At 63.2% G+C, this 115,343-nt stretch carries 85 protein-coding genes and 1 rRNA gene (1 of these 86 running past the window's edge); 57 read left to right on the forward strand and 29 right to left on the reverse strand.

All coding sequences use genetic code 11. The annotated features are described in order from the left end of the window. A 5S ribosomal RNA gene (gene rrf / locus HWY05_RS00005) occupies nt 1-112 on the forward strand; the annotation flags it as partial. A 120-nt stretch (nt 113-232) separates the two neighbouring features. On the opposite strand, the gene HWY05_RS00010 is transcribed toward rrf, so the two are convergent. The 3 genes from HWY05_RS00010 to HWY05_RS00020 all read right to left on the reverse strand — a co-directional run bounded on the left by HWY05_RS00010 (nt 233) and on the right by HWY05_RS00020 (nt 4,801). Next, nucleotides 233-1,327, reverse strand: a complete 1,095-nt coding sequence (locus HWY05_RS00010; RefSeq protein ID WP_244146513.1) for a carotenoid 1,2-hydratase — start codon at nt 1,325-1,327, stop codon at nt 233-235. A 143-nt stretch (nt 1,328-1,470) separates the two neighbouring features. Beyond that, nucleotides 1,471-4,044, reverse strand: coding sequence for an FtsX-like permease family protein (locus HWY05_RS00015; protein WP_244146444.1), 2,574 nt, complete (start codon nt 4,042-4,044; stop codon nt 1,471-1,473). After that, a complete protein-coding gene (locus HWY05_RS00020) occupies nt 4,034-4,801 on the reverse strand; it encodes an ABC transporter ATP-binding protein (RefSeq protein ID WP_244146445.1) in 768 nt (255 codons plus the stop codon). The genes HWY05_RS00015 and HWY05_RS00020 overlap by 11 nt, the downstream gene beginning before the upstream one ends. 700 nt (nt 4,802-5,501) lie before the next feature. Between HWY05_RS00020 and HWY05_RS00025 the strand changes: the two genes are divergently transcribed. The 5 genes from HWY05_RS00025 to cyoD all read left to right on the forward strand — a co-directional run bounded on the left by HWY05_RS00025 (nt 5,502) and on the right by cyoD (nt 11,271). Next, nucleotides 5,502-7,055: an NADH-quinone oxidoreductase subunit M gene (locus tag HWY05_RS00025; protein ID WP_176056995.1), complete on the forward strand. Its 1,554-nt coding sequence runs from the start codon at nt 5,502-5,504 to the stop codon at nt 7,053-7,055. Between the two features lie 371 nt (nt 7,056-7,426). Then, nucleotides 7,427-8,326 carry a ubiquinol oxidase subunit II gene (gene cyoA, locus HWY05_RS00030; protein WP_035563097.1) on the forward strand — a complete coding sequence of 300 codons (900 nt, stop codon included), beginning with the start codon at nt 7,427-7,429 and terminating at the stop codon, nt 8,324-8,326. 3 nt (nt 8,327-8,329) lie between these two features. Next, nucleotides 8,330-10,318, forward strand: coding sequence for a cytochrome o ubiquinol oxidase subunit I (cyoB, locus tag HWY05_RS00035; RefSeq protein WP_035556878.1), 1,989 nt, complete (start codon nt 8,330-8,332; stop codon nt 10,316-10,318). Next, nucleotides 10,318-10,938, forward strand: a complete 621-nt coding sequence (gene cyoC, locus HWY05_RS00040; RefSeq protein ID WP_035556881.1) for a cytochrome o ubiquinol oxidase subunit III — start codon at nt 10,318-10,320, stop codon at nt 10,936-10,938. The genes cyoB and cyoC overlap by 1 nt, the downstream gene beginning before the upstream one ends. After that, nucleotides 10,939-11,271 (forward strand): cytochrome o ubiquinol oxidase subunit IV, encoded by a 333-nt coding sequence (gene cyoD / locus HWY05_RS00045; protein WP_035556882.1) that lies wholly within the window; start codon nt 10,939-10,941, stop codon nt 11,269-11,271. A 108-nt stretch (nt 11,272-11,379) separates the two neighbouring features. Here the strand turns inward: cyoD and HWY05_RS00050 are convergent, their stop codons facing one another. Together HWY05_RS00050 and HWY05_RS00055 are read right to left on the reverse strand one after the other, a co-directional pair. Further along, nucleotides 11,380-13,266: a capsular biosynthesis protein gene (locus tag HWY05_RS00050; RefSeq protein WP_176056996.1), complete on the reverse strand. Its 1,887-nt coding sequence runs from the start codon at nt 13,264-13,266 to the stop codon at nt 11,380-11,382. After that, the gene (locus HWY05_RS00055) at nt 13,267-14,415 is read right to left on the reverse strand and encodes a glycosyltransferase family 1 protein (RefSeq protein WP_176057742.1); all 1,149 of its coding nucleotides are present in this window, start codon (nt 14,413-14,415) and stop codon (nt 13,267-13,269) included. It abuts the gene before it with no gap. A 161-nt stretch (nt 14,416-14,576) separates the two neighbouring features. On the opposite strand from HWY05_RS00055, the gene HWY05_RS00060 reads away from it, so the two are divergent. The 3 genes from HWY05_RS00060 to HWY05_RS00070 all read left to right on the forward strand — a co-directional run bounded on the left by HWY05_RS00060 (nt 14,577) and on the right by HWY05_RS00070 (nt 18,155). Continuing rightward, on the forward strand, nt 14,577-15,743 hold the full coding sequence (locus HWY05_RS00060; protein WP_051980764.1) for a polysaccharide biosynthesis/export family protein: 1,167 nt from the start codon (nt 14,577-14,579) through the stop codon (nt 15,741-15,743). Nucleotides 15,744-15,871: 128 nt separating this feature from the next. Continuing rightward, nucleotides 15,872-16,909 (forward strand): GDP-mannose 4,6-dehydratase, encoded by a 1,038-nt coding sequence (gene gmd / locus HWY05_RS00065; protein WP_176056997.1) that lies wholly within the window; start codon nt 15,872-15,874, stop codon nt 16,907-16,909. Nucleotides 16,910-17,018: 109 nt separating this feature from the next. Further along, nucleotides 17,019-18,155, forward strand: coding sequence for a glycosyltransferase family 1 protein (locus HWY05_RS00070; protein WP_176056998.1), 1,137 nt, complete (start codon nt 17,019-17,021; stop codon nt 18,153-18,155). Here HWY05_RS00070 and HWY05_RS00075 read toward each other — a convergent pair. The 3 genes from HWY05_RS00075 to HWY05_RS00085 form a co-directional block, all read right to left on the reverse strand. Further along, nucleotides 18,130-19,428, reverse strand: a complete 1,299-nt coding sequence (locus HWY05_RS00075; RefSeq protein ID WP_176056999.1) for a glycosyltransferase family 1 protein — start codon at nt 19,426-19,428, stop codon at nt 18,130-18,132. The two genes, HWY05_RS00070 and HWY05_RS00075, sit on opposite strands and share 26 nt — an antisense overlap. A 141-nt stretch (nt 19,429-19,569) precedes the next feature. Next, nucleotides 19,570-22,842 carry a glycosyltransferase gene (locus HWY05_RS00080; protein WP_176057000.1) on the reverse strand — a complete coding sequence of 1,091 codons (3,273 nt, stop codon included), beginning with the start codon at nt 22,840-22,842 and terminating at the stop codon, nt 19,570-19,572. Nucleotides 22,843-22,871: 29 nt separating this feature from the next. Then, nucleotides 22,872-25,469: an FkbM family methyltransferase gene (locus HWY05_RS00085; RefSeq protein WP_176057001.1), complete on the reverse strand. Its 2,598-nt coding sequence runs from the start codon at nt 25,467-25,469 to the stop codon at nt 22,872-22,874. Between HWY05_RS00085 and HWY05_RS00090 the strand changes: the two genes are divergently transcribed. From HWY05_RS00090 to HWY05_RS00105, 4 genes are all read left to right on the forward strand, one after another. Beyond that, on the forward strand, nt 25,463-25,975 hold the full coding sequence (locus HWY05_RS00090; RefSeq protein WP_176057002.1) for a hypothetical protein: 513 nt from the start codon (nt 25,463-25,465) through the stop codon (nt 25,973-25,975). The genes HWY05_RS00085 and HWY05_RS00090 overlap by 7 nt on opposite strands. A 77-nt stretch (nt 25,976-26,052) precedes the next feature. Continuing rightward, nucleotides 26,053-27,285 (forward strand): hypothetical protein, encoded by a 1,233-nt coding sequence (locus HWY05_RS00095; protein ID WP_176057003.1) that lies wholly within the window; start codon nt 26,053-26,055, stop codon nt 27,283-27,285. 149 nt (nt 27,286-27,434) lie between these two features. Beyond that, complete coding sequence (locus HWY05_RS00100) at nt 27,435-28,292, forward strand: WcbI family polysaccharide biosynthesis putative acetyltransferase (protein ID WP_176057004.1); 858 nt, start codon at nt 27,435-27,437, stop codon at nt 28,290-28,292. After that, nucleotides 28,292-29,368: a GSCFA domain-containing protein gene (locus HWY05_RS00105; protein WP_244146446.1), complete on the forward strand. Its 1,077-nt coding sequence runs from the start codon at nt 28,292-28,294 to the stop codon at nt 29,366-29,368. The genes HWY05_RS00100 and HWY05_RS00105 overlap by 1 nt, the downstream gene beginning before the upstream one ends. A gap of 105 nt (nt 29,369-29,473) precedes the next feature. Here the strand turns inward: HWY05_RS00105 and HWY05_RS00110 are convergent, their stop codons facing one another. The 3 genes from HWY05_RS00110 to HWY05_RS00120 are packed head-to-tail and all read right to left on the reverse strand — an operon-like array spanning nt 29,474 to nt 32,084. Beyond that, the gene (locus HWY05_RS00110; protein WP_176057006.1) at nt 29,474-30,127 is read right to left on the reverse strand and encodes an ABC transporter ATP-binding protein; all 654 of its coding nucleotides are present in this window, start codon (nt 30,125-30,127) and stop codon (nt 29,474-29,476) included. Continuing rightward, nucleotides 30,124-30,873: an ABC transporter permease gene (locus HWY05_RS00115; protein WP_176057743.1), complete on the reverse strand. Its 750-nt coding sequence runs from the start codon at nt 30,871-30,873 to the stop codon at nt 30,124-30,126. The genes HWY05_RS00110 and HWY05_RS00115 overlap by 4 nt, the downstream gene beginning before the upstream one ends. Nucleotides 30,874-30,929: 56 nt before the next feature. Further along, entirely contained in the window at nt 30,930-32,084 is a 1,155-nt protein-coding gene (locus HWY05_RS00120) for a hypothetical protein (RefSeq protein ID WP_176057744.1), read from the reverse strand. A gap of 465 nt (nt 32,085-32,549) precedes the next feature. Between HWY05_RS00120 and HWY05_RS00125 the strand changes: the two genes are divergently transcribed. From HWY05_RS00125 to HWY05_RS00170, 10 genes are all read left to right on the forward strand, one after another. Further along, a complete protein-coding gene (locus tag HWY05_RS00125) occupies nt 32,550-33,758 on the forward strand; it encodes a capsular biosynthesis protein (RefSeq protein ID WP_176057007.1) in 1,209 nt (402 codons plus the stop codon). Beyond that, nucleotides 33,751-34,536, forward strand: a complete 786-nt coding sequence (locus HWY05_RS00130; protein WP_176057008.1) for an SDR family NAD(P)-dependent oxidoreductase — start codon at nt 33,751-33,753, stop codon at nt 34,534-34,536. Before HWY05_RS00125 ends, HWY05_RS00130 begins: the two co-directional genes overlap by 8 nt. Then, nucleotides 34,537-36,072, forward strand: coding sequence for an LTA synthase family protein (locus HWY05_RS00135; protein ID WP_176057009.1), 1,536 nt, complete (start codon nt 34,537-34,539; stop codon nt 36,070-36,072). Beyond that, nucleotides 36,069-43,787, forward strand: a complete 7,719-nt coding sequence (locus tag HWY05_RS00140) for a type I polyketide synthase (RefSeq protein ID WP_176057010.1) — start codon at nt 36,069-36,071, stop codon at nt 43,785-43,787. Before HWY05_RS00135 ends, HWY05_RS00140 begins: the two co-directional genes overlap by 4 nt. Beyond that, the gene (locus HWY05_RS00145; RefSeq protein WP_176057011.1) at nt 43,787-44,701 is read left to right on the forward strand and encodes a UDP-3-O-acyl N-acetylglycosamine deacetylase; all 915 of its coding nucleotides are present in this window, start codon (nt 43,787-43,789) and stop codon (nt 44,699-44,701) included. The genes HWY05_RS00140 and HWY05_RS00145 overlap by 1 nt, the downstream gene beginning before the upstream one ends. Before the next feature lie 54 nt (nt 44,702-44,755). Then, a complete protein-coding gene (locus tag HWY05_RS00150) occupies nt 44,756-46,093 on the forward strand; it encodes an aminotransferase class I/II-fold pyridoxal phosphate-dependent enzyme (protein ID WP_176057012.1) in 1,338 nt (445 codons plus the stop codon). Between the two features lie 53 nt (nt 46,094-46,146). Next, on the forward strand, nt 46,147-46,800 hold the full coding sequence (locus HWY05_RS00155) for a GNAT family N-acetyltransferase (RefSeq protein WP_244146514.1): 654 nt from the start codon (nt 46,147-46,149) through the stop codon (nt 46,798-46,800). 152 nt (nt 46,801-46,952) lie between these two features. Further along, nucleotides 46,953-48,383 (forward strand): mannose-1-phosphate guanylyltransferase/mannose-6-phosphate isomerase, encoded by a 1,431-nt coding sequence (locus HWY05_RS00160; RefSeq protein ID WP_035556917.1) that lies wholly within the window; start codon nt 46,953-46,955, stop codon nt 48,381-48,383. A 262-nt stretch (nt 48,384-48,645) separates the two neighbouring features. Further along, complete coding sequence (gene cysS, locus HWY05_RS00165; protein ID WP_176057014.1) at nt 48,646-50,022, forward strand: cysteine--tRNA ligase; 1,377 nt, start codon at nt 48,646-48,648, stop codon at nt 50,020-50,022. A 204-nt stretch (nt 50,023-50,226) separates the two neighbouring features. Beyond that, nucleotides 50,227-50,619 (forward strand): carboxymuconolactone decarboxylase family protein, encoded by a 393-nt coding sequence (locus HWY05_RS00170; protein WP_176057015.1) that lies wholly within the window; start codon nt 50,227-50,229, stop codon nt 50,617-50,619. 183 nt (nt 50,620-50,802) lie between these two features. Here HWY05_RS00170 and HWY05_RS00175 read toward each other — a convergent pair whose 3' ends face one another. Then, entirely contained in the window at nt 50,803-51,489 is a 687-nt protein-coding gene (locus HWY05_RS00175) for an HAD family phosphatase (protein WP_035556926.1), read from the reverse strand. 243 nt (nt 51,490-51,732) lie between these two features. On the opposite strand from HWY05_RS00175, the gene HWY05_RS00180 reads away from it, so the two are divergent. From HWY05_RS00180 to HWY05_RS00210, 7 genes are all read left to right on the forward strand, one after another. After that, on the forward strand, nt 51,733-52,053 hold the full coding sequence (locus HWY05_RS00180) for a YXWGXW repeat-containing protein (RefSeq protein WP_035556927.1): 321 nt from the start codon (nt 51,733-51,735) through the stop codon (nt 52,051-52,053). 416 nt (nt 52,054-52,469) lie between these two features. Then, a complete protein-coding gene (locus HWY05_RS00185; protein WP_081936370.1) occupies nt 52,470-53,072 on the forward strand; it encodes an RNA polymerase sigma factor in 603 nt (200 codons plus the stop codon). Continuing rightward, on the forward strand, nt 53,069-53,485 hold the full coding sequence (locus tag HWY05_RS00190; protein WP_035556933.1) for a hypothetical protein: 417 nt from the start codon (nt 53,069-53,071) through the stop codon (nt 53,483-53,485). The genes HWY05_RS00185 and HWY05_RS00190 overlap by 4 nt, the downstream gene beginning before the upstream one ends. After that, entirely contained in the window at nt 53,482-54,033 is a 552-nt protein-coding gene (locus HWY05_RS00195) for a periplasmic heavy metal sensor (RefSeq protein ID WP_176057016.1), read from the forward strand. The genes HWY05_RS00190 and HWY05_RS00195 overlap by 4 nt, the downstream gene beginning before the upstream one ends. A 70-nt stretch (nt 54,034-54,103) precedes the next feature. Beyond that, nucleotides 54,104-55,693, forward strand: coding sequence for a DUF1800 domain-containing protein (locus HWY05_RS00200; RefSeq protein WP_176057017.1), 1,590 nt, complete (start codon nt 54,104-54,106; stop codon nt 55,691-55,693). Nucleotides 55,694-55,698: 5 nt separating this feature from the next. Next, on the forward strand, nt 55,699-56,841 hold the full coding sequence (locus HWY05_RS00205) for a DUF1501 domain-containing protein (RefSeq protein WP_176057018.1): 1,143 nt from the start codon (nt 55,699-55,701) through the stop codon (nt 56,839-56,841). Nucleotides 56,842-56,926: 85 nt separating this feature from the next. Further along, nucleotides 56,927-57,142, forward strand: coding sequence for a YXWGXW repeat-containing protein (locus HWY05_RS00210; protein WP_035556941.1), 216 nt, complete (start codon nt 56,927-56,929; stop codon nt 57,140-57,142). 8 nt (nt 57,143-57,150) lie between these two features. On the opposite strand, the gene HWY05_RS00215 is transcribed toward HWY05_RS00210, so the two are convergent. The 4 genes from HWY05_RS00215 to HWY05_RS00230 all read right to left on the reverse strand — a co-directional run bounded on the left by HWY05_RS00215 (nt 57,151) and on the right by HWY05_RS00230 (nt 62,021). Then, nucleotides 57,151-58,512: a sensor domain-containing diguanylate cyclase gene (locus HWY05_RS00215; RefSeq protein WP_176057019.1), complete on the reverse strand. Its 1,362-nt coding sequence runs from the start codon at nt 58,510-58,512 to the stop codon at nt 57,151-57,153. A 279-nt stretch (nt 58,513-58,791) separates the two neighbouring features. Next, nucleotides 58,792-60,036 (reverse strand): MFS transporter, encoded by a 1,245-nt coding sequence (locus tag HWY05_RS00220; protein WP_081936127.1) that lies wholly within the window; start codon nt 60,034-60,036, stop codon nt 58,792-58,794. 67 nt (nt 60,037-60,103) lie between these two features. Beyond that, on the reverse strand, nt 60,104-60,625 hold the full coding sequence (locus tag HWY05_RS00225) for a flavin reductase (protein ID WP_176057020.1): 522 nt from the start codon (nt 60,623-60,625) through the stop codon (nt 60,104-60,106). Next, the gene (locus HWY05_RS00230) at nt 60,618-62,021 is read right to left on the reverse strand and encodes an LLM class flavin-dependent oxidoreductase (protein ID WP_176057021.1); all 1,404 of its coding nucleotides are present in this window, start codon (nt 62,019-62,021) and stop codon (nt 60,618-60,620) included. The genes HWY05_RS00225 and HWY05_RS00230 overlap by 8 nt, the downstream gene beginning before the upstream one ends. A 227-nt stretch (nt 62,022-62,248) precedes the next feature. Between HWY05_RS00230 and HWY05_RS00235 the strand changes: the two genes are divergently transcribed. Then, nucleotides 62,249-62,818, forward strand: coding sequence for an XRE family transcriptional regulator (locus tag HWY05_RS00235; protein WP_035556953.1), 570 nt, complete (start codon nt 62,249-62,251; stop codon nt 62,816-62,818). A 23-nt stretch (nt 62,819-62,841) separates the two neighbouring features. Here HWY05_RS00235 and HWY05_RS00240 read toward each other — a convergent pair whose 3' ends face one another. Next, nucleotides 62,842-63,210 carry a BON domain-containing protein gene (locus HWY05_RS00240; RefSeq protein WP_176057022.1) on the reverse strand — a complete coding sequence of 123 codons (369 nt, stop codon included), beginning with the start codon at nt 63,208-63,210 and terminating at the stop codon, nt 62,842-62,844. A 441-nt stretch (nt 63,211-63,651) separates the two neighbouring features. On the opposite strand from HWY05_RS00240, the gene HWY05_RS00245 reads away from it, so the two are divergent. Continuing rightward, nucleotides 63,652-64,446 (forward strand): IclR family transcriptional regulator, encoded by a 795-nt coding sequence (locus HWY05_RS00245; protein ID WP_035563130.1) that lies wholly within the window; start codon nt 63,652-63,654, stop codon nt 64,444-64,446. Nucleotides 64,447-64,474: 28 nt separating this feature from the next. Here HWY05_RS00245 and HWY05_RS00250 read toward each other — a convergent pair whose 3' ends face one another. Then, nucleotides 64,475-66,280, reverse strand: coding sequence for an acyl-CoA dehydrogenase (locus HWY05_RS00250; RefSeq protein WP_176057023.1), 1,806 nt, complete (start codon nt 66,278-66,280; stop codon nt 64,475-64,477). A 265-nt stretch (nt 66,281-66,545) separates the two neighbouring features. On the opposite strand from HWY05_RS00250, the gene HWY05_RS00255 reads away from it, so the two are divergent. Genes HWY05_RS00255 through HWY05_RS00270 form a run of 4 tightly spaced genes read left to right on the forward strand, consistent with a single transcriptional unit; the run spans nt 66,546 to nt 71,601 of the window. Further along, on the forward strand, nt 66,546-67,319 hold the full coding sequence (locus HWY05_RS00255; protein ID WP_176057024.1) for an SDR family oxidoreductase: 774 nt from the start codon (nt 66,546-66,548) through the stop codon (nt 67,317-67,319). A 23-nt stretch (nt 67,320-67,342) separates the two neighbouring features. After that, entirely contained in the window at nt 67,343-69,079 is a 1,737-nt protein-coding gene (locus tag HWY05_RS00260) for a long-chain fatty acid--CoA ligase (protein ID WP_176057025.1), read from the forward strand. Further along, nucleotides 69,076-70,650, forward strand: coding sequence for a class I adenylate-forming enzyme family protein (locus HWY05_RS00265; protein ID WP_176057026.1), 1,575 nt, complete (start codon nt 69,076-69,078; stop codon nt 70,648-70,650). The genes HWY05_RS00260 and HWY05_RS00265 overlap by 4 nt, the downstream gene beginning before the upstream one ends. Before the next feature lie 45 nt (nt 70,651-70,695). Then, nucleotides 70,696-71,601 (forward strand): SDR family oxidoreductase, encoded by a 906-nt coding sequence (locus tag HWY05_RS00270; protein ID WP_176057027.1) that lies wholly within the window; start codon nt 70,696-70,698, stop codon nt 71,599-71,601. Between the two features lie 137 nt (nt 71,602-71,738). Here HWY05_RS00270 and HWY05_RS00275 read toward each other — a convergent pair whose 3' ends face one another. The 7 genes from HWY05_RS00275 to HWY05_RS00305 all read right to left on the reverse strand — a co-directional run bounded on the left by HWY05_RS00275 (nt 71,739) and on the right by HWY05_RS00305 (nt 78,892). Further along, the gene (locus tag HWY05_RS00275) at nt 71,739-72,878 is read right to left on the reverse strand and encodes an ABC transporter substrate-binding protein (RefSeq protein ID WP_244146515.1); all 1,140 of its coding nucleotides are present in this window, start codon (nt 72,876-72,878) and stop codon (nt 71,739-71,741) included. A 137-nt stretch (nt 72,879-73,015) separates the two neighbouring features. Then, a complete protein-coding gene (locus HWY05_RS00280) occupies nt 73,016-73,723 on the reverse strand; it encodes an ABC transporter ATP-binding protein (protein ID WP_176057029.1) in 708 nt (235 codons plus the stop codon). Beyond that, nucleotides 73,710-74,474 carry an ABC transporter ATP-binding protein gene (locus HWY05_RS00285; protein ID WP_176057030.1) on the reverse strand — a complete coding sequence of 255 codons (765 nt, stop codon included), beginning with the start codon at nt 74,472-74,474 and terminating at the stop codon, nt 73,710-73,712. The genes HWY05_RS00280 and HWY05_RS00285 overlap by 14 nt, the downstream gene beginning before the upstream one ends. Then, nucleotides 74,467-75,471, reverse strand: a complete 1,005-nt coding sequence (locus tag HWY05_RS00290; RefSeq protein ID WP_176057031.1) for a branched-chain amino acid ABC transporter permease — start codon at nt 75,469-75,471, stop codon at nt 74,467-74,469. The genes HWY05_RS00285 and HWY05_RS00290 overlap by 8 nt, the downstream gene beginning before the upstream one ends. Next, nucleotides 75,468-76,337, reverse strand: coding sequence for a branched-chain amino acid ABC transporter permease (locus HWY05_RS00295; protein WP_035556975.1), 870 nt, complete (start codon nt 76,335-76,337; stop codon nt 75,468-75,470). Before HWY05_RS00295 ends, HWY05_RS00290 begins: the two co-directional genes overlap by 4 nt. Nucleotides 76,338-76,394: 57 nt before the next feature. Next, nucleotides 76,395-77,441 carry a porin gene (locus HWY05_RS00300; protein WP_176057032.1) on the reverse strand — a complete coding sequence of 349 codons (1,047 nt, stop codon included), beginning with the start codon at nt 77,439-77,441 and terminating at the stop codon, nt 76,395-76,397. Between the two features lie 530 nt (nt 77,442-77,971). Further along, on the reverse strand, nt 77,972-78,892 hold the full coding sequence (locus HWY05_RS00305; RefSeq protein WP_035556979.1) for a LysR family transcriptional regulator: 921 nt from the start codon (nt 78,890-78,892) through the stop codon (nt 77,972-77,974). A 121-nt stretch (nt 78,893-79,013) separates the two neighbouring features. Here HWY05_RS00305 and HWY05_RS00310 point away from each other — a divergent pair, with 121 nt between their 5' ends. From HWY05_RS00310 to HWY05_RS00335, 6 genes are all read left to right on the forward strand, one after another. Beyond that, on the forward strand, nt 79,014-80,123 hold the full coding sequence (locus tag HWY05_RS00310) for a tartrate dehydrogenase (protein WP_176057033.1): 1,110 nt from the start codon (nt 79,014-79,016) through the stop codon (nt 80,121-80,123). Nucleotides 80,124-80,281: 158 nt separating this feature from the next. Then, complete coding sequence (locus HWY05_RS00315) at nt 80,282-81,577, forward strand: MFS transporter (protein ID WP_176057034.1); 1,296 nt, start codon at nt 80,282-80,284, stop codon at nt 81,575-81,577. A gap of 404 nt (nt 81,578-81,981) precedes the next feature. Next, nucleotides 81,982-83,160: a glycine betaine/L-proline ABC transporter ATP-binding protein gene (locus tag HWY05_RS00320; RefSeq protein ID WP_035556985.1), complete on the forward strand. Its 1,179-nt coding sequence runs from the start codon at nt 81,982-81,984 to the stop codon at nt 83,158-83,160. After that, nucleotides 83,153-84,055, forward strand: a complete 903-nt coding sequence (choW, locus tag HWY05_RS00325; protein WP_035556986.1) for a choline ABC transporter permease subunit — start codon at nt 83,153-83,155, stop codon at nt 84,053-84,055. Before HWY05_RS00320 ends, choW begins: the two co-directional genes overlap by 8 nt. A 7-nt stretch (nt 84,056-84,062) precedes the next feature. Then, a complete protein-coding gene (locus tag HWY05_RS00330) occupies nt 84,063-85,061 on the forward strand; it encodes a GlxA family transcriptional regulator (RefSeq protein ID WP_035556987.1) in 999 nt (332 codons plus the stop codon). Nucleotides 85,062-85,140: 79 nt separating this feature from the next. Continuing rightward, a complete protein-coding gene (locus HWY05_RS00335) occupies nt 85,141-86,076 on the forward strand; it encodes a choline ABC transporter substrate-binding protein (protein WP_035556988.1) in 936 nt (311 codons plus the stop codon). Nucleotides 86,077-86,217: 141 nt separating this feature from the next. On the opposite strand, the gene HWY05_RS00340 is transcribed toward HWY05_RS00335, so the two are convergent. After that, nucleotides 86,218-87,285 carry a GlxA family transcriptional regulator gene (locus HWY05_RS00340; protein ID WP_176057035.1) on the reverse strand — a complete coding sequence of 356 codons (1,068 nt, stop codon included), beginning with the start codon at nt 87,283-87,285 and terminating at the stop codon, nt 86,218-86,220. Between the two features lie 1,208 nt (nt 87,286-88,493). Between HWY05_RS00340 and HWY05_RS00345 the strand changes: the two genes are divergently transcribed. The 15 genes from HWY05_RS00345 (at nt 88,494) to HWY05_RS00415 (ending at nt 114,394) form a co-directional block, all read left to right on the forward strand. Continuing rightward, nucleotides 88,494-89,888, forward strand: coding sequence for an L-serine ammonia-lyase (locus tag HWY05_RS00345; protein ID WP_176057036.1), 1,395 nt, complete (start codon nt 88,494-88,496; stop codon nt 89,886-89,888). Between the two features lie 36 nt (nt 89,889-89,924). Then, a complete protein-coding gene (locus HWY05_RS00350) occupies nt 89,925-91,169 on the forward strand; it encodes a sarcosine oxidase subunit beta family protein (RefSeq protein ID WP_035556991.1) in 1,245 nt (414 codons plus the stop codon). 20 nt (nt 91,170-91,189) lie between these two features. Next, nucleotides 91,190-91,528 (forward strand): sarcosine oxidase subunit delta, encoded by a 339-nt coding sequence (locus HWY05_RS00355; protein ID WP_176057037.1) that lies wholly within the window; start codon nt 91,190-91,192, stop codon nt 91,526-91,528. Beyond that, the gene (locus HWY05_RS00360) at nt 91,525-94,527 is read left to right on the forward strand and encodes a sarcosine oxidase subunit alpha family protein (protein ID WP_176057038.1); all 3,003 of its coding nucleotides are present in this window, start codon (nt 91,525-91,527) and stop codon (nt 94,525-94,527) included. Before HWY05_RS00355 ends, HWY05_RS00360 begins: the two co-directional genes overlap by 4 nt. Beyond that, complete coding sequence (locus HWY05_RS00365) at nt 94,517-95,173, forward strand: sarcosine oxidase subunit gamma (protein ID WP_176057039.1); 657 nt, start codon at nt 94,517-94,519, stop codon at nt 95,171-95,173. Before HWY05_RS00360 ends, HWY05_RS00365 begins: the two co-directional genes overlap by 11 nt. A 109-nt stretch (nt 95,174-95,282) precedes the next feature. After that, a complete protein-coding gene (locus HWY05_RS00370) occupies nt 95,283-95,546 on the forward strand; it encodes a hypothetical protein (protein WP_035556999.1) in 264 nt (87 codons plus the stop codon). A gap of 139 nt (nt 95,547-95,685) precedes the next feature. Next, entirely contained in the window at nt 95,686-97,104 is a 1,419-nt protein-coding gene (locus tag HWY05_RS00375; RefSeq protein ID WP_176057040.1) for an MFS transporter, read from the forward strand. Between the two features lie 426 nt (nt 97,105-97,530). Next, nucleotides 97,531-98,103 (forward strand): GNAT family N-acetyltransferase, encoded by a 573-nt coding sequence (locus tag HWY05_RS00380; protein ID WP_176057041.1) that lies wholly within the window; start codon nt 97,531-97,533, stop codon nt 98,101-98,103. 220 nt (nt 98,104-98,323) lie between these two features. Next, nucleotides 98,324-98,659 carry a hypothetical protein gene (locus tag HWY05_RS00385; protein ID WP_035557001.1) on the forward strand — a complete coding sequence of 112 codons (336 nt, stop codon included), beginning with the start codon at nt 98,324-98,326 and terminating at the stop codon, nt 98,657-98,659. 58 nt (nt 98,660-98,717) lie between these two features. Further along, complete coding sequence (locus tag HWY05_RS00390) at nt 98,718-99,326, forward strand: tail fiber protein (RefSeq protein ID WP_176057042.1); 609 nt, start codon at nt 98,718-98,720, stop codon at nt 99,324-99,326. Nucleotides 99,327-99,502: 176 nt separating this feature from the next. After that, nucleotides 99,503-108,163: a DUF4347 domain-containing protein gene (locus HWY05_RS00395; protein WP_176057043.1), complete on the forward strand. Its 8,661-nt coding sequence runs from the start codon at nt 99,503-99,505 to the stop codon at nt 108,161-108,163. Then, nucleotides 108,160-109,950 carry a TolC family protein gene (locus HWY05_RS00400; protein WP_244146447.1) on the forward strand — a complete coding sequence of 597 codons (1,791 nt, stop codon included), beginning with the start codon at nt 108,160-108,162 and terminating at the stop codon, nt 109,948-109,950. Before HWY05_RS00395 ends, HWY05_RS00400 begins: the two co-directional genes overlap by 4 nt. A gap of 38 nt (nt 109,951-109,988) precedes the next feature. Then, entirely contained in the window at nt 109,989-110,798 is an 810-nt protein-coding gene (locus HWY05_RS00405; RefSeq protein WP_081936372.1) for an efflux RND transporter periplasmic adaptor subunit, read from the forward strand. 80 nt (nt 110,799-110,878) lie between these two features. After that, on the forward strand, nt 110,879-112,243 hold the full coding sequence (locus HWY05_RS00410) for an HlyD family efflux transporter periplasmic adaptor subunit (RefSeq protein ID WP_231585146.1): 1,365 nt from the start codon (nt 110,879-110,881) through the stop codon (nt 112,241-112,243). Nucleotides 112,244-112,279: 36 nt separating this feature from the next. Next, entirely contained in the window at nt 112,280-114,394 is a 2,115-nt protein-coding gene (locus HWY05_RS00415) for a peptidase M50 (RefSeq protein WP_176057044.1), read from the forward strand. Between the two features lie 26 nt (nt 114,395-114,420). Here HWY05_RS00415 and HWY05_RS38200 read toward each other — a convergent pair whose 3' ends face one another. The 3 genes in view from HWY05_RS38200 to ampC are tightly spaced (at most 18 nt apart) and all read right to left on the reverse strand, a layout consistent with a single transcriptional unit that may run on beyond the window. Next, nucleotides 114,421-114,678 (reverse strand): cupin domain-containing protein, encoded by a 258-nt coding sequence (locus HWY05_RS38200; protein WP_244146448.1) that lies wholly within the window; start codon nt 114,676-114,678, stop codon nt 114,421-114,423. A gap of 9 nt (nt 114,679-114,687) precedes the next feature. Next, on the reverse strand, nt 114,688-114,834 hold the full coding sequence (locus HWY05_RS38205) for a hypothetical protein (RefSeq protein WP_244146449.1): 147 nt from the start codon (nt 114,832-114,834) through the stop codon (nt 114,688-114,690). Between the two features lie 18 nt (nt 114,835-114,852). Continuing rightward, nucleotides 114,853-115,343, reverse strand: partial view of a class C beta-lactamase gene (gene ampC / locus HWY05_RS00425; RefSeq protein ID WP_176057045.1) — the 3' portion only. The gene runs 697 nt beyond the window's last position; only the last 491 of its 1,188 coding nucleotides appear in the window; the start codon falls outside the window, past its right edge; it ends in the stop codon at nt 114,853-114,855.

A 115,343-nucleotide genomic window follows, 5' to 3' on the forward strand; every position in this document is an offset into this window, starting at 1 on the left:
TGATGACCATAGCGAGTCGGTACCACCCCTTCCCATCCCGAACAGGACCGTGAAACGACTCCACGCCGATGATAGTGCGGATTGCCCGTGTGAAAGTAGGTAATCGTCAGGCTCCCTAGCAGAAAGCAGAAACCCCACCCTAAAAGGTGGGGTTTCTGTCGTTTACGGCGTGGAAAAGTGCGCAAGCACAGGGCAGTCGTATACCCCTGCAAAACTGCCCCGATCGAAGCGGCTACTCCTTGCCAATCCGCAGCGCATCCGCATAGCCCGTCAGTTCCAGATACGCTCGTCCCACGTCCGCGCCATCAAGGCTCACGCGCACTGCGCCTTCCCAGTACACCGCGCCTGTCGATTGCCGGGAATCCAGTTCCTGATCGTCCATTAACGGATCGAGTCGCCATGTCAGCGGGCCCGTTTTCACCGACATCGAGACAGGGTACGACGTATTGGTCCGCGGCGAACGCCACGTACGAACCGGCGTGAAATCCACCTCATCGCGACTGAACTGCGTTACCTGACCATCGGGTTTGCGAAGCGCCGCGTGTGCCCACATGGCATGTCCATCGCGACTACGCACTTTGAACGCCATCAAAGCCGAGCCGTCAGCGAGATTCGCGCCCAACCAATCCCATCCGACGGCATTCGCGTCGAGCAAGGTACTCGACCATTCGTGATCGAGCCACGCCATGCCGGTCACCGCTGTGTCGCCGCGCGATGAAGCGCCGGCGCCGACCGGCCGCACGACACTGCCGCTCACGCGCAATTGAGGCTCGCTGTAGTAATAACTCGCCTGCTCGGGCCTCGGACCTTTGCGCGAATAGCCGCGTTCGCCCTGAATCAACGGCGCTTGAGAAGGCGTCAGCATGAGATGCAGTGAAAAGCCGTTGGCATCGACGGTGACGTTGTAGTGGCCGTCGTCGGCGCGGACGATTTTCCAGGTGTCGAGTTTGACGTCGGTATTAACCGGTTTTGCATAGGCGAGGCCGAAACCTTCGCGCGCGATGCGCTGATCGTGCGCAAGATGGCCGAGCGCCGGATCGCTCAACGCGGCGTGCGCGATGATCAACTGCGACGGCGCGAAGGCACTCGGATCGGCGCTGTCGTGTCCGGTTGCCGAGCGGAAAAAGGTGATCTGAAACCCGATCGGTTGGTGGTCCGGCGTAGTGAGCCAACCCGTCGCGTACCACCACTCGGTGCGAAACGCCGGGTGTGCACCGCTGTCCTGCGGCAAGGCGATCGCGTGGTCCGGTGTGACCGCGGCAAATTCAGGCGCGGCAGCAAAAGCGTTCGACGCAGTCAGCGCAACCACGCACAACAAGCCGCACATACGCTGTCGATGCATGACATGCACGACATGCATGACATGCATGACATGCACGACATGCGCGCAAGAGCCCAACCCATGGCGAGAGAGTGAAAGTGGGATCGTGCGCATCGCGTCGCGAATCCGCTCCAGCGGCAGAACCCCCATCACCAATCCTCCTTCACCGCGCGCACGGCATTCACCGACACCGCGCCGCGTCCCGCGATCACCGCCGTCGAACACGACGACGCCAGCATCACCAGCGCGACGGTGGCCAGCGCCGTCCACGGTACATGCAGCGACATGGTCCAATGAAACGATTGCGGATTGACCACGAACACCAGAATCAGGCTGATCGCAAAACCCAGTACGAAGCCCATCGCGATACCGCAGGCCGTGAGCATGCCGCCTTCGAGCGCGAGAATGCCAAGCACCTGCGAACGGGTTACGCCGACGTGCCGCAGCATGCCGAACTCACGCGCCCGCGCGAGCGTTTGCGCGGAGAACGTCGCGGCCACGCCGAACAAGCCGATCACAATCGCGACCGCCTCGAGAAGATACGTGACCGCGAAACTTCGGTCGAAGATGACCAGCGTATGCGCGCGGATTTCACCCGGTTGCGCAAGCTCCAGCGACGCGCCAAAGGGCAGAGCGCGGAGCCCCGCCATAACGCGTTCAACTGGCTGGCCGGGTTGAACGGTGACCGCGATCTCGGTTGCGCTCGTGTCGGCAGTCAGGCGACGGTAGTCGGCGAGCCGGATCTGAATCGCGCCGGTCTGCCGCACGTAGTCGCGCCATACGCCCGCCACCACGAACACCTGTCCCGTTGTTTTGCCGAGCGGCAATCGCACACGTTGTCCCGGCTTGTAGCCATACAGATCGACCATGGCTTCGGATACCCAGATCGGCATTTCACCCGCGTGAAAATCCGCGGGGCTCAGCACTGCGCCCGTCATCTGTAAATTCGCGCCGGGATCGGCCGCGTCGATTTCGCGGGCGAGCATCACGACGTCCGGTCGTGCCGGATCGAGCGTGAGACGCGCGGTGCGCGAGAACGCGGCCGTCCTGATGCCGGGCACGGCGGCGACAAGCGCCTGCTCATCCGGCCGCATGCCGCCGGTGTCACCGTTCGGCGCGACCCGTACATACAGATCGGCGGACAGCAGATGGACCAGCCAGTCTTCGACGGAAACGCGGAAGCTCGCCACCATGATCGCCATCGCGACGATCAGCGCGAAGCTCGACAACACCCCGCCTATGGCAATCGACGCATGGCCAGGCGCATTCGCAAGACGCGCCAGCGCCAGCGTACTCGCGGCACCGGCACGACGTCGCGAGGCGAAAGCGCGGCTCGCCGCACCGAACACCAGCGCGGTCACACGCGGCATCAACGCAATGCCGCCGACCAGCAGCAACGCGACCGCCAGATAGCCGCCGATCGGCGTATCGAACCACGGCGGCATCTGCGTGAGCACGGCGGCGGCCAGCAAACACAGCAACGCGGGCCACGGCGTAGCGAGCCGCGCCAACGCGCCTTCTTCGGAGCCGGCCTTGAGTGCCGCCGCGGGTCGCGCGCGGGCCGCCTCCAAAGCCGGCGCGAGGCTACCCAATACCGACACGGCAATGCCGAGCGTCAGAAACAACGCGGTCGCGAACGGTTCGAAACTGATTTGAGGCTGCACGCCGGGAAAATAACCACCGCCCAGATCGCTGCCGAAAAACCGCAGCGCGCCGCTCGCCAACGCATAGCCGAGCGCGAGTCCGGACAGCGCGCCGAGCAGGCCAAGCAGCGCGCCTTCCATCAGGATCTGACGCAGCAGTTGACCGCGCGTCAGGCCCAGCACGCGCAACATGGCGAACTGCGCGCGCCGTCGCACGACGCCTAACGCCTGGGTCGAAAACACCAGAAACGCGCCGGTGAACAACGCGACCAGCGCCAGCACATTCATGTTGATCCGGTAAGCGCGCGACAGGCGATCCGTGCGGCTTTCGGCATCGCGTGTTTCGGCGATCACCCAGCGGCTGCCGAGTTGCGTCTGCAGATCCTGTTTGAAGCGTTCGCGATTCACGCCGCGTTCGAGTTGCACGTCGACGCGCGACAGCTTGCCGAGCTTGCCGAATTTCCACTGCGCCGCGGCGATATCCATCACCGCGAGCCGCTGACCCGGCCGCGTTCTGACCAGGCCACCCGCGACGCGAAAACGCACGATCGCCGTGCCGCTTTGCAGCGCGAGCAGATCGCCGGTTTTTACGTTGAGCCATTGCTGTGCGGCCGCGGAGAGGAACACCGTATCGGACGCGAGCGTATCGAACGGGCGCTCCGTCGAGGGCACGCCGATCAGATCGGGCGCGATACGGCCGGCCTTGAAGACATCGATACCGAGCAACGGCAGGGCGGCGTTCTGGCCCGGCACGGTGACATCGAGCGCCAGCACGGGACTGGCGAGCGCCACGCCGGGTTGGTCGGCGAGTCGCGGGTAGACGGACTCGTCGAACCAGGCTTGTGCGCCGCGTACCTGCAAATCGGCCTCGCCGGAAAGGCTGCGGGCCGCCGCGGAAAATTCGTTGAACGCCGCGCTGTTGATCAACTGCACCGCGTAGCCGAGCGCCACGCCGAGCGCGATCGTTGCAATCGCAACCAGTGCGCGGCCGCGATGACTGCGCCATTCCGCGCCCAGTAACCAGCGCGCGAGCACGCGATGTCCTTGCATGCGCAGCGGTTGGCGCGGGTTAGCGGACATGGCCGGAGGAGCGCGCGGGCACGCGAGCCTGGCCCGAGCCCGACTCTGAGCCTGACTCTGGGCCGTCCAGCGCCGGCCGTCCCGCCAACGCATGCAAACCCCCCTCGCTAAGAATCAGGATGCGATCGGCCACCGCCGCCGCGGCTTCCGAGTGCGTGACCATGATGGTGGCCGCGCCGGTCGCCTTGCTTTGCGCGCGGAACAGACCGAGCACGTCGTGCGCGGTATCGGGATCGAGATTGCCGGTAGGTTCGTCGGCGAGAATCAGTTTCGGGCGATGCACGAGCGCACGCGCAATCGCCACGCGTTGTAGTTCGCCGCCGGAGAGTTGCCGCGGAAAATCGTTGCCACGTCCGCTCAATCCGACCGCCGCGAGCATGTCGAGCGCGCCGTCCGTGGGTAACTCGTTGAGCAGCAGCGGCAGCGCGACGTTCTGCGCCAGCGTCAGATGCGGCAACACATGAAACGCCTGAAACACGAAGCCGAGTTTCTGCCGACGCAGACGGGTCGCCGCGTTGTCGTCGAGGCGCGCGACGGGACTGCCGTCGATGATCACGTCGCCACTATCCGCACTGTCGAGGCCGGCGATCAGATTGAGCAGCGTCGATTTACCGACACCCGAGTCGCCCATGATCGCGACGAATTCACCAGGTCTGAGTATGAAGTCGAGCTGCGCCAGCACGATGCGTCCGGTGCCGTAGGTCTTGCTGAGGCCACGGCACTCGAGTGCGGGAACGACGTCTTCATCATCAGGCATGCGGTTTCCGAAAGTGAGGCCGACGATCGATCAGGCGTGCGCATGACGCGCACCAATCGCTGAAAGGGCTAAACGCCGCCGCCGAACCGCCGAAGTATATTCGGCTTCTGTAAGCCGCGCAGTCCGCTGCCGCGACGATCGAGGCCACTCTCAAAGAACCCGCCGGCCGATCGCCGGCGACGCCGTTTTTGAGCGCAGAGCGACGTTTCTCTAGAGTGCCCGATCAAAAAATATTTCGACTTCAACACCGGCGAAATTTTTGCTAACCGCCTGAAAATGACCTCGGGAAGACCCTGAGACACAGCCAGCGTTATTCCGGCCCATGCACCACGCCGAGGCGTCCCTGCAAGAGTCTTCAACTGACGCTTAATTGCGTTCATTTGCCGGCAAAATTTGCGCACGCCGACACGTCAAAACGGCATTGTGCGTCTGCACATTTCTACCCATTTCGCAAGGCCGTGCGTGGCAATGACGCATTGACTCGGGCGTTGCTGCATTGTTGCGCTGCAAAAGTATTCTTATCTTGGTAATCTCCCACCCTTGATCATTCGGCTGCGGGTAAACGTGAGGCGGGCACCACCGTTTCCACGTCAATTTCAGCGAAATTCAGCCTACATATCCATTTCAATGCTTTCGTTTTTGAAGGCGTTGACGCGGCGTTTTGTATTTCAAGTTTTCGACAGAGTTTTCGACAGAGCACATGCCATTGCCTCTTCTTAGCCTACTCATCTGGATCCCTATTGTCGCTGGCCTGGTGGTCTTGCGCGCGGGATCCGACGCGGCACGTAGCCGCACCCGCTGGATCGCGCTGATTGGCGCGGTGGCGGGTTTTCTGCCGGTGATTCCGCTGGTCGCGAATTTCCGCAATGACGTGACGTCGATGCAGTTCGTCGAGAACGTTCAGTGGTCGCCGACCTTCGACATCGCATGGCATGTAGGTGTGGACGGCATTTCGCTGTGGCTCGTCGCGCTGACGGCGCTGACCACCATCATCATCGTGGTCGCCTCGTGGGAGTCGATCACCGAGCGCACCGCGCAGTACTTCGGCGCGTTCCTGATGCTGTCGGGTTTCATGCAGGGCGTGTTCACGTCGCTGGACGGCATGCTGTTCTTCATCTCGTTCGAAGCCACGCTGATTCCGCTGTACCTGCTGATCGGCACGTGGGGCCAGGCGAACCGCCGCTACGCCGCGATCAAGTTCTTCTTCGTGTCGTTCCTCGGCTCGCTGCTGATGCTGATGTCGATGCTCTATCTATATAGCCAGACGCACAGCTTCGACCTCGCCATGTGGCGCGAGACGCATCTCGGCACGTGGCCGCAGGTGCTGATTTTCCTCGGCTTCCTCGCGGCGTTCGGCGTGAAAGTGCCGATGTGGCCGCTGCATACGTGGCTGCCGGACGTTCACCTGGACGGCCCGACCGGCGCCGCCGTGATGATTGGCATGCTGAAGCTGGGCGGCTACGGTCTGCTGCGTTTCGCGCTGCCGATCGCACCGCAGGCCAGCCACTTCTTCGCGCCGATGATGATCACGCTCTCGCTGATCGCGGTGATCTATTCGAGCCTGCTGGCGCTCGTGCAAACCGACATGCGCCGCCTGCTCGCGTATTCGACGATCTCGCACATGGGTCTCGTGACGCTCGGCCTGTTCGTCTTCAACCGCATCGGCCAGGCCGGCGCGATCGTGCAGATGCTGTCGTACGGCGTGGTGTCCGGCGCGATGCTGCTGTGCACGGGCATGCTCTACGACCGCACCAAGACCGCCTCGATCGCCGAATACGGCGGTGTCGCGAACACCATGCCGCGCTTCGCCGCATTCGTGATGCTGTTCTCGATGGCCAACATCGGCTTGCCGGGCACGTCGGGTTTCGTCGGCGAGTTCATGGTGCTGATGGGCGCGATCCGCTTCAACTTCTGGATCGGCGCGATGGCCGCTTCCACGCTGGTCCTGAGCGCGGCGTACACGCTGTGGATGTACAAGCGCGTGATCTTCGGCGCGATCGCGAATGCGCGCGTCGCCAAACTCAAGGATCTCGGTAACCGCGAATTCATGTTGCTCGGCGCGATGGCGCTGCTGGTGCTGGTGATCGGCCTCAATCCGAAGCCGTTCACCGACGCGATCGATCCGTCGGTCGGCACGCTGCTGGCTCAATCGGAACGTTCGGTGCATCCGTCGGACTCCGCGCCTGATGGTGGCGAGCATCTGCAGGCAGCGGCGCCCGCGCCGGTTGCCACAACGACCCGCACGCCGGGTTGAGTGGAATGAAGCATTTCGCTGCTGCAGCATCCGGAGAATGGGGCTGCAGTGTCGATCTGCTTTTTTCAGTCTGGCACAAGTCTCGTCGCACGCCTCTGACGCAGCGCAACCCTTGAGGTCGCCCTGCGTTTTATTGCTTGTTTGAAGGGACTTTCGTGCTGTGACGGTTGTTTGAAGCTCAGCAAGTGAGCACGGCAAGTACTGATCCTCGCGCGAAACCTGCGGCAACGTGTCGCACAGTGCTGCGACGCAATAGATCGTTGCTAAATCGAGGCTTTATTAGCGCTTGACGTGCCCCTACTATGCGAGCGCTTACTAATGGAGAGCGGTCGAATGACGTTCGTTGAAGTCGTAAAAAAGAGGCAATGGATATGAAAGGAAAGACTCTGCGGGGGTCGATCGGTTTCCTGTCCACGAGCCTCGTGTTGTTGCTCTCGGGTTGCAGCAACCTCGATATTTTGAATCCGAAGGGGAGCGTGGGTCTGGCGGAACGCGAGCTGATCGCAACGTCCACCTGGGCCATGCTGATCGTCGTCATTCCGGTGATTGCGCTGACGCTGCTGTTCGCGTGGCGTTATCGCGCGTCGAACAAGAGCGCGGACTATCAACCGGGCTGGACCCATTCGACCGGTGTTGAAATCGCCATCTGGACGATTCCGACGCTGATCATTCTGTTCCTCGCTGTCCTGACGTGGAAGACCACGCACGAACTCGATCCGTACAAGCCGCTCGAGTCGCAGGTCAAGCCGATCAACGTCGAAGTCGTCGCACTCGACTGGAAGTGGCTGTTCATCTATCCGGACCTCGGTATTGCGTCCGTGAACCAGCTGGCGATTCCGGTCGGCACGCCGGTGAACTTCGTGATCACGTCCGACACGGTGATGAACTCGTTCTTCATTCCGCAACTCGGCGGTCAGATCTACGCCATGGCCGGCATGCAAACGCGTCTGCATCTGATCGCGGACGAAGCCGGCAATTTCGCGGGCCAGTCGGCCAACTTCAGCGGCAAGGGCTTCTCGGACATGAAGTTCCGCACGCTCGCTTCGTCGCCGGAAGAGTTCAACGCGTGGGTCGCGAAAGTACGCGCTTCGTCGGACAACCTCAGCATGGACCGCTACCACACGGTATCGGCGCCGAGCGAGAAGGACCCGGTGCGCTACTTCTCGTCGGTCGATCCGAAGCTCTTTCACAACATCATTGCCCGATACAACAACGGTAACGTCATCGACAACATGAATGACGCTAACTGTGCGCCAAAGGGTAAGGGGTAACGCATGTTCGGCAAACTCTCACTAGACTCGATTCCGTACCACGAGCCCATCATCATGGTCACGGCCGTGATGATCGCCCTCGGCGGTGCGACGGTGCTGGGTCTGATCACCTATTTCGGCAAGTGGCGCTACCTGTGGACCGAGTGGCTCACGTCGGTCGACCACAAGAAGATCGGTGTGATGTACATCGTGATCGCGCTGATCATGCTGTTCCGCGGCTTCGCGGACGCGATCATGATGCGTCTGCAACAGGCCCTCGCGTATGCGAACCCGGGCTACCTGCCGCCGCATCACTACGACCAGGTGTTCACGGCGCACGGCGTCATCATGATTTTCTTCATGGCGATGGCGTTCATGATCGGCCTGATGAACATCATCGTGCCGTTGCAGATCGGCGCGCGCGACGTAGCGTTCCCGTTCATCAACTCGCTGAGCTTCTGGATGACGGCAGTCAGCGCGATCCTGATCAACATCTCGCTGGTGATCGGTGAATTCGCGCAAACCGGCTGGCTGGCTTATCCGCCGCTGTCCGAATTGCAGTTCAGTCCGGGTGTCGGGGTCGACTATTACCTGTGGAGCTTGCAGCTCTCCGGTATCGGCACCTTGCTGACCGGCGTGAACTTCTTCGCGACGATCGTGAAGATGCGCGCCCCGGGCATGACCTTCATGAAGATGCCGGTGTTCACGTGGACCGCGCTGTGCACCAACGTGCTGATCATGGCGTCGTTCCCGATCCTGACCGTGACGCTTGCGCTGCTCGGTCTGGACCGTTACCTCGGCATGCACTTCTTCACGAACGACGGCGGCGGTAACGCCATGATGTACCTGAACCTGATCTGGGCATGGGGTCACCCTGAGGTGTACATCCTGATCCTGCCGGCATTCGGTATTTTCTCGGAAGTCGTGGCGACCTTCGCCAAGAAGCCGCTGTTCGGCTACAAGACGATGGTGTGGGCGACCTGCGCGATCATGGTGCTGTCGTTCCTCGTGTGGCTGCATCACTTCTTCACGATGGGTTCGGGCGCCGACGTCAACGCGTTCTTCGGTATCGCCACGATGGTGATCGCGATTCCGACCGGCGTGAAGGTGTTCAACTGGCTGTTCACGATCTACAAGGGTCGTCTGGAATTCACGCCGCCGATCCTGTGGACCATCGGCTTCATGATCACCTTCACCATCGGCGGCATGACCGGCGTGATGATGGCGATCCCGGGCGCGGACTTCGTGCTGCATAACAGCCTGTTCCTGATTGCTCACTTCCACAACGTGATTATCGGTGGCGTGCTGTTCGGCTATCTGGCCGGCTTCAACTACTGGTTCCCGAAGGCGTTCGGCTTCAAGCTGAATGCAAAGCTGGGCAAGGCTTCGTTCTGGTTCTGGCAGATCGGTTTCTGGGTCGCGTTCACGCCGCTGTACGTGCTCGGCTTCATGGGCATGACGCGCCGTATCAACCACTACGACAACCCGCTGTGGCACCCGTGGCTGATCCTGGCCGCAGCCGGTGCGGGCCTGATCGCTATCGGTATCGCTTTCCAGGTGTTGCAGATCGTGGTCAGCATTCGCGATCGCAATTTGCCGGAGAACCGCGACCTCACGGGCGATCCGTGGGACGGCCATACGCTGGAATGGGCCATGAGCTCGCCGCCGCCGTCGTATAACTTCGCCATCATTCCGACGGTGCGCAAGCTGGACGCGTTCGCCGACATGAAGGCGGACAAGAGCGCGCAAGCCAAGCCGGTGTATCGCGACATTCACATGCCGTCGAACACGTCGGCGGGTCTGATCGCTGCGATGTTCTCGCTGGTGCTCGGCTTTGCCGGTGTCTGGCACATCTGGTGGCTGGCTATCATCGGTCTGGTCGGCTCGATCGGCACGGTGATTGTCTACAGCTTCCAGAAGAACGAAGGCTATTACATCCCGGCGGCTGAAGTCGCGGCGATCGAAGAGAAGCGCTCGGGCGCAGGCGCCCAGCTGGCGATGGAGGTGGATTGATGTCGAGCAATACAATTAACGTGGGCGCAGCCGCAGACGCGCATCACCACGACGCGGACCACGTGCCGTCGCATTCGGTGTTCGGTTTCTGGCTGTACCTGATGACCGACTGCATCATCTTCGCGGCGCTGTTCGCGGTGTTCGCGGTGATGGGCCACCAGTTCGCCGGCGGCCCGACCGCCAAGGACCTGTTCGAGATTCCGGGCGTCGCGCTGGAGACCACGATGCTGCTGCTGAGCAGTATCACGTATGGTTTCGCGATGCTGGGCGCGTACAAGAACCGTAAGGGCGTGTTGCTCTTCTGGCTCGGCGTAACGTTCCTGCTCGGTCTGTCGTTCCTGGTGCTGGAATTGCGCGAGTTCTCGCACCTGATCGCCGAAGGCGCGGGTCCGAGCCGTAGCGCGTTCCTGTCGTCGTTCTTCACGCTGGTCGGCACGCACGGTCTGCACGTCACGTTCGGCCTGATCTGGATGGTGGTGCTCGCCATTCAGGTAACGCGGCACCGCGACCTGACCGAACGCGACATGATTCGCCTGACGTGCCTGAGCCTTTTCTGGCACTTTCTGGACGTCGTGTGGATCGGCGTTTTCACCTTTGTCTATCTTGCGAGCGTGATCTAAATGGACCATAGCCATAACGCACACTCGGGTGAAGGTCACGGCAGCCTCGGCAGCTATACGATCGGTTTCATTCTCTCCGTTGTTCTGACCGTCGCGGCCTTCGGGCTCGTGATGACGGGCACGCTGTCCGGTGAGAATGCACTGCTCGCGATCGCGGGTCTCGCGTTCGTGCAGATCGTCGTTCACCTGGTGTTCTTCCTGCATTTGAATTCGTCGTCGGCGCAACGTTGGAACGTGATGGCGTTCGCCTTCACGGTGCTGACCGCGGTGATCGTGATCGGCGGCACGTTGTGGGTCATGCATAACGTCAGCATGCACATGATGTCCCGCTAAGCGGAAAACGCAGCTGGTTGTTGAAAAGCCCCGCAAGACGAAAGTCTTGCGGGGCTTTTTCCTTGTCTTCGTCGCGATGCAGTTGAAGAGCCGCGGCTAGTTCACGTTCTATTGCGTGCGATTCCTGAGCCGCTGCTGGACGCGCCATGCGGCATGGCGTATTCCGTTGCGTGTCCAGCGAATTGCTTTGAGCAGCGGCCGCATGCGGTTACCGCGCACTTTTTCGAGCGGGCGGGCAGCTTGCGGCGCGAGTTGTTCCACCACGGCTTCCGGTGTGGTGAAGAGGCGCGTGTGCCAGTCCCAGTAGAGCGGATAGCGCAGCAACGCGCCCGCGCATAGCATGTCGAGCGTCAACGTGCGATGCCGCCACGGCAGCGGCGCGAGCGCGTCGTGGGTCAATCCCCAGCCGGCGTAGAACGGCAGTCCGTAGGTGAACACCGCTTTGCCGCGTAATAGCGCGTCGAAGCCGGCCAGCGACGATAACGTGTGAACTTCATGCGCCGCGTCGACGAGCGACAACAGATCGCTTTCCGTATCGACGATATCCGCGAGTTGTTGCGCGTCGACGAGTCCCTGCCGATTGCCCGACAGTACATCGGGGTGCGGCTTGTAGACCACGAAGGCATCGGGACGCAAGCTGCGCACTTCGCGCAGCAACGCGTCGGCCGTGCCGATCGCGCGCGTGCCGAGGCGAATCGACGCGTCGTCGGCCACCTGGCCGGGCACCAGCACGATGTGTTTGCCCGCCGGCGCGGTCCATGCGGGCCGCCGACGACCGAGGTTGTACTTGGTGACGCCAAGTTTCACGACCTTGTCGCGCAAGGCTGCCGCGCGCGCCAATTCGGCTTTGGAGAAGGTGGTTTCGTTCAGCAGCACGCTCAGATCGCTGGGCTGGCTCGCGTCGAAATAGAGGCCGCGACGATCGATCACCTGGCTGCGCGGCGCGATCATGTCCGAGCCGAGTCCCGTTGAATGAAAGAAGCCGTCTTCAATGCGAACGCGCTGAACCTCGGGCGCGAGGCCTTCCGCGCTGCGAGCGCCCCACAGTACCGCGCATTCGTTGGTCTGCACCGATTGCGGCGTTTGCGTCCAGCGCAATGCGGCTCCGCTAGCGCTGATGTACGGCGTCGCGAACGGGCGCTTCCACCACTGGAAACGGATGCCCACCACATTCCGCAGATCGGCGAAGCGCTGTTGCACGGCGTGCTGCAATTCGATGCTGTCGAGCAGATCGTCGAGCGTGCCGGGTGTGTGCGTGGCCGGGTTCAGGTAGCGGGTGAAGCGCAGGAACACTACGTCGAACAAGGCGGCGAGCGTGGGGCGGGCGGTGCGTTGCGGGAAGAGCAGGTCGTCGTGGGTTAAGCCCCAGCCTGCGTAATAGGGTGTGCCGAACGTGTGAACCTGAACGCCCGCGAGCAGCGCTTGCATGCCTTCCGACGCGCCGAGCGTATAGACGTGATCGACATGCGCCAACGAGGCGCACAACGATTCGTGTTCGGCCACGCGTTGAATGCCGGGCGGCAACATGTCCGTCGATGCCGACAGCCAGCGCCCACTGCCTTGATCGTCCGATCGTGCGAGCCAGAATTCGGCGTGCGGATGTTTCGCGTGCGCGGTTTGCAACATACGCGCGAATGCCTGCGATGAGTTGCGTGTTGCGACTGCGCCGAGGCCGTTCGATCGCGCGCGCTCGTCGATGAGCATCACGCGGGTTGTGCGGCTGGTTTCGAGTAGCGCGGCGGGGCAGTTGCTGTGTGCGCGGCGCACGGTCGACGCATGGCTGCGCGCGAAACGTTGCATCAGACGTTCGACGGCTGACCCGGTGTACGGTCCGTCTTCTTCATCGCTACGGCTTAACGCCGAATTCAATGCGGCAGCGAACGTTTCGGCGCGCGTATCGCGCAGCGGTACGACGAACCACGACAGTAAAGGTGTGCCCGATGGCCCGCGCGACCAGACAGGACCGGGCCAGGTGGCATCGACACGTTGCTTCATCTAGCGCAGCGTCTCGAGAAAGCCGTCGACGTGTTCGAAATGTTCTGCCCACGTGGGCTCGCGAAAGTTCTCGATACGCTTCAATTGAGCGTCACGCTCGGGACTATTCGCGCGAGAGTAGGCCTGAATGCGAGCAAGCCAACCCGGACCGTCCAGTGGATCGAGGTACTCGGGAATGTTGTCGGCGATTTCGTGGAATACATCCAGATCGCTTGCGAGTACCGGTACTCTGAGTACGAGTGCTTCGGCGAGCGGCATGCCATAGCCTTCGACAAACGAAGGGAACAAGAGCGCCTGAGCGTGTTGCAAATAGGCATGCAACTGCTCGTCGGAGCAGTGCGATTCTTCTATCACGACGCCTTTCAGGCTATCGCAGCGCTCCAGCATGTCGACGACGTTCTCGCACTCCCAACCACGCCGGCCGATCACGACGAGTTTCGGGGCGGTCGCGCCGAGTTGTTCGACGAGACGGCGCCATACGTGCAGGATGAACCAGTGGTTCTTGCGCGGCTCGATCGTGCCGAGCATCACGAAGTAAGGCGTGGGCAATGGACGCGGTGCAGGAGGGCGTTGCATGACGCCGGAGGCCAGACGTGCGACCACGCAGGGCGGTTGTTCGAGGCCGGCGCGTTGCGCTTCGGCCGTGAGCGAGTCGAGCGTGGCCTGCGAATTCATGATCAGTCCGCTTGCCCGATTTAATGCTGTGTGCATACGGCGCCGATGAATCGAATCGACACCAGGGCGACAATATTCCGCGTGTGTCAGCGGAATCAGATCGTGAACCATGAATACGGAGCGAATCTGGCGGCGTGTCATTGCGTCGTAATAACGGTCGAATTCCATGCCGTTGTGACTGGTGTGCAACAGGATTCCGCTAAGCCTTGTTTCTCGCAGGCGATTTAGGCAGGCGCGCGCGATTAGCGCGCGAATTGCATTCCGATTTCGAGTGGACGCGAGAAGCCATGCAAACGTTTGCTGCGAATCCCGTTCACTCAACATCGTGGAAAAGCCGCGCTCGCTAAGAATGGCACGCGCTTTAGCGCCGTATTTTTCAATGTAGGCGAGGCCGACGCGATCTACGCCGGTGGGCAAAAGCCCGTCAAATAGGCGCGTAAGAAGACGTGTGACGTCGAGAAAGAGGGTTGACACGTGAGCGTAGAACGGTTTTGGCGGTTTTGTTATCTGGCGCGCAGAACTTTTTTTCGTGCTTCTGCTAATCATTTTTCTCGAGAACGCGCCATTCTACCCGAGTGCATGAGACAATCCGCGCCAAAGTTTTACTTACTAACTCTTGCTAACTGTTGCAATAAATGTCGCGTCTGTCTAGTCGTATGGTTTTTGCCGCAGTCGCCTTTGGGGCGGTCTCGCTGAGTGGTTGCTCGAGTATTCCGACTTCGGGGCCCAGTACTTCACAAATAAACAATGCCGGCGCTGCCGCCAATCCGGCGGGGATCCAGATTGTCGATGTGACGGATGAGGTCGCGCGCAAGCTCTTTGCGGAGCGCAGTATCGGCGACTTCTCGGCTACGTTGGGTAATAGCACGACGTTCCAGCAGCAGCTTGGCGTAGGCGACACGATCGAGGTATCGATCTGGGAAGCGCCGCCCGCCACGCTGTTCGGCGCCGCGCAAATCGACTCGAAGGGCGGTACGACCAATGCACGTGTAACGGTTCTGCCCGATCAGACTATCGACGGCGACGGCAAGATCAATGTGCCTTTCGCCGGCGAATTGAGAGCCGTGGGCCGTACGCCGACCCAATTGCAGCGTGATATCACGGCGCGCCTGAAGAACATCGCGCACGATCCGCAGGTACTGGTGAAGCTCTCGCGCAATGCGACGTCGTACGTCACGGTGGTGGGCGACGTGGCGAGCAGCAACCGCATGCCGCTGAGCGCACGCGGCGAGCGTCTGCTCGACGCATTGGCGACTGCCGGCGGCGTCAAGCAGCCGGTCGACAAGATCACGCTTCAGGTCACGCGTGGCGACATCGTGGCGTCGCTGCCGCTTGAAACGGTGATTCGCGATCCGCGTCAAAATGTGCCGCTGCATGCGGGCGATGTCGTGACGGCACTGTTCCAGCCGTTTAGTTTCACGTCGCTTGGTGCGACAGGCAAGAATCAGGAAATCAATTTCGAAGCGCAAGGAATTACGTTGGCGCAGGCGTTGGCTCGCGCTGGCGGTCTGGAAGATTCACGTTCGGACGCGCAGGGTGTGTTTATTTTCAGGCTGGAAGACGCAAAAGCATTGCCGTGGCCGAATACACCCGTGCGTACTACCGCCGATGGCAAAGTGCCGGTGGTGTATCGCGTGAATCTGCGTGACCCGAACTCGTTCTTCGTCGCGCAGAGCTTCATGATGGATAACAAGGATCTGTTGTACGTGTCGAATGCGCCGATCGCAGAAGTGCAGAAGTTCTTGAATGTAGTTTTCTCGGTGGCGTATCCGGTGATTACGGGCGTTCAGACGTTTAAGTAAGCCCTCCGCAGTGGCATGCCTGACAGCCCTTGAATTGATGGCGATCGATCCGCTCTCTTGCTTGGCGATTGATCCAGGGTCGGCGGCCGCTGGTAATTCAAGAGCAAGAGACTTGTAAATCTAAGACTATGAGAGAAATCGCAGTTGTAACAGGTATTACGGGCCAGGACGGGGCGTATCTCGCGCAGTTGTTGCTTGAAAAAGGCTACACCGTTTACGGAACCTATCGCCGTACCAGTTCGGTCAATTTCTGGCGTCTTGCCGAAGTGGGTGTGGAAAAGCATCCGAATCTCCACCTCGTCGAATACGACCTTACCGACCTGGCGTCCAGTATTCGCCTGTTGCAAACGACAAAAGCTGCCGAAGTGTATAACCTCGCGGCGCAAAGCTTTGTCGGGGTTTCGTTCGATCAGCCGATCACGACCGCGGAAATTACGGGCGTCGGCGCGCTTAACCTGCTTGAGGCCATCCGGATTGTGAATCCGGAAATCCGCTTCTATCAGGCGAGCACATCGGAAATGTTCGGGAAAGTACAGGCGATTCCGCAAGTGGAAAGCACGCCGTTCTATCCGCGCAGTCCTTATGGCGTAGCGAAACTGTACGCGCACTGGATGACGATCAATTACCGTGAAAGCTACAATATTTTCGGTAGCAGCGGCATTCTGTTCAACCATGAATCGCCTTTGCGTGGGCGAGAATTCGTCACGCGCAAAATCACGGACAGCATGGCCAAGATTCGCCTGGGCAACCTGGATGTCCTCGAACTCGGCAATCTCGACGCGAAACGTGACTGGGGGTTTGCGAAAGAGTATGTAGAGGGAATGTGGAGAATGCTGCAGGCATCCCGGCCTGACACCTACGTGCTCGCTACGAATCGGACCGAAACCGTGCGCGATTTCGTTTCGATGGCAGCTCAGGCCGCGGGTTTCCAGCTGGCCTGGGAAGGCCGCGACGTGAACGAAGTCGGCATCGACATGGCGACCAACAAGACCATCGTTAAGATCAACCTAAAATTCCATCGGCCGGCTGAGGTTGAACTGCTCATCGGTGACGCTTCGAAAGCTCAGAAGGAACTCGGCTGGCAGCCGAAAACGACGCTCGAGGAGTTGTGTCAGATGATGGTCGAAGCGGACATTCGCCGTAACGAAGTGGGTTTTTCGTTTTAGTAGATTCTGGCAACGCGCGACAGTTTTAATACACAGAGCGCTGTTGCGCGAGACGATGATCTACGGGCGGGCAACGTAGTATCAAACCATCGGAGTTGGAGCGCTTGCTTTGAAGTTGATTCTTGGAGTCGATGCCATCAGTCCACCACTGACGGGTATCGGGCGCTACACGTGGGAACTGGCGAGACAGTACGCGACCGGCGACTACGGATTCGACGCGTTGCGTTTCTTTTCTGCAGGGAGATGGATTGCAGATCCGTCACTTCTGTTGTCAACAGCGCCGAAGAACGCGCCGCGCAGCCGGCTTAAGAAAGTACTGAGTCCTCCCGCAAGCTTGCGCAAGTGGCGTCTCAAGCAGGGGATGCGCCATTCGCTCTTCCACTCGCCGAATTATTTTCTACCGGAGTCCGCGGACTCCGGCGTGGTAACGATTCACGATCTCTCCGTTTTCAAATACCCTGAGACTCACCCGGTCGAGCGGCTTCGCCATTTCGAGCGTAGTTTTGAGTCGACCTTGCAGAGAGCCAATCACCTGATCACGGACTCCGAGGCGATTCGTGAGGAAGTGTCGGGATTCTTTGGTTGGTCCAAGGAAAAAATCACCGCTGTCCACCTTGGTGTGCCGCAAGAGTTCCAACCTTACGAAGCAAGCTCACTTGTCGCGCCGTTGGCTGAAATCGGGCTGACTCCCGGCAGCTACGGCTTGTGCGTTTCCACGCTTGAGCCGCGCAAGAGAATTGATCGTTTGCTCGATGCGTATTCAGAACTACCGCTCAGGCTGCGCGAAACCTGCCAGCTCGTGCTGGCAGGCAGCAGTGGATGGCTTAACGACGCGCTAAGAGAAAAAATCCGTCGCGGCGAAGGCGAGGGATGGCTCCGCTATCTGGGGTTCGTGCCGGAGGTATCGCTGCCAGCACTTTATGCCGGCGCGCGTGCATTCTTTTTGCCTTCACTTTACGAAGGTTTTGGGTTGCCAGTTCTCGAAGCGTTGGCGAGTGGCGTCCCGACACTCACTTCGAATTGCTCTTCGCTTCCCGAGGTCGCCGGCGGTGCCGCATGGCTGGTGGAACCGGACAATCACGATGCTTTGCGTGAAGGCATTGAGAAGGTCATCACCGACGATATCTGGCGCGTCACAGCGATACAACGCGGTCTCGACGTAGCACGGGAAATGACGTGGCAAAAATGCGCGCGACAAACCGTTGCCGTATACGAATCTCTTAGCGGGACGCGCTTGCGGCGCTGAGCTGAGTAATCAGGCTTGTCAATTTGCTGGCGCTGGCTTGCCATGTAAGCGGCGCAATCTCATCGCTAGCAATAGCTGTCCCATTCGCAAGCGCATCGAGCCACTGGCATAATTGCGGGGCGAGTTCTTCGCCGTTGTTCGCGTGAAAATACGTCGCGTGATGTCCCGCGACTTCACGAAATACGGCGAGGTCTCGGGCAAAAAGCGGAATTCCATGCTGCGCCGCTTCGACCAGCGGCAGACCAAACCCCTCGGCCTCCGATCCCATGGCAAGTCCATCGGCCGCCAGGTACATGGTCTGGAGCTCGGTATCGTCTGCTTCGGAAATCCATTGAAGTCGCCTGCCGGCTTCGGCATGCTGCAGTAGGCGGGCTGCGAGTTCGTCGACGTGCCAGCCCCGACGTCCGACAATCATCAGCTTCGCCGTACATCCACCCAGCCACAGTAACTCAAACGCGTCGAGCATTTGCGCATATCCTTTGCGCGGCTCGACGGTACCAACCATGAGTATGACGAGTTCTTTGTGCGCCTCTTTTTGCAAGGCGGCATTGCCGCGCATGGCTCGGACGTCGCGATTCGTCGGTGGCATCGAATCCGCCCCGAGATGAAACCATCCAGTTGGAAGCTGCTTTCGATGAATCCCGAACTGATGCGCCATATGCGTCTCCATGTCGACGGCGACGGCTTGCGAAATACAGAATAACGCGTCGGCATGAATGGCGATTGTCGCAAGCCATTGGCGAAACGATCGGGACGCTCGTGCTGTAAACCAGTGAGGATGCAGAGTGGGCAGCAGATCATAGACAACGAATGCGCACGAGATGCCTTGTCTTTTCCAGCGAAGAAAGTCGCCTTGTCTGCGAGGGGCGATTCGGCTGGAAAGATCCAGACCCAAAAAGATGTCACCACTAGAGACGACGACTGCCGACTCAGGAGGAAGTGGCCTACCCGTCAGCGTTGTTGTGTAATCGTGGGCGTACACGTAGGAACGCCGTCGGGTGGCTCGTACTAGTCGTATTTCCAGGTCAATGGGCGGCGCCTCGAACAGGGCGAGAAGAATCGATCGCACGACGCGCTGAATGCCGGTACCCGCGTCGTGGGCGGCAATGATCGAGACGTCTATCAGCAATTGCCGCCGTTTGGCCGGCTCGACGATTACCGTCGACCTTAACCTGTTCACGGCACGCCGGGCCACACCGACGAACAACGGGCAGTGACCGATTGCAATGAACTGTAATGCGGCCGCTCGGACCGTGTTGAAAAATTTGAGCAATTCCGTACCGATGCGCCCCAGGACGGTTCGCTTTTTTGAAGGATGGTTGAAGGCGCAGCCTCGCAGCGTGGCAGCGCCCTCGGTCAGTCGAACGATGCAGTCCCGGCGCAGTGGCAGAGACCTGCATCATTAATCTTTCAGTTAAGACGGAATTAGATCCGCATAGACCTCCACTGCCCGAATTGCACTCGTGCGGCTGCTGAAGCGGCGAATCTGTGCTTTCGCGCCTTCTGACAGTCGATCTCTTAGCCCGGTCTCAGAGAGTGTGCGGATCACATTATCTGCCAGTGAGTCGGCGGATTCAGGCTCGAAAAGCAGTCCGCAGAAGTCATGCGCGACCACTTCCGGAATCGCTCCGCTTCGCGATGCGATAACCGGCGTGCCATGAACGAAGGCTTCGAGCGGAACCAACCCGAATGACTCGTAACGCGAAGGGAACACCAGGCAGTGCGCCCTTGCGAGGAGCTTATCGCGAGTCGCGTCACTGACTTCACCGAGGAAGTGAATCCGGTTTGCAGTGTCTGCCGACAGGAATTCGCCGACCCGGTTCGCCCAGCCTTCGGGATCGCGGCCGGCAATAAGCAATCGAGCCTCCGGATCCGCGGCAAGTATTTTTTGCGCGGCTTGCATCAGCAAATCAATGCCTTTGCGTCGCTCCAGTCGCCCGACGAATACAACGAGCTTGCTGGATTCGAGCGCTTCTCGCGGGACTTTCTCAAACTCCTGGAACTCGGAATAGCCTTTCTCGACATCAAAGAAAGGCCAATAGGCAATGCCACAGTGCGCCATCTGCCAGCGAATATCGCGTTGTACGCTGTGTTCCGTCTCAACCGTTTTCGCAATGGACTCGCTAATGGGGATCACGGCATTGGCGCGACCCAGCAGCGTGCGTTCAGCTTCCACGAAGAGCGCGGTGACGTTCTCAGGAACCGACCAGCCGTTGATGCGGGACGAAACCGGGTAAGGGGTCACCAGTCGCAGGACGACCGGCGGACGTGCGTCGGATGGCAGTAGCGAGATAGCCAGGGTTTCGGTGTCCCACAGCGCGGAGTCCACCACGTCAATCGGCTGTTCTTTGTGCAGGTTCGACAGCGCGTGGAACGCGCTGAGCGACCACATCAGATTTGTCGTGAAGCCGCCATCTAGCCCGTTCACCCAGGCGTTCGGTTGCATCTTGGAGAAGTAGATGTTGAAGCGCCCCTGGCTATGAACGCTGTCTTCTCCTGCCGGCGTAATCACACTTACCCGATGCCCCATGAGGAGCAATTCGCTGGCGAGGTGATAATACAAAGTTCCTACGCCGCCGTTGCCAGTGAATGGAGGAAATTCTTTGGTGACGATGCAAATATGCAGTGGCTTGATGTCCTTGCCAACCCGGGGATAGGAGGGCGCCGACGCATAGGGTTTGAAGGCATCCACCGGCAACGCAAGTTTGCGAGATCTCGGATAATGTTGCGCATCCGCCAGTCCCTGCGAAATACCTTCCCAGATTGCCGCCACATAGCGGTCCCGCTCCGCGGCCGCGAGATCCCCCGCCTGAACCGCATCGTCGAGAGGTGCAATCCGCTCTTTCTTCATGCGCTCTTCAAGCTTCTGACGGAGCGTCTTGCCCGACCATCCGGAATATGCCGCCACAAAGTACGCGGTGTTCTTGCAGATCGTAGCCCAGTTGTAATTGTATTTGCCGCCACGATTATGGCTTTGCGCGAACTCGTGACGAACGATGACCTCGGGCGAATAACCGATCAGCGCGTTGTTCTGCTGCAGCCGGAAGCACAACTCAGACTCGTCGAGATAATAGTCGAACTGCTCGTCGAAGCCATTGACCGCCCTCAGATGATGACCGGTAAAGGTTGCGTTTGTTCCGGTGTTATAGCGGAACCAGCCGTTCTTCCCGATCTCGGCGCTGTCAATATTGACCTTCGCTTCCGAGTATTGGTTGATGCCGTTGTCCTGGGCCTGAAACCAGAAGGAACCCGCATAATAAGCGGGGCCACCTAGTCCAGCGGTAGTCAGTGGCCGGGAGTTATATTCGACAAGGATATTGTTGATCCAGTCGTCGAATGGAATCGCGTCGTCGTCGATGAAGGCGACAATATCTCCTGCCGCCAGTTCGATGCCCAGGTTACGGGATTTCGACAGATTCCGTTCGGGATTCTGGGCCACCTTGATCTGGTCTGCGTAGCGCGCCAGAAGTTCGGTGGTGCCGTCGTTCGACGGGCCGTTAACCACGATCACTTCGAAGTCCGTGCAGCTCTGGTGGCGAAGGTAGTCGAGACATCTTTCCAGATAGTCTCTCCGGTTATACGTGCAGACCACCACCGACACAGTTTTGAACTGTCTGCGCTTAGGCAACGCGGCCCGCAGGGCGAGCGATACCATTCTCTCGACCGACTCCGGCAGGAAGCGGCTCGCATTGATCTTCTGTTCTTCGACGACCTGCTTACGGAACTCGCCATCAACCATCAAGCGGCCGATCAGTTCTGTCATCTCGCCGCGGGTCGTCAAAAGCCCCGTGCGGTTTCCCATGGTTTCACCGACGGCGGAACTTTCAAGCGCGACCACCGGCACGTCGCGAAGCGGCGCTTCGACCAGCGGGACGCCGAATCCTTCGTGCGCGCTTAGCGACACGTAGACCGAGGCTCGCGCGAAAATATCTTCACGGTCCTCATTGGATACTTTGCCCGTTAGCTGAATTCGATCTCGAACATCATGCGCGTCGGCCTCGCGCAAAAGAGCGGTGACATAGGGCTCGTCCGCCTCATAGCCGCCAACAATGTATAGCTTCTGGGCGATATCCGGCGATTTCGCATGAGCCTCGGCAAAGAGTTTGACCAGCTCTGCCTGGTTTTTATTCGGTGCTATGCGTCCAAGGAACAGCCACGAACCGGTCTCCCGCTGCAGCGAAGGGCGAGTTTGCTGAAATGAAGGGACGACAATTGGAACGACGAAGCACGCCGCAGGATCCGCGCCGAGTTCCTTGACTTCCTGCTGGTTGTATTCGCTGTCGGACCAGAAGAAGTGAAAGTGTTGGATCAGTTCCTTAAGCTGCTGCCGGCCTTTTAGACAGAATTCGTGCGTTCTGGAATTCGGGTCGAAAAATTCATGCGGCGTTATGTTGTGATACAGCAGTATCCGGGTGCAGTACTGGCCGACAACGATCTCCGGCGTATATTCCGCGAAGCCGTAGTAGTGGTAAATAATGATATCGCGATCACTCGGGGCCAGCTCTTCGATATCTCGGCGACGGTGCGCAACCTTTTCGTTGAACCATTTTGAATAAATGGTGTTCTCGATGCCCATGTCTGTGAGCAATTCGCCGAGAGCAATGACCTGGTTTGAGACTGCATCGCCATAGTCAAGTGCTTCCGTTACCTGAATGATTCGGCCGGTAAATGGTGTGTTGAATTGCATTTTTTTATATGTGCGTTGTTTTTCTAATTCTAGCAGTCAAAAGATGCCGCTTCCCGCGACGCTGCAATTTGCTCTTCGAGCGCCGCAATGATTTCCGCCGGGGTGCCGGTGACCGGCAGTGTCAAGCCGTCGACAATGTTTGCGCGCGGCTGCGTCATGACGGGTTGTTCGTCGGTGTGATGAGCGACCGCGGCGACAGTCTGAGCAACTGACTGCAGGCTCTTCAGGCGATTGCCGATCGCTTCGACATTCCGTTCAATCGATGTCAGCCGCGCGTCGGTGCGATGCTCCATCTGGGCCAGAAGATACTCGATGCGATGGACTTGCATCGCCAGCAACGATTGCCGCGAGAACCAACCCGTGAGCCAATGCCTGGCTCGCTTCTGTGAGGCGATCATATGGTCTAGGCCGGGAATGTCCGCCCGGATCACGCCTGCTTCTTTCGACTGGGCGATCTGGATGATCACTTTGGCCTTTCCGTGTCCGGCGCGCAGGCGTCCCAGGTAGTAAGCCATTCCCGTTGCATCCACCGGACGATTCAGCAGTGCGCTGTAAGTGGCCTTGACAAATTCCGCGCCATCGATCTCTAGTAGTTGGTCAATGTGTTTAATCGTTTTCATGGAAAGTCCAAAATCGAGCGTCTGAGCTGGGGGATTGGTTTGCGGGGATGCCGTTGCCGATAGCCCTTCACGCTGTGCGACGGGCTCGCCGAGGTTGGGTGCGAAGGTCGTATTGGATGCCATAGCGTCAGCGGCAAAGCCGCTCGCTTTCGGTGCGACGGCATACGTCTTGCAAGGCGCGTCCGCCGGGTGAAAGACTTGAGCCAACGCGCGCAGCGGCATTGTGAGGCGCCACGAAAGGCTTGCTTTCATCCGCGCGATTTCGGCGGTAAGTGCATTGAGCTGTCCCAGTTCCTGCTGAAGCAACTGCTTGTCTTTAGCGATGGCCTGAATGCCTTGCTCAAGGTTTCCAACTTTGCCGGCAAGTACCTGATTGGTCTCGTTTAGCGAGTCACAGTTTTTGAGAAGTTGACGTTGCCAGTCGACCTGTTTTTCCAGCAGGCTGTTTTTTCTTGCATTCAAGTCATCGATGCGAGTCAATAGCTCATTCTCGCGCAGACGATGTGCGAGGTGCTGCCGTTGAGTGCGTTGGTCGAGTTCACCGTTCAGCGCCTTTACGGTTTCCGCGTTGAGGTGGTCGCGCTCGGCGAGTTCTGAGCGAAGCATGCGCTCCCGTTCCGCCCAGTGTAGGGAAAGACGGTCATGTTCCGTCGCGGCTAGCCTTGCCCGATCCTGAAGATCGCGTTCACGCGCACGATGTGCCGCCGTCAAGACTGCTATTTTGTCCGCCATTTCATGATGCAAACGTTCGCGTGCATCAAAAAGGGCCTGTTTTTCGTCCAGGAGTCGGCGAAAGAGTGCGTCTTTCGCGAGGTTGATTTGTTCTTTACTTTCTACGATGCCGGAGACGAGGGTTCGCTCCCGCTCGGCATGTTCGTCGTGCAGTTTTTGAAGTGCCTGATGATGAGTCTGCTCCACGTTCAGAAGCTCGCGAAGCAATGCTTGTTTGTCCAGGTTCTTTTCTTCGTTGGCCGTGGCCACTTGAGCGCTCAGGGATCGTTCCCGTTCCGCAGATTCCCTCGCAAACTGGATTTCGCGGTTGCGAGCGCCGTCGATTTCAGCTTTCAGGTGATTTTCCCGGGCGGCGAAACTGTCGCCAAGTGCGGTTTTTTCGACCTGAGCCGAGTCGGCAAGCGCGGCAAGCTGAGTCTCCAATTGACGCTGACGGTCTTCGCTCTGGCGTGCCAGATCGTCTTTTGCATGAACCTGACTTGATATCTCGGCCTGCAGCGAAGAGACGTTGGCGGCGAGCATTTCTTTGTCGTGCCGCAGCGCCTGTTCCCGATCGCGGTGCGCGTCATTCACATACCGGCAGAATGGAGCGCTGGAATCGCCGTGCAGTGCGAAGCCGTCGAAAACGTTAGGGGACGCGCGAAAGGACGTCTTGAGCGCCAGCTGATGCGGGGAGACGTAGAAACGGTTCAGCCCGTCGAAATAGACGAATTGGTAGCCTTTTTCGAGTAGCAACGGTTCCCATTCTTCCCAGTTCTCGCTAGGAGAGTTGGGTATGGTGCTTTCGACGACTACGATCCAGGGCAGTCGTGAACTGCGCCAACCCCGTATCACGTTGTGCTCCATTCCTTCCACGTCGATTTTCAACCAGTGGACTTCGCGTTCTCCGGCTTGAGCGATAACGTCGTCCAACGTGAGACACGGAACAACAGTACGGCCTGAATCGATTCCTTGCGTGCGATGCATCTCGGCAATGTCAGCGTCGCCGGTCGACAGCCCGTGCATTTCGAAAAACGTAATGGCCTCGTGATTGTCCGAGACCGCGGCCTGGACGACTATCTCATCCGGTCGATGGGTGCGTAAGAGCGCTGCATATTCCGAGGTGGGCTCGACGTGTATGCCGCGCCAGCCACGGTCATAGAATGCCTTGCTGACGGAGTCGACGACGGGATGATGGGCGCCGATGTCAATGTAAAAACCATTGGAGACGTCTTTCAGGGCGCGCGCCAGCATCACGTCCTCGAAATTTTGCGCGTACGAAATGAAGCGTGTCATGTTCGACTATCTTGATAGGTCAGCGTGGGGAGGTTCACTGCGATCAGGACACAGGTGAGAAGGGTGGAGGTTGCCGTTGGCGCCAGTCAATTATTGACCTGCGTTTTGCTGAGGTAATTACTGGCCGGCAGTGTCTGACGGAGGAAAAACTTGGGGTTGACGACGGACAATTTATGGCGCTGAAGTTTACAGCAATTGATAAAAAATCGAAATGCGAAATCGAGATCACCGATCTCCTTGTTGTATTAATGTCGCTGACCGTAATCGATCGCACCTACCTTGAATTCGACGCCACTCGAAGAGCAGCCGACCGGTGGCCCGGCAATTTGCGCGAAAAGCGCGCGTCAATCGTTTGCGTTGGGGTGGCAGAGCGAAAAACTGATTGCGGCTTGCGCCGCGTTACGGCGCGTAATATTTGGCGTTTTGAACAGGCGGGCCCCGCCGTTCCGCGGGCTTACAAGATGTCCACAATGTGTTCTATGATCTGGGTCGTTGCATTGAGCTGATGGGGCTCGCATCGCAATTGCGCGTTCAGCAGCGCATCGCGTGCACTTCATCCGTCGCACCCTGAAAATCAAAGATCATGCGCGTCCTGTTTTTTCTTGAACCTGTCATTTTTCATTCGACGCCTGACTTTCTGTCGTGTCACTTCATGTGGGTGGACCTTGTTCGGCGGGCGGTAAGCGCGCACGGCGATACATTTGCACTCGTTGCAAATGCAGACGTTTGTGATCGCTGGCAGGAGTTTGGAGGCGCGCAGGGCGAGGATCGGAGGGTATTCCCGCTTGATGCATTCAACGTGCTTTCTTCGTTTGAGTATCGGCGAACGGAGTATTCGAAAGCGTTATACGGTCAGGGCGATGTATTCAATGGCTTGTCTGAAGCTTTGCGCCACATCCGGCAGCAGTTTCAACCGGACCTGCTCCTAACGACGTCGCAAAACAGCTTCGTCCAGTACATTTTTTCGGGCATCCCCATTCTGAATGTGGAGCAGGCGCCGCTCCCGCGCCTCGGTCAACCGTTTCGAACGGCATACGATCCCGGCGGCCATCAGACCAGATCAATGCTGGAAACGCATGCGCAGCGTATCAGGAGCCTTCCACTGCCGGATGGCGATGCTTCGCGCTTGCAGGTTTTGCTCGATGCCACTTATCGCGGCGCGCTAAAGATGCATCCGCATCTGCTCGGCGCCGCGTCCGAATTAAATAAAGTCAGCCAGGGCGCCAAGGTTGCGATTCTGGCAACGCAGCCGCCCGACTGGATAACCTATGAAGGCTCGGGCACGGGGGCCGAAGTCGAAAACATGCTCTATGCGTGGGCGCAGCGGCTACCCGACGGCTGGATCGGCGTGCCGACTTATCATCCCGTCCATCGCCTCAGCGCTGAGATGGAAGGCGCGTTGGCTCGGTCCTGTCCAAAACTGCGTTTTTTGCCGCAAGCATTTACGCAAGGGTTGACTGAGCCGTTGCTAGTTCATGCGGATGGCCTGGTGACGCTGTCATCGTCGTCCGCGATGAGCGCGCTGTTGCGTCAGAAGCACGTTGTGGTGACGGGGAGATCACCTTACGCCACATGGTGCCTGGACGATCCGGCACGGATCGCTGAATCGCCGGTGCTCAGCCCGAGCGAGGCGATGTCGACGCTCGCATTTCTCTGTCACCGGTACAGTTATCTGCACGAGGCGCTTGTCGCGGAGCCGGACAAGCTACTTCCAATGATCAACGCGGTAACCTCGCTCGCCGACCCTGCCGAATGGTTTCTCGATATGTCCGAATGGTCTGTGGAGCGAGCCGCTCTGCTGTTCGAAGGAAATTGATCGGCTGGCGCCGTTTCCGATCGCGTCGATATCGTCGGGCGCCGGGAGTTTTGGCGCCGAAGCATCGCGATGGCCCTTAATTCTTGCGATAATGCCCGGCGAATTACAATTTCACAAACCATTCAAAAGAAACCACCGGGAATGCGTTCATGAAGGAAAAATGGCTGGTAGTGTCCAATTGCCAAACCGCGGGACTCGGCAATTGCCTTTCGCTGCTTTGTCCGCAGGTTGATATAGATACGTGTGACATCTGGCGATTCCGTTCCGAGCGATCGGAGTGGCTGTCCAGAATTGCTGATTACCGGCACTTGATCTTCAATCCCGAACTGCAGGAAATGGGGCTGCTGGATTCGATACCCCTGGATAACGTCACGTTCGTTCCGGGTTTCGATTTCCGCGGCTTTCATCCCGATCTGGCCTACGTCACCCGCGAGGGCGTTGTGATCAAGTCCGCAATGGACGACTACCACTCTCTGATCGTTGCTACCGCATACAGGAGAGGATTGACGCCGGACAGCGCAAAACAACTGTTTGCCGCGAGCACGTATCAGAAGCTGGGTTATTTTTCGATCTGGGAATCAGAGAAGAAGATGCTCGTCGACCGGTTCAGTGCGCATGGTCTCGACGTGCGCGCCGAATTTGTAAAGTGGATGCGCGAGGGGGGATTCATGCACAGCAAGAATCATCCAAAAATCGGCGCGATCTACGACGTTGCCTCCAAGGTGGCGAGAAAACTGCAGGGCGACGCGGTCGTCGAGGCCGGTATTCGGCCGCATGACAATCTCGTTGTTGCGCCGATATTTCCCATCTACCCCGAAATCGCCGAACGGTATGGCGTCAGAACGGGCTCCTATTTCTTCAAGGGTTTTGACTCGTACAGACCGTTCCATCTGGACGAGTTCATTGCAAGCAGCTACGACGTTTATAGCGGGTACCCGGTCGAAGAGCTTGAAGTGCACAGCCCTCACTATGAAAAAGCAATGAATCTCGCTTGGGAGCAGATTTGATGAATCCGTATAAAGGTTTGCCTGGCCATCAGTTCTGGCGCCGTGCAATTTCAATTGTGGAACCGCATGCGGTCGATCCTGTCGTCGAGCCGAAGTTTCGCATCGAAATGTCCGAGCGGGTCGCCACTGCGGGAAGTTGCTTTGCGCAACATATATCGCGTCGTCTGTCGGCGATTGGATTTAATTATTTCGTGCCGGAATCCGGTGCGGAGTTTGGCTCCGGAGAGCGCGCAGCGCGTGGCTACGGTGTGTTTTCCGCCCGTTACGGCAATATCTACACGGTGCGGCAGTTGCTCCAGACTTTCGAGGAAGCGTTTGGCGTCAGGCCGAAAAGCGAGCAGCCATGGTTGAGGCCGGACGGCCGCTATGTCGATCCATTTCGACCCAGTGTGGAACCTGCCGGTTACGCGTGTCCGGAGGATGTCATCGCTTCGCGGCAAGCGCATATGGCGCACGTCCGGAGAATGTTTCTCGAATCGGACATTTTCGTGTTCACGCTAGGCTTGACTGAGAGTTGGGTAAGCGCCACGTCTGGTGACGTGTTTCCGCTGGCACCGGGCGTCGTGGCCGGCGCTTTCGATCCGATGTATCACAAGTTTGTTAATTTCGACGTCGACGAAGTGCGTTCTGACCTGCGTTCGTTCCTATGGCAACTCAAGAGCGTCAATCCGCGGGTCAAGGTGTTGCTGACGGTCTCTCCCGTGCCTCTGATCGCGACTTTTGAAAATGCGCATGTGCTGACTTCCACGACATACAGCAAGTCGGTGTTGCGTGTTGCGGCCGAGACGGCGAAGCGTGAGTCCGATTGGGTAGACTACTTTCCTTCGTTTGAGATCATTACGGGAAACTTCAGTGGCGGCAGTTATTACGAAGAAGACCTTCGCGAGATCAACGGCACGGGCGTAAGCCATGCAATGCGGTGTTTCCTGAAAAATTACACCGCGTCATCGAACAACGAGTCGGCTGCCCAGACGGATAGTCAAGGCGAGGCCGAACAGCAGACCGAAACGGCGGCCCGATCGCGCATGAATCGTGTTGTCTGCGATGAAGAGTTGATTGAGCGGGTCTCTTTCTAATGCGCTTGTCGAAAGAGTAATGGCCTGGCCTTGACCCCAACCGGCAGTAACGGAGCGGGTCAACCCGGGTGTGGTGTCGGTTGCGAGTCTGACCGCAAGGCGTGGTCAGTTCACGCTTTCCTGATAGAAGCTATAAGCCTCGTCGATCTGTTCGAATGCGTGCAATTTGCCCTGCACGAGCACGGCTGCGCGATCGCAATGTTCCCGGATATATCCTGGGTCGTGGCTCACAATAATCAACGCCCGATCCTTGCGCCGCTCGAACAGTTCGTGGTGACATTTCGCGTGAAAGCGGCTATCCCCGACGGCAACAATCTCATCGATCAAAAAACAATCAAATTCGATCGCCATGGAAATGGCAAATGCCAGCCGCGCCCGCATGCCGGCGGAATAGCTTTTAACGGGTTCGCGTAAGTAGTAACCGAGTTCGGAGAATTCCTGGACAAAGGGTTCCGCCGCCTTGGCGTTCGCGCCGTACACCCGGCAGATGAAGCGGAGGTTGTCCATCCCGGTCAGGCTACCCTGGAAGGCGCCACCGAACGCGAGTGGCCAGGACACGCTCATATCGCGGCGAATCTTGCCGAGAGTCGGCAATTCTGCGCCACTTATCATGCGTATCATCGTCGACTTGCCGGCGCCGTTTCTGCCCAGAATGCCGATTTTTTCTCCGCGGTTGACTCGAAGGTCGATGCTATCGAGTACGCGGCGTTGTCCTTGCCGGGTGTGATAGTCCTTGCAGAGCTTCTTGAGTTCAATCATTCTGGTTCTACTCTCAGACTGGCTTCCCTCACCAGAAACAGGCCGATCAACCAGAGGATCATATCGGTGGTGATCATGTACGCCACGTTGTAGTGAGGTTTGACCAGAGAGCCAAAGTACCCGCCGCGTAGCATTTCCGTGCCGTGAACCATCGGCAGGATCATGATGATCTTCTGGAAATTTTCAGGCAGCCAACTCACCATAAACACGGCGCCCGACAAAGGAAACAGAAGGTACGCAATGGTGTGCCAGATGCGGTCAGCGGTTTCGCTGCGTTCGCTCAACGCACCGATAATGAACCCGAGCCCGCTACCGAAGGCGGCCAGATGAATCCAGCCGCCCAACACCAGCGTCAGATCTTGTGGTGGAGCCATGAAGCCGGTCACGACAAAGAAAACGGTCAGAAACGTGAAAGACATGGTTGCTCCGGATATCTCCAGAAGCAGGCGCGCCATAAACAGATCGATTACGCGGACATTTCGATGGTAGAGCAGGGCCTGATTCGGTTCGATGGCCAGCGCGCAACGGTTTGCGCAGTTGCGCCACATCAGCACGGACGAATATCCGGTGATCGCAAACGCGGTAACGGGCAGAGTCGAGCCGTGGGTTGCTTTGGTTGCGGTCCAGAGAGTCAGGACCCCCAACGTAAACATCATCGGCTCAAAGAAAATCCACAGAAAGCCGACGTTGTGCCGGCCATACCGCGTGAGAATTTCCCGCATCAGTAGTGCGCCGACAACGCGCATCTGAATCTGCAGGGATCTGAAAAGAGGAGTGTCGTGATGCACCGTCTGCTACTCCGTCAATCGTGGTGTTCGCGCACGCCGGCAAGCAATAGACTCAGTACACCCCAGGCAATCATGCCTAGTGCGAACACCTCAAAGATTGACTTTAGCCGTTTGGGCTCGATTGCCACGTCCGGTGTATTCGGCTGCACAAGCCGTTCCAGATAAAGCTGTTTTCGTTGGGCTTCGGCGCGCGCATTTTCCAACGCGGCCATGGTCGACGCCAGTTGCTTGTCGGCGAACTGGGAGTCGAGTTGCAGGCGCGCGTACGCCGCCGCTTTGTTGGACAGTGAATTCTTTCCGCCCGTCACGCCACCTGTCGCTGACTCAATCTGCTTCTGCAGTGTCTCTATGCTGGTCTTGAGCACCGGAATCTGTGGGTTTTGCGGGGCGATCGATTGGAGTTGCAGTAACTGCGTCTGTGCTGCAAACATCTGCGTCTGGAGTGCCGCGACCTGTTGCAACTGAAGTGCGGACTGCTTTTCAGGATCGAACACGGTATAAGAATCGCGATAGGTAGCAAGTGCCGCCGCGGCGTCTTTTGCCTTGCTCGCCGCCGCGTCGACCTGATGCTGCGCAAATTCGACGGTATCGGTCGCTGCGCGTTCGTTCATTCGATTGACGAGCCGTTCGCTCATTTCAAGCAGCGTCTCATTGATCTTCGCTGCGTCTGCAGCGGTATAGCTGCGAATCTGAAGCGTCGTAATCGCCGATGTCGAATCGAAATCCACCGAGACGATGTGCTTGCCGTAGTACTTCCACAACGCTTCGAAGCTGTCATCCAGCTTGCGTGAAAAATGACTCAGAACGTCGCCATGATTGCCGTATGCGGCAGCGATGTAGTCGTTCTGGTTCAATTCTTTAAGTGCATCTCGCGATTGAATATAGTCAATCACGGGATAGGTATCGTCCTGCGCTCGCGAGAACCCCGTACCTTGCAACAGCGCCCCCACCACGCTCGTCTGACCCTGCCGTTGCGCACTGCGCACCACAAACCGCGACTCCGACACATAAACATCCGAAGCAACCAGCCCGAAATACACAATGGCAATCGTGGTCGGCACGACGACTGTCAATGCAAAAATGCGGTTGACGCCCTTGATACGTTCGACCAGCCCTTTCTTTTTCCCCGAAGGCGGCAGCGCCTCGTTGTTGCTAGATACTGTTTCCAACGTCTTATCCAAACTGAATAGTTCTTCCAATCCCCTTGCTGCCTGAAAGGTATAGCAAAGAGAAGGGCGGGAGCGCCCACAAAAAATCTGCAACTCAATACGAGCGCAAACGTTTTGCGTGAGCCAATGCGAATCCTTACGCGATGTCTTCGCGCGATTGCAAACGCGCGAAATGCGCGCAAAGCATTACATGAAACATCACTAACGTACGCCTTCTCGACAGAGCAGGGGCGGCCGATTATAGCCATGCGCCCTGTGCCGCGCCATCCCACCTTCTTATCCTTCCAACAAATTTCCTATTTTTTCTTACCCTTACTTATGTTTTATGCCGTAATGAGGTATTCTCCGAAGCTTGCTTAAGACCGGCAAGCCACTATTCAAACGATTCCGAGGTTTTCAAGGGAAAGTCACGTCGGTACGGCGTTCTTTTTCTCTCTCGCTCGGGCCGCTTTTCGACGTACTTACATGCACCGCTCCTTTCTCGCCCTGCAAGGCACGGCTTCTCCGTTCTTTAGCCGACTTGCGGTTGCATTGCGCGAGCGCGGCCATGCGGTTCGAAGAATTAATTTTTGTGGCGGCGATCTGGTGTACGCCGGAAATGGCGATGCACAAAATTTCAGCGGACAGGCGAGCGACTTAAGCGACTGGTATGTCAATCAAGTGAAATGCAACAGCTTTACCGACGTCTTAATGTTCGGTGACTGCCGCGACATTCACCGTCAAATGCATCCCATTGCACAAGCCAACGGGTTGCGCGTCCACGTTTTCGAAGAAGGTTATGTCCGCCCGCATTGGCTGACGCTGGAAAAGCACGGCGTCAATGGTCGTTCGCAATTGCCGCGCGACCCCGCCTGGTATCGCGATCAGCGCCGGGTGACGCCACCGGGTCCGCCCGGTCAACCGACCGGCTATAACCTCTACGAACGCGCATTCCACGATATCCGCTATCGCGGCGCGAACACCTTTTTCGCCACGCGCTTTCCGCATTACCGCAGCCACCGTCCGAGAAATGGCTTCTTCGAGTACTCCGGGCTGGCTGCCCGCGCATTGCGTCAACGCCAGCATCATCGCGATTCCGACCAGGTCACGCGCGAGTTGCTGGACGCCGGCCGCGCGTATTACATCTTCCCGCTGCAATTGAATTCGGACGCACAGATAGTGGTGCATTCACCGTTCGACAGCGTGCGCGAAGCCATTGCCAAAGTACTCACTTCGTTTGCCAGTCACGCGCCGGCCGACAGTTGGCTCGTGATCAAGAACCATCCGCTCGACACCGGCCTGATCGATTATCGTCGTCACGCCGAGCAACTCGCGCGTGAACTCGGTATGGCCGAGCGCCTGCGTTTCATCGACGCCGGCCATCTGCCGACGCTGCTCGATCACGCACGCGGCGCTGTCGTGGTGAACAGCACGGTGGGGTTGTCGGCGCTGCATCACCGCCGTCCTTTGATCGCGTTGGGCACCGCCATTTACGGCATGCCAGGCCTCACCTGGCAGGGCTCGCTGGACGATTTCTGGCTGCACGCCGAAGCGCCGGACATGCATCTGTACCAGGCCTTTCTGGACTACGTGGTGCACCACACCCAGATCAACGGCGACTTCTACACGCGCAGCGGTATCGCCATGGCGACGGCCGGCGCGGTACGGCGACTCGAGGCGGCCACGCATGCGTAACAGCGCGCCACGCCACGTCGTCATTACCGGCGCGAGCGCGGGGCTTGGCCGCGCGCTCGCGCATGCGTATGCGGCGCCCGGCGTGGTGCTGGGTCTGATCGGCCGCGATGCCGACCGACTCGACGCTGTAGCGGAAATTTGTCGCGCGCAAGGCGCGCAAGTCGACACCGGCCTGATCGACGTACGCGACGGCGCGGCGATGCAAACATGGCTCGACCAGTTCGACGACCGTCATCCGATCGATCTGCTGATCGCCAATGCGGGCGCGGCGAGCACGCTCGCGTCGGCTCAGGATTGGGAAGGGCTGGCGCGCACGGCGGCGATCGTCGACACCAATTTCTACGGCGCGATCCACGCGGCGCTGCCGGTCATTGCCCGCATGCGGCCGCGCAAGAGCGGCCAGATCGCGCTCATCAGCTCGATCGCCGCGCTGCGCGGCATGGCGATTTCACCCGCGTATTGCGCCAGCAAATCGGCGATCAAAGCGTATGGCGACTCGGTCCGCCCGATCCTCGCGCGCGACGGCGTACGCATGTCGATCGTCTTGCCCGGCTTCGTGAAGACGGCCATGAGCGATGTCTTCCCCGGCGACAAGCCGTTCCTCTGGTCGGCGGAAAAAGCCGCGACGCACATTCAGCGCAAATTGCAGAACGGCCGCGCCGAAATAGCATTTCCTGGTCTGCTGGCGTTCGGCATGCGTCTTCTGCCGTTGCTGCCCGCGGTCGTGGCCGACGCGATTCTCGGCGGCCTGTCGTACCTGCCACGCGAGGAGCGCTGATTGCAAGCGACGCTCGCGCTCAACCTCATCGCCGCCGCCGGTCTCGCGCTTCTGCCCGAAGCGATCGCGTTGCCGCGCGCGTCGTTGCGCCGTTCGCCGGTTTCGTTCGCGCTGCATATCGCTGCTATCGCATTGATTTACTCGTGCCTGCTGCTGATCACCGGTCGCGTGCACTTCTCGGCGTTCGTCGCGATTGCGCTGGTCGCGTTGCTGGCCGGTGTGAGCAATGCGAAATACGCGTCGCTGCAGGAGCCATTCGTTTTTACGGATCTGAGTCTGTTCAGCCAGTTGTTCTCGCATCCGCGGCTCTATCTGCCGTTTCTCAGCGTGGCGACGGTGGCGGCGATCGTGATCGGCGTCGCGGGGGTGGTCGTGGGCTTCATCGCGGAGACGCCGCTTGCGCAACGTCCGGTCGGCGCGCTCGCGTTGCTGGCCTGCGTCAGCCTTGCCGTGGCCTATCTGTGCGCCGCGCGTTTACCGCTCGCGCTGAACCCGGTCGACGACCAGAAGCGCCATGGTTTCTTCGCGGTGTTCGTCGCGTATCTGCTGAATGGTATGCAGCCTTCCACCGCGCGTCGGTTGCAGGACGCGTTGGCCGCGGGTCCGTTCGCGAGCGGCGCGCCGCAATCGGCGCCCGACGTGATCCTGATCCAGAGCGAGTCGTTTTTCGACGCGCGCCGTCTGGCGCCGTCGATCGATCGCGCGATCCTGAAGCACTTCGACCGCGCGCGTCGCGAGTCGGTCCAGCATGGCGATCTGACGGTGCCCGCGTGGGGCGCCAATACCATGCGCACGGAGTTCGCGGTGCTGACCGGCGTCGATCAGCAGCAACTGGGCTACGCGCGTTTTTATCCGTACGCCTTCGTGCGCCGCGCCTGCGCATCGCTGGCTTCGTGGTTCAAGCGTGGCGGTTATAAAACGCTGGTGATTCACCCGTACTACGCGGATTTTTTCGGGCGCGACCGGGCTTTCAAACATCTGCAGATCGACCGTTTTATCGACATCAAGGCCTTCGCCGATGCGCCGCGCGCCGGTCCGTATGTGTCGGACATGGCGGTCGCGGAGTCGATCGTCGCCGCGCTCGACGAGCCGCGCAACCAACCCGCCTTCATCTTTTCGATGACGATGGAGAACCACGGCCCGTTGCATCTGGAGCGTGTCGAGGCCGGCGAGGGCGCCGCCTTCCACGCTTTAGGCGACGACCCGCGCTGGCGCGACCTGACCGCTTATCTGCGCCACCTCGCCAATGCCGACGCGATGCTCGGCCACCTGATCGCCGCATTACGCGCGCGGCGGCGCGAGACGGTGCTGTGTTTTTACGGCGATCACGTGCCGGCGTTGCCGCACGTGTTCGTCGATCTCGGGTACGAACCGTCCCGCAGCGATTACTTCATCTGGCGCAATTACGGCGACGCGCCCGCTATCCGGAAAGATTTGTGCGCCGAGCAGCTCGGGCCCGCTCTCGTTCGATCGCTCGAACCGGTGAGGCCTCGTGGCAAGCCGGCGCGCACGCTGTACCCAACAACTGAACAATGACGAAACAGATTGCAATTGTGGGGATGGCTTGCCGTTTCCCCGGCCATGTAGAGAGCCCGGAAGACTTCTGGGCGCTGCTGCGCGACGAAAAAGACGCGGTCACTCAGGTGCCGCCCGACCGCTTCGGCACGGAGTTCTATCAGCATCCGTCGAAGCGCGAAGCGGGTAAGAGCTATACGTTCTCGGCCGGCGTGCTCGACGACGTCGCGGGTTTCGACGCGGCGTTCTTCGGCATTTCGCCGCGCGAGGCGCAGCAGATGGATCCGCAGCAACGGCTGCTGCTCGAACTCGCGTGGGAAACCTTCGAGGACGCGGGCGTGCGTCCGCGCGAGATGGAGGGCAGCAACTGCGCGGTGTATATCGGCGTGGCGAGTCCGGACTACGGCAACCGTTTCGTCGACGATCTGAACGCGGTCGATCCGTATTCGGCGACCGGCAACACGCTCAGCATTGCGTCGAACCGTCTGTCGTATCTGTTCGATCTGCGCGGGCCGAGCGTGTCGGTGGATACGGCGTGCTCGTCGTCGCTGGTCGCCTTGCATCAGGCGTGTCAGGCATTGCAATCCGGCGATGCCGAGATGGCGCTTGCCGGTGGCGTGAATCTGCTGCTGCATCCGTTCGGTTTCGTGACGTTCTCGAAGGCCTCGATGCTGTCGCCGCGCGGTCGTTGCCGCGCGTTCGACGCGACCGGCGACGGCTACGTGCGTTCGGAAGGCGGCGCGCTGGTGATGCTCAAAACGCTCGACCGCGCGCTAGCCGACGGCGACACGATTCACGCGGTGATCGCCGGTTCGGGCGTCAACTCGGACGGCTACTCGCAAGGCGGCATCAGCGTGCCGGGCGCGGCCACCCAGGCGGCGCTGCTGCGCACGGTGTACGACCGCGCGGGCGTCGATCCGCGTTCGCTCGCGTATGTCGAAGCGCACGGCACGGGCACGGCGGTCGGCGATCCGATCGAAGCGCGTGCGCTGATGGAAGTGGCGTCGGCGGGGCGTGAGGTGGACCGTCCGCTGTTGATCGGCTCGGTGAAGACCAACGTGGGCCACCTGGAAACCGCGTCGGGCATGGCGGGCCTGATGAAGGCGATTCTGTGCCTGAAGCATCGCGCGGTGCCGAAGACGCTGCATTTCGAAACGCCTAATCCGGCGATCGATTTTGTCGGCGGTCGCCTGCGCGTGGTGGATCGTCTGACGCCGCTGCGTAGCGACGGGCAGCCGCTGGTGATCGGCGTCAACTCGTTCGGCTTCGGCGGGACGAATGCGCACGTCGTGCTGAAAGAAGCGCCGGGCGCTGTCGCTACGGCGCAAGCGGCTAGCGACACGCACAACGAAACCGGCAACGACATCGCGCCGTTGCCGCTCATCCTCTCGGCGCGCTCGGCCGCCGCGCTGCCGGCACTCGCTGAGCGCTATCTGGCCGCGCTGGAGAACGGCACGTCGTGGAACACGCTCGCATCGAACGCGGCGCATCGTCGGCAATGGCTCAAGTACCGCGCGGTGATCGCGCCGGCCACGTCAGACGAAGCACGCGCGGCACTCGGCGCGCTAATCGCGCCGACGCCGGATCAGACGACGTCGGCACTCGTGCAAGGCGACACACCCGGCGACGACACACGTCTCGCACTCGTGTTTTCCGGCAACGGTTCGCAGTGGGCCGGCATGGGCAAGCAGTTGCTCGAGCAGGAGCCCGTATTCAGCGCCGCGCTCGACGAACTCGACGCATTGTGGTGCGCCGACGGCAGCCCGTCGCTGGTCGCCGCGTTGCGTGAAGGCGTGAGCGCCACGCTGCTGGAAGCCACCGAACACGCGCAGCCGTTGCTGTTCGCGCTGCAGGTCGGCGTGGTGCGCGTGATCGAAGCGCGCGGCGTCGGCTTCGACGTGTGCCTTGGCCACAGCGTCGGCGAAGTCGCCGCCGCGTGGGCCTCGGGCGCGCTGACGCTGGCGCAGGCTGTTCACGTGATCAAGATCCGCAGCCGGGCTCAAGCCGCCACGCGCGGCACGGGCCGCATGGCCGCCGCCGGTCTCGGCGAAACCGCCATGCGCGCGCTGCTCGCGCAACTCGGCGTCGATGCCGATGTGGAAGTGGCGGGCGTGAACAGCCCGCAAGCGGTGACGCTGGCCGGTCCGTTGGACGCATTGCAACGGGTCGAAGCGGCAGTGAAGGAAAGCGGCCGCTTCTTCCAGATGCTGGATCTCGACTACGCGTTCCACAGCCGCCAGATGAATCCGATCGAGCCGGGCGTGCTGCAAGGCCTCGCCGATCTGACGCCGGGCGTGGCGACACGCCGTTTCGTTTCGACGGTGACGGGTGCCGAACTCGCGGGCACGGAGCTCGACGCGCATTACTGGTGGCGCAATATCCGCGAGCCGGTGCGTTTCGGCGACGCCGTCGCGCAGGTCGCGCAAACCGGCGTGCGCCTGTTCCTCGAAGTCGGCCCGCACTCGATCCTGCGCACGTATGTGACGCAAACGCTCGACGACGTCCGCGTCAGCGGCCGCTCGCTGGCCACGCTCAAGCGCCATCACGACAGCGCGCGGATGCTGCAACAGGCGATCCACGCGACGATCGCGAACGGCGCGCGCGTCGACGCGCAACGCTTCGCGCCGATGGGCGCGCGCGTGGCGCTGCCGTCGTATCCGTGGCAGCACGAACGCTACTGGCTCGGCCCGACCGCCGAAGCCTACAACCTGGTTAACCGGCGCCGCGAACATCCGCTGCTCGGCTACCGTCTGCACGAGCATGCGCTCGCGTGGGAAAACCAGCTCGATCCGGCCGGTTTGCCGATGCTCGCCGATCATGTGGTGGACGGCGGCGTGGCGTTTCCGGGGGCGGGTTACGTCGAGATGGCGCTGGCCGCCGCGCGCGTGCATTTCGGCACCGCGAGCTGCGCGGTGGAGAACCTCGAAATCCGTTTGCCGGTGGTGTTCCAGCCGCAGCATTCGAAGCTGTTCCGTTTCACCGTCGACGTTCGCACCGCGAGCTTCACGATCGAAACACGCGACCGCATGTCCGACGAAGCGTGGTCGCTCAACGTCACCGGGCGTCTGCTCGCGAGCGGTTGCGCGCTGAGCGACGATGCCGCGACGAGCCGCCTGCCGGCCGCCACGCTGACCGATCTGTTCGCCCGGCCGGCCATGTCCGGCGCCACGCTGTACGACAACACCACGGCGATCGGCCTGACGTACGGCCCGGCGTTCCAATGGGTCCGCTCGGTGCAGGTCGACGCCGACGCCGACATTGCGCTCGCGGAAGTAGACGTGCCGGCGGTGCTCGCGCAAGCGCCGGCTGACCTCGACGCTTATGCGTTGCATCCGGCCTTGATGGATAGCGGTTTTCATCCGCTGTTCGCGTTGCTCGCGGCGGCGGATCAAAGCGGTCTCGACCATGCGGCGTACGTGCCGGTGCAACTCGGCCGCATCGACTATCTGCGCGGCGACGCGATCCGCTATGTGCTCGCGCGGATCGAGCGGCGCAGTCCGCACTCGGTGGTGGCATCGTTCGAATTCGCCGACGCGCAAGGCGCGATCGTCGCGCGGCTCGGGGCCTGCCGGTTCCGCCGCGTCGATCTGAAGGGCCGCCGTCAGCAGGCGCCCGCACGCTACACCTATATCGTCGAAGCCAAACCGCTCGCTGCCGATGTCGACGCGCACACGCTGCCTGAACCGGCCGCGTTGCTCGTCGATGCCGCCGCCGCGCTGGCCGGCCGCGAAGATCAGTCGCGCCGCCATGTGCACCTGACCGAAATGCTGCCGCTGCTCGACGTGCTGGCCGGCGCCTACGCGCTGCAGGCACTCGACGCGCTGAAGGTGTTCGACCACGCGGCGCTGCCGGACTGCGCGCATCCCACGTTGCTCGCACGGCTCGCGCAGATCGCCGTGGAAGACGGTCTCGCGACGCGCGACGGCGCCCGTCTCGTGCGCGACGACGCGGCCTGCGCGAACCTGCCGGGCATCGACGAACTGTGGCGCGAGCTGATCGCGCAATCGCCGGCGCACGTGGCGGAGTTGACGCTGCTCGCGCATTGCGGCGCGGCGCTGCCGGCCGTTTTGCGCGGCGACGTGAGCGGCGCGCAAATTTTGCCGCCGTCGCGCAGCAGCCTGGTCGAGCATTTCTTCGAAGCCTCGCCGACATGGACCCATGTCAACGCACTGGCCGGCGAGTGCCTGCATCGCGCGATCGAAGGCTGGAGCGAGCCGCGCCGTCTGCGCGTGCTCGAACTGGATTCGCCGTCGAGCGACGTGCTGCAACCGCTGGCAATTCACGTGCCGGTGTCGCGCTGCGATTACACGATCGCGGGCACGCATGAACAATTGAGCGGCTTCGACGCGAGCGGGCATCCGTCGGTGCATATCGCCACCATCGAGTTCGGCGAGACACCGCGTCTGTCCGGCATCGAGGCGGGCGCGCGCTACGACCTCGTCGTCGCGAGCCATGTGCTGGCGGCCCAGACCGAGCCGCGCGCGTTGCTCGCCGCGCTGCGCGGCTGGCTTGCGCCGGGCGCGCTGGTGGTCGTCACGGAGCCGCGCAACAGCCGCTTCGCCGACATCGTGTTCGATCTCGACGCGGAGGCCGCACATGCGAACGCGCGCCGGGCGGCCTGGTTGTCGCCGCAAGCGTTGACGAAGCAGCTCGAAGCGGCCGGCTTCGAACAGGTCACGCGACATGCCGAACAACATCTGGATCTGGAAGGCGCGCCGACGCTGATCGTGGCGCGCGAACCGCGAGCGGCCTCGCGCGCCGCCGATGCAGGCAACGTTGCAACGCAGGCGACGCAGGCTCAACCGACGCATTGGTCCTTGCTGTACGCAGCGGATAGCGGTGATAGCGCGTCTGGCGCTGGTAGCGACACTAGCGACACACTGGCCGCCGCACTGCAAGCCGCTGGCCATTCGACGTCGACGACTATCTTGCACACGTTGCGTCACGACATGAGCAAACTGGCCGCACCGGCCGGGCACGTTCATCACGTGGTGTTCATCGCACCGGATCACAGCCTGTCCGCAAACGCGGACGGCGCCGACGTGATGCTCGCGCAGCAGCAGACCACGCTCGCGCTGGCGCAACTGGTGCGCGATCTCACCGCGGTCGCCGGCATCATGCAGCCGCAACTGTGGATCGTCACGCGCGGCGGCGCGCCGCTCGCGGCGCCGTTCGCGGACGCCGCCACGCTGCGTCCCGAGCAGGCGGCGATGTGGGGTTTGGGCCGCGTGCTGGCCAACGAACATCCGGAACTGTCGTCGCGTCTTGTCGACGTTTGCACCGGATGCCGCGACGCGGGCGCGCTGCTGGCGCGTGAACTGCTCGCCGCCGACGGCGAAGAAGAAGTGTTGCTGACGCCGCATGGCCGCTACGTGCCGCGCATGTTGCCGGCCGCGACCGCCGCGTTGCGCGACAAGGACGCTGCGCCGCTGCGCGCGCAGAACGAAGCCGCGGTGCTGGGTTTCGCGTCGCCGGGTTCGTTGCGCAACCTCGAATGGTTCGGTTTGCCGCAGCGCGAACTCGCGCCGGACGAAGTCGAAATCGAACCGGTCGCCACCGGCCTGAATTTCCGCGACGTGATGTACGCCATGGGCCTGTTGTCGGATGAAGCGGTCGAAAACGGCTTTGCGGGCGCGACGATCGGCATGGAGTTGTCCGGCCGCGTGGCGCGCGTGGGACGCGACGTCGCGCGTTTCGCGCCGGGCGACGCGGTGCTCGGTTTCGCGCCCGCGTCGTTCGCGAGCCATGTGTGGACCAAGGCCGAGGCCATCGCGCACAAACCCGCGCGCCTCACGTTCGAAGAAGCGGCCACGGTGCCGACCACTTTCTTCACCGCGTACTACGCGCTGTGCGAGCTGGCGCGTTTGCGTCGCGGCGAGCGCGTGCTGGTGCACGGCGCGGCGGGCGGCGTGGGGATCGCGGCGATTCAACTGGCGCGTCATCTCGGCGCGGAAGTGTTCGCGACGGCGGGCAGCCGCGAGAAGCGCGAATTCGTGCGCCTGCTCGGTGCGGATCACGTGTTCGATTCGCGCAGCCTTGCTTTCGCCGATGAAATTCGGGAACGCACGCAAGGCGCGGGCATCGATATCGTGCTGAATTCGCTGGCGGGTGAGGCGATGGTGCGCAGCATCGACACGCTGCGTCCGTTTGGCCGTTTTCTCGAACTCGGCAAGCGCGATTTTTATGAAAACAGCCGGATCGGGCTGCGTCCGTTCCGCAACAACATCAGCTATTTCGGCATCGACGCGGATCAATTGATGAGCGCGTTGCCGGGCCTGACCGCGCGTCTGTTCGACGAGGTCATGCAACTGTTCGCGGATGGCGTGCTGCATCCGCTGCCGTATCGCGCGTTTCCGGCCGAACGGGTCGAGGAAGCGTTCCGGCATATGCAGCAGGCGCGGCAGATCGGCAAGATTCTCGTGACCTATCCGGCGGGCACGCCGAGCCCCGCACGCGCGAGCTCGACGGCGGCGGCGTTGCAACTCGATCCGGCGGCGGCGTATCTGATCGTCGGCGGTACGGGCGGTCTCGGTTTCGCCACGGCACGCTGGATGATGTCGCGCGGCGCGCGCCATCTGACGCTGGCCAGCCGTTCCGGCTCGCTGACGCCGGAGTTCGCCGAAGAAGCCGCGCGCTGGCGTAACGAAAACGGCACCCAGGTGCATGCCGCCGCGTGCGACGTCACCGACGCCGCCGCGCTCGACCTGCTGCTCGCGGATATCGGTCGGCGCGGCACGCCGCTCAAAGGCGTGCTGCATTCGGCGATGGTGATCGACGACGGCCTCGTGCGCAATCTCGACGACGCGCGTTTCGCCGCCGTGCTCGCGCCGAAGCTGGCCGGTGCGTGGAATCTGCACCAGGCCACTCGCGACGCGGCGCTCGATTTCTTCGTGGTCTATTCATCGGCGACGACCTTCCTCGGCAATCCGGGGCAGTCGAGCTACGTGGCGGCCAACAGCTTCCTCGAAGCATTGATCGTGCAACGTCGCGCGGCCGGTCTGGCGGGCACGTATATGGCCTGGGGGCCGCTCGACGACGTCGGTTTCCTCGCACGCAATGCGGAGACGCGCGAAGCGTTGCAGGCGCGCATTGGCGGTTTGTCGATCACGTCGACGGAAGCGCTGCATGCGCTCGAACGTGCGCTGGTCGACCTCAACGCGGGCGAAGCGGTGGTGCGGCTCGACTGGCAGGCGCTGTCGCTCGGCATGCCGGCGGCGCGCGCGCGCCGTTACACCGAGTTGCACGCGCGCGGCAGTCACGAGCCGGCGCGCCAGGGCGGCGCGCAGATGCGCGATCAGATCGCCGGGCTGCCGTTCGCGGACGCGCTGCATCTGGTCGAGGAAACCTTGCAGGCGCAGATCGCGCGAATCCTGCATATGTCGCCGGAAAAAATCGAAACCGGCCGCTCGATCCTCGATATGGGCATGGATTCGCTGATGGGCATGGAACTGGGCATGGCGGTGGAAGAGAGCTTCCAGGTCAAGCTCTCGATCATGACGATGGCCGAAGGCGCGACCGTACATTCGCTCGCGCAACGCATCGTCGAGTCGATCCAGACTCAGGACGAGACGGCGGATAACGGCGTCGCGGCGCAGGTGGCGGCGGTCGCCGCGCAACATGCGCTCGACGTCGGCGCGCATGCGCTGGCCGATGTCGCGGATGCCATGTCGGCGCAAGCCGGCGCGTTGTCCGCATCCACGTCCGCGCCGTCCGGCGTCACGACGGAGCTCGTCTGATGCGCGCGCCGGTCGGCTGGAGCGACCGCGAAGGCACGCTTGCCCGCGAGCTGACGTTGAGCGGTCACGGCCTGCATACCGGCCGTCGCGTGAACGTGCGGATCCTGCCGGGCAACGCCGACAGTCCGCGCGGCATTGTGTTCCGCCGCGTGCAGGACGGCCGCACGCTCGCGGAACTGCCGGTGAGTCCGACGTTGCGGCGCGGCCAGCCGCTCTGCACGATGCTCGAATCGAGCGATGGTGTGCGGGTGCGTACCGTCGAGCATCTGCTCGCGTCGCTGCTGACCTGCGAAATCGATCGCGCGACGGTGGAGCTGGATGCCGAAGAAGTGCCCATTCTCGACGGCAGCGCGCAGCCGTGGATCGACGCGATCCGCGCGTGCGGCCGGATCGGTTTGCCGCACGCCAAGCGCTTCATTCGCGTGCTGCGCCCAGTGAGGATCGCCGACGGCGCGGGCACCCGCGACGAACGCAGCATCTCGATCGAACCGTCGACGCACTATGAAATGACCGTGCGCAACGACCTGAAGGGCTTCGGCGAACTGCGCTGGGACGGCGCGCTGACGCCCGCGAGTTTCGCCGAGCAGATCGCGCCGTCGCGTTCGTATGGCCGCGTCAAATGGGCGATTCCCGCGATTCTCGCCGGCTACGTGCGCGGCATGCCGATTCTGCGCGGCGCGCGTTTGTCGTGCACCGCCGCGATTGTCGGCAACCGCGTAGTGGGCGGCATGCGCGTGCCCGACGAATTCGTGCGGCACCGCGTGCTGGACCTGGTCGGCGATATGGCCATGGCCGGCGCGCCGTTGCTCGGTCGCGTGAATGCGCTGCGGCCGAGTCACGAAATGAATTACCGGCTGGTTGCCGAACTGCTCGCCACGCCGGATGCGTGGGAGTGGGCCGAATTCACGGCTTGAACATTACCAGCGCACCGCGTGCGGGGTGGCTGTTTACGAGGTTATCGGGACACTATGGGATTGGGCGACAACATCCGCCAGCAACTCGCCGCGAAGGCGTTGATGCGGCAACTGGAACGCGTCTCCGAAGAAGCGCAGACGCCGGGCGCGCCGTTGGCCGCAGTCGGCCCGCGCGCGGCGCAGGCCGCCTCGCGCGCCGCAATGTGCAGCTTCGAGACGATGCCCGGTTATCAGCAGGTCGAGATCTTGCGGCAGATGGGCGAAAAGTTGCAGGTGCAGTCGCCGTTCTTCCGCGTGCACGACGGCATTGCGGGCGCGACCACGCGGATTGGCGGCGCCGAGTATCTGAACTACGCGAACTACAACTACCTGGGCCTGGCCGGCGATCCGCAGGTGTCGGCGCGCGCCAAGGAAGCGATCGACCGTTACGGCACCTCGGCGTCCGCGAGCCGGATGGTGGCGGGCGAACGGCCGGTGCAGCGCGAACTGGAAACGGCGCTCGCATCGTTCTATGAAGTCGACGATTGCGTCGTGTTCGTGAGCGGCCACGCGACCAACGTGACGGTGATCGGCTCGCTGTTCGGACCCGGCGATCTGATCGTGCACGATTCGCTCGCGCATAACAGCATCGTGCAGGGCGCGCAGTTGAGCGGCGCGAAACGCCTGAGCTTCGCGCACAACGACTGGCAGGCGCTCGACGCGCTGCTCGCGCGCGTGCGCCACGACTACCGGCGTGTGCTGATCGCGATCGAAGGGCTGTACAGCATGGACGGCGATATTCCCGATCTGGCGCAGTTCGTCGATATCAAGCGGCGCCATGCAGCGTTCCTGATGGTCGACGAAGCGCACTCGCTCGGCGTGCTCGGCGAGCGCGGCCTGGGCGTGCGCGAACAGTGCAGCGTGGCGAGTGCTGACGTCGATATCTGGATGGGCACGCTCAGCAAAACGCTGGCGGGTTGCGGCGGTTTTATCGCCGGCTCGCAGGCGTTGATCGACATCTTGCGGCATCTGGCGCCGGGCTTTCTGTACAGCGTGGGTCTCGCGCCGTCGCTCGCGGCGGCTTCACTGGCCGCGCTGGAACGTCTCGTTGCCGAACCGGAGCGGGTGGCGCAATTGCGCGCGCGCGGCCGGCAGTTTCTCGACGAAGCGCGCGCGGCAGGACTCGACACCGGCAAGAGCGCGGGCTACGCGGTCGTGCCGATCATCACCGGCAGCACCTTGAAAGCCGCGCAATGGGCCAACGCGATGTTCGCCGACGGCATCAACGTGCAGCCGATTTTCTATCCGGCCGTCGAAGAAAAGGCGGCACGTCTGCGGTTTTTCATCTGCTCGACGCACGAGCCCGAGCAGATCAGCCGAACCATCGCGGCGCTCAAGCGCCTGCCTCGCTAGAGAGAAGCCATTCCGCCATGCACGCCGTACAAGCCGACCGTCCCGACCTTGGTATGCCACCGCGCGAGCGCGCCGCCGCCGCGCTGAGTTTTCGTCCCGCACGGCCTGACGACGCCGACGCCTGCGCGCCGCTGATCTTCGCTTCGGGCGTGCGTGAGTTCGGCTTCTTTCTGGGCGAGCCCGCCGCGACCTGCATCGATTTTCTGGGCTTCGCGTTCGGCTCGAAGCAGGGCCGTTTTTCGTACCGGCGTCACCGCGTGGCCGTGGACGGCAACGCCCGGGTGGTCGCGGTGCTGGCCGTGCACGACGGTCGCAGAACCTGGCTCGACGATCCGCACGTCGCGCTGATGCTGCTGCTGTTTTTCGGCATCCGCCGCACGGTGCGCATGCTGTTGCGCGGCCTTACGCTGGAGAGCGAATTGCCCGCGCCGAAGTCGTCGCAGACGCTGATCGCACATTGCGCGACGCACGAACAGGTGCGTGGCACGGGGCTGTTCAGCGGGCTGTTCGCCGACGCGCTGCACGCCGGCTCGCTGGAACGCGACGGCGGCCGGCAGGTTGTGCTGGATGTGCTGGTCAGCAATACGCGTGCATACGCTCTGTACCGGCGGCTCGGGTTCATCGAGTTGCCGCGCCGTGCACCGGTTTCGCCGCGCCTGCCGCGCGAACTCGAATCGGTGCGGATGCAGTTTGTCGGCAGAGGCTGAGCGGGCGGTTCGACTCCCCCAGTTCAGCGGATTCAGGAATCAATAAGCCGCAGCGCAGGCGGCGCCATGACGGGTTGAGAGGTCTGTCTGGCGTTAGCGCTGTGGGACGAAGGTTTCACACCTCAATAAAAATACGTAGGAAGGGTAAGAGCATGCAGATTCATCCGGTGATTCTTTGCGGTGGAAGCGGCACCCGGTTGTGGCCGATGTCGCGTGGCGGCTATCCGAAACAATATTTGAAGCTGACGGGCGACAACACGCTGGTTCAACAGACCGTGATGCGCCTGCGCGGCGTGGCGGACATTGCCGCGCCGATCGTCGTCACGAATAATGACCAGCGTTTTCTCGTGGCCGAACAGTTGCGTCAGGTGAACGTGGCGGCCTCGGCGATCGTGCTCGAACCGGCCAGCCGCAACACGGCGCCGGCTATCGCGATCGCGGCCTTGCTGGCGCTGCGCGATTCGCCCGAGTCGCTGCTGCTCGTGCTGCCGTCCGATCACGTGATCGCCGGTGAAGCTGCGTTCGTCAAGGCCGCCTCGGCCGCGGCGCAGATCGCCAAAGACGGCTTCCTGGTCACGTTCGGCATTACGCCGACCGAGCCGCATACCGGTTACGGCTACATTCGCACGGGCGCGAGTCTCGCCGACGGTACGACGGCTTTCGCGGTCGACTCGTTCGTCGAAAAGCCGGATGCCGAGACGGCCCAGCGTTTCATCGCGCAAGGCGGTTACTACTGGAACAGCGGCATGTTCATGCTGAAGGCTTCCACCTACATGGAAGAGCTGCGCCGCTTCGAACCGGAAATCGCGTTGCAGGCCGAGCTTTCGCTGAAGGCCGCGCAGCATGACAACGACTTCGTGCGTCTGGACGAAGCGACCTTCTCCGCAAGCCCGAACATCTCGGTCGACAACGCGGTGATGGAAAAGACCCGGCGCGCCGCCGTGGTGACCGTGTCGGATCTCGGCTGGAACGATATCGGCTCATGGACCGCGCTGGCCGACATTGCCGAGCGCGACGCGCAGAGCAATGCGTTGTTCGGCGACGTGCTGACCGATGCCGTCAGCAATTCGTACATTCGCGCCGAGCACCGCCTGGTGGCGGCGATCGGTCTGGACAACGTGGTGATCGTCGAGACCGCCGACGCGGTGCTGGTTGCGCATCGCGATCAGGCGCAAGACGTGAAGAAGATCGTCGCGCAGTTGAACGCGATGGGCCGTCACGAGTCCGTCACCCACCGCCGCGTGGTGCGGCCGTGGGGCTCGTATGAAGGCATCGACAGCGGCGACCGCTTCCAGGTCAAGCGCATTGTGGTGAGCCCGGGCGCGCAACTGAGTCTGCAGATGCATCATCATCGCGCGGAACATTGGATCGTCGTGAAGGGCACCGCGCTCGTGACGAACGGCGACAAGGAAATCGTGCTGACCGAGAATCAGTCGACCTACATTCCGCTCGGTGTCACGCACCGTTTGCTGAACCCGGGCAAGATTCCGCTCGAGCTGATCGAGGTGCAGTCGGGTGCGTATCTCGGCGAGGACGATATCGTTCGTTTCGAAGACACCTACGGCCGCGTGCCGAAGGCTTGAGGATTGACACTCGACACTCGACACGAGGATTGACCCGTGCGGGTACAACGCGTTAGCATCGACTCCATGACCGCTTCTATCGTTTCCCTTCCGTCTGCTTTGCGCGCATGCTGTCGCGGCCTGCCGAGGGGAGCTTGCGTCTAGCGAGTCGATCTGTACACGTCCGCATCCCTGAGGCCACCCGTCACACGACCGGTGGCCTTTTTGTTTTTTGGTCCGCTGATTTTGCTGATGCAATCGCTCAGCGCTGAAGGAAACCCCTATGCCGCTCGCTCTCTACGACACCTGGTCGCGCACGTTGCGCCCGTTCACGCCGCTTCGACCGGATCACGTCGGCCTGTATTGCTGCGGCCCGACCGTGTATGACCACGCGCATATCGGCAATCTGCGGACCTATGTGTTCGAGGACGTGCTGCGCCGCGCGTTGGTGCAGAACGGCTACACCGTGCGGCACGTGGTGAATATCACCGACGTCGGTCATCTGGTCTCCGATGCGGATGACGGCGAGGACAAGATGGAGAAGGGCAGCCGGCGCACCGGCGAAACGGCATGGGCCATTGCCGAACGCTACACCGCGGCGTTCCAGCACGACTGGCGCGCGTTGAACCTGCTGGAGCCGACGCTCTGGTGCCGCGCGACCGATCATATCGCCGAGCAGATCGACTTCATTGCCGAACTCGAGCGTCACGGCTACACGTACCGCACGGCGGACGGTATCTACTTCGACACGGCCAGGCAGGACGATTACGGCTATCTCGCGCGGCTCGACATAACGGGTCTGCAAGCCGGCAAGCGGGTGGCCGTGGGCGACAAGCAGCGCGCGACGGACTTCGCGCTGTGGAAGTTCAGCCCGCCCGGCAGCACGCGGCAGATGGAGTGGGAAAGTCCGTGGGGCGTCGGCTTTCCGGGTTGGCACATCGAGTGTTCGGCGATGTCGGCAAAGTATCTCGGTCCGTGGTTCGATATTCATTGCGGCGGCGAAGATCATATCGCCGTGCATCACAGCAATGAAATCGCGCAGACCCAGGCGCGCCACGGCACGCGGCTCGCCAACTTCTGGCTGCATGGGCATTTCCTGATGCTCGACGCGGGCAAGATGGCGAAGTCGGGTGGCGACTTCGTGCGCTTGCTGACCTTGATCGAGCGTGGTGTCGATCCACTGGCTTATCGCTACCTGTGCCTGGGCGCGCACTACCGCAGCAGTTTGCGGTTCAACATGGAAGCGCTGGATGCCGCGCAAGCCGCGTTGGACCGCTTGCGTAAGGCGTATCGGCAATGGCCTGAGGGTGGGGCGCCGGACGCTGAAGCGGTCGCGCGTTTCAACGCCGAGGTCGATCAGGATCTGAACCTGCCGCGCGCGCTCGCTGTGTTGTGGGAGGTGGTGCGAAGCGATCTGCCGGCCGCCACGCGACGGGCGACGGTGGATTGCTTCGACCCGGTGCTCGGGCTGCGGCTCGCGGACTGGCGCGAGGACGTGGTGACGATTCCCGCCGGGGTCGCGCGGCTGGCCACGCAACGCGACGAGGCGCGTGCCACGAAAAACTGGAGCGAGGCGGATCGTTTGCGTGAGCAGTTGCGAGTGGAGGGCTGGCAGGTGGAAGACAGCGCGAAGGGACAGGTGCTGCGTCCGCTTGACTGAGGGCTCACGCGGTTGAGTTCGTCGGACGGCGAAGCGGTGCATCTGAGCGATCTGGCGGGGCGCATGGTGATCCACGCGCACCCGTGGAAGACGCCGGGCAGTGAGCGCTGCCGTTTGGTACTGGCGCAATTCTGTGCACAATGAGTGGAAGCATGCGCGCTCGCGCATGCTTCGCCGATACCCGTCAGCCAGAAAGGAGCACGCATGAGCCAGCTTAAAGCCGTCGATTACGCCTCGGCATCGCCCGAAGTCAAAGCCGTGTACGACGACATCAAGCAGACCCGTCAGGTCGAGGACGTCAACAATTTCTGGAAGTTCATCGCCCATCATCCGCCCACGCTCGCGCGCACCTGGGACAGCTTGAAAGACGTGATGGCGCCGGGTGCGCTCGATCCGCTGATCAAGGAATTGCTGTACGTCGCGGTGAGCGTGACGAACAACTGCGGCTACTGCGTGGCGAGCCATACGGCCGCCGCGCGTCGCGCCGGTATGACCGACGAGATGTTCGGCGAACTGCTGGCCGTGGTCGGCATGGCGAACGAGACCAACCGGCTGGCGGTCGGATACCGCGTGCCGATCGATCCGGCGTTTGAATAGATGAGTAGAGGCTTGGGCAGGCGTTCGGGCAGGCGATTGAGTGCGCATTGATGCCCGCTTGAATGCCCGCTTTGACGCGCGCTTCAACGCTCGCTCTTGACGCTCGCTTTTAACCCCTGCTTTTAACCCCCGCTCTTAACCCCCGCTCTTAACCCCCGCTCTTAACCCCCGCTCTTAACCCCGTTAAGCCCCGCGCCATCCCGCAAGCAGCGCCGGCAGTTCGGCCATGTCGCGAAACACCTGCACCGCGCCGACGCCATGCAGCGCGGTCACGCTGCTATGGCCGAGTTCCTGCGGGCAATAGCCGAACACGGTGGCGCCGGCCGCGACGCCCGCGGTCGCGCCCGTCACCGTATCTTCCACCACCGCGCAACGCTTCGGGTCTACGCCCAATCCGGCGGCCGCGGCCAGGTAAACATCGGGAAACGGCTTGTTGCGCGGCGTTTCGTGACCGCTGAAAACGCGTCCTTCGAAGCAGTCGAGAATGCCCGCCTTGACGAGCTGCAACTCCACCTTGATACGATCCGCGCCGGACGCCACCGCGATGCGTCCATTCAACGCCGCATGCAGCGCCCGCACCGCCGACGCCGAGCCGGGAATCGCCACCAGTTCGCGTTCGAGTGCCGCATTGCGCCGCGCGCGAAACTGCATCAGCCACTCAGGGGTAATCGCGACGCCGGTACGCGCTTCGATCAGCGCCGCTTCGTCCCGAACCGCCTTGCCGACGAAAATGCGCATGGTTTCCGCCACGCTCAACTGCCAGCCCAACTCGCCGAGCATCTCGCACAGCACGCGGTTAGTAATCGGTTCTGAGTCGACGAGCACGCCGTCGCAGTCGAAGAGTACGGCGTCGAAAGGGAAATCGGCCATCGGGGCGTGTAGAGAGAGGAGGTGGGGAAGCGGGAAAGCATACCTCACGGGTGGGCGATAACCCTTCATTTGCACAACGCCTGCTGTCATCGAGCCGACAGTGGGCCGTGAATCACACAGTCGTGTCAGCCCATCTTCCACGTCATCAAACTTCCTGCCAAACAAAGCGACGGATTTTTCCCGCTGCCGCGTTCAACCAGAAACGAAGCCGCTTCTGACTTCGCCTCTTAGGGAGAAACCAACATGACATCGACCAAACCGGTCCGCCTGCTGAGTTCCGTGATTCTCGCCACGTTGACCTGTGCCGCCACGTTGACGGCCGCACCGGCCTTCGCGCAAGCCGTGATCGTCGCGCCGATGGCGCCCCCGCCGCCGCGCGTCGAAGTAATGCCGGCGCCGCGTAACGGCTATGTGTGGGATCAGGGCCGCTGGCGTTGGGACCATGGCCGCTACGTGTGGGTGCGGGGCCATTGGCAACCGGTGCGCGTCGGTTATCACTGGGTGCCGGGCCATTGGGTGCAGCGCGGTCCGAACTGGCGCTGGGTCGAAGGCCATTGGGCATGATCCGTGTGCGCCGTGGTAACCCATGCTATGAGGGCTTCGGCGCGCCTGAACGCTTTGCATGATTGAACCAGGCAACTTGCCATGAAAACGCTCGTGATAATTCTGCTGGCGACGACGCTCGCCGGCTGTGTGGTCTACCCGGCGCGGCCGGCGGTTTATCGTCCGGCAGTCGTCGTATATTGATCGGGGCGATGCAATCGTCGGCAGGCACAGCAGTACGCAGTGAACGCCCCGCGATTTCGTTATCCGCGCGCGGCTTGCAAACCGCTGCGCGCCCAACCCGAGGTGAGAAGGTGAAGCCAACGTGAGCAGCATCAGAAGGAGTGGCGGCAAGTGAACGACCTTCGTCCGACGACGCGATCCGCGTGGCCGGCGCAACCCCGGCCGCGACGGCCCGGGCCGCCGGGGCCAACGCGATCCGCGCGACGCAGCCGGCTCGCCGCGGGGAGCGTCACGCCTTGAGCGAACGCGATCCCGACGCGGAACTGCTTGAACAGGTCGGCCGGCAAGATCCGGCCGCCGTGCGTTCGCTCGTCGCGCGTAAATTGCCGCGCCTGCTCGCGCTCGCCACACGCATGCTGGGCGATCGCATGGAGGCGGAAGACGTGGCCCAGGAGGTGTTCGTGCGGATCTGGAAGCAGGCGTCGCGCTGGCGCGAAGGCGAAGCGAAATTCGACACCTGGGTCCATCGCGTCGCGCTCAATCTTTGCTACGACCGTTTGCGCGGCCGGCGCGAAGATCCGTACGACGAGCTGCCGGACGAGGCCGATCCCGCCGCGCTGCCCGATGCGCAACTGGAAGCGCGCGCTCAGGACGAGCGGGTGCGCACCGCGCTCGCCGCGCTGCCGGCCAGGCAACGCGAGGCGCTGGTGCTCAACTACTACCAGGAAATGTCGAACATCGACGCTGCCGCCCTGATGGGCATCACCGTCGATGCGTTGGAAAGCCTGCTGGCACGCGCGCGCCGCAATCTGCGCGCTCAACTGGCCGGCAGCGGCCTTAGCAAGGACACATCATGACGCCCGAAAGATTTCATCAGATCGTCGAGGCCTATGGCGCCGATGCGCGCCGCTGGCCGCAAACGGAGCGCGCGGCGGCGCAGGCGTGGGCCACGTTGCACCGCGCCGAAGCCGACGCGTTGCTGACCGAGGCCGCCGGCCTCGATGCGTGGCTCGCCGCCGACAAGGTCGAGCCGCCGGGCGCGGCGCTGCGCGAGCGGGTGATCCGCAGCGCGCCGGTGCGCCAGCCGGCCGCGCCACGACGCTGGTGGTGGTCGGGCGCGGCGGTGGCGGGCGTCGGCCTGCTGGGCGGCGCGGCCGGCGCGTTCGCCGTGTCGTTCTTCGTGCTGACCGAATCGGTGCCGCCGGTGCATGAGTCTTCCTATTTAACTTCGAGCTTCGGTGGGACCTCCGCCGATTGGAGCGGCGAATGAACGGCCGGTCATTGAAATTCGTGCTGGCGGCGTCGCTGGTGGTCAATGTGTTTCTGTTCGGCGCGATCGTGGGCGGCGCGTATCAGTGGCTCGCGGCGCATCGCGCGACGGCGGCGGTGACGGCGCAGCAGCGCGCGCTGCGCTTCGCCGCCGAGCCGTTGTCCGCCGAGCGGCAGCAGGCCTTTATCGCCGGCTTGAAGCAGGCGCGCCGCGACGGGCGCGACTTTGCCCGCGAGGGTAAGGAAGGGCGTCGTGAAGTGTTGCGCCTGCTGGCCGCGCCGCAGTTCGATCGCGCGGCGCTGGACGCGGCGCTCGCCCGCACGCGCGCCGCCGACAGCAATCTGCGCGCGAACGTGGAAGGCAGCGTGGCGGATTTCGCGGCGACGCTGTCGCCCGAGGAGCGCGTCGAGTTCGCCGACAGCCTGAAGGTGCGCGGTCAATGGCGCGAAACCGCGCCGGCGCCGAAGAAGAAGCCGGCCGATCAGCCGAACCAGGCCAACTCGCAGAACCCGCCGAACCCGACTTCGAGCGGATCGTCGGCGAATTAAAACGCCGTCACACGCGACGGATTTTCACGCGCGGGCCGTTTAAACCCTATCGAACGCCGAAGAGGATGGTATGGCCAACTCACCGAACCTGAATGCCGCCGCGATTGCACTGAATCGCTTCGGCCTGGGCGCGCGGGCCGACGACACGCCGCCCGCCGACCCGAAGGGCTGGTTGCTCGCACAACTGGAGCAGTACCAGCCGCGACCGGCCGCGTGGGCGAGCCAGCCGAACTCGGTGGCGCTGTCCACCGAGTTGCTGCAGGAGCGCATGGAGCTCAATCAGCAGAACCGCCAGAATCCGGCCGCCGATGCGGCGGGGAATCAGACGCCAAATCAGACGCCAAATCAGGCAAATGCGCAGCCCGCACCGCGACCCGGCGCGCAAGCCAGGCTCCAGCAGAATGCGCAAACGGCGGCGCAGACCGACGCAACCAACCCACCGCAAGACGCCGCTCAAACCGCCAAACAAGCCGAACGGAAAGCCATTCGCGGCGAAATACTCGACCTGTACCGCTCATCGGTGAATGCGCGGGTGGAAAGTGCGTTGACCACGCAGACGCCGTTCGTCGAGCGGTTGGTGCATTTCTGGGCCAATCACTTTGCCGTCTCCACCGAAAAGCCCGGCGTCGCCGCGCTGGCCGGTTCGTTCGAAGCCGAAGCGATTCGCCCGCACGTGCTCGGCCGTTTCGAGGACATGCTGGTCGCGGTCGAACGTCATCCGGCCATGCAGTTGTTTCTCGATCAGACGCGTTCGGTCGGACCGGACAGCATGGCCGCGCTGCGCGCCGAGCAACGCAATCCGGAGCTCAAACGTGGGCTGAACGAAAATCTCGCGCGCGAAATCATGGAGCTGCACACGCTCGGCGTGCGCAGCGGTTATAGCCAGGACGACGTCACCGAATTCGCTCGCGCGCTGACCGGCTGGAGTCTCGCCGCCGGCAGCGGCAAAGGCGCCGGCGGCAACGCGCGACGCTTCGGCGCGCAGCCCGACGCCGCGCCCGGCACGTTCGTGTTTCGCGCCGCGCTGCACGAGCCGGGCTCGCGGACCATCATGGGTCGCCGCTACGACCAGCCCGGCGAACAGCAGGCGCTTGCGATCCTGCACGACCTCGGTGCGGCACCGGCCACCGCGCAGCATATCGGCGGCAAGCTGGCGCGGCATTTCGTGGCCGACAATCCGCCGCCCGGCGTGACTGAGCGGCTTGCCAGCGCGTTCGAGCGCAGCGGCGGCGATCTGCCGACGGTCTATCGGGCGCTCATCGACAGTCACGAAGCGTGGTCGCCCACGGCCGTGAAGTTCAAGACGCCGTGGGAGTGGACCATTTCGTCGATGCGCGGGCTCGGCTGGCAGGACCTCGGCAAGCTGCAGACCGCACCGATTCTCACGCAGCTCGGCCAGCCGGTGTGGCGGCCTGGCTCGCCCGCCGGTTACGACGATATCGCCGCGAGTTGGGCCGCGCCCGACGCGCTGGTGCGCCGGGTGGAGATGGCGCAGCGTTTCGCGTCGCGGGTGGGCGACCGGCTCGATGCCCGCTCGCTCGGCCAGACCTTGACGGCCGGTTCGCTCAGCGAGCCGACCGCGACGGCGGTGTCGCGGGCCGAGAGTGCCTCGACGGCGATCGCGCTGTTGCTGGTGTCGCCGGATTTTCAACGGAGATGAATGCCATGTTGTCACGCCGTAAATTTCTGAGCGTTGCCGCTGCGGGCGCCGGCGCGATGCTCGTATCGCCGCAGATCGTGTTCGCGAGTGTCGCCACCGATCGCCGTTTCGTTTTCGTGATCCAGCGCGGCGCGGCCGACGGGTTGAACATCGTCGTGCCGTACGCCGATCCCGCTTATGCGAATCTGCGCGGCGCGCTGGCGATCGATACGTCGAACGCGGCGAAGCTCGACGGCACGTTCGCGTTGCATCCGGCGCTCGCGCAAACCGCGTCGATGTATGCGAATCGCCAGGCGCTGTTCGTGCACGCGGTGGCGTCGCCGTATCGCGACCGCTCGCATTTCGACGGCCAGAACGTGCTGGAGACCGGCGGCACCGCGCCGTATCAGATGAAGGACGGCTGGCTGAACCGGCTCGTCGCCCAGTTGCCCGCCACGCGAGAAAACGCGATCGCTTTCGCGCCGACCGTGCCGATGGCGCTGCGCGGCGCGGCGCAGGTGACGTCGTACGCGCCGTCGGCGCTGCCGCAAGCGCCCGACGATCTGCTCACGCGCGTCGCGCAACTGTACGACCAGGACGCGCAGTTGCGTCCGCTGTGGGATTCGGCGATGGCGGCACGCGGCCTCGCGGGCGACGCCGGCGCGCGTCAGGACCCGGCCAGCCTCGGCAAGCTCGCCGCGGGTTTTCTGTCGCGCGACGACGGTCCGCGTATCGCGATGATCGAAACCGGCGGCTGGGACACGCACAGCGCGCAGAACCCGCGTCTCGCCAATCAGTTGAAAGCGCTCGACACGATGCTCGCGTCGTTGCGCGACGGCATGGGGCCGTTGTGGAGCAAAACCACGGTGCTGGTGGCGACGGAGTTCGGACGGACCGCCGCCGCCAACGGCACGGGTGGCACGGACCACGGCACGGGATCGGTGGCGATGGTGCTGGGCGGGTCGGTGGCGGGCGGACGGGTGATTTCGGATTGGCCCGGCCTCGCGCCGCACGCGCTTTATGAAGCGCGCGACCTGAAACCGACCACGTCGCTGGACGCGGTGATTGCTGGGACGGCCGGTGAAAGTCTTGGGCTCGATCCGCAGCGCACGGCTAGCGCGCTGTTCGGTTCAACCGCGCGGCCGCTGACGGGGGTCGTGCGGGCGTAGAAGAAGCAGTAGGCAGAAACAGGAAGTAGAAGCAGAAGTAGAAGCAGAAAACCGGTTCACCTAAAAAACACTCAGGAGAGGAAAAATGAAAATCAGATCGTCTGTACGCGCCGTTTCGATTGCGGGTCTTTGTGCCGTGGTCCTGTCAGCTTGCGTGGTGGAACCGGCCCGGCCGGCGCAGCCCGCGCCGCTCGTCGAAGTCGTCCCGGCCGCGCCGGCGCCAGGCTATCACTGGGTGAAGGGCCACTACCGCTGGGAAGGCAATCACTGGCAATGGGTCCCGGGACACTGGGTGGGTTGAGTGAGACCTCAAGCCGCCACGCGATTCCGCCCGGCTTCCTTCGCACGATAAAGCGCCGCGTCGGCCTGCGCGAGCAGCCCGTCCGGCGCCGCCAGCTCGCTGTTGCGCGTGGTGGCGATCCCCACCGACACCGTCACCCGGCCGGCCGGCGTAAACGGCGCCGCCACGCCGCGCTGCACGACCGCTACGCGCAATCGTTCGGCCAGTTGACTGGCCATCTGCGCGCCGCAATCCGGCAACACCACGACGAATTCCTCCCCGCCGTAACGCGCGATGAAATCGCCGCTGCGCCGCAGGCTCGACTGCAAGACGGCGGCCACGGCGTTTAGCGTGTCGTCGCCGTGCAGGTGGCCCAGGGTGTCGTTGAAACGTTTGAAATGATCGATGTCCACCATCATCAGCGAAAGCGGATACGCGGCCGCTTGCGCGCGCGCCAGTGCTTCCGGATAGCGCTCGTCGAAGTAGCGGCGGTTGTACAGGCCGGTGAGGCCGTCGCGCGCGGCGAATTCGCTCAGCCGCGCGTTGGCGGTGTGCAATTCGCGGTACAGGTGGCTGATTTCCCAGATCAGCACGCCGAGCACGGTGCTCGACGCCAGCACCGACGCGACCCGCGCAACGTACCAGCCGATGCTGAAGCGCGAGTTCGCCGCCAGCGTCACGACGATATCGCCGAGACCGGCGAGCATCGCGACGCCGAGCCACAGGTCGAGCAGGGTGCGCAAGCGTGTCGAGGCAATGAGGCAAAGCAGCGCCGCCGCACTGATGAGCGCGATGCCGATCCCGGACGGGCTATGCGGCAGCCTCGTATACGTCTCTTCGCTGACCAGCGCCGGCAGCGCGTCCGCGTGGCGGATCGCGACGTAGCAGACCAGCATCGACAGCAGCAGCGGCCCGCCGCATAGCACGGCGCCTGCCCGTGCCGCGGCGCCCGGCGCGACCAGCGGCGTGGGAAAACGCCGCCTCACCCACAGCGCGATCACTACCAGCAGCGGCGAGCCGCCGTGCCAGAACGCCCAGATCCACACCGCGCTTTGCGGACTCGCGCCGAGCAGGCCGGTGGCGGAGAACACGCCCGGAAACGCCAGCAACTGCACGGCGACGGTGAAGGCCGTGTACACGTAAGCGCCGGCGAGAGCGGCCAGAAAGGCCGCCCGCGTGATCATGAATTGCGTCCACAGCAGGTAGGCGGTGAGGCCTTCCGTCGCGATGACGGCCATCGTGAAGAGCGGCAGAAACGGTGCGATCGTCGTGGCGGGCAGACGCGCGACCGGCAGCACCGCGAGCACCGTGCCCAGAATCAATCCGGAAACCGCGAACGCAGCAAGACGGTGGCGGCGGTTGACCGCCAGGCTCATGATGCTGCTTTTCATGCGACGAATAGAGTGGGGTGAAAGGACTGCGAAAGGGTTTGCGCGGTCAGGCCGGACTGTGGTCTTTCAGGCAAGCGCGCATTTTATCGGCTGATCGCGAGTTGGTCATGAAGAAATATGAACCTGACGTCGGGGCTGGTATGAAGATTGATGCGGATTAGCGCGGGTTTTAAGCGGGATCGAAGCGGATTGGCGTGTCCGTTTGGAAGCTAGGATCGCTAACTTTTCTTCAGTCGATTGCCGGTTGCTTGCGTGTTCAACTGGCCACTCAACGTTGCTTCAACGCCGCCCGCCCGCGAGCCGCCGCGCGTCCGGCAATCTCCGCAGACGCAGCATCGCGACACAGCCGAGCAGCGGGCCGATCGCCAGCATGCTGAAAGCGCCACGCCAGCCGGCCAGCGCAACCACGTCCGGCACCAGATGGATGCTGACGAGCGTCAGCAGAAAACCCGCGCAGGTTTGCGCGGTCAGCAGCGTGCCGATCGACGCCGGTTCCGCCAGCTCCGCGATGCTCGCCGAAAACTGCGCCGAATCGGCGATCACCGACACCCCCCAACACAGCGCGACCGTCGCGATCAGCCACACCGGCGCGCCGGGCAGCCAGCCCATCAGCGCGGCGCAGGCGCCGCTCATCGCCATGGCGCCGACCGTCAGCGTGGTGCGGCCGAGGCGATCCGCCAGCACGCCGCCGAGCCACGCGCCGAGCGCGCCGGCCGCGACCGCGCCGAAGGTCAGCCATTCGGCGGCCACGCGCGGCTGCGGCATGCCGGCCGCGGCGAAGCTCGTCTGCAGGAATACGGCGAGCCAGGCCCACATCGCATAAAGCTCCCACATGTGACCGAGATAGCCGAGATTCGCGAGCCGCAGCGCCGGGTTGCGCCACGCGGCGGCGAGCGCCGTCCAGTCGATGCGGACCGCGCGCGCCATGCCCGGCCCGACGCCGCACAGCAGGATCGCCACGCCGGCCAGCAAAGCGCAGCCGGCCGAGATGCCGTAGATCGCGCGCCAGTTCGAGCCGCCGAGCGCCGCCAGCAGATGCGGGCTCGCCGAGCCGAAGGTGAGGGCGCCGACCAGCAGCCCGATCAGCAGGCCGAGATCGCCTTTGGCCCAGGTGGCCGCGAGCCGCATGCCGACCGGATAAACCCCCGCCATGCAGATGCCGGTGATAAAGCGCAACAGGATCGCGAGCGGACTCGCCGGCGCGATGAACGCGAGCGACGCCGTGACCCCGCCGGCCGTCAGCGCGCTGGCCATGAAGAGTCGTCGCGGATCGAAGCGGTCGGCGAGCGACAGCAGCGCGCTCGTCACCGTGCCCGCGACGAATCCGGCCTGCACCGCGCTGGTCAGCAAGGTGGCTTGCAACGCGGAGAGTCCCTGCGCCTGTTTGACGATCGCCACGACCGCCGACGACGAAAACCACACGCTCATCGCGCCGACCTGGCAGAGCAGCAGAATGACCAGCGAACGCGTTTTTCCCGCCATCGCGGCGAGCGGCGGGGACGGGGTGGCCGGAGCGTTGTTCATGCGGGTCGTGGGCTGCTGGGTGGTGTGATCTTGAGCGGTGGTTCGTGGCGCTTTCGTGGAACTTCGTTCATGCCGCCGGTTCAGCGGCATGCGCCGCATGAACGGAGCGCGCGCCGACCCGATGGTAACGGCGGCCGTAGTAAATCAGCGCATCGCCGGCGCCCTGCGTTTGCACGGCCTTCACCGCGCAAAAGAATACGGTGTGCGTACCGATCTCCGTTACCGATTCGATCTCGCAGTCCAGCGACGCGAGCGCGCCATCCAGCGCCGGCGCGCCGGTCGTCAGCGTGTTCCATTGCGCGGCGGCGAAGCGTTCGTCGACCGGCAGCGCGCTGCTGGCGAAATGCGCCGCGAGCGCCTGCTGTTCGGCGCTCAGCACGTTGACGCAAAGCTGGCCGTTGGCGCGAAACGCCGCGTTATTACGGCTGCTTCGATTGATGCAGACCAGCAGCGTAGGCGGCTCGTCCGTCACGCCGCAGACCGCCGACGCGGTGCAGCCGGCGCGACCCGCCGCGCCGTCGCTGGTCACGATGTTGACGGCCGCGCCGAGTCCGGCCATCGCGTCGCGGAAGCTGAGCTTGTCAATCATGAGCGCCTCCGTCGGCGAGGGGCTGCGCGGCCGCGCAGTCCGGCGAGCGAAAACGTGCCGCCGTGTGCGTGGCGGGCAGGCGCGCGTGACCGAACAGCTTGTCACGCAACGTGCCGTCGCGATACGCGCGCTTATACGCCCCTCGCTCCTGCAACACCGGCACGACCAGTTCGATGAAATCCTCGAAGCATTCCGGCGCGACCGTGCGCGACAGATTGAAGCCATCCACGCCGGTTTCCTCGGTCCACGCGATCAGTTCGTCGGCGATCCGGTCTGCCGAGCCGACGAGCGGCGCCTGGCGGCTGCCCAGCACCATCTGTTCGAGCAGTTTGCGTTTGGTCCATTGCGGCCCGGCGGCGCGCGTCATCGCCTCGATGTTCGAGACGATCGCCTGGCTCTTGCCGGTCTCGATCGGTTCGTCGAGGTCGTAGCGCGCGAAATCGATACCGAGCGACGCGGCCGCATGCACGAGCGCCGCCTCCGAACTGACGTAACGCTGATACTCCGCGTATTTGTCCTGCGCGTCGCGATCCGTGCGGCCCGTTATGATGGTTTGGCCGAGCAGCACCTTGATATCGTCCGCGCGACGGCCGGCAGCCACGGCATGCGCGCGAATGTCGTCGACGATCGCTTTGACCGCGGGCTTCGCCTGACCGTTGACGAACACGCATTCCGCGTGCGCCGCGGCGAACTGCTTGCCGCGTGTGGAGGAACCCGCCTGATACAGCACCGGCGTGCGCTGCGGCGACGGTTCGCTAAGATGCATCGCATCGACCCGATACTGCTTGCCGTGATGATGGATCACATGCACTTTCGACGCGTCCGCATAGAGGCGCTGCTCCCGGTCGCACAGCACCGCGTCGTCTTCCCAACTGCATTCCCACAGTTTGTAGACCAGTTCCATATATTCGTCCGCGAGGTCGTAGCGGTCGTCGTGCGCCATCTGGCCGGTGAGGCCGATCGCGCGCGACGCGCTGTCCAGATAACCCGTGACGATGTTCCAGCCGACCCGGCCGCGCGTCAGATGATCGAGCGTCGACATGCGGCGCGCGAACAGATACGGCTGCTCGACCGAGAGGTTCGACGTGACGCCGAACGACAGATGCTGCGTGACTGCCGCCATGGCAGGGATCAGCAGCGTCGGATCGTTGACCGGCACCTGGACCGCGCCGCGAATCGCCGCGTCGGGATTGCCGCCATAGACGTCGTAGACGCCCGCCACGTCCGCGAAAAAGATGCCGTCGAACAGGCCGGCTTCCAGCGTGCGGGCGTAGTCGGTCCAGTACTGCAAGTCCCGATAGCGGGTGGACTGATCGCGTGGATGCGTCCACAGGCCTTGCTGGATGTGACCGACGCAGTTCATGTCGAACGCGTTGAGTACGATTTCCTTCGGCATGGTGTCTTCCGGTTCGGGGACTGGGACGCTGGCGCCAGCGGTTCGTTTAATATAGTGGACGAAAAATCACTATGCAAGACATTGATTTCGGGCTTTAATCGGGTCGACGCGGGTCAATGCGTGCGGCCGACGCAGCCCGTCCAGCCCGGTTGCAAGCCCATGCCGTAGCGCTGCAAAACGCGTCGATATAATTCGCCGGTGCTCACTTTGTCGAACTCTCCGCTGCCATGTCCGAATCCGTTGCTGTCGATCTGACCCAGGCGATCTCGTCGCGCGTGAAGACTGAGCGCGAGGCGCGTAACTGGTCGTTGAGCGAACTGGCGGAGCGCTCCGGCGTTTCGAAGGCGATGATCAGCAAGATCGAGCGCGGCGAGGCGAGTCCCACCGCGACGGTGCTCGGGCGTTTGTCGGGCGCGTTCGGCTTGACCTTGTCGACCTTGCTCGCGCTCGCCGAGCAGACCGGCGAACGGCTCGCACGCCACGCGCAGCAAGCGGTCTGGCAGGACCCTGAAACGGGCTATATCCGGCGGCGCATTTCGCCGCCCACCGGCGGCGTGCTCGAACTACTGGAGATCGAATTGCCCGTGGGCGTGAAAGTCCCGTATCCGTCGGATGCGTTCGTGTTTCAGCATCAGCAGATCTGGGTCACGCAAGGGGTGTTGACGTTTCGGGAAGGCCGGCAGATTTACCGGCTCGAAGCGGGGGATTGTCTGCAACTCGGCGCGCCGGCCGAATGCGAATTCTTCAATGCGGGCGACGAGGTGTGCCGCTACCTCGTCGGCCTGGTTCGACGTTAAGTACGTCGGATAGCGCCTGGCGTTTAACCGCCGCCACCGCCTTGGGTGCCGATGGTGATCTTGTTGTTCACCGACTTCACGCCGGCCACACCCTTCGCGACTTCTTCCGCTTGCGGAATCTGTGCGCCGTCAGGCACCGATCCAGTCAACGTTACCGCACCGCCGCGAGCCCGGACAAACACGTTCGACACGTCGAAGCCCTGGGCTTTCGCCAATGCTTTGCGCACTTGCAGGCCCAACGTGCGGTCCGTCTTCTTCACGGATTTTGCACTCGGTGCTGCCATGCCCATATCGCCGGACGCCATCGCATCGCTCGCCTGGGCGTAGGCGCTGGACGCCGTCGCCACACACAATGCAATGCCGAGCGCCTTCAAAAGATTGACTGTTTTCACGTTTTCTCCATCCTCGAAAAGTTGATGTCGCTTCGTTGCATGCAAAAAACCACGCGCTTGCGAGCACTTTTCTGCCCACGAGGAGCACCCTGTCTTGTAGAAGAGTGAGGCTGCGGCGCTCCCGGCGCGCTTAAACAATACTCCAGCCAACGCGCTCATGCTGGAAAAACTGGCCTCGGTGTGGTGTGTTTCGATGCGTGCGCGTCGATGCTTTCGAGGCGCCAGGGTGGCCGTTCAGAGCGCGCAAAGTTTCAGACTATAATTCCGCGACCCGGATCACCGACGATCCCTGGGCGCGGTGTGTCCTTCAAATACAGCCGTTTCGCGGGAGCGCGTTTCGTTTTGAGCAAAACCCATCACAGCCCGGCCGATCGTCCTGCCGACAGTCCCGATGTCGCCGATCCGGCGCCCGCGTCGGCTGCCTCCACCGGCGCGCCTGCGCTGCTCGCCAGCCGCACCGCGCACGAAGCGCATAAGGACGACCGGCACTTCGTCACAGCACTCGCGCGCGGACTCGAAGTGCTCGCGTGTTTTCGTTCGGGCGACAAGTCGCTGAGCAATCAGGAACTGGCGCTGCGTTGCCGGCTGCCGAAGTCCACGGTCTCGCGGCTGACCCATACGCTTACCTTGCTCGGTTATCTGATTCATCTGAAAGAGAGTGGTAAATACCGGCTCGGTACGGCTTCTCTGGCGTTGGGCAGCGCGATGCTGGCGCGCCTCGATGTCCGCAAGATCGCGAGGCCGGTCATGCAGGAACTGGCCGACATCTCCGGCGCGACGGTGTCGTTGGGCACGCGCGACCGGCTCTCGATGATCTACGTGGAGAACTGCCGCGGCTCGGTCGCACTCACGTTGACGCTCGAAGTCGGCTCGCGCATTCCGGTCGCCACCTCGGCGATCGGGCGAGCATGGCTCGCGGCGATTCCCGAGCATGATCGTCTCAGCTTCATGGAGCAGGTGCGCGAACTCGATCACGTTGCCTGGCCCAAAACCCGCCGTGGCATCGAGAAAGCGCTCGACGATTACAGCGCGCTCGGTGTGACGACTTCGTTCGGCGACTGGCAGAAGGATGTGAACGGCATTGCGCGCGCATTCCAGCCGGGCGGCGAGCTGCCCATCATGGCGATCAATGTGGGCGGCCCGTCGTTCAAGCTCTCGAAAGAGTTTCTGCTCGAAGAAGTGCGGCCGCGCCTGATCGACGTGGTGACGCAACTGGAAACGGCGCTGTCGCATTGAGCGGCAGGGCTCCGAACAAATCGCTGCATCAAAACCACTGCGGCGCCATGCTAAGCGTGGTGTCGTCCAGACCACGCAACGTGGTCAGCATCAGCGAGACACGCGGCAATTCCCACCGGAAGAACCATTGGCACGCGTGCAGCTTGCCGCGATAGAAATCCCTGTCAGCCGTGTTGCTCACCTTCGGTAGCGCGGCGCTTGCAACGATCGCCTGCCGCAACCACGTCCACGCCAGCACGATATGACCGAATGCTTCGAGAAAAGCATTCGCATTGGCGAGCGCGCGTTCGCTTTCGTGGGCGAGCGTGGGCAGCAACGCCTCCACGGTGTCGGTCAATTCGCGCCATGCCTGGCTCAGCGCGTCCGCATGCGCTTGCAGCGGCGCATGAGCGTGCGCGGCGTCTAGCGTGCGTTGAATCTCGCGTTCCAGTTGCTTGAGCGCGGCACCCTGTTTCATCACCACTTTGCGGCCCAGCAGATCGATTGCCTGAATGCCGTGCGTGCCTTCGTGAATCATGTTCAGCCGGTTGTCGCGATAGAACTGCTCGACCGGATATTCACGCGTATAACCGTAGCCGCCGTGAATCTGGATCGCGAGGCTATTCGCTTCGAGACACCATTGCGACGGCCAGGATTTCACCACCGGCGTCAGCAGATCGAGCAGCAGGCCTGCTTCGGCGCGCGCGATATCGCTCTCACCAGTGTTCTGTTCGTCGACCAGACGCGCCGCGTACAGACACAATGCATACGCGCCTTCCACATAGGCTTTTTGCGCTAGCAGCATGCGGCGCACGTCCGCATGTTCGATCAGCGGCAGTTGCGGATCGAGCGGGTTCTTGTTGTCCGGGCGGCGTCCTTGCGGCCGTTCGCGCGCATAGTCGAGCGACGCCAGATAGCCGCGATAGCCGAGCATCACTGCGCCAAGCCCGACGCCGATACGCGCCTCGTTCATCATGTGGAACATGCAGGCGAGGCCCTGATGCGGTTCGCCCACCAGCTCGCCGATGCACTCGCCATGCTCACCGAACGACAGCATGGTCGACGTCGTGCCGCGCCACCCCATCTTGTGAATCAGCCCCGCGAGCGCGACGTCGTTGCGCGCGCCGCGGCTGCCGTCTTCATTGACGTGGTACTTCGGCACCGTGAAGAGCGAAATACCTTTGACGCCCGGCGGCCCGCCGGGAATCCGCGCGAGCACGAGGTGCACGATGTTCTCGCTCAACTCGTGGTCGCCGCCTGAAATGAATATCTTGTTGCCGCGAATCGAGTAAGTGCCGTCTGCGTTGAGCGTGGCGCTGGTGACGAGATCGGACAGGCTCGAACCGGCTTGCGGTTCGGTGAGCGCCATGGTGCCGAACGCGCGGCCTTCGAATAGCGCCTGCAAGTACTTGCGCTTTTGCGCCGCGCTGCCGAAACGCTCGATGACATTCGCATTCGCCGTGGTCAGCATCGCGTAAGACGCGGTGGCGATGTTGGCGCTCTTGAAGAGCGACAGGCAGGCAAACGAAATCACCGACGGCAATTGCATGCCGCCCCATTCGTAGTCTTTACCCGCGGCGAGAAAACCGGTGGCGCGCAATGCGTCCAGCGCCTCTTTCACTTCGGCCGGCAGGGTGACCCGCTCACCGTCGAATTGCGGTTCGTGTTCGTCGGACAGGCGGTTGTGCGTGGCGAACTTTTCGGCGGCGACCGCGTGCGCGGTATCGAGCGCCGCGTTGAAGGTTTCGCGGCTGTGGTCCGCGTGCCGCACGCGGCATGTGAGCGTCTCCGCCTCGAGCACCTCGAACAACTGGAACTCCAGATCTCGCGAATTGATGATCAGCGCATCTTGCATGAAAGAAGACCTGTTCGAAGATAAGCCGCTATGCAGAACAGCTAGACAGGGTGTGCGAAAAACACATCGCAATGTAGCTGCACAGCGCAATGGAAAAGCGCGGTATTCGGGTAAGTCCCGATCACCCACCGATCAACGACGCATGCCAGTCTATAACAAAAGTGAATGGGCGTGCTTTTATTTACAGGCCGAATTCCGGCACGTATGATGGTTGAAAAAAACTGGAATTCCAATCTGCATTGCAGAACAAATGGAGGAGCATAGGATGTCTGTGAAAGACCTGTTTCAACTGGACGGCAAGGTTGCACTGATCACCGGCGGCTCGCGTGGACTCGGCTTGCAAATGGCCGAAGCGCTCGGCGAAATGGGCTGCCGTGTGGCTATCACCGCGCGTAAGGCGGATGAGTTGGCGGAAGCCCAAAAACATCTGCAAAGCCGCGGTATCGAGGTGCAAACGGTGGTCAACGATCTGCAGCGTTTCGAGGGTATTCCTGGGTTGGTCGATGAAGTGCTGGGGATGCATGGCCGCATCGATATTCTGGTGAACAACGCGGGCGCCACGTGGGGCGCACCCGCCGAAGACTATCCCGACGAAGCGTGGCACAAGGTGATGAACCTGAACGTCAACGCGCCGTTTTTCCTCGCGCGTGAAGTCGGTAAGCGCAGCATGATTCCGCGGCGGGCGGGCAAGATCGTCAATATCGCTTCGGTGGCTGGATTGAAGGGTTCGCCGCCCGGCATGAATACGATTGCGTACAACACGTCGAAGGCGGCGGCGATCAATTTCACGCGGGCGCTCGCGGCGGAATGGGGCAAGTACAACATCAACGTCAACGCGATCTGCCCGGGGTTTTTCCCGTCGAAGATGTCGGCGGGATTGCTCGATCAGCTCGAAGACACGATCGTCTCGCGCACGCCGTTGCAGCGTCTGGGCGGCGACGAAGATCTCAAGGGCCCGATTGTGTTTCTCGCGAGCGAAGCGTCGCGTCATATCACCGGCCAGTATTTCGCGGTGGATGGTGGGTCTATCATCGTTTGAGCGGCGGGTCGACAGGAGAGGTCATGAATCAACTTCATCATCCGCATTGGCCGCCGCAAGTGCCGTTGCATCTGACGCTGCCGGAAACCAATCTGTTCTATAACGCCGAGGTCTCGGCGGCGCGCTTTCCCGACAAGCCGTTCATCATTTTCTACGACACCCCGATCACGTTCGCCGAGTTCAAGGACGAGGCCGAACGGGTCGCGGGTTTTCTGCAGCACGAATGCCACGTCAAGGCGGGCGATCGCGTATTGCTGTATATGCAGAACAGTCCGCAATGGATCGTCGCGTATTACGGCATTCTGCGGGCGAATGCCGTCGTGGTGCCGGTCAACCCGATGAACCTGGGCGTCGAACTGGCGCATTACGTCGAGGACAGCGGGGCGACCACCATCATCGCGCCGCAGTGTCTGTTTCCGAATGTCGAGCCGTTGATCGGCAGCGGGCCGGGACAGGGCATCGAGCACGCAATCGTCGCGACGTATAGCGATTATCTGAAGCGGCCGTCGCCGATTGCCGTGCCGGAATTCGTCGCGGCGCCGCGCAAGGCGTTCGCTATTCCCGGCGTCACGCCGTGGCAGGAAGTACTCGATCGACGTCATACGCCCGGACCGCTCACGAGCCGCGCCGACGATTTGTGCGTGATGCCGTATACGTCCGGCACGACAGGTAAACCTAAAGGCTGCATGCACACGCATCGCAGCGTGATGAGCACGCTGCTGGGCGGTTGCGTGTGGTTCGCGGCGCCATCGGATGGCGTGTATCTGTCCGTGTTGCCGCTGTTTCACGTGACCGGCATGCAGGGCGGCATGAACGCCGCGATTTATTCCGGCGCGACCATTGTGCTGATGCCGCGCTGGGATCGCGAAACCGCCGTGCAATGCATGCAGCGCTATCGCGTGACCGCGTGGCAGTCGATCTCCACGATGATGGTCGACTTTCTGTCGAACCCGAAACTCGGCGACTACGATCTGTCGAGCCTGAGCGGCGCGCGCGGCGGCGGCGCGGCCATGCCCGACGCGATCGCGAAGAAACTCAAGGCGCTGACCGGGCTCGATTACGTCGAAGGCTACGGTATGACCGAGACGATTGCCGGCACCCACATCAATCCGCCGCATCGACCGAAAGCGCAGTGTCTCGGCGTTCCGGTGTTCGACGTGGATTCGCGCGTGATCGATCCGGCCTCGCTGCAGGAGTTGCCGCAAGGCGAAACCGGCGAGATCGTCGTGAATGCGCCGCAAGTCATGCAAGGCTATTGGCGCAATCCGAAGGCGACCGAAGAAGCGTTTGTCGAACTCGACGGCAAGCGCTTTCTGCGCACCGGCGACCTGGGTCATATCGACGAAGACGGTTATTTCTTCATGACCGACCGTCTGAAGCGGATGATCAACGCGTCCGGCTACAAGGTGTGGCCGGCGGAGGTGGAAGCGCTGATGTACCGGCATCCGGCGATTCACGAAGTGTGCGTGATCGGCGTGAAAGACGAGAAGCGCGGCGAGACGGTGAAGGCGCTGGTGGTCCCCGACGAAGCGCATGCGGGCACGATCACCGAGCAGGAGATTATCGACTGGTCGCATGAGCAGATGGCGCCGTACAAGGCGCCGCGGATCGTCGAGTTCGTGACGTCGTTGCCGAAATCGGGCAGCGGCAAGATTCTGTGGCGCAAATTGCAGGAGGAAGACGCGGCGCGCACGGCGGCGCGTAGTGGTGGCGGTAATGCCAACGGTAACGGCAATAGCAACGGAGGCGCATCGCGATGACATGGCTCGATGCGTTACTGGATGAACCGTTCGTCTGCATTACGGATATGCTGCGTCGCTTTGCCGGCGAGCGCGGCGATCACGCCGCCTTGATCTGCGATGGCGAAGTGCTGAGCTACGCCGCGCTCGACGCGCGCGTCGATCGTTTTGCCGCCGCGTTGCAGCGCGACGGCATTCAGCCTCGCGATGCGATTGCGTTATGCGCGGGCGCATCGGTGGATTACGTGGTGGCGTTTCTCGGCGGTTTGCGCGCCGGGGCCGCGGTGGCGCCGCTCGCGCCTTCGTCGAGCGCGGCCAGCCTGGTCAGCATGATCGGCAATGCCGGCGCGCGGCTGCTGTTTCTCGACGCCGACGTGAAACGCCTGCTCGAACCGGTCGCCGAGCAAATCAGCGCCACGCCGATCGCGCTGGATTCGCACGCGGGCAGCCTTCCGCTCGATACGTGGCTCGCGCCGCAAGGCGCCGTGCCCGCCGCCGTGACGATCGACCCCGCGTGGCCGTTCAACATCATCTATTCGTCCGGCACCACGGGCACGCCGAAAGGCATCGTGCAGTCGCACGGCATGCGTTGGGCGTACGCAGCACGCACCATTCAGCGCGGCTATGGCCCGGACGCCACGACGCTGATCTCCACCCCGCTGTATTCGAACACCACGCTGGTGAGCTTCATGCCGACGCTGACCTTCGGCGGCACGGTCGTGTTGATGCCGAAATTCGAGGCCACTCGTTATCTGGAACTCGCGCAGCAACACCGCGTCACGCACACGATGCTGGTGCCGGTGCAGTATCAGCGGCTGATGGCGCATCCGGAATTCGACCGCTACGACCTCTCCAGCTTCCAGGCGAAGTTCTGCACCAGCGCGCCGTTCGCGGCAAGCATTAAAGCGGACGTGGTGCGCCGCTGGCCCGGCCGGCTCACCGAGTACTACGGCATGACCGAAGGCGGCGGCTCGTGCCAGCTGGAGGCCGACGTTTACCCGTCCAAACTGCACACGGTCGGCCAGCCGGTGGAGGGCCACGACGTCCGCCTGATCGACGAACTGGGGCACGAAGTCGCGGTGGGCGAGGTCGGTGAAATCGTCGGCCATTCGCCGGCGATGATGACCGGCTATTACCGGCAACCCGAGAAGACCGCCGAGGCCGAATGGTACGACCCGAGCGGCAAGCGCTTTATCCGTACCGGCGACATGGGCCGCTTCGACGTCGATGGCTTTCTGACGCTGCTCGATCGCAAGAAAGACATGATCATCTCGGGCGGTTTCAACGTCTATCCGAGCGATCTAGAGGCGGAAGTGCGCGAGCATCCGGACGTCGCGGATGTGGCCGTGGTCGGTGCGCAATCGGAGCAATGGGGCGAGACGCCGGTCGCGTTCGTGGTGCGCCGTCCGCTTGCAGAGATCAATGCCGACACGTTGCTCGCGTGGGTCAACGCGCGGGTCGGCAAGATGCAGCGGCTGTCCGCGCTGACGTTCGTCGACAGTTTGCCGCGCAGTCCGATCGGCAAGGTGTTGAAGCGCGAATTGCGCGAGCGGTTTTATCCCGCCGCGCACGAGGGAAACACGTCGGCATAGCCGAACCCATACTGAAGCTTGCAGCAGCAACCACGGGACAAACGCATGGACAATTTCTCAGACAAGGTCGCGGTGATCACAGGCGCGGGTTCGGGCTTCGGCCGGGAGTTCGCGCGGCTCGGCACGAAGCTCGGCATGCGGCTCGTGCTGGCCGACGTGCAGCAGGACGCGCTCGACGAAACCTTAGCCGAAGTCGAAGCGGCCGGCGCGCAAGCCATTGCGCGTCGGGTCGACGTCGCGAAGGGCGACGAGATCGATGCGCTGGCGCGCGACACGCTTGCCACGTTCGGCAGCGTGCATCTCGTGTTCAACAACGCGGGCGTGGGCGGCAGCGGCGGGCTCGTGTGGGAAAACACCGAACGCGACTGGCAGTGGCTGCTCGGCGTCAATCTGTGGGGCGTGATTCACGGCGTGCGCGCGTTCACGCCGCTGATGCTGGACGCCGCAAAACGCGACCCGGCGTATCGCGGGCATATCGTCAATACGGCGTCGATGGCCGGCATGCTCAATCCGCCGCTGATGGGACCGTACAACACGTCCAAGCATGCAGTGGTGTCGCTGACGGAATCGCTGTATCAGGATTTGTCGCTGGTCACGCAGCAGGTGGCGTGCTCGGTGTTGTGTCCGTATTTCGTGCCGACAGGAATCGCGAAAGCGCAGCGCAACCGTCCGTCGGAACTTGAGAACGACGCGCCGGCGACACTCTCGCAGCGCGTGGCGCGAGCGCTGAGCGAGAAGGCGGTGAGTTCGGGCAAGGTGAGCGCGGAAGAGGTCGCGACGATGGTGTTCGACGCGATCCGCGCCGAACAGTTTTATATTTTCTCGCATCCGCAGGCGCTCGCTGCGGTGAAAACCCGCGCGGACGATATCGTCACGCCGCGCAATCCGACCGATCCGTTTGCCGAGCGGCCGCAGGTGCGCGAGCAGATTGTCGACGCGTTGAAGGGCTGATGAGCTGATGAGCGGAGCCGGCGTGACGCACGCCGGTTTCTCGAATCAAGACGTGCTTAAAGCAATCCGCAAGAAAAAGGCGCCGTCTGAATGAACTTCAAACGGCGCCTTTCCTTTGGCCCAGCCTCAGCGCTTCACTATTTCGCCGCCGTCAGCGTGCTTAATGCCGCGGACTTCAACTGTCCACCCTGAACCACCGCCGCCAGCGGATTGCCGATCACGAAACCGCCGTGATCGTCGACCCCGGTCACGCTTTGCGGATTGTTCTGCGGCGGCAGTGCCTTCACCGCGCGGTCGAACTGGTTGCGGATCGCCGTGGCGTCGCTGACGCTGCCGGCCAGTTTCATCGCCAGCGCTGTCGCATACACCGCGGTGTAGTTCAGCGACACTTCCTGGCTCGGATCGCGTCCACCGTGACTCTTGCGGAAACGCTCGACGAACGCCTTCGCGTTCGGCGTGCTGTCGTCCGCCAGCGGCAATACGCCGATTGCGCCATTCAGCGCCGCATAGCCACCGGCCACTTTGGCCACTTCGTCGAGCTTGGCCTGGTCCATCACGATGAAGCCGCCCTTGAAGCCCAATTCGCGCGCCTGCTGCGCGACGAGTCCGGTCGGTTCGGACGGGCCGCCGATAAACATCACATCCGGTTTCGCCGCGAGCACGCGGCTCACGCCGCTGTAGAAATCGGTCGCGCGGTTATACGACATGGCGTTGTCCGCGACGATCGTGCCGCCCGCCGCTTCCCACGCCGGTTTGAATGCGGCGACCCAGACCTTGCCGTAGTCGGTATCGGTGGCGGCGAGCGCGACCTTCTTGCCGTAGGTCGCCATTTCATACTTGATGAAGGCGTTCAGATACGACGTGAAGGCCGGCGGAATCCGCACGGTGAGCTTGTTGCCGCGTTCGCTGATCTGCGGCACGCTGGTGTAGGAGAGCAACAGCAGCTTCTGCTGTTCGTTGCTGGTCTGCACCGCAAAGCCGCCGCCGGAATGCGGCACGAGCACGACCGCCGCCTGCTGTTCCTGCGCGAGACGTTTCGCGTTGATCGCGGTTTCGCTGGGGTTGTATTTGTCGTCGAGCGGCACGACCTCGAATTTGATCTGCTTGCCCGCGACTTCGATGCCGGCCTGGTTGACGTCGGCAGCGGCCATCTGCATGCCGTCGAGCACTTCCTGGCCGTACTTCGCGGCGCCGCCGCTCAACGGGCCCGAGTAGCCGATGTGCACCACCTGTTGCGCGACGGCGGGCGCGGCGCCCAGCAGCGCCAGCGCCGTCATGGCCGCCGCTGCGGTCACGGCCCGGCCGGCCTGGCCGCCAATGCGTTTGATCGTCATGCGTGTCTCCCTGGTAGTGGCGAAACGGGCGACGCTCGCGCAGCGCGAGGCCATGCCTCGAATCGTTGAAAATCGCGGATTCAGCCGCCGACGTACGCGCGCCGGATCGCTTCGTTGTTCATCAGACTCGCCGGATCGCCTTCGAGCACGATGCGCCCGTTCTCGATCACATACGCGCGGTGCGCGATCTTCAGCGCGGCGAACGCGTTCTGTTCGGCGAGCAGCACGGTGGTGCCCGCGCGGTTGATCTGCTGGATCACGTCGAATACCTGCCTGACCACCAGCGGCGCGAGACCGAGCGACGGTTCGTCGAGCAGCAGCACCTTGGGCCGCGCCATCATCGCGCGGCCGATCGCGACCATCTGCTGCTGACCGCCGGACAGCGCGCCGGCCGCGTGGTCCTTGCGTTCGGCGAGCAGCGGGAACAGCGCGAACACCTGGTCTAGATTGCGCTGGTTGCCGGCCTTGTCGCCGCGATGCACGTACGCGCCGAGCGTGAGGTTCTTCAGCACCGACATGCCGGGGAACAGCTTGCGGCCTTCGGGGCACTGAATCACGCCGGTGCGCACGATCTGCGCGGGCGTCATGCCGAGCAGCTCGAGCTGGCCGAAGCGCAGGCTGCCGCTCGCGGCACGGCGCAATCCGCTGGTCGCGAGAAAGATCGAACTTTTGCCCGCGCCGTTGGCGCCGAGCAGCACCACGAGTTCGCCGTCGTCCGCGTGCAGCGTGATGCCGTCCAGCGCGCGGAAGCTGCCGTAGTCGAGCGCGACGTTGTCAAACTTCAGCATGCTCGCTCCCCAGGTAAGCATCGATCACGGCCGGGTTCGCGCGAATCTCGGCGGGCGTGCCTTCGGCGATTTTCTTGCCGTAGTTCAGCACCATGATGCGATCCGCGAGCTTCATGATCATGTTCATCTTGTGTTCGACGAGGCACACCGTCACGCCGTGTTTGACCAGTTTGCGGATCAGATCGGCCAGGCCTTCGGTCTCTTCGGGATTGACGCCGCCCGCGGGTTCGTCGAGCAGCATCAGGCTCGGTTCGGTGGCGAGCGCGAGTGCGATGGCCGCGCGTTTGCGTTCTTCCTGCGAGATGCCGCCGGCGAGCTGGTCGGCCAGTGTGGATAAGCCGACGAAGTCGAGCGCCTCGCGCGCCTTGTCGCGGCAGAGGCGTTCTTCGCGCTTCAGCCGCTTCGACTGCGTGAGCACGTCCCAGAGTCCGGAGCGGGTGCGCAAGCGATGGCCGACGATCAGGTTGTCGAGCACGCTGGCCCGATCGAACAGCGCGGTGGACTGGAACGTGCGCGCCACGCCCAGGCGCGCCATGCGGTCGGCGCCGAGCTTCGTCACGTCCTCGCCCTTGAAAAGAATGCGGCCCGAGCTCGGCAGATGCGTGCCGCTGATCAGGTTGAAGAAGGTGGTCTTGCCCGCGCCGTTCGGTCCGATGATCGCGTTGATCTTGCCGGCTTCGAGGTGCGTGCTGATGTTGTCGACCGCGACGAGGCCGCCGAAGCGTTTGCTGAGCGCGTCGATTTCAAGCATGGCCGTCACCTCGCGCGGGTTGCGACTGACGACGCGAACGCGCACCGTGGGAAGGCGCCGCGCGCCGGTTTTGCATCGACTGATATAGACCGACGATACCGTTGGGCAGAAAGATCACCAGCAGAATCAGGATCGGCCCGAACACCACGAAGCGGTACGCCTGCAGAAACTGCAAATACTGCGTGAGCCACGGAATGGCGAGCGCGCCGAGCAGCGGACCGGCGAGCGTGCCGATGCCGCCCACCAGCATGTACATGGTCATGTCGAAGGTGTGGTCGACGCCGGCCAGGTCCGGTCCGAGAAAGCGCACCGAGCCCGCATACAGACCGCCCGCGAAGCCGGCATAGACCACCGACAGCACGAACGCCAGCACCTTGTTGCGCATCAGGTTGATACCGAGCGACTGCGCGAGGCCGTCGCTATTGCGGATCGCCATGAATGTGCGGCCGAGCAGCGAATTGACGATGCGATGCATCAGCCACACGCCGAGCACCAGAAACGCGAACACGAGGTAATAGAGCGCACGCGGATTTTCAAACGACACGAGGCCGAAACCCGACGGCGCCGGAATGCCGATAATGTCGCCCACACCATGCGTGACGCTGTCCCACTTCTCGATGACGAGAAACATGATGTAGCCGACGCACAGCGTGAAGATCGAGAAATAGTGGCCGCGCAATCGCAGCGACACGAGTCCCACCAGCACGCCGAGGCCGCCCGTCACGACACCCGATGCAACGAACGCGAGCCAGAACGGCACCTGGTGATCGACCGTCAGAATGCCGACCGTGTACGCGCCCACCGCCATGAAACTGCCGTGCGCGAGATTGAACTGCCCGGTATAGCCGGTGATCAGATTCAGCCCGACCGTGGCCAGCGCGAAGATGTACGCGGTGGACATCACGGTGAGCAGGTAATCGTTGCTGGCGAGAAATGGAAACACCAGGCCGAGCGCGAACAGCAGCGTCCACCCGAGCTTGCCGTCGAATCGTTTCATGATGCGCGCAGCTCCCTGGCGAAGAGCCCTTGAGGGCGAACCGACAGAATCACCACCAGCAGCACGAAAGCGATGATGTCCTTGTAATCGGTCGAGATATAGAAGGCGCCGAAGCTCTCCGCCATGCCGATGATCAGCCCGCCGACGATTGCGCCCGGCACGCTGCCCATGCCGCCGAGAATGATGATCACGAAGGCCTTCAGGATCACCAGTTGGCCCATGGCCGGGTAGACGAGGTTGATCGGCGCGTAGAGCGTGGCGGCGACCGCGGCCAGCAAGCCGGAAATGCCGAAGGTCAGCATGGTGACCTTGTTGGCGTCGATGCCCATCAGCGACGCGCCGTCGCGATCCTGCGCCATCGCGATGATGCTCGAGCCGATCACCGTGTATCTGAGGAAGAGTTGCAGCAGCACCACCAGCGCGAACGCCGCGCCGATAATCAGCAGCCGTTGCAGCGGCGCGCTGACGCCGCCCAGGTCGACGATGCCCGCGTAGGGCGTGGCCATACGATGAAAATCCGCGCCCCAGAGCGCCTGCGCACCGGCTTCGAGAAACAGCATCAAGCCGATGGCGGCGATCATCGGATGCAATTCGGAGGATCGCCGCAGCGGGTGGAACACCAGCCGCTCGGCGAGGATCGCGAGCGCCGCGGTCGCGAGGCCGGCGCCGAGCATGGCGAGCCAGTAGTTCAGGCCGAACCGGCTCATCAGGTAGAACGACACGAACGCGCCGACCATGTAGAACGCGCCGTGCGCGAAATTCGGCACCGCGAGAATGCCGTACACCAGCGTGAGACCGAGTGCGACGAGGCTATAAATGCCGCCGAGCGTCAGCCCGTTGAGGACCTGCTGCAGAAACATATCCACGCTTGAACCCTCCGACCATTGTTGTCCGCGCACCCGCTCCTTGTCGTGCTGTCGACGCTAGAACATATGGCGGATGCCCACGTTCACGCCGGCCGTGGTGCCCGTCGCTTCGTTCAACGCGTTGTTGACGGAAATGCCGGTGTGCATCGCGCCGTGATTGGTGACGAAGCCGACCTGGCCGTACACCGCGGTCGCTTTGGATAACGAATATTCAAGCCCGGTCGAGGCCAGGATCGAATTGTTCGATGAGCTGTTGGCGTCGCGCGTGACGTACACGCCGGCGTCGATATTGAGCGCCGGCGTGAGGTGATAACTGGCGCCGCCCGAATACACGCGATCGTTGAACGAGCCGGCGACCTTGTACTGCACGTACGACGCCTTGACGATCAGATTGTTGAACGTGTAACTCGCGCCGAGTGCGCGGCCGTTGAACTCGACCACGCTGGGAATCGCGATCGATGCGGCGCTGCCGCCCGCATTGCCGCTATACAACGCGGCGTCGACGGTGAGCGAGCCGAGGTGATAGCGCAGACTCGCCGAGTACTGCCGGCCCGCCTGGAAGTCGCCGGCGGTGCCGCCCAACGCTATCATCGCGCTGGCCTGCAAGCCGGCAATTTCCGGCGACGTGTACGACACCGCATTCGGATTGAACAAGCCGGTCACGTACACGTTGTTCAGATACGTCACCAGGCCGCTGCCGAAATACGACATCTGCCGCGGGTCGAAGTCGTACACCGCGAGAAAGAACGGCGAGAACTGCAGGCCGGCCTTGATCGTGCCGAAGCCGCCGTCCACGCCAACCCACGCCTGGCGGCCGAACTCGTTGCCGTTCGAATTGTTGAGCGAGCCGTTCGCGACGCTGATACCGCTTTCGATTTCGAAAATCGCGCGGGTGTTGCCGCCCAGATCTTCCGTGCCGCGCATGCCGAAGCGCGAACCGGACAGGCCGCTGTCGGTGAACGAATACTGATGACCGGCGCTTTGGCCGGTCGCCGCGTTGAGCGTTTTGCTGGTGTACATCAGCGAACCGTCGACGATGCCGTACAACGTGACGCTGCTCTGCGCATGCGCGCACTGGATCGAACCCAGCGCACATGCACTCATGAATCTGAGAATGACTCCAACTCGATTGCGATGGCTTGCCGGCATGCTTCGTGTCTCCCTGGTTTTTGGAATCGAGTGAACTGGCGAAGTAATGCTTGTGTTGCAAAGTGCAGGCGATCTGCGGCGCGAAGCGTTTTCAACAGGCGACAGCGAGCCCTCGCAGGCTGATCAGGGATGCGAAATATCGGCGTGGCTGGTAAGCGCTGCGGGTGAGCTTGCCTGACGTCGTGGCGCTGGCTCCGTCGTGCGGGCCGGCGTGGCGGGGGGCTCACCGACTAAGTGTTTCCGTGCAGGATGCAGGCGCAATTTCGCACGACCGTTCGCACTGTGTCAACGAGGGAAATTGCTGGTTGGACTGCAATGCAGGCCTAAATAGGGAAAACACCTGGCGCGTAGGGAGCGCTTGATTTTCCTTGTAACACTTTGTGAATAATGGTTTAAGCGAATTTACCCAGTTTGAATCAGCGCACGTACGAGTGTTCTGGAAGTTCTGCATTGCAGAACTGTGGCTGGCTCCGCGCGGAAGCCGTTCACTTCGCCTCGCGCGCCCCGAGCGTCTCGACCAGCATGTCGACGAACGCCTTGACGCGCGCCGTCATCTGCAACTGCTGCGGGTACACCGCGTAGATATCCGCGCCGGGCGTGCGGTAGTCGGGCAGCACGTGAACGAGTCGGCCGTCGGCGAGATAGTCCGCGATATCCCACTCCGCGCGCATCAGGATGCCCTGGCCGTCGAGCGCCCACTTCACGGCGATTTCGCCGTCGTTGGTGGTGAGGTTGCCGCGCACTCGCACCGTTTCGGTTTTCTCCGTCGCGCCGCGTCCGCTAGTGAGCCGCCATAAGCCGTAGCCGTCGTCGCCCTGACGGATGCCGATGCAGTTGTGCTGCGCCAATTCGGCCGGGCTGCGCGGCGCGCGCCGCTCGGCCAGATACGCGGGCGACGCGCACAGCAGGCGGCGATTGCGCGCCACCTTGCGCGCAATCACGCGCGCGTCGGGTGGTTCGCCGAAACGCACGCAGACGTCGAACGCGTCTTCGCTGATGGGCGGCGGGTCGACCGAGAGTTGCAACTGCACGTCCACTTGCGGAAAGCGCCGCACGAAACGCGAGATCAGCGGCGCGACGTGGCTGCGGCCGAAACCGAGCGTCGCGTTCACGCGCAGCAGGCCTTTAGGCGCCGCCTGCGAGCCGCCGAGCAACTGCGCGAGATCGTCCATTTCGCTGAGAATGCGGCGCGCGCGGGTCAGGTACAGCTCGCCTTCGGGCGTGAGGCTCATGCGCCGCGTGGTGCGGTTCACCAGCGAGACACCCGCGCGCGTTTCCATCTGTGCCAGATGCTTGCTGACGGCCGCCGTACTCAGGCCGAGTTCGCGCGCCGCCGCGGTCAGGCTGCCGCTGGCGGCCAGCGTGGAGAAGAAGGCGAGGTCGTCGGGTTGTATCGAGGCGGTCATACGCAGCGGCCCATTGTTAACCTGAAGTTAAGGATGCTTTGAGTCTAGCAGCGTTTGCAAGGACCGTTGCCGATCTACGATGCCACTCATACCTTCACAACAGACGGACACGGAGACGCCCATGAAAACCTATCGCATCGCAACCATTCCCGGCGACGGCATCGGCAAGGAAGTCGTACCTGCGGGACAGCGCGTGCTCGAAGCGATCGCCGCGCGCAGCGACACGTTCGGCTTCGCGTTCGAGAGTTTCGACTGGGGCGGCGACTACTACCGCGAGCATGGCGTGATGATGCCGGCCGACGGGCTCGACGCGCTGCGCGACAAGGACGCGATCCTGTTCGGTTCGGCGGGCGATCCGCACATTCCCGATCACATCACGCTGTGGGGTTTGCGCCTGAAGATCTGCCAGGGCTTCGATCAATACGCGAACGTGCGTCCGACGCGGATCCTGCCCGGCATCGACGGGCCGTTGAAACGCTGCGCGCCGCAGGATCTCGACTGGGTGATCGTCCGCGAGAATTCGGAAGGCGAGTACGCGGGCGTCGGTGGCCGCGCGCATCAGGGGCATCCGATCGAAGTCGCGACCGATGTTTCGATGATGACGCGTGCCGGCGTCGAACGGATTCTGCGGTTCGCGTTCAAACTCGCGCAGTCGCGGCCGCGCAAGCTGCTGACGGTGATCACCAAGAGCAATGCGCAGCGTCACGCCATGGTCATGTGGGACGAGATCGCGTTGCAGATCTCGCAGGAGTTTCCCGACGTGCGCTGGGACAAGGAACTGGTCGACGCGGCCACCGCGCGCATGGTCAACCGGCCCGCCACGCTCGACACGATCGTCGCGACCAATCTGCACGCGGACATTCTGAGCGATCTCGCCGCCGCGCTGGCCGGCAGCCTCGGCATTGCGCCGACGGCCAATCTCGATCCCGAGCGGCGTTATCCGTCGATGTTCGAGCCGATTCACGGTTCCGCGTTCGACATCATGGGCAAAGGGCTTGCCAATCCGGTCGGCACGTTCTGGTCGGCGGTGATGATGCTCGAGCATCTCGGCGAAGACGCCGCCGCGCGCCAGCTGATGGCCGCGATCGAACGCATCACGGCGGATCCGTCGCTGCATACCGGCGACCTGGGCGGCAGCGCGACCACGGCGCAGGTGACGGATGCGGTGTGTGCGTTGCTGGCGTCGGAAGCGGCAGGTGGAACGGCGGCCACCGAGGCTAAAGCGGCCTGAAACACCGGCGGCATCCACAGCACCTGAGGCACATGAGGCACCCGAAGCACCCGAAGCATCGCGCGCTCCGAGCGCGCAAGACGAGAACATAACGCCCGGGCGCACCCCGTCACGGGCGATCTCGCTGCACCCTGCAGAGATAGAGCGGAGACAGAGACATGAACACCGAATTGCAAGCCCGTGTGGTTCGCAAGCTCACCTGGCGCATTTTGCCTTTCGTGATGCTGCTGTACTTTGTGAGCTTTCTCGACCGCGTGAACGTCGGCTTTGCGGCGATCACGATGAACCACGACCTCGGCCTCACACCGACCATGTTCGGCCTCGGCGGCGGCATCTTCTTTCTCGGCTACTTTCTGTGCGAAGTGCCGTCGAATCTGATTCTGAACAAGGTCGGCGCACGGTTGTGGATTGCCCGTGTGATGGTGACGTGGGGGCTGGTGTCGGCGGCGTCGGCGTTCGTGAGCGGCCCGACTTCGTTCTATACGCTGCGCTTTCTGCTCGGCGTCGCCGAAGCCGGTTTCTTTCCCGGCATCATTCTCTATCTGAGCCAGTGGTTTCCGGCCCGCCAGCGTGCGGCGGCCGCGGCCGCGTTCATGGCGGCCGCGCCGTTGTCGACGGCGATCGGTTCGCCGATTTCCGGCGCGATCATGCAGATGCCCGCGTTGCTGGGCCTGAGGGACTGGCAGTGGCTGTTCATCATCGAAGCGATTCCCGCGGTCGTGCTCGGCTTCGTGGTGCTGAAAGCGCTCACCGATTCGCCGGACAAAGCCACCTGGCTCGCCGACGATGAAAAAGCCTGGCTCATCGCCACGCTGCGCGATGAGCGCATGGGCCGCGAATCGCAGGCCGGCCACGCGGCGGGTGCGCTCGCCGCATTGCGCGACGGCCGCGTGTGGATCATGGCGATGATTTATTTCGGCACGTCGGCCGGGTTGTACACGCTCGGTTTGTGGGCGCCGTTGATCATCCGCCAGTTTGGGTTCAGTGCGCTGGGTACGGGGGCGTTGAACGCGATTCCGAGTGTGCTGGCCGTGCTCGGCATGGTCTGGTGGGCGCGGCATTCCGACCGGCGTGGCGAGCGGACCTGGCACGTGGTGATTCCGTGCGTGGCGGCGGCCATCGGACTGGCCTGGGCCGGCGTCGCGGATACGGCGGTGGCGGTCGTGCTGGCGCTGGTGCTCGTGAATGTCGGGATCAGCGCGGCGAAGGCGCCGTTGTGGGCGATGCCGAGCACGTTTCTGTCCGGTGCGGGCGCGGCCGCCGGTATCGCGATGATCAACTCGATCGGGAATCTGGGCGGCTTTGTCGGGCCGTTCGCGATCGGCTGGTTGAAAAGCGTGACGGGTGGTTATGCGGCGGGCTTGTATGTGGTGGCGGCGAGTCTCGCGGTGTCGGCGTTGCTTGCGTTGATGGTGGGAAGGCGCGGGTTTCGGGCGGCGCACGCGCCGCAGTGATCGTTCAATTCGCGCGAGGCGGCCGGCTGCTGCATGCGGGGTCGTCCGTGCATTCCTGATATTTCGCGTTTTCCTTACGCGCCGCCGCGGCCGCAATCGCCGTCTAGCGGCACGCTTGTTGCACCGCCGCAACCCGGCCGTGCCGGCTCAGCGCTGCGTTTTTTTCGCGTAATTCGTCGTCACTTGCTCTGGCGCGACACGCCACCTGATCCCTCCCGACTCCCGTCAAACCCTTATCCAGCAAGCCTCCGGCCATCCGCCGCTGACTCCCGTGCGACACAGGTGTCGTATTTCCACATGTGCCTGTCGCAAATAGTCGGCAACGCGTACTTTTTTCTGGCAACTATGTATGCACAGCGCGGACGCACGTCCGCCACCGCAGCAACAGGAGAGGAGAGCGTTCAATGAATTCCCCCAAGGTCGTGGTCGAAGGGCTGTGCAAGGTGTTCGGCACCAACCCGAAACAGGCACTCAACATGCTGGCCGGCGGCGCGACGAAAGAGGACGTGTTCGCGCAAACCGGTCAGATCGTCGGTGTTCATAACGTGTCGTTCGAGGTCAAGGAAGGCGAGATCTTCGTGCTGATGGGCCTGTCCGGCTCCGGCAAGTCGACGCTGATCCGCCTGATCAACCGGCTCGTCGAACCGAGCGCCGGCAAGGTGCTGATCGACGGCCGCGACGTGGCCGCCGTGCCGCGCGCCGAATTGACGGCGCTGCGCCGCAAGGACATGAGCATGGTGTTCCAGTCCTTCGCGCTGATGCCGCAGCGCACCGTGCTGTCCAATGCGGCGTTCGGCCTCGAAGTGGCGGGCGTGAGCCGCAAGGAGCGCGAACAGCGCGCCATGACCGTGCTGGAGCAGGTCGGCCTCGCGCCGTTCGCGGAGAAGTTGCCCGCGCAACTGTCCGGCGGCATGCAGCAGCGCGTGGGTCTGGCGCGCGCGCTGGCGGTCAACCCGTCGCTGATGATCATGGACGAGGCGTTCTCCGCGCTCGATCCGCTCAAGCGCAAGGAAATGCAGAACGTGCTGCTCGATCTGCAGCGCGAGCAGCAGCGCACCATCCTGTTCGTCTCGCACGATCTGGAAGAGGCGATGCGCATCGGCACGCGCATCGCGATCATGGAAGGCGGCAAGGTCGTGCAGGTCGGCACGCCGCAGGAAATCATCACCAACCCGGCCGACGACTACGTGCGGGCGTTCTTCGAAGGCATCGACACCAGCCGCTATCTGACCGCCGGCGACCTGATGCAGACCGACGCCGTGCCGCTGATGCAGCACTCGCAGCCGATCGACGCGTCGAGCGTGGCCGCGACGCTGAACGGCAGCGCCGACTACGCGTTCGTGCTCGACGGCGAGCGCAAGTTTCGCGGCTTCGTGTGCCGCGATGCGATGGGCAGCGCGTCGCCGCAACTCAATCACATCGAATGCATCCGCCGCACCACGCCGCTCGACGACGTGGTCGAACGCGTGGTGGCGAGCCGCGCGCCGCTGCCGGTCGTCGAAGCGGACGGCTCCTACTGCGGTTCGGTCAACAAGACGAACGTGCTGAACGTTCTCACGCGTCATCGAGGTTCCCATGTCTGAAGTCATTCCACTTGGCGCCTGGGTCGATCACGGCGTTCACTACCTGCTCGACCACGACGCGGCAACTTTTGATTCCATCGGCAAGGTGATCGAGAGCTTTGCCGCGCTGGTTGAACATGGCCTGCAGGCCGTGCCGATGTGGGCACTGATGGCATTTTTCGTGGGCATCGGGTTGTGGCGGGTAGGCTGGCGTTTCGCGACGTTCACGCTGCTGGCGCTGTTGCTGATCTACAGCACCGGCTTCTGGGATCAGATGGTGATCACGCTCGGCCTCACCCTGTCGTCGACCCTGATCAGCCTGCTGCTCGGCATACCGCTCGGCATCTGGACGGCGAAGAGCCGCACGGTCGAGACGATCGTGCGCCCGGTGCTCGATCTGATGCAGACCATGCCGGCGTTCGTCTACCTGATTCCGGCCGCGATGCTGTTCGGCCTGGGTCGCGTGCCGGGCATCATCTCCACCGTGATCTTCGCGATGCCGCCGGCGGTGCGACTCACGTCGCTCGGCATCAAGCACGTGAACCGCGAAATCGTCGAAGCAGGGCAGGCGTTCGGCTGCACGCCGTGGCAACTGCTCTACAAGGTGCAGTTTCCGAACGCGCTGCCGTCGATCATGACCGGCGTGAACCAGACCATCATGATGGCGCTCTCCATGGTGATCATCGCGTCGATGGTGGGCGCGGGCGGGCTCGGCAACGACGTGCTGGCGAGTATTCAGCGGCTCGACATCGGGCTCGGTTTCGAAAGCGGACTTTCCGTGGTGATGCTCGCGATCATTCTGGACCGTATTACCGAGAGCTTCGGCCGGGCGCCGGGCATGGCGCGCGCACCGCTGCTGTCGGGCTTGCGCGGTCTCATGAAAGTGCGCCGCGAGCCGGCGGCGCAACACGGCTGAGCCGCCGATGAAGCGCGACGCGATCACACCGGTTGACGCCCCCGCCGATTCGCCGTTGTCCGGGCTCGCGCACGTCGGCTTTCTGACGCTGCCGAACTTTTCGATGATCGCGTTCACCAGCGCGGTCGAGGTGCTGCGCATGGCCAATTACGTCGGCCGCGCGGAGCACTACCGCTGGTCGGTGATCACGCCGGACGGCGAACCGGCGCGCGCCAGCAACGGCATTACGGTGAAGCCCACCACGACGCTGGCCGAAGCCGGCCTGCCGGATGTGCTGTTCGTATGCGCCGGCTGGCACGTGCGCGATTACGTAGACGAGACGGTGATCGCGTTGCTGCGCGACGTGGCCGCCAAAGGCATTCCGCTCGGCGGCATTTGCACCGGACCGTATGCGTTGCTGGCGGCGGGACTGCTCGACGGTTATCGCGCCACCGTGCATTGGGAGGACATGTCGCCGCTGAACAAGCGTTACCCGCACGTGCGTTTCGCCGACGAACTGTTCGTGATCGACCGCGACCGCATGACCTGCACCGGCGGCACCGCGCCGCTCGATCTGATGCTGAACCTCGTCGGCATGCGGCTGGGCCACGCGGTGGCGGCGCAAGTGTCCGAGCAGTTTATCGTCGAGCGGATTCGTGGCTCGACCGACTATCAGCACATTCCCGTCGACGCGCGGGTCGGCTTTTCGCGCGCGGAATTGATCGAAGTGGTGCGGCTGATGGAAGCGAACATCGAAGAGCCGCTCTCGCTCGATGAACTCGCGCGGCTCGTGCATCTCTCGCAACGTCATTTGCAGCGGATGTTCAAGATGTTTCTGAGCGTGTCGCCCACGCATTACTACCTGACGCTGCGCCTGCGTCGCGCGCGCGAGTTGCTGCGCAATACGGATGCGTCGATTGGACGTGTCACCACGGTGTGCGGGTTTCATTCGCCGTGCCATTTCAGCAAGGCGTATCGCGCGCAGTTCGGGCATGCGCCGAGTGTCGAGCGGCGCTTGTCGGCGTGAATAGTCGGCTTAAAAAAGTCTCACTGACAGAATCCGTTTAATAAAACCAGTCGAGCATCAACTACTCTGAGGGAATGCCATGAAACGTTTGTGGGCTGCGTCGTTGTGCGCGCTGTCTGTGTCGTCTGTGTTCGCTGCGGATCCCGCCACCTGTCGCGACGTGCGATTCGCCGACGTGGGCTGGACCGATATCGCGGCCACCACCGGGCTGGCGTCGACGGTGCTCGAAGGACTCGGCTACAAGCCGACCAAGACGATCGCCTCGGTGCCGATCACGTTCGCCGGCGTGAAGAGCAAACAGATCGACGTGTTCCTCGGCTACTGGTCGCCAACCATGGACCCGATGATCGACCCGTTCAGGAAGGCCGGCCAACTCACGGTGCTGCCCACGCCGAACCTGACCGGCGCGAAATATACGCTGGCGGTGCCGGATTACGCGTACCAGGCCGGTATCAAGAACTTCAGCGACATCGCAAAGAACTACGACAAGCTCGACGGCAAGATCTACGGGATCGAGCCGGGCAATGACGGCAATGCGTTGATCAAGAAAATGATCGACAGCAATCAGTACGGGCTCGGTAAATTCAAACTGGTGGAGTCGAGCGAGGCGGGCATGCTGGTCGAGGTGAACCGCGCGGTTCGCGAGAAGAAGCCGATCGTGTTCCTCGGCTGGGAACCGCATCCGATGAACGTGCAGATGAAGATCGATTATCTGTCTGGCGGCGACGACGTGTTCGGCCCGAACTACGGCGAGGCGCGCGTGCTGACGGTGGTGCCGAACGATTACTCGGCGCGTTGCCCGAACGTCGCGAAGCTGGTGTCGAATCTGCACTTCACGACCGATATCGAGAACCACGTGATGCTGCCGATCATGAACAAGACCGACCCGAACAAGGCCGCGAAAGATTGGTTGAAGGCGAACCCGGCGGTGCTGGATAAGTGGCTCGCGGGGGTGAAGACGTTCGATGGGAAGGATGGACTGCCGGCGGTGAAGGCTTATGTAGCGGGGCAGTGAGTTTGATCGGAGGGCTTTCGCGTTGCCGTGGGCGGCGCGGGAGCGCGGTTCAAATGTCGTAAACCAGTGCGTTGGACTGAGTGCCCTGGATTGTTTCAGTCCAACGCGCTGCGTCAAGGCGCAGTGCCCAGATTGCCGCCTTCAGATCGCCTGAGCGCGGCCCGGGAACGTTTCGTCGTAACCGGCGCCGTCGTCCACTTCCGCGGCCGTGCCGCGTTGCTCGCGGTACATCATCGGCGGTAAACCGAATTGCTTGCGGAATTCGCGGCCCAGATGCGATGCATCGGAGAAGCCGCAACTCGACGCGATATCGGCGACGGTTTTATCCGAGCTTGTCAGCAGCCAGGCAGCGGTGCGCAAACGCACCTGCTTCGCGTAGGCCTGCGGCGCCTTGCCGGTTTGCGCTTTGAAGAGCCGCTCGAGTTGACGCGGCGAGAGATCGAGCTTGCCGGCCAGTTCGTCGAGCGATAAAGAGCGGCCTACGTGCTGTTCCATCAGCAGAATCGCGCGCTTCACTTTCGGATGTGCGGCGGGCGCGAGACCCGGCGGATGCGGCTGCGGCGCGTTGCCTTTCTGCATGTCGTCGACCAGCAGGATACGCAACGCTTTTTGCACCGTGGCGGTTTCGAAGTGACGCAGCAGGATCGCGGCGGCGACGTCGATCGAGGCGCGGCCACCCGAGCAGGTAATGCGTCTGCGGTCGATCACGAAGAGACGATCGGCTACTAGCGCTTCTTCATTGACCGACGGAAAGCGTTCGATGAAATCCCAATAGTGAAACCAGCTCACGCAGATGCGGTGACCTTCCAGCACGCCTGCGCGCATTAGCGAGAAGACGCCGGTGCACATGCCGACTAAGGTTGCGTCGGTCGCGGCGGCGCGGCGGATGAAGGCGAGGGTTGCATCGTTGGCTGCCGGGCCGGAATGCAGCAGGCCACCTACTACGACGACGTAGTCGAAGGGCTCGGCGTTGTCGAAGGTTTCCCATGGGGTGATCTGGATGCCGCAGCTTGCTCGCACCGGGGCGAGCGTTTCGCCTATCACGCTCCATGAGCAACGGACCGGCTTGCTGAAGTCGCCTTCGTCGGCGGACAGGCGTAGTAAGTCGACAAAGCCGGAGAACGCCGTCAGCGTGAAGTTCGGGAGGAGGATGATGCCGAAACGGATGCGTTGTTTGGGCGTTGCGTCGGCGCTGTGGAGTGGGTGCATGCGTGCAGCTTTTGGGGTTGCTTGGTGGGGCTAGCATAGCACCTGGAGGTTTTTGTTTATGCTGTGGTTTTGGGGGTGTTTTGTGCTTTGGTGTTGGCCTTTCCTTGATGCGGTAGTGGTCTATTAGCGTTGCCCCTGTGCGGGGCGGCACCTACTTCTCTTTGCCGCGGCAAAGAGAAGTAGGCAAGAGAAAGCCGCTCACACCGCTAGCTCATAAGCGGGGCCCTTGCACAGCCACGGTAGTGGCTCATCTGGAATCTGTGTTCTCGCACATTCCGCGCTCGTGACAAAGGCGTCATTCTTCCGGCGGCGCTGCGCGCGCCGCGGCGGTCGTTCAAGCACGGCCCCTGCTAAGCGGGGCTCCCGCGCAGTTGCGGTAGTGGCTCATCTGGAATCTGTGTTCTCGCGCATTCCGCGCTCGTGACAAGGCCGTCATTCCTCCCGGCTTGCGCTGCGCGCTCGTCGGAAGGGTCCAACGCCGAATCAGTGGTGTTCCTCCGCGCAGCGAGAGCCGTTGGCTCCGCCTCGGCGACGCGCCAAAATGTGATGCTGATTTCGGCGTTGCCCACAAAGCCCCCATGTCCCGGCGAGGACCCGCCGCGGGCGCGCACAGCCCCGATGTTTTGATGAACAACCGCCACGGCGCGCGCAGCGCCGCGGGAAGAATGACGCCTTTGTCACGAGCGCGGAATGCGCGAGAACACAGATTCCAGATGCACCACTGCCGCCGCTGCGCGAGGGCCCCGCTTAGCAGGGGCCGTGCTTGAACGACCGCCACGGCGCGCGCAGCGCCGCCGGAAGAATGACGCCTTTGTCACGAGCGCGGAATGTGCGAGAACACAGATTCCAGATGAGCCACTACCGAGACTGTGCGGGGGACCCACTTCAGAATTAGCGGTGTGAGCGGCTTTCTCTTGCCTACTTCTCTTTGCCGCGGCAAAGAGAAGTAGGTGCCGCCCCGCACAGGGGCAACGCTAATAGACCACTACCGCATCAAGGAAAGGCCAACAAAACAAAAAACCACCACCACCAACCATCCCAAACCCGCCCAAAACCATAAAAAACCCGCCCAGCGCCGCATCAGGCCGCGCCCCCTGACGACCCCATCCCACGCCAATGGCGTTTTTATTCTATCGACCAAAACCCACGTGAGTTGCAATACACCAACCCCAAACCCAACCGCATAAAGCGAAACAAGGCCCCCGAAAATGAACGTCAGCGTCTTCGATCTGTTCAAGATCGGCATAGGCCCATCCAGCTCCCACACCGTGGGCCCGATGATCGCCGCCTGCCGCTTCGCCTCCCACATCGAAGACGCCAACCTGCTGGCTTTTGTGCGCAGCATCAAGATCGAACTATTCGGCTCCCTCGGTGCAACCGGCAAAGGCCACGGCACGGACAAAGCGGTCCTGCTAGGCCTGGAAGGCAACCTCCCCGACCTGATCGACCCGGACCTGATCGAACCGCGCCTGAAGACCATCCGCGAAACGAAACAGCTCACGCTACTCGGCAAACACCCCGTCAAATTCGACGAACGCGACCACCTCGGCTTCTTCCGCAAGCTGATGCCGGGCGCGCCAGGCTCAGGCATCGTGCATCCGAACGGCATGCGCTTCCAGGCCTTCGACGAAAACGCGCAACTGCTCGTCGAGAGAGAGTATTACTCGATCGGCGGCGGCTTCGTGGTGAATCGCGAAGGCGATCGCGTCAACGGCCTGCGTGCCGGTGCGGAGGTCCCGCATCCGTTTCGCACCGGCGATGACCTGATGCGCGTGTGCCGCGAAACCGGCCTGTCGATCGCCCAGATCACGCTGCGCAACGAATGCGCGTCGCGCCCCGAACACGAAGTACGCGAAGGCCTGCTGGCGATCTGGCGCACCATGTCGGCCTGCGTCGAACGCGGCTGCAAGGTGCGCGGCGAGTTGCCCGGTCCGATGCACGTAAAACGCCGCGCGGCCGACCTGTGCGCGCAACTGCGTTCGCATTCGGAAGAATCGTTGCGCGATCCTCTTTCCATGCTCGACTGGGTCAATCTGTACGCGATGGCCGTCAACGAGGAAAACGCAGCGGGCGGGCGGGTCGTCACGGCGCCGACCAACGGCGCGGCCGGCGTGATTCCCGCAGTGCTGCACTACTACGTGAAGTTCATGCACGCATCGAACGACGCCGGCATCGTCGACTTCCTGCTGACGGCGGCCGCGATCGGCATCATCTACAAGGAAACTGCCTCGATCTCCGGCGCCGAAGTGGGCTGCCAGGGCGAGGTGGGCGTGGCCTGTTCGATGGCCGCCGCGGCGCTCGCCGCCGTGATGGGCGGCACGCCCACGCAGGTCGAAAACGCCGCCGAAATCGGCATGGAACACAACCTGGGCATGACTTGCGATCCGGTCGGCGGCCTCGTGCAGATTCCGTGCATCGAACGTAACGCGATGGGCGCGATCAAGGCGCTCAACGCGGCGCGTATGGCAATGAAAGGCGACGGCCAGCACTACGTGTCGCTCGACAACGTAATCAAGACCATGCGCGAAACCGGCGCGGACATGAAGACCAAATACAAGGAGACGTCGCGCGGCGGCCTGGCCGTGAACGTCATCGAATGTTGAACACGCATTGAAAGACCGTACCCACAAGGATTAACGATGAGCCGCTATTCGATATTCAGCCTCTTGCGCAACGGGATGTCGTATCACGAGAACTGGGAGCGCCAGTGGAAGAGCCCCGAGCCCAAACGCGAGTACGACGTGGTGATCGTCGGCGGCGGCGGGCATGGTCTCGCCACGGCCTATTACCTCGCGAAAGAACACGGCGTGCGCAATATCGCCGTGCTGGAAAAAGGCTGGATCGGCGGCGGCAATACGGCGCGCAATACGACGATCGTGCGTTCCAACTACCTGTGGGACGAATCCGCCGCGCTCTACGAAAAGGCGATGAAACTGTGGGAAGGGCTCTCGCAAGATCTCAACTACAACGTGATGTTCAGCCAGCGCGGCGTGATGAATCTCGCGCACACGTTGCAGGACGTGCGCGACACGGAACGTCGTGTGAATGCCAACCGGCTGAACGGCGTGGACGCCGAATTCCTCACGCCGGCGCAGATCAAGGAAATCGAGCCGACCATCAATCTGAATAGCCGCTATCCGGTGCTCGGTGCGTCGATCCAGCGTCGCGGCGGCGTGGCGCGTCACGACGCGGTCGCGTGGGGCTTCGCGCGCGGCGCGGATCAGGCCGGCGTCGATATCGTGCAGAACTGTCAGGTGACAGGCATTCGCCGCGACGGCAGCCAGGTGATCGGCGTGGACACCACCAAGGGTTTTATCAAGGCGAAGAAAGTCGCCGTGGTGGCGGCGGGCAATACGTCGACGCTCGCGGATATGGCCGGCATACGCCTGCCGCTGGAAAGCCACCCGTTGCAGGCGCTGGTGTCCGAGCCGATCAAGCCGGTGGTGAACACGGTGGTGATGTCGAACGCGGTGCATGCGTATATCAGCCAGTCCGACAAGGGCGATCTGGTGATCGGCGCGGGCGTCGATCAATACACCGGGTTCGGCCAGCGCGGCAGTTTCCAGATTATCGAAGGCACGCTCGAAGCGATCGTCGAAATGTTCCCGGTGTTCTCGCGGGTGCGGATGAATCGCCAGTGGGGCGGCATCGTGGATGTGTCGCCGGACGCGTGCCCAATCATCAGCAAGACCGACGTGAAGGGCCTTTACTTCAATTGCGGCTGGGGCACGGGTGGCTTCAAGGCGACGCCGGGTTCGGGCTGGGCGTATGCGCACACCATCGCGCGCGACGAGCCGCATCCGTTGAATGCGCCGTTCTCGCTGGAGCGTTTTTACACCGGCCATCTGATCGACGAGCACGGCGCCGCCGCCGTCGCCCATTAACCGACTTTGGAGAGAATCAGATGCTACTGATCGAATGCCCATGGTGCGGGCCGCGCGCCGAAACCGAATTTTCCTGCGGCGGCGAGGCGGATATCGCCCGTCCGCTCGACACCGAAAAACTCACCGATAAAGAATGGGGCGACTACCTGTTCATGCGCAAGAACCCGCGCGGCGTGCATCGCGAGCAATGGATGCATGCGCAAGGATGTCGCCGCTGGTTCATGGCGCAACGCGACACGGTGAGCTACGAGATGCAGGGCTACGACACGTTCGAGCGTCCGCTGCTCGCGATGGACGGCAACGAAGGCCAGGTGCAAAGCCAGGTACAAAGCCAGGTACAAGAGGGTAAGACGCAATGAGCCAGACAGACCGACTTCCCAACGGCGGGAGAATCAATCGCGCCATGCCGCTGACGTTCACGTTCAACGGCCGCCAGTATCAGGGCTATCAGGGCGACACGCTGGCCTCGGCGCTGCTCGCGAACGGCGTGCACTTCGTTGCGCGTAGCTGGAAATACCATCGGCCGCGCGGCATCGTGACGGCGGGTGTGGAAGAGCCGAACGCGGTCGTGCAACTGGAAACCGGCGCCTATACGGTGCCGAACGCGCGCGCCACCGAAGTCGAGTTGTATCAGGGGCTCGTTGCCAGCAGCGTCAACGCGAAACCGAGCATCGAAAAAGATCGCATGGCGGTCAATCAGAAGTTCGCGCGTTTCATTCCGGCGGGTTTCTACTACAAAACCTTCATGTGGCCGCGCAAGTTCTGGCCGAAGTACGAAGAAGTGATTCGCGACGCCGCCGGTCTCGGCAAGGCGCCCGAACACAACGACGCGGACCGCTACGACAAGTGCTTTGCGCATTGCGACGTGCTGGTGGTGGGCGGCGGCCCGACCGGGCTCGCGGCGGCGCATGCGGCGGCGTTGTCCGGCGCGCGCGTGACGTTGATCGACGATCAGCCGGAGCTCGGCGGCTCGCTGCTGTCGTGCCGCGCGGAGATCGACGGCAAACCCGCGCTGCAATGGGTGCATAAGATCGAAGACGAACTGCGGCAGATGCCCGATGTGAAGATTCTGTGCCGCAGCACCGCCTTCGGCTATCAGGACCACAACCTCATCACGGTGACGCAGCGGCTCACCGAGCATTTGCCGGTGACGCAACGCAAAGGTACGCGCGAACTGATGTGGAAGATCCGCGCGAAGCGCGTGATTCTCGCGACCGGCGCGCACGAACGGCCGATCGTGTTCGGCAATAACGATCTGCCGGGCGTGATGCTGGCGTCGGCGGTGTCGACCTATCTGCATCGTTACGCGGTGCTGCCGGGCCGCAACGCGGTGGTGTTCACGAACAACGACGACGGCTATCAATGCGCGCTCGACCTGAAAGCGGCCGGCGCGCAAGTGACGGTGGTCGATCCGCGCGCGAGCGAGTCGAAGGGCACGTTGCCGGCGCTCGCACGGCGCTACGGCGTGAAAGTATTGAACGGCGTCGCGATCACGGCGGCGCACGGCAAACTGCGGGTGGCGTCGGTCGAGCTGGTGTCGTACGCGAAAGGCCAGCTCGGCGCTAAACAGAGTGACTTGCCGTGCGATCTGCTGGCCATGTCGGGCGGCTGGAGCCCCGTGTTGCACCTGTTCGCGCAATCGGGCGGCAAGGCGCACTGGCATGACGACAAGGCCTGTTTCGTGCCCGGCAAGGCGATGCAACCGGAGACCAGCGTCGGCGCTTGCGCGGGCGATTTCACGCTGGGCCAGGGCATCCGCTTTGCAATGGATGCCGGCATTGAGGCGGCGCGCGCGGCCGGCTTCATCGTGACGCGGCCGAATCCGGTGCAGGTGGCCGAAATCACCGAGGCGAAGATGCAACCGCTGTGGCTGGTCGGCGGTCGTGAGCTGGCAACGCGTGGGCCGAAGCAGTTCGTCGATTTCCAGAACGACGTGTCGGCTGCGGATATTTTTCTGGCGGCGCGCGAAGGCTTCGAATCGGTCGAACATGTGAAGCGTTATACCGCGATGGGTTTCGGCACGGACCAGGGCAAGCTCGGCAACATCAACGGTATGGCGATTCTCGCGCAGGCGCTTGGCAAGACCATTCCCGAGACCGGCACGACCACGTTCCGCCCGAACTACACGCCGGTCACGTTCGGCACGTTCGCCGGCCGCGAGCTGGGCGAGTTTCTCGATCCGGTGCGCAAGACCGCGGTGCACGAATGGCATGTGGAAAACGGCGCGGCCTTCGAGGACGTCGGCAACTGGAAGCGTCCGTGGTATTTCCCGAAGGGGGGCGAGGACATGCACGCCGCAGTGGCGCGCGAATCGCTCGCGGTGCGTACGAGCGTCGGCATACTCGACGCGTCGACGCTCGGCAAGATCGACATTCAGGGCCCCGATTCGGCGAAGCTGCTGAACTGGGTCTACACCAATCCGTGGAGCAAGCTGGAAGTCGGCAAGTGCCGTTACGGCCTGATGCTCGACGAAAACGGCATGATTTTCGACGACGGCGTGACGGTGCGCCTCGCCGACCAGCACTACATGATGACGACCACGACCGGCGGCGCCGCGCGCGTGCTGACGTGGCTCGAACGCTGGCTGCAAACGGAGTGGCCGGATATGCGCGTGCGGCTCGCGTCGGTCACGGATCACTGGGCCACGTTCGCCGTGGTCGGTCCGAATAGCCGCAAGGTGCTGCAGAAAGTGTGCGAGGACATCGACTTCGCGAACGCGGCGTTCCCGTTCATGAGCTATCGCGAAGGTACGGTGGCCGGTGCGGCGTCGCGGGTCATGCGCATCAGCTTCTCGGGCGAGCTCGCCTATGAAGTGAACGTGCCCGCGAACGTCGGGCGCGCGGTGTGGGAAGCGTTGATGGCGGCGGGCGCCGAATATGACATCACGCCGTACGGCACCGAAACCATGCACGTATTGCGCGCGGAGAAGGGCTACATCATCGTCGGTCAGGATACGGACGGCTCGATGACGCCGTATGACGTCGGCATGGGCGGGCTGGTCGCGAAGTCGAAAGACTTTCTCGGCAAGCGCTCGCTGACGCGCTCGGACACCGCGAAGGCGGGGCGCAAGCAACTGGTCGGACTGTTGCCGGACGATCCGTCGTTCGTGATACCCGAAGGTTCGCAGATCGTCGCCGGGCCGTTTCAGGGCGACACCGCGCCGATGCTCGGTCACGTCACGTCGAGCTATTACAGCCCGATCCTGAAGCGGTCGATTGCGATGGCGGTCGTCAAGGGCGGTCTCGACAAGATCGGCGAAACGGTCACGATTCCGCTTGCGAGCGGCAAACAGATGGCAGCGAAGATCACCAGCTCGGTGTTCTACGACAGCGAAGGAGCACGTCAACATGTGGAATGAAACTCGAGGCACGGGCTCGGTCGTGGATCGCGCGGTCGGCAAGCAAACCGGCGTATGGCAGGAGTCGCCGCTGGTCGGCACGGATGCGTTGCTGAAGAAGCATCTGGCGACGGCCAACGCGGCGTTCAGATTGAGCGAACGGCCGTTTCTGGAACTGGTGAACGTGCGTGGCGATACGCGCGACGCGGCGTTCATGCAGGCGATGGAAACCGTGCTCGGCTGCCGTCCGCCGGAGAAGGCCAACACGATTGCGCGCGGCAATGGCTACGACCTGCTGTGGCTGGGTCCGGACGAATGGCTGGTGCGCTCGGCCACCGCGCACGATGCGACCCGCAGCGCGCCGTTGCAGGCGAAACTCGGCGCCGCGTTCGCGGGCGTGTTTGCCGCGGTGGTGGATATCGGCAGCGGCTATACGGTGCTTGAAATTAGCGGCACGCGCACGCGTGAGGTGCTGGCGCGCGGCTGTCCGCTCGATCTGCATCCCAAGCTGTTCGGCGAAGGGCAGTGCGCGCAGAGCCACTATTTCAAGGCATCGATGACGCTCGTGCCCACCGGCGCGAACAGCTTCGATATCGTGGTGCGTCGCAGTTTCGCCGATTACTTCGTCAAGATGATGCTCGACGCGGCCGAGCCGCTGATGTCGTAACGCGCGGCATGGCGACCGTGCACGGCATGCGCGATGTGCCGCGCAGTTGCATTCCATGGCGAGCGGTGTCGGCACGAACCGCCCGCCATGTTGACGGCGCCAGTCCGACATGACGTCCACGCGTTTAGCCACCGCGCGCCTCACCGAGCGCGCCTGCCATGAGCACGATGCCGATGCCGCACTCGCACTGCTCGATCAGAGCATCGTGCTGCGGCATCGGCGCATCGCGCTGATCCGCTATCTGCTCGCGCAGCAACTCGGCGCGCCGCTGGAGGCGCGTCATCATCAATACGTCGAAAGAATCGCCGCGCGCCTGAGCGCGGACACGCTCGCGCGCATTGCCGGCGCCGCGCGTGCGCGTCTGCGTCCCTAGCACGCGAGCGCAGCCCGGAACGACGCCCCCGTTCCATCCCGATGACGGTTTTCTTCTATGTGGCCGATTTATGTCCACGTCTACTGAAAACCTGATCGGAGTACTCACGCGGCAACCGCCGCATCAACGAGGGGATGACATGTCCACCGCTTTCCAGCCGCGCGCGAGCGCCGCCGCCCGACTCGAACGATTGCCGTTTTCCGGTTATCACCGGACCATTTTCCTCATCATCGCCGCTGCGTTCTTTTTCGATTCGATCGATCTCGGCACGATGACGTTCGTGCTCGGCTCGATCAAGGCGGAGTTTCATCTGTCGACCGCGACGGCCGGGTTAGTGGCGAGCGCGAGCTTCTTCGGCATGGTGATCGGCGCGGCGGTGGCGGGCCTGCTCGCGGATCGGTTCGGACGGCGGCCGGTGTTTCAATGGAGCATGGTGTTGTGGGGCCTGGCGTCGTATTTGTGTTCGACGGCGCAGAGCGTCGAGGCGTTGATTTTCTATCGCGTGCTGCTGGGTATCGGCATGGGCATGGAGTTTCCGATCGCGCAGACTTTGCTGTCGGAGTTCGTGCCGGCCGCGTCGCGCGGCAGGCTGATCGCGTTGATGGACGGGTTCTGGCCGCTGGGGTTTATCACGGCGGGCGTGGTGTCGTATTTCGTGTTGCCCGCATTCGGTTGGCGCACGGAGTTTGCGTTGCTCGCGATTCCCGCGGTGTTCGTGCTGATCGTGCGGCGCGTGGTGCCGGAGTCACCGCGTTGGCTCGAGCATCGGGGGCGTCTGGCCGAAGCCGACCAGGTGCTGGCTGAAGTCGAAGCGAAGGTGATGAAAGCGACCGGCCTGACTCAACTGAGTGCGCCGGCGATGCTCACCGAGCCGGCCGCTGTGAAGGGAACGGGCGCGTTTCGCGAGATCTGGAGCCTGGCCTACCGGCGTCGCACGATCATGGTGTGGACGTTGTGGTTTTTTGCGTTGCTCGGCTTCTATGGGCTCACGTCGTGGCTGGGCGCGTTGATGCAGCAGGCAGGCTTTGCCGTGACGAAGTCGGTGCTGTACACGGTGTTGATTTCGCTCGGCGGCATTCCCGGGTTTATCTGCGCGGCCTGGCTGGTCGAGCGATGGGGACGTAAGCCCACCTGTATCGCGTCGCTCGCTGGGAGCGCGGTGATGGCGTACGTGTACGGGCAGACCGCGTTGCATGCGCAGACGCCGACGCTGCTGATCTGTGCCGGCCTGGCGATGCAGTTCTTTCTGTTCGCGATGTGGGCCGTGCTCTATACCTATACGCCGGAGCTTTACGGCACCGGCGCGAGGGCGACCGGGTCGGGGTTTGCTTCCGCGATTGGGCGGGTGGGGTCGTTGATCGGACCTTATGTGGTGGGCGTCGTGTTGCCGGTTTTTGGGCAGGGCGGGGTGTTTTCGCTGGGGGCTTTGTGTTTTGTCGTGGCGGCTGTCGCGGTGTGGGTCCTGGGGATCGAGACGCGAGGGCTCGTGCTGGAGACGCTGGTTCAGGATGCCGTTCAGGCCGATGGCGAGTTGGGGTTGCGTCCGATTCGGGAGTAGGTTTCTGACCGCCGGCCTCGGCGTTGCCCGGCACCGAACGTCTTTTTAGTTAAGCCCCACTGCATCGAGCGAGTCGGCACGCGAGATGGAAGTGGGGCTTGCCGTTTCTAAAACCAAAACGCCAAACGCAAACCGCTATCACAAAATAAAAAATAATAAACCGCTCAACCTCAAAAAACACGATCGTGCAAAATTTCTAATTATTACAATTCAGGCAAGCGTTTAATCAAAAAGCCAGTTCATCAAATTTTCATTCTCCCGTTCCAGGTGAGCCGAAATCGATTCGCGTTGATTAACAGACCTCAGCCGCAATCAGGGAAATCCCTCGTCAGCTTTTCCTTAATATTTGATTGCGGGTGCATTAACAACCGGCTACGATCCGGTCCCATACGCATCTCATAATTTCTTGTAAGAGCTTCGATCAGCATGAAAGGGACGCCGGTTTCAGGCGCGACGGCCGCAGCGGAGCAACCCGCCGCGGTGTCGTTGCGAGCGTCGACGAATGCCGACCGTGAATTTCTGAAGGCCGTTTTCTTCAGCACGCGGTTCGACGAATTCGCCGCCTCGGGATTAAGCGTCACGGAGATCGACGCGTTGCTCGCGCAACAGTTCGATATGCAGGATAGCTATTACCGGCGCCATTATCCGGCCGGCCGTTTCGACGTCGTGATGTCCGGTGACATACCGGTGGGCCGTCTGTATCACGACTGGAAGCGCGGGCGCGGATTGAGCGTGATCGACATTGCCTTGCTGCCGAACTTTCGCGGCGCCGGCATCGGTACGCGGCTGATGCAGGCCTTGGTCGGGCGGGCGGCGCAGGCCGGTCTGGCCGTCAATCTGTACGTCGAGATGAACAACCGGGTGCAATCGCTTTACCGCCGGATGGACTTCGTAAAATGCGGAGAAAATGGCATTTACGAATCGCTCAGGCGAGAAGCCGCGCCATTCGGTTCGATCGTTGAACCGCTGCCGGGCTTGCAGTCCAGTATCGCCGAATGAAGTTTTAAATGCGGGGCGCATATAGCGCTCCGTATAACAAGAATATTCAAGTGCGGTTTGAAATATGCCGTTAATCATGCATCGGGCCGTTTAGACGCATCGCAACGGCGTTTGAAAACCTGCGCGCGTAATACACATCGGCACACTGGCTCAATCGGTAAAAAGCGACCGGCAATTATCTTGAGCCACGGTGTGCGACAAACTCACTGCCGGGGGGCGGGTGTCTGCAATTCCTACTCATGCCGAGTTGACTGAGTCGCTCGGCAGTCTCTTCACGTTGACGTCGCCGCAGGGCTACGCGGTCGAAGCGCGCTTGAACAGCGCGCCGGCCGGCGTGCCGATGGACGACGGCTACGACTGTTATCAGGCGCGCTTCGATCTGCCGCCCGGCGTTCAACTTCCCCAGGATGTCTACCGTGTCAGCGCGCCCGACGGCCGCGCGTGGGACCTGTTCGCCACGCCGGCGCGTCCCTCGGTGGAAGGCCTGGCGTGCCTGTGCATCGTTGTGCACGTTCCCAAACCGGCGCTCCAACAGCCGGCCGAGTCCCCGCAATGACGCCGGTGATCGTGCTAACGCCCCGGCGTTCTACCCGTCGTACCTCAAGGAGATTTTCATGAGCGATCCGTATCTCGGCGAAATCCGCATGGTGGCTTTCGACTTCGCGCCGTATGGCTGGGCACTGTGTCAGGGCCAACTCCTGCCGCTGTCGCAGAACCAGGCGTTGTTTTCGCTGCTGGGCACCCTGTACGGCGGCACCGGCACCTCGACGTTCGGTCTGCCGAATCTGGCCAGCCGCTCGCCGGTGGGCACCGGCCAAGGCGCTGGGCTGACGCAGATCGTAACCGGCCAGTCCTCCGGGCTCGAACAGTTCACGATGACCTCCGCGCAACTGCCGACGCATACGCACCCGGCCGTGCTGCCGGCGGCGACGTTGACGGCTGCGGTCAGCGTTCCGGCTTCGACGGCGACGACCGGCGGCGTGGAAGCGCCGGGGCCTACCACGGTGCTCGGCGAAGTCGTCGCAGGCGGACGGGCCGCCACGATGTACAACCCCGCCGCGCCGGACACGTCGCTCAAGCCGTTCAACGTCACCGTGCCGTTTCCGCAGACAACGGTGCCGATCGGCGTGGCCGGCTCCGGTTTGCCGGTGCCGTTGCGCAATCCGTATCTCGGTCTGAACTTCTGCATCGCGTTGCAGGGCATTTTCCCGACGCGCGGATAAGCCGGGCGGCGGGCGGCGAGTAGCCAAAGCCACAGGCAGCAACACGAAAGAGCAGTCGTAATCGCGGCCGCCACCTCGACGCCCCAACCGGCGGCAATGTGGCGGCCGCAGCAGCAGCCGGTAATCAGCAACCGGTCAACAAAAGGGCGCAGCGGCGGCCCGGTGGAGCGCGTGTCATGAAGATCATCCAGCAACTCATCAAACGTTTCGATGACATGCGCAGCGCGCGCGACAGCGGCGATGCCCGCCTCGACCTGCGCGGCAAACCCGCTCGTGTCGCCGCGACGCCGGCGCCGTTTCTGATGGCGCTCGAACCGCGGGTGGTCTATGACGCGTCGGTGGCGGCGGTCGCTCCGCAGCACCACGGCGCCGAAGCGCAAACGCATGCGGGCGCCGCCGCGTCGACCGAGGCGACCGTGCATGCCGCGCCGAAGACGATCGCCGAACACGACGTGCGGCACGGCAAGTCAGGCGCCAACGCCCCGGCGCAAAACAGCAAGCCGGCCAGCCAGGCCGGCACCGCGGACCCGCAGAAAACCACCCAGACCAGCAGCACCGTTGCCACCCAGAAAGCCGTCCAGACCGACGCCGTCCTGAGCGCCGCGGTGATCGATCCGACCGCGGCTGCGGCTGCGCATGCGGTCGTGTTCATCGACCCGAGCGTGGTCGACTACCAGTCGCTGATCGCAGGCCTGCCGGCCGGCACCCAGTACGTCGTGCTGAACGCCAACACCGATGGCTTCGCGCAGATCGCGCAATATCTGCAAACGCACCAGGGTATCCAGTCGATCCATCTGATTTCGCATGGCTCCGACGGCGAGATTCAAGCCGGCGCTGCGTGGATCAATAGCGCCGATCTGTCGGATTACAGCGCCGATCTCGCGGCGATCGGCGCCGCCATGGCCCCGGGCGGCGATTTCCTGATCTACGGCTGCGACGTTGCCGAACACGCCGACGGCCAGGCGCTGGTGCAGCAGATCGCGGCAATCACGCATCTGAACGTCGCGGCCTCGACCGATCTGACCGGCTCAAGCGCCGTGGGCGGCAACTGGACGCTCGAATACGACGTCGGCAACGTGCATACGCCGGTGCTCTTGTCGGCGGCGGTGGAGCAGGCTTACGACCACGTGCTGGCCACCAACATCGAAAACTACACGTCCGCGACCGGCTTCGACACGGGCGGGGACGTGACGTCGTTTACGCTCGATGGCCTGATCTACACGTTCAAGGACGTGAACGGCAACCCGATCGCGATTCGTACGATCGTCACAACGGATTCGTTCCTGCAGGCGCTCGCCGACGAAAACGGCACCGACAACGCGTTGCAGTTCAATCAGGACTCCGTGCCCGGCGTGACCTCGATCGTCGTTACACGGGTGGGTAATACGCCGTTCAATTTTCAGAGCATCGACCTGGACGTTCTTGCCGATAACGCCGTCACGGTCTACGCCGACAGCAATACGGCCGACGGCGTGTCGATCCCGTCGGACGGTAACTTCACGGCCACCACCGTGACGCTGACCGGGCATGCCTCGTTTGCGGATGCCCAAAGCATTACGATCTCCGGTGGCAACCTGTTCGCGGATTTCGGGCACCTCGTCTACGCGGACGTGGGGCCGTCGCTTACCGCCTCCACCGGTAGCGCGGCGTTCACCGCCGGCGACAACACGGCCTCGACGCCGGTTGTCGTGGATAGCCATCTGACGCTGACCGACACCACGAGTACCGGCGCGAAATCGGCCACGATCACTATCAGTAACGTCCAGACCGGCGACGAGCTTCTGTTTACGCCCAGCGGCTCGACGGGCAACATCTCCGCGGTGTTCAGCGGCAACGTGCTGACGCTGTCTTCGACAGGCGGCACCGCGACGATCGCGCAATGGCAGACTGCGCTTGAATCGATCACGTTTACCAATACCCAGATCACGCCGAACACCGCGACCCGCACGATCAGCTTCTCGATCACGGACAACAACAACGCCGTGGCGACGGCGAGCCGCACCGTCACGGTCGCGGACACCGACCAGACGCCGATCGTCCACACCTCCGGCGGCGCGACGACCTATGTGGCCGGCACCACCGCCGCCACGATCGACAGCGGTGTGACCGTTACCGACAGCGACACCACGCACCAGTCACTCGCGACGGTGACGATCGGCAACGCCGGCACCGGCGATACGCTGGCGTTCAGCAACACCAATACGACCCTCTACGGCAATATCACCGGGTTGTTTGCGGGTACGACACTGACGCTGAACGGCTCGGCCACCGACGCGCAATGGCAGGCGGCGCTCGACGCCGTCACGTTCTCGTCCGGCGCCGGCACCACGAGCGGCGCGCGCACCATCAGCTTCTCGATCAACGACGGGACGAAAACCAGCGCGTCGGCCACCAAAACGCTCAACGTGAGCCCGGTGCCGATCGTCACGACGGACTCCGGTTCGGCCTCATTCGTGTCGGCCGACAACGCGACGTCGACGCCGGTCACGGTGGACAGCGGCATCACGGTGGCGGAAAACGGCGGCGCGGGCACGCTCGCGTCGGTCAGCGTGCAGATCACCACCAATTTCCAGCAGGGTCAGGACAGCCTGCTGTACGTCAACAACCCGGCTACGATGGGCGACATCGGCGGCTCGTACAACGCGTCGACCGGCCTTCTGACCTTGACGTCGGCGTCGCACGCGTCGCTGGCGCAATGGCAGGCGGCCTTGCGCTCGATCACGTATACCGACACCGCCGCGTCGCCCGCCACGCCGATGCGCACCATCAGCTTCACCGCCAACGACGGCTCGAATAGCGGCCCGATCGCGACGCGCACGGTCACGGTAACCGCGACCGACAACACGCCGATCGTCACGCTGTCGGGCGGCAGCACCTCCTATGTGGCGGGCGCGCCGGGCGTGGTCGTCGACAGCGGCGTCAACGTAACCGACCGCGACCCGAACCCGACGCTGACGCAGGCGAAGGTAACGATCACCAGCGGCGGGCAAACGGGCGATACGCTGGTGTTCGTCAACGATAGCTTCGTGACCGGCTCCTATGACAGCACCAACCATATATTGACGCTGACGGCGAGCGGCAGCGTCAGCGACGCGCAATGGAACACCGAACTCGACAAGATCCAGTTCTCCAGCGCCGCCAACGCGACGGCCGGCGCGCGCACGCTTTCGTATGTCGTCAATGACGGAACCAACCTGAGCAACGCGGTGACGCGCACCGTGAACGTGATCGTGGCGCCGGTCGTCACGACCGATTCCGGTTCGGCCGCCTTCGTCGCGGGCGACAACACCGCGTCGACCCCGCTCACGGTCGACAGCGGTCTGACCGTGTCCGACGGCAGCAGTACGACGCTCGTTTCGGCGACAGTGCAAATCACCAGCAACTTCAATTCGAGCGAAGACCTGCTGATCTTCACGCCCAGCGGGGCGACCGGCGACATTGCCGGCTCGTACAACGCATCGAACGGCCTCCTGACGCTGACCTCGGCGTCGCACGCGTCGCTCGCGCAATGGCAGGCCGCGTTGCGCGCGGTTGCGTACGACGACCTCGCGGTCACGCCAAGCAATGCGACCCGCACGATCTCGTTCATCGTCAACGACGGCGCCAACAACAGCCCGGTCGCAACCCGCACGGTGACCGTGCAGGATACCGACCAGACGCCGATCGTCACGCTGTCGGGCAGCAACAGCGCGTACACGGCGGGCTCCGCCGCGACGATCATCGACAACGGCATCACGATCAGCGACCTCGACAATTCGACGCTCGCGTCGGCGACCGTGTCCATCGGCGCGGGCTTCCACGTAGGCGACACGCTGGCGTTGAGCAGCGACAGCTTTGTGACCAGTTCATACGACGCGACCCATGGCATCCTGACGTTGACCGCCACCAGCGGCAACATCAGCGTCGCGCAATGGATGTCCGAACTCGATAACGTCACGTTCTCCAGCGCGCCGGGCGTGCCCGCGGGCGCGCGCACCGTGTCTTACACGGTGAACGACGGGACCGAGTCCAGCCTGGCAGTCTCGCGTACGGTGACCGTGACCGCGGTGCCGGTCCTGACGACCGATTCCGGCTCGGCCTCCTTCGTCGCGGGCGACAACATCGCGTCGACGCCGGTCACGGTCGACAGCGGTCTGACCGTGGCCGACAGCAGCAGTACGACGCTCGTGAGCGCGACGGTGCAGATCACCGGCAACTTCCATGCGGGTGAGGACGTGCTGGTGTACAGCGCGAACGGCTCGACGGGCGACATCTCCGGCAGCTTCGACGCGACCACGGGGCTGCTGACGCTGAGCTCGACGTCGCACGCCACGCTTGCGCAATGGCAGGCGGCGTTGCGCTCGATCACGTACACCGACACGGCGGTCACGCCGAACCCCAGCACCCGCACCATCTCGTTCACCGTCAACGACGGCGCCAACAGCAGCCCGATCGCAACCCGCACGGTGACCGTGACGGATACCGACCAGACCCCGATCCTCACCACCTCGGGCGGCACCACCGCATTCGTCGAAGGCGACAATGTTACGTCGACGCCGGTCGCGATCGATAGCGGCGTGACCGTCTCGGATCTGGACAATACGACGCTGGCGCACGCGACCGTATCGATCACCGGCAACCTCCACAGCGGCGAGGACGTGCTTGCATTCAGCAACACCAACGCGACGCTGTTCGGCGACATCTCCGGGACGTACAACGCGCTCACCGGCACGATGCAACTGAGTTCGTCGAGCGGCACCGCGACGCTCGCGCAGTGGCAGGCGGCCTTGCGCGCGGTGACGTACACCGATACGGCGATCACCCCGAACACCGCGAACCGCACGATCAGTTTCTCCGTCAACGACGGCGCCAAAGACAGTCTGGCGGGCAGCAAGACCGTGTCGGTCACGGGCGTCGACCAAAGCCCGGTGTTGAGCGCGTCGAGCGGCAATTTCGACTATCTGCCGGGCGCGGCCGCGCACAACATCGACAGCGGCATCACGCTGACCGACAGCGACAGCACGACCATGGCGTCGGCGACGATCCAGTTCAGCTCCGGTTTCCAGAGCGGCGACCAGTTGAGCCTGAATTACAACGCGGCGACGATGGGCTTCAACTTCAACATCACGTTCGACGCCGCGGCCGGGACCTTGACGATCACCCGCACCGGCGCGATGACCCTCTCGAACTGGCAGGCGATCATCGACAACGTGCAGTTTTCGGCGGCGCCGGGCGTACCGCTCGGCACGCGCGCGCTGTCCGTGGTCACATCGGACGGCGTCAAGGACAGCAACACGCTGACGTACAACGTCGATGTGATCAGCTCCGCGCCGCAACTGTCGACCACCAGCACGGGCAGCGTCACCTTCACCGCGGGCGACAACGTGGCCGGCGTGCCGATCGTGGTGGACGGCGGGCTCAGCGTGCTCGACCCGCTCGGCAATCCCATCGTGTCGGCGATGGTGTCGATCACCGGCAACTATCAGTCCGACCAGGACGTGCTGCTGTTCGTCAACGACGGCGCGACGATGGGCGATATCTTCGGCAACTTCAACGCGGCGACCGGCGTGCTGACGCTGACCTCGTCCAGCGGCACCGCGACCGACGGGCAATGGGCTGCCGCCATGCGCGCCGTGACGTTTACCGACACGGCGGTGACGCCCGATACGGCGTCGCGTTCGATCAGCTTCCAGATTACCGACGGCACGCAAAACAGCACCACGCTGATACGCACCGTCACGGTGGCGGACACCGACCAGACGCCGATACTCGCCACCGCCAGCACCGGTTCGGCCTCGTTCGTGGCCGGTGACAACACCACTTCGACGCCGGTCGCGATCGACACCGGCATCACGGTATCCGATCGCGACAACGGCACGCTGGCCTCGGCGACGTTCCAGATCGGCGCGGGCTTCAACGCCGGCGAAGACGTGCTGGGGTTCACCAACGACGGCGCGACGATGGGCAACATCACCGCCAGCTACGACGCCGTGCACGGCACGCTGTCGCTGAGTTCGGCCGGCGCGAGCGCGACGCTCGCGCAATGGCAGGCGGCGTTGCGTTCGGTGACGTACACCGACACGGCGGTCACGCCGAGCACCACCATGCGCACGATCAGCTTCACGGTCAACGACGGCGCGAAGAGCAGCGCCGCGCTGACGCGCACCGTCACGGTGGCGGATACGGATCAGACGCCGATTGTCGGGTCGACGAGTACGGGGTCGGCCACGTTCGTGTCAGGCGACAACGGGCCGTCGACGCCGGTCGTCATCGACAACGGCATCACGGTGTCCGATCTCGACAACACGACGCTGGGCTCGGCGACAGTGCAGATCGGCGCGGGTTTCCATGCGGGCGAGGACGTGCTTGGCTTCACCAACGACGGCGCGACGATGGGCAACATCACCGTCATAAGCTACGACGCCGTGCACGGCACGCTGACGCTCAGTTCGACCGGCGCCACCGCCACGCTCGCGCAATGGCAGTCCGCGCTGCGCTCGGTGACCTACGTGGACACGGCGGTCACGCCGAGCGGCGCGACGCGCACGATTGACTTTACGGTGAACGACGGCACGAATCCCAGCGCCGTCTACGCGCGCAACGTCGACGTGACCGCCGCCGACCAGACGCCGATCCTGACGACCTCCGGCGGCAGCAGCGCCTTCGTCGCGGGCGACAACGTCGCGTCGACGCCGGTCGTCATCGACAACGGCGTGACGGTGTCGGACCTCGATAACACGACGCTGGCGTCGGCGACGGTGCAGATCGGCACGGGTTTCCATAGCGGAGAAGACGTGCTCGCGTTCACGAACGACGGCGCGACGATGGGCAACATCACCGCCAGCTACGACGCGGTGCACGGCACGCTGACACTCAGTTCGACCGGCGCCGCCGCCACGCTCGCGCAATGGCAGTCCGCGCTGCGTTCGGTGACGTACACCGACACGGCGGTCACGCCGGACAACAGCACGCGCACGATCAGCTTCACGGTCAACGACGGCACCAGGGACAGCGCCGCGGGCACGAAGGGCGTGACCGTCGCCGACGTCGACCAGACGCCGGTGACCACGACGTCTAGCGGTAACACGGCGTTCGTGTCGGGCGACAACGCCACGTCGACGCCGGTCACGGTGGACAGCGGCCTGAGCGTGTCGGACCGCGACAATGCGACGCTCGCGTCGGCGACTGTCTCGATCACGACGGGTTTCCATGCCGGCGAGGACGTGTTGTCATTCACGAACGGCAACGCCACGACGTTCGGCAACATTACCGCTTCGTTCGACGCCACGACCGGTGTGCTGACGCTGACGTCGGCGGGCCAGTCGGCCACGGTCGCGCAATGGCAGGCGGCGCTGCGCGCGGTGACCTACATCGACACGGCGTTGCTGCCCGACAGCGCCCAACGCACCGTCAGCTTCACCGTCAACGATGGCCAGAAGGACAGCGCGGTCGGCACGAAAGCGATCACCGTGACCGCGACGGATCAGACACCTCTGGTCACCAACGGCGACACGAGTCCACTGACCTTCAACAGCGGACCGAACGCGCAGCCGGTCACGATCGCGTCGCAGATCAGCGTGACCGATGCGGACAGCAGCGCGACGCTGGCATCGGCCATGGTGTCGATCAGCGGTGGCTTCCACGCCGATCGCGACGTGCTCGCGTTCACGGGCAGCGCGGCGACCGGCAATATCGTCGGCAGCTACGACGCAACGACGGGTGTGCTGACGCTGAATTCTGCGGGCCACAGCGCAACCTTCGCGCAATGGCAGGCGGCGCTCGCTGCCGTCACCTACGTGGACAGCGCAAGCGAAACCGTCGCGAGCAGCCGGACGATCAGCTTCTCCGTCAACGACGGCCAGAAGAGCAGCGTGCCGTCCACGCGGACCGTGAACGTCGCGGCGGCGCCGGTGACGGTGACCCAGCCGACGCAATCGACGCAGCCGATGCCGGCGAACCTGGTCACGCTGCCGCCGCGTGGCAACGGTGCGGGCGCGGCGTCGTCCGCGACGCAGTCGAACACACCGAATGCGCCGTCCACGTCCGCGCCCGACATCGTCATCACGTTCCCGCGCAACCTGACCGACAGCATTTCCAACCCGCTGATCGTGCTCGACGCGTTCGCCGAAGCACCGGAAGTCGGCTCGATCCCGGCCATCCACACGGCCACCTTCAGCGCCGACGAAATCGGCACGAGCAGCTACGCGAATAGCGGCAGTGTGGGCGGTTCGAACCATCACGGTTCGCTCAGCGACACCTCGGTCGGCCCGATCGACACGACGCCCGCGCCGACCAGCGCGCCGCTGTCGCTCGATCTGCCCGCACTCGCCATGCATCTGAACGTCGCGCCGGATCAGGCGTTCGTCGTATCGCTGCCGGTCATGCTCGGTTCGAGCGAAGGTTTGCCGGTCGGCGCCGACGCGCATGTCGAACTGCGTCTCGCCGACGGCCGTCCGCTGCCGAACTGGCTGCATTACGACCCGGTGCGCGGCACGCTGAGCGGCAAAGTGCCGGCGAATCAGCGCGGCCTGCAGATCGCGATCATCGCGCACGACGCTCAAGGTCATCAGACACGCCGCGACGTGGCGATCGAATTCGGCGGTGCGAGCCGCTCCACGCAGTCAGGGCATGCCGGACACGACACACCACACGGCGCGGCCCATCCGCCCGCGGTGGCGCCGAATGCCACCCCAGCCACGACACCGCACGCGGCGCTGCCGTTCAATAGCCCGCCACTGGCCAAACCCTCGCTCGCCGAACAGTTCGTGCGCGCCCATGCGACGCTGCACGTGGCCCGTCCGGTCAACGCTGCTACGACCACCGTCGCGCCCGAGTCCGTCGCGCGAGGTCACGCATGAGCGTCCGCCGTTTTCCGAATCCCGTCATCTTTAGAAAGAGAGCCGCTGAATTGAACTCCTCGTCCGTAGCGGTGCGTGCACCGCGTCCCGCCTTGCTGGCATTGTCGCTCGCCGTGATCTGGCTGTCGGGCTGCGCAATCAAACCCACGCCGTTCACCGAAGCCGAACGCACGCAGACCGCGCAAACCGACCGCACGTCGATGTTCGCGCAACAGCAGGCCGTCAGCGGCCCGATCACGCTAGACGAAGCCATGGCGCGCGCGATCCGCTACAACCTCGATCATCGGCTGAAGATGATGGAAGAGGCGCTCGCGCAGAAGCAGCTCGATCTGTCGAATTTCGATCTGCTGCCCAAGCTCACCGCGCAGGCCGGTTATACGACGCGCAATCATGAACTCGCGTCGTCGTCGACCAACGTGTTCACCAATGAGCAATCGCTCGCGCCGTCGTATTCGACCGACAAGAACGACCGCACCGCGGATCTGTCGTTCTCGTGGAATCTGCTGGACTTCGGCGTCAGCTACTACGAAGCGAAAGAGCAGGCGGACCACGTTCTGGTGCTCGAACAACGCCGCCGTAAAGTCGTGCAGTTGATGATGCAACAGGTGCGCGAAGCGTACTGGCAGGCGACCGGCGCGCAACGTCTGCGCGATCGTATCGGACCGCTGCTCGATCAGGCACGCGGTGCGTTGAACGATTCGCGCCAGGCGCAGCGCGAAAACCTGCGTGCGCCGCTCGATACGCTGAACTACCAGCACGCGCTGCTCGATCTGATGCGTCAGCTCGAAGAGATCCGCGATCAGCTCGAAGAAGCCAAGCCGCGTCTGGCCGCGCTGATGAATCTCGAGCCGGGCAAGGACTACACGCTCGCGCCGCCGGAAGGCTTCGCGGTGCCGACGTTCGACATGCCGATGGACCGCATGGAAGAAACCGCGCTGGAGCGTCGTCCGGAACTGGTCGAGGCGAGCTACAACGAACGGATCAGCGTCAACGAAACCCATAAGGCGATGGCGAAGATGCTGCCCGGCATCGAGTTCAGCCTGGGCACGCATTACGACAGCAACAGCTTCCTCGTCTACAACGCGTGGCGCGCGGCGGGTATCAGCGTGAGCTGGAACCTGCTGAACCTGATCAACGTGAAGAACATCAAGGGCATGGCCGACGCGCAGCTCGAAGTGGCGAAGACGCAGCGTCTCGCGCTGAGCATGGCGGTGCTGACGCAAGTGCACGTGGCCACCAGCGAGCTGAGCGCGAAACGTCGCCAGTTCGATCTGCTCAAGCAGATGAACGACGTCGATCAGCAGATTCTCGAACACACGCATAACGCGACTCAGGCGAACGCGCAGGGCAAGCTCGAAGAAATTCGCGCGGCGACCGGCGCGATGATGTCCGAGCTGCGTCTCTATCAGAGCTACGGCGAACTCGAAAATGCGTACGGGCAACTGCTCGCCACGCTCGGGCTCGATCCGGTGCCGGATACCGTCAAGGGTCACGATCTGGCGTCGTTGCAGCAGTCGATCAATCAGGAACAGCAGCGCTGGGTCGCGCTCGGCCATGGCATCGCCACCAGCGCTGTTCCGGTGGGTGCGGCGGGCGGCGTGGCCGTCAATCCGGCAAGCGCGCCGGTCAAGACGCCGGCAGCCAGCACGCCGGCCGCCGCGCAACCCGTTGCGCCGGTCAACCTGCAAGCCAACGCACAGACGAGCGCACAGACGAGCGCACAGACCAGCGCACCGGCCACTATCCAGGCAACCGGTCCCGCAACAGGTGGAGTCAAGACGCAATGAAGTTTTCGCAGTGTGCGGCGTGGTGTGCAGTCGCAGTCATGTTGTCCGCACAACCGGTCTGGAGCGCGCAGCCTGGCGCCCAGCCGGACGTAAAACCTGTCGCGAAGCCGGCGGTCAAGCCGGTTTCCGTGCAAGCCCCGGCGCTCGCGCCGCAGCCGGCGTCGGCGCAAACCGATGCGTCCGGCGACGCGGGCAAGATCCGCATCCAGCTCGTGTCGCGCGATCAGGTGGATCTGTCGAGCGAAATCGCCGCCAAGATCGCGACGCTGCCGTTGCGTGACGGTGACGCGTTCCGCACCGGTCAGACGCTGGTGTCGCTCGATTGCTCGCTGTACACGGCGCAATTGCGCAAGGCGCAGGCCGAAGCCGGCGCCGCCAGCGATCTGCTGAATGTGGATCAGCGGCTCGCGCAACTGCATTCGGTCGGTGAGCTCGAAGTGCAGCAGGCGGCCGCCAAACTGAAGGCGAGCAACGCCGAGGTCGCCTACATGCAGGCGACCGTGCGCAAATGCGTGATCACCGCGCCGTTCGACGGCCGCGTCTCGAAGCGCTCGGCCGCGCCGCAGCAGTTCGCGGAACCGGGCAAGCCGCTGCTGACGATCGTCGACACCAGCCGTCTCGAACTGAAAATGATCGTGCCGTCGAAGTGGCTCGTCTGGCTGAAGCCCGGCCATGCGCTCAGCGTGCAGGTCGACGAGGTCGGCAAGACCTATCCGGCGCAGGTCGCCCGCATCGGCGCGCGCGTCGATCCGGTGACGCAGACCGTCGACGTGACGGCCGCACTGGCCGGCAACGTGCCCGAGTTGCTGCCCGGCATGAGCGGCTGGGCTACCTTCGCCAGCCGATGACCGCCATGCATCCGGCGCCCGGTGGGCCGTCGCCCGGGAACCACGCGAATAACGTGCGAATCGACCCGCAGCAACTGGCCATGCTGTGGCAACTCGCGGCCCGCGCGCGCGACGCGCAGACCGAAGCGACCCTTGGCTTCACCGTGGTCAACGAAACGCTGTCGCTGCTGCCGTACCGGCAAGCCGCCTGGTGGCGCGGCACCGCGCCCGGCACGGTGGCGGCGGTATCCGGTTTGCCGGAGAGCGATCCGAATGCGCCTTACGTGCAGTGGCTCGGCGCGCTGTGCCGGGTGCTGGCGCGCGCGCCTGAAACCGCTGCACCGAGTGCCGCCGACGCGACCGTGGCAGCGCCCGCGGAGCGCGCGCGTGCCTTCACCGCGGCGGATCTCGCCGTCGATCCTTCAGCCGCGCACGTCGTGCAGGACTGGCAGGCGTGGTGGCCCGAGCATGGTCTCTGGCTGCCGCTGGCCGATCGCAGCGGCCGTTCGCTGGGCGGCGTGGTGTTCGCACGCGACGCCGCCTGGACCGCGGTGGATTGCGCGTTGCTCGGCGAGCTTGCGCAGGTCTGGGCTCATGCCTTCGCGGCGTTCGGGCCGCGGCCTTCGTGGTTCGAACGGGCGCGCGTGATTCTGAAGCCGGGCCGGCAGCAGCGTCGCGTATTGATCGGGTTGGCGATTGCGTGTCTGATTCCCGTGCGGCTGACGGTGCTCGCGCCGGCCGAAGTCACGCCGAAAGATCCGTTCGTGGTGCGCGCGCCGCTCGACGGCGTGATCGACCGTTTGTACGTGCAGCCGAACCAGCCGGTCGCAGCCGGCACGCCGCTGCTCGGTCTCGACGCCACGACGCTGCAGTCGCGCTATGCGCTGGCGCGCAAGGACTTCGATACCGCGCAGGAAGAGTATCGGCAGACCGCGCAGCTCGCCGTGACCGACGACCGCAACCGCCTCGACATGGCCGAACGCAAAGGTAAGCTCGACCAGAGTGCCGTGCAGCTCGACTACACGGCGCAGCAACTCGCGCGCGTGCGGGTCAGCGCGGCGCGCGCGGGCGTCGCGGTGTTCTCCGATCCGAACGAATGGACCGGCAAGGCCGTCGCCGTCGGCGAAAAGATCCTGTTGCTGGCGGACCCGGCGCATGTCGAACTGAGCGCCTATGTGCCGGTTGCCGATAACGTCGACGTGAAAGCCGGCGCAACGATCACGCTGTATCCGAAGAGCTCGCCGCTCGCCACTTACGAAGCGCGCATCGACTCGGTCGCGTATCGCGCCGAGCCGACGCCCGACGGCGTGCTCGCATACCGCATCCGCGCGACCTTTAGCGACGCCACGGCGCGGCCGCCGCTCGGCGCGATGGGCACCGCGCGGATTCATGGCAACTGGGTGCCGTTGTTCTACTACGTGCTGCGTCGTCCGTTGACGCTGGCGCGTCAGTGGCTGGGCTGGTAACGCCATGTGCTCCGCCCGTTTGAGTGGGATCGCAACATGAGCCGGCTGCCGCAACTTCGCCAGGAACTGACGCTCAGCGTCGGCGCGCCCTCGTCGGAAGGCGCGCCGACGTGGATGCTGCACGACCCCGCCGCGAACCGCTTTTTCCAGCTCGGCTGGCCGGCCTTCGAGCTGCTGTCGCGCTGGCCGCTCGACGACGCCAGCGCGATCGTCGCCAGTGTGAATCGCGACACGACGCTGACCGTCACGATCGACGACATGGAAGCGCTCGTGCGCATGCTCCATCAGCAGAACCTGCTGGTCGCGCGCACCGCTGCCGACGCCGACCGGCTCGCCGCCCGCGCCGAAGCAGGGCGGCTCGGCCAGGCGATGTGGCTGCTCAAGCACTACCTGATGATCCGCATTCCGCTGTGGCATCCCATGGCGTTTCTGCGGCGCACCGCGCGCTATGCGTCGTTCGCGTTTCGTCCGGTGTTCTGGATGATGATCGCCGCCTGCGCGGTGCTCGGGCTGTTCCTCGTGTCGCGCCGCTGGGACGAATTCCTGCATACGTTCCACTCGTACGCGGATCTGCAAGGGCTCGTCGCGGTCGGCATCGCGATTGGCTGTGCGAAGGTGCTGCACGAATTCGCGCATGCGTTCACCGCGCAGCGTTACGGCTGCCGCGTGCCGACCATGGGCGTGGCCTTTCTCGTGATGTTGCCGGTGCTGTACACGGATACCACCGAAGCGTGGAAAGTGCCAAGCCGCGCGAGCCGTCTGCGGATCGGCGCGGCCGGCATGCTGAGCGAACTCGCGCTCGCCGCCGTGGCAACGCTCGCGTGGAGTCTGCTGCCCGACGGCCCGCTGCGCGCCGGGGCGTTTCTGCTCGCCACCACCACGTGGATCGGCACGCTGGCGATCAACGCGAGTCCGTTCATGCGCTTCGACGGCTATTTTCTGCTGTCGGACTGGCTCAACATGCCGAACCTGCACGACCGCGCGTTCGCGCTCGGCCGCTGGTGGCTGCGCGAGTGGCTGTTCGGTTTCGACGAGCCGCAGCCGGAACCGTGCTCGCCATCGCGGCGGCGGTTTCTCGTCGGCTTTGCATTGGCGACGTGGTTTTACCGGCTCGCGGTGTTTTTCTCGATCGCGCTGGTCGTGTATCACGCGTTTTTCAAGGTACTGGGGCTGATGCTGTTTTGCATCGAGTTCGGCTGGTTTATCGTGCGGCCGATGTGGCGCGAAACGCTCGCGTGCTGGGAGCGTCGCGCGCAATTGCGCTGGCGGTGGCAGACCCGGCGCAGCGCGTTGCTCGGTGCGTTGCTGATCGGCTTGCTGGTGTTGCCGTGGCACGCGGGCGTGAATGCGCCGGCGGTGTTCGGGCCGCAGCATGCGCAAGGCTTGTACACCGTCGCGGCGGGTTATGTGGCGGCGACGCCGCCGCCCGCCCAGGACGGTCAGACGGTGCACGCGGGCGAGGTGCTCGCGACCATCGTGTCGCCGGATCTCGAGTACAAGCTCAAAGCTGCGCAGGCCGATGAAGCCTTGCTGCGCTGGCAGGTCGAACAGCAGGCGTTCGACGATCGTCTGCGCGAGCAGGGCGTCGCGCTGACGCGGCGCTGGGACGCGGCGCGTCAGACGATCGCGGGCTTGCAGGCGGAAATCGAACAGTTGACGATTCGCGCGCCGTTCGCCGGCACGCTCGATGTGCCGGGCGACGCGCTCGCGGCCGGCACGTGGCTGCCGCGCGGCGAGCGGCTATACGACGTGATTGGGCCCGGCGGTATCAAGGGCGACGCGTTCGTCGGCGAGAACGACGTGGGCCGCGTGCGGACCGGCGAGCCGGCGGTGTTCGTCGCGACGCTCGCGGAAATGCGGCCGGTGCATTGCCGCGTGCAGGCCGTCGACAAAGTGAATATCGGCGTGCTCGACGAGCCTTCGGTCGCGAGCCAGTATGGCGGCCCGATTCCCGCCGAGCAGGACGCGAAGACGCATCAACTGGTGCCGTTGCAGGCGACCTGGCGAGTGCGGATCGGCGACTGCGATAGCGGCAGGATGCTGACGCGCGAGTTGACGGGAAGCGCGTCGCTGGATGGCGGGCGGGAGAGTTATGCGGGCAAGTGGCTGCGTGCGCTCGTCGCGGTCATGCAGGGGGAAGGCGGCTTTTAAGCCAACTTTCGTCGCGTGGCGACCGCTCAGTTCGGTGCGGCCACGTTGAACGGCTTGCCCGGAATCCACGCCCACGTGGCCAGCACTTTTGCGCCTGCCGGGCCGGCCTTCGTGACGTGGACGACGTTCGCCGGCATCCGGTAACTCTCGCCGGCATGCACGATCCGATCGGGCTGGCCGTCCACCTGCACGGTGACTTCCCCTTCGAGCACATACGCGACCTCCGGGCCGGTCGCTTTGTGCCGCGCTTTAGCTGCATTCGGCGGGAATTCGGCGATGCCCATGCCCATCTCTCAGTTGGTCCCGGCCACGGGGACGCGTTGCAGGACGACGGTGTCTTTGGTGGGCGGTGGCGTGCCGGCTGCCTTGGCTGATTGCAGCGGTGCGCTCAGTGTCATTGCCGCCGTCACGATCGACGCGAAGCGAAACACGCGGTTCATGGCGATTCCCCTTTTTGATCAACGTGCGCCGCTGGCGGCGAGTGCCGTCAGAATCCGATGCGCGACAGTGACGCGATCGTCGATCGGCACGTTCCTGTTCGCGAGCATCACGATGCCGAGCTGCTTGCCGGGAATAAACGCCACATACGCGCCAAAGCCGTTCGTCGAGCCGGTCTTGTTGATCCAGACATCCTGCTGCGGCGCTAACGGCGGCTTGATTGCGGTGACGGGGGTCGCTTTCATCGTCATCGCCGTCGAGTTGCCTTCGAGCAGGGTCTTCAACGCCACCGGAGTCGCGTACTGCTCCCAGATCAGATCCTGCGTCATCACGCCCGCCGTGAAGTAACCCGTATGCGTCGCCGTGATCGCGCGTTGCCAGGCGCCGTCGATCTGCACCAGATTCATGTTCGCTTGCAGGAAGCGCGTCATGTCGGTTGCCGTCGTCTTGACGCCGTATGCCTCGGCGGATAACACGCCGGGCGCGACGCGGATCGGTGCGCCGTCTTTCT

This window comes from Paraburkholderia sp. BCC1876 (assembly GCF_902833695.1).
Lineage (GTDB): Bacteria > Pseudomonadota > Gammaproteobacteria > Burkholderiales > Burkholderiaceae > Paraburkholderia.

Bases quoted from the DNA above. Each gene is read 5' to 3' on its own strand.
- HWY05_RS00380 (WP_176057041.1), top strand. From the start codon at position 97,531: ATGAAAGGGACGCCGGTTTCAGGCGCGACGGCCGCAGCGGAGCAACCC.
- HWY05_RS00340 (WP_176057035.1), bottom strand. From the start codon at position 87,285: ATGCACCCACTCCACAGCGCCGACGCAACGCCCAAACAACGCATCCGT.
- HWY05_RS00180 (WP_035556927.1), top strand. From the start codon at position 51,733: ATGACATCGACCAAACCGGTCCGCCTGCTGAGTTCCGTGATTCTCGCC.
- HWY05_RS00320 (WP_035556985.1), top strand. From the start codon at position 81,982: ATGAATTCCCCCAAGGTCGTGGTCGAAGGGCTGTGCAAGGTGTTCGGC.
- HWY05_RS00345 (WP_176057036.1), top strand. From the start codon at position 88,494: ATGAACGTCAGCGTCTTCGATCTGTTCAAGATCGGCATAGGCCCATCC.
- HWY05_RS00260 (WP_176057025.1), top strand. From the start codon at position 67,343: ATGAATCAACTTCATCATCCGCATTGGCCGCCGCAAGTGCCGTTGCAT.
- HWY05_RS00100 (WP_176057004.1), top strand. From the start codon at position 27,435: ATGAAGGAAAAATGGCTGGTAGTGTCCAATTGCCAAACCGCGGGACTC.
- HWY05_RS00150 (WP_176057012.1), top strand. From the start codon at position 44,756: ATGGGATTGGGCGACAACATCCGCCAGCAACTCGCCGCGAAGGCGTTG.
- HWY05_RS00265 (WP_176057026.1), top strand. From the start codon at position 69,076: ATGACATGGCTCGATGCGTTACTGGATGAACCGTTCGTCTGCATTACG.
- HWY05_RS00020 (WP_244146445.1), bottom strand. From the start codon at position 4,801: ATGCCTGATGATGAAGACGTCGTTCCCGCACTCGAGTGCCGTGGCCTC.
- HWY05_RS00225 (WP_176057020.1), bottom strand. From the start codon at position 60,625: ATGATTGACAAGCTCAGCTTCCGCGACGCGATGGCCGGACTCGGCGCG.
- HWY05_RS00220 (WP_081936127.1), bottom strand. From the start codon at position 60,036: ATGAACAACGCTCCGGCCACCCCGTCCCCGCCGCTCGCCGCGATGGCG.
- HWY05_RS00080 (WP_176057000.1), bottom strand. From the start codon at position 22,842: ATGCAATTCAACACACCATTTACCGGCCGAATCATTCAGGTAACGGAA.
- HWY05_RS00375 (WP_176057040.1), top strand. From the start codon at position 95,686: ATGTCCACCGCTTTCCAGCCGCGCGCGAGCGCCGCCGCCCGACTCGAA.
- HWY05_RS00310 (WP_176057033.1), top strand. From the start codon at position 79,014: ATGAAAACCTATCGCATCGCAACCATTCCCGGCGACGGCATCGGCAAG.
- HWY05_RS00275 (WP_244146515.1), bottom strand. From the start codon at position 72,878: ATGACGGCGCTGGCGCTGCTGGGCGCCGCGCCCGCCGTCGCGCAACAG.
- HWY05_RS00365 (WP_176057039.1), top strand. From the start codon at position 94,517: ATGTGGAATGAAACTCGAGGCACGGGCTCGGTCGTGGATCGCGCGGTC.
- HWY05_RS00050 (WP_176056996.1), bottom strand. From the start codon at position 13,266: ATGAAGCAACGTGTCGATGCCACCTGGCCCGGTCCTGTCTGGTCGCGC.
- HWY05_RS38200 (WP_244146448.1), bottom strand. From the start codon at position 114,678: ATGGGCATCGCCGAATTCCCGCCGAATGCAGCTAAAGCGCGGCACAAA.
- HWY05_RS00095 (WP_176057003.1), top strand. From the start codon at position 26,053: ATGCGCGTCCTGTTTTTTCTTGAACCTGTCATTTTTCATTCGACGCCT.
- HWY05_RS00110 (WP_176057006.1), bottom strand. From the start codon at position 30,127: ATGATTGAACTCAAGAAGCTCTGCAAGGACTATCACACCCGGCAAGGA.
- HWY05_RS00350 (WP_035556991.1), top strand. From the start codon at position 89,925: ATGAGCCGCTATTCGATATTCAGCCTCTTGCGCAACGGGATGTCGTAT.
- HWY05_RS00170 (WP_176057015.1), top strand. From the start codon at position 50,227: ATGAGCCAGCTTAAAGCCGTCGATTACGCCTCGGCATCGCCCGAAGTC.
- HWY05_RS00330 (WP_035556987.1), top strand. From the start codon at position 84,063: ATGAAGCGCGACGCGATCACACCGGTTGACGCCCCCGCCGATTCGCCG.
- HWY05_RS00290 (WP_176057031.1), bottom strand. From the start codon at position 75,471: ATGAAACGATTCGACGGCAAGCTCGGGTGGACGCTGCTGTTCGCGCTC.
- HWY05_RS00255 (WP_176057024.1), top strand. From the start codon at position 66,546: ATGTCTGTGAAAGACCTGTTTCAACTGGACGGCAAGGTTGCACTGATC.
- cyoA (WP_035563097.1), top strand. From the start codon at position 7,427: ATGAAAGGAAAGACTCTGCGGGGGTCGATCGGTTTCCTGTCCACGAGC.
- HWY05_RS00315 (WP_176057034.1), top strand. From the start codon at position 80,282: ATGAACACCGAATTGCAAGCCCGTGTGGTTCGCAAGCTCACCTGGCGC.
- HWY05_RS00270 (WP_176057027.1), top strand. From the start codon at position 70,696: ATGGACAATTTCTCAGACAAGGTCGCGGTGATCACAGGCGCGGGTTCG.
- HWY05_RS00175 (WP_035556926.1), bottom strand. From the start codon at position 51,489: ATGGCCGATTTCCCTTTCGACGCCGTACTCTTCGACTGCGACGGCGTG.
- HWY05_RS00195 (WP_176057016.1), top strand. From the start codon at position 53,482: ATGAACGGCCGGTCATTGAAATTCGTGCTGGCGGCGTCGCTGGTGGTC.
- cysS (WP_176057014.1), top strand. From the start codon at position 48,646: ATGCCGCTCGCTCTCTACGACACCTGGTCGCGCACGTTGCGCCCGTTC.
- HWY05_RS00015 (WP_244146444.1), bottom strand. From the start codon at position 4,044: ATGTCCGCTAACCCGCGCCAACCGCTGCGCATGCAAGGACATCGCGTG.
- HWY05_RS00410 (WP_231585146.1), top strand. From the start codon at position 110,879: ATGCTGTGGCAACTCGCGGCCCGCGCGCGCGACGCGCAGACCGAAGCG.
- HWY05_RS00010 (WP_244146513.1), bottom strand. From the start codon at position 1,327: ATGTGCGGCTTGTTGTGCGTGGTTGCGCTGACTGCGTCGAACGCTTTT.
- HWY05_RS38205 (WP_244146449.1), bottom strand. From the start codon at position 114,834: ATGAACCGCGTGTTTCGCTTCGCGTCGATCGTGACGGCGGCAATGACA.
- HWY05_RS00355 (WP_176057037.1), top strand. From the start codon at position 91,190: ATGCTACTGATCGAATGCCCATGGTGCGGGCCGCGCGCCGAAACCGAA.
- HWY05_RS00085 (WP_176057001.1), bottom strand. From the start codon at position 25,469: ATGACACGCTTCATTTCGTACGCGCAAAATTTCGAGGACGTGATGCTG.
- HWY05_RS00280 (WP_176057029.1), bottom strand. From the start codon at position 73,723: ATGCTGAAGTTTGACAACGTCGCGCTCGACTACGGCAGCTTCCGCGCG.
- cyoC (WP_035556881.1), top strand. From the start codon at position 10,318: ATGTCGAGCAATACAATTAACGTGGGCGCAGCCGCAGACGCGCATCAC.
- HWY05_RS00300 (WP_176057032.1), bottom strand. From the start codon at position 77,441: ATGAGTGCATGTGCGCTGGGTTCGATCCAGTGCGCGCATGCGCAGAGC.
- HWY05_RS00155 (WP_244146514.1), top strand. From the start codon at position 46,147: ATGCCACCGCGCGAGCGCGCCGCCGCCGCGCTGAGTTTTCGTCCCGCA.
- choW (WP_035556986.1), top strand. From the start codon at position 83,153: ATGTCTGAAGTCATTCCACTTGGCGCCTGGGTCGATCACGGCGTTCAC.
- cyoB (WP_035556878.1), top strand. From the start codon at position 8,330: ATGTTCGGCAAACTCTCACTAGACTCGATTCCGTACCACGAGCCCATC.
- HWY05_RS00230 (WP_176057021.1), bottom strand. From the start codon at position 62,021: ATGCCGAAGGAAATCGTACTCAACGCGTTCGACATGAACTGCGTCGGT.
- HWY05_RS00335 (WP_035556988.1), top strand. From the start codon at position 85,141: ATGAAACGTTTGTGGGCTGCGTCGTTGTGCGCGCTGTCTGTGTCGTCT.
- HWY05_RS00060 (WP_051980764.1), top strand. From the start codon at position 14,577: ATGTCGCGTCTGTCTAGTCGTATGGTTTTTGCCGCAGTCGCCTTTGGG.
- HWY05_RS00025 (WP_176056995.1), top strand. From the start codon at position 5,502: ATGCCATTGCCTCTTCTTAGCCTACTCATCTGGATCCCTATTGTCGCT.
- HWY05_RS00190 (WP_035556933.1), top strand. From the start codon at position 53,069: ATGACGCCCGAAAGATTTCATCAGATCGTCGAGGCCTATGGCGCCGAT.
- HWY05_RS00200 (WP_176057017.1), top strand. From the start codon at position 54,104: ATGGCCAACTCACCGAACCTGAATGCCGCCGCGATTGCACTGAATCGC.
- HWY05_RS00400 (WP_244146447.1), top strand. From the start codon at position 108,160: ATGAGCGTCCGCCGTTTTCCGAATCCCGTCATCTTTAGAAAGAGAGCC.
- HWY05_RS00125 (WP_176057007.1), top strand. From the start codon at position 32,550: ATGCACCGCTCCTTTCTCGCCCTGCAAGGCACGGCTTCTCCGTTCTTT.
- HWY05_RS00140 (WP_176057010.1), top strand. From the start codon at position 36,069: ATGACGAAACAGATTGCAATTGTGGGGATGGCTTGCCGTTTCCCCGGC.
- HWY05_RS00105 (WP_244146446.1), top strand. From the start codon at position 28,292: ATGAATCCGTATAAAGGTTTGCCTGGCCATCAGTTCTGGCGCCGTGCA.
- HWY05_RS00250 (WP_176057023.1), bottom strand. From the start codon at position 66,280: ATGCAAGATGCGCTGATCATCAATTCGCGAGATCTGGAGTTCCAGTTG.
- HWY05_RS00115 (WP_176057743.1), bottom strand. From the start codon at position 30,873: ATGCGCGTTGTCGGCGCACTACTGATGCGGGAAATTCTCACGCGGTAT.
- HWY05_RS00415 (WP_176057044.1), top strand. From the start codon at position 112,280: ATGAGCCGGCTGCCGCAACTTCGCCAGGAACTGACGCTCAGCGTCGGC.
- HWY05_RS00360 (WP_176057038.1), top strand. From the start codon at position 91,525: ATGAGCCAGACAGACCGACTTCCCAACGGCGGGAGAATCAATCGCGCC.
- HWY05_RS00395 (WP_176057043.1), top strand. From the start codon at position 99,503: ATGAAGATCATCCAGCAACTCATCAAACGTTTCGATGACATGCGCAGC.
- HWY05_RS00215 (WP_176057019.1), bottom strand. From the start codon at position 58,512: ATGAAAAGCAGCATCATGAGCCTGGCGGTCAACCGCCGCCACCGTCTT.
- HWY05_RS00130 (WP_176057008.1), top strand. From the start codon at position 33,751: ATGCGTAACAGCGCGCCACGCCACGTCGTCATTACCGGCGCGAGCGCG.
- HWY05_RS00405 (WP_081936372.1), top strand. From the start codon at position 109,989: ATGTTGTCCGCACAACCGGTCTGGAGCGCGCAGCCTGGCGCCCAGCCG.
- HWY05_RS00305 (WP_035556979.1), bottom strand. From the start codon at position 78,892: ATGACCGCCTCGATACAACCCGACGACCTCGCCTTCTTCTCCACGCTG.
- HWY05_RS00235 (WP_035556953.1), top strand. From the start codon at position 62,249: ATGTCCGAATCCGTTGCTGTCGATCTGACCCAGGCGATCTCGTCGCGC.
- HWY05_RS00205 (WP_176057018.1), top strand. From the start codon at position 55,699: ATGTTGTCACGCCGTAAATTTCTGAGCGTTGCCGCTGCGGGCGCCGGC.
- HWY05_RS00285 (WP_176057030.1), bottom strand. From the start codon at position 74,474: ATGCTTGAAATCGACGCGCTCAGCAAACGCTTCGGCGGCCTCGTCGCG.
- HWY05_RS00390 (WP_176057042.1), top strand. From the start codon at position 98,718: ATGAGCGATCCGTATCTCGGCGAAATCCGCATGGTGGCTTTCGACTTC.
- gmd (WP_176056997.1), top strand. From the start codon at position 15,872: ATGAGAGAAATCGCAGTTGTAACAGGTATTACGGGCCAGGACGGGGCG.
- HWY05_RS00210 (WP_035556941.1), top strand. From the start codon at position 56,927: ATGAAAATCAGATCGTCTGTACGCGCCGTTTCGATTGCGGGTCTTTGT.
- HWY05_RS00160 (WP_035556917.1), top strand. From the start codon at position 46,953: ATGCAGATTCATCCGGTGATTCTTTGCGGTGGAAGCGGCACCCGGTTG.
- HWY05_RS00145 (WP_176057011.1), top strand. From the start codon at position 43,787: ATGCGCGCGCCGGTCGGCTGGAGCGACCGCGAAGGCACGCTTGCCCGC.
- HWY05_RS00370 (WP_035556999.1), top strand. From the start codon at position 95,283: ATGACGTCCACGCGTTTAGCCACCGCGCGCCTCACCGAGCGCGCCTGC.
- cyoD (WP_035556882.1), top strand. From the start codon at position 10,939: ATGGACCATAGCCATAACGCACACTCGGGTGAAGGTCACGGCAGCCTC.